A 115343-nucleotide genomic window follows, 5' to 3' on the forward strand; every position below is an offset into this window, starting at 1 on the left:
ATGACCGACAAAACGATTTATTATGTGACAGCCTCTGCAAAAGCCGTAAACGATATGAAGAATCTTGATTTTGTGAAAACTATTACGCCAATGCTCATGGCTAAAGGTGATACAACTGACACAAGATATCCTACATTCCCGCATAATATAAAACTTTTCCCTTTTAACAGAGATAATTTTGGGCCAATTACAATCCCTAAAAAAGGTGTTACTATTCAATTAGATGAAAAAAATATTGCCCTTTATAAAGGTGTAATTACTACTTTTGATGGCAATGATGATGCGAAATACATTGATGGAAAAATAGTTGTTGATGGAAAACCAATTACATCATATACATTCAAACAGGATTATTATTTTATGATGGGCGATAACAGACATGGCTCGGACGACTCTCGTTTTTGGGGATTTGTTCCAGAAGACCACATTGTTGGCAAAGCAGTATTTATTTGGATGTCAATCGACAAAGACGGTAGCTTCCTAAATAAAATCCGTTGGAGTAGATTATTTTCGATAATCAGATAAAAACTCAAATACATCAAAATAAGAAAGCACAAAGAAAAATACTTCTTTGTGCTTTCTTGTTCTATTGATCATTAATCACCACTCAATTTCTGGTAATCCTCTACTACGCAAATAATTATTGGCTTGGCTAAAATGTTTATTCCCAAACCAACCACCAAAATTGGCAGACATTGGTGATGGATGCTTTGATTTTAAAACAAAATGCTTTGAAGAATCAATAATTTTACCTTTATCTTGAGCATATTTTCCCCAAAGCATAAAAACAACACCTTCTTTTTCATCGTTGATACACTTAATAACGCCATCCGTAAATTGTTCCCAACCTTTATTTTGGTGCGAGCCAGCAGAAGCTGCTTGAACAGTAAGTGTTGAATTTAACAATAAAACACCTTGTTCAGCCCAACGTTCTAAATTTCCACTTTTAGGAAAAGGAATGCCTAAGTCATCGTTTAATTCTTTAAAAATATTAATTAATGACGGAGGAAATGTAACTCCATCGTTTACTGAAAAACTCAAACCATTGGCTTGACGTGGCCCATGATAAGGGTCTTGGCCAATAATTACTACCCTAGTTTTATCAAAAGAGCATTTATCAAAGGCATTAAAAATCAGGTTTCCAGGCGGATAACACAATCCAGTTTTGTAGGCAGATTTAACAAAAGCGATTAAGTTTTCAAAATAAGGTTTTTCAAATTCAACATTTAATCTTGTTTTCCAACTTTCTTCAATTTTTACATTCATCGAATAAAATATATAATATAGTACAAATATTTTGTGTAAATTTACATCGTTTATAAATTAAAGTTATAAGATTTGTTTCCGCCAAACAAGTTTAGCTGAATTAAATCCAACAAATAATGTGACTTATCAGTTATCTTGTTAGTCAAAAGCCCAAATTGATGACAAACGACAAGCTTTTTGCTTAAACCTAATATAATACTATGACAACAACTGCTGTAACCGCTGGTGTTAGAGTAACTGTTATTACTGAATATCAGCCCGCTTATTCGAGTCCACTACAAGAACATTTTGTTTTCACTTATAGAATTAGAATTGAAAATAATAGTGAAAATACTGTACAACTATTACGTCGTCAATGGTTTATTTTCGACACCAATGCTACTGTTAGAGAAGTGGAAGGTGAAGGGGTAATTGGCGTTCAGCCAGTTTTAGAACCAGGTGAAGTTCATGAATATATTTCTGGATGTAACTTAAAAACTTCTATTGGCAAAATGATGGGAACTTACCTAATGGAGAGATTAATTGATGGAAAACAATTTCATGCTGAAATTCCTGAGTTTAATCTGATTGTTCCATATCGATTAAATTAATTTGTACTGAAAAAACATAAAAAAGCACGGCATTTGTCGTGCTTTTTTTATTAAAAAATACGTAAAAAAAATATAGATTTTCGTAAGTATAAGCAAAACTAACTTAATTTTGCAAAAACAATAAAACATTTTAAAATCTCATATTCATAATTAAAATCATGCAATACAGAATAGAAAAAGATACGATGGGCGAGGTACAAGTACCTGCTGATGTATATTGGGGGGCTCAAACCCAACGCTCAATCGAAAACTTTAAAATTGCTCAAGATATAAATAAAATGCCTAAAGAAATTATTAAGGCATTTGCATATTTGAAACATGGTGCGGCTTTAACGAATCAAGAATTAGGCGTTTTACCGAAAGAAAAAGCTGATTTAATTGGTACGGTTTGTAATGAAATCCTTGCCGGGAAATTAGATGACCAGTTCCCATTAGTTGTATGGCAAACAGGTTCGGGTACGCAGTCGAACATGAATTGTAATGAAGTAATTGCCTATCGTGGACACGTTTTACAAGGCGGAGATTTAGGTGATAAACAAAAATTTTTGCACCCAAATGATGATGTAAACAAATCACAATCATCAAATGATACTTTTCCAACAGCAATGCACATTGCAGCATATAAAATGTTGATAGAAGTAACCATTCCTGGTATTGAAAAGTTACGTGATACTTTAGCTGCAAAATCAGCGGAGTTTATGAACGTTGTGAAAATCGGACGTACGCACTTTATGGACGCAACACCTTTGACAGTCGGTCAGGAATTCTCTGGTTACGTTTCTCAATTGAATCATGGATTAAAAGCCATCAAAAATACATTAGAACATCTTTCAGAATTAGCACTTGGTGGTACAGCTGTTGGTACAGGAATCAACACACCAGATGGTTATTCAGAATTAGTTGCAAAACATATTGCCAATCTTACTGGACTTCCTTTTGTTACTGCTGAAAATAAATTTGAAGCATTAGCAGCTCACGATGCAATTGTTGAAGCACATGGTGCATTGAAAACTGTTGCAGCTAGTTTAATGAAAATTGCGAATGATGTTCGTATGTTATCTTCTGGGCCACGAGCGGGAATTGGTGAAATTTTTATTCCTGACAATGAGCCTGGCTCTTCAATTATGCCTGGTAAAGTAAATCCAACGCAATGTGAAGCTTTGACGATGATTGCGGCTCAAGTTATGGGCAACGACGTAGCTATTAATTTTGGTGGTGCTTTAGGACATTTCGAATTAAATGTTTTCAAGCCTGTGATGATTTACAATTTCTTGCATTCAGCTCGATTGATTGGCGAAGGTTGCGTTTCGTTTAATGATAAATGTGCAATTGGATTAGCCCCTTTGACAGAAAACATTACTAAACACGTAAATAATTCATTGATGTTAGTGACGGCTTTGAACACTAAAATTGGGTATTATAAATCAGCAGAAATTGCTCAAACTGCTCATAAAAATGGTTCAACACTGAAAGAAACAGCTATTAGTTTGGGATACTTAACAGCCGAAGAATTTGATGCTTGGGTGAAACCAGAAGAAATGGTTGGTCATTTAAAATAACTTTTGTTTGAACGATTTATTCAAGAGATTCCGACAAAATTTCATCGGAATCTCTTATTTTAAAATATGAACAAAATAATTTCTTGGGAAGATTTTGAAAAAGTCGAATTACGAGTAGGAACTATAGTAGAAGTAAACGATTTCCCCAAAGCACGTAAACCTGCATATAAACTTTTGATTGATTTCGGTTTAGAAATTGGCGTTAAACGTTCTTCCGCACAAATTACAAAACTTTATACAAAAGAGAAATTGTTGGGGAAGCAAGTGATTTGTGTTACTAATTTTCCTCCACGTCAAATTGCAGATTTCATGTCTGAGGTACTTACTACAGGCTTTATACTAGAAGATGGAGAAGTAGTTCTATCAGAACCGCAACAAAAAGTGCCAAACGGTAGTAAACTTGCATAAAAAAACAATTGTTTTCTTGCAAATATAGTTGTCAATTATATACATTTGTATAGAATTTTCAAACATACGTATGAAAAAAGCCTTTTCTCGCATATTTAATGTATTTTTGGCAGTAGTTGTACTACTAAGTAGTACTGGTTTTGGCTTGGTTGAACATTCATGCACTGTAAAAGGGAAACAAACTTCACTCCATAAAAGTAAAAATGCTTGTTGTGCAAATAATCCGCATCAACAACAAAATCAACAAAAATCTACTATTAAAAAAGCTAAATGCTGCTCAGAAAGAGAGAAATACGAAAATGTTGACTATTCTTCCTCTGCATCGCAAATTGTAGCAAAATTCACTCAAAAAAGCATTGATTGGTTAAAAGTAACAGTCATTTCATTTGTAAGAACAATCATTGAAACAATTTTACAAGTAATTACTTCATCCACACATTCATCTTCAAAATCTCTGTCAACTGGTAGAGATATTCTTTCCTTCGTACAATCATATTTAATTTGAATAATATTTTTTTGAAATTTTGAGGTAAACATTCACTTGTTTGCTTATTTTTTCATTTTTTATTATTTCAAAATGCAATTACTCATCAAAAATATGGTGTGCGACCGTTGCATACGCGTTGTACAAGAAGAGTTAAATAATATTGGGTTATCAATATCTAATATTGGCTTAGGCTATGTTGAATTGGAATCAAATTTAGATGAAATAAATTTGGCTTTAGTTCAAAAAACATTGCATCAAGCTGGATTTGAATTAATCAATGATTCACGTATTGCGTTAGTTGAAGAAATTAAACTACTCATTATCAATGAAATACATTCTAATATTCATCAAAAGTTAACCTCCGAAAATTTCTCTGATTTTTTAGTGAAAAAACTTTCAAATACACATCTCACACACGAATATTCTTTCCTAAGTACATTGTTTTCTTCCATAGAAAAAACAACCATTGAAAAATATATCATTGCACAAAAAATTGAAAGAACCAAAGAACTAATTTCATACGGAGAATTAAGCTTATCTGAAATTGCATGGGACTTAGGCTATAGCAGTGTTGCTTATTTATCTAATCAATTTAAGCAAATTGTTGGTTGTTCTCCTAGCGAGTATAAAAAACAAAACTTAAAAAACAGGCAACCGATTGACGGAATCAATAATCTTGTAACAAACAAATAAAATTCTGTAACAAATGCTTCAAAAGTGCTTTCTACCTTTGTTTCATTAAAACAAAACTTAAAATGAAAACATTAAAAACAACAATCGTTTTACTTATAGTAATAAGTTCTTTCGTTCAGCCAGTTGCGAAAGCCCAAGAAGTTAATTATAAACACCAAATGTTAAGTATTAACCACAAAGGTGAAATCAAAAATGGCAGTGTTACAGTGGGGCATATCGCAAAAAACAATGTAATCAATGACATCAAAGGAAACAAAATTGCGTATGTTGATGGACAAGGAAACTTAATTGATGCCAAAGGAAAAATGCTGGGTCGTATGGGGAAAGATGGTAAAACTTACCATAATATCAACGGTGATTTATCTTTTAGTGTGAAAGAAAACGGAAACACCTGTAATGTGTTTGATGCTTCTGGTAATAAAATTGGCAATATTCATTCAAGCTATAAAGGAATGGCTTGTGTATTGTTTTGTTTTCAAAATAATATGGATATGAAAGACCATGCTCAAATCTCAAGTGAAGAAAAATATGCTTGTCCGATGCACCCAGAAATAACTGGAAAAGAAGGAGAAAGTTGTTCAAAATGTCACATGAAATTACATCACGTAACAAAGAAATAAATATTCAAAATCCAAATTTCACAAACGGATGATAACTGTCAGTTTATGAAATTTGGAGTAATATATTTTCTTCAAATGAGTGCTATAAACCGAATAAAGCTTATTTTTTGATAAAATAAGGGAACTAGAAAATGACGCATAAATATCAAATAATAGGAATGTCGTGCAATAGTTGCCGTACAAAAGTAGAAAAAACCCTCAATGATATAGAGGGAATTTCTGCAACTGTAACACTAAATCCACCAATTGGAACAATTACAATGGCAAGACATATTCCTACCACGCAATTACAAGCTGCACTCTCGGCGGTAGGCGATTACACAATTGAAGATGGTTCAACTGTTGTATCTCATCAAATAAAGAAAATAGAGCACCCTTCTCAAAAAAACAGTACTGGAAAATATTATTGCCCAATGCACTGTGAAGGCGATAAATTATATGATAAAGCTGGCGATTGCCCAGTTTGTGGGATGGATTTAGTTCCACAAGCACAAATGGCTCAAAAATTGGAATATACGTGTCCAATGCACCCCGAAATCATTAAAAATGAAGCGGGAAATTGTCCAATTTGTGGAATGAATTTAATATCCAAAACCGTTGAAAGTGATGAAAATAAGAGTTATAATGCCTTATTGAGGAAAATAAAAATAGCACTTGTCTTTACGATTCCTATTTTCGTGATTGCAATGTCAGACATGATTCCCAATAATTTATTAATGAAAATCATGGGGCATGAACAATGGAATTGGGTACAATTTGTATTGAGTTTACCAGTAATTTTTTATGCGTGTTGGATGTTTTTTGTAAGAGCATGGAAATCAATAATTACTTGGAATCTTAATATGTTTACTCTCATTGGGATAGGTTCTGGAGTGGCATTCTTATTCAGTATTGTTGGGTTATTTTTTCCGAATGTTTTTCCCAGCGAATTTAAAAGCGAAAACGGTACCGTTCATTTATATTTTGAGGCAACAACCGTTATTCTAACTTTAGTTTTATTAGGACAATTACTCGAAGCAAAAGCTCATAGCCAAACAAGTGGTGCAATCAAAGAACTACTCAAACTAGCACCAACAGAAGCTACCATTTTGTTTCATGGCATTGCTAGCAAAATCTCAATCAACGACATTAGAAAAGGTGATTTATTGCGAATAAAACCTGGTGATAAAATACCAGTCGATGGAAAAATTACAGTCGGTGAAAGTTCAATCGACGAATCAATGATTACAGGCGAGCCAATTCCTATCGATAAAAAAGTAGACGATGCCGTCATAGCTGGAACAATCAATGGGAATAAATCATTCGTAATGATTGCTGAAAAAATTGGTTCAGAAACATTATTATCGCAAATTATCAAATTGGTCAATGATGCTAGTCGGTCAAAAGCACCAATTCAGAAATTAGCCGATAGTATTGCCAAATATTTCGTACCAATTGTTGTTACAATTTCAATCATAACATTTTTCGTTTGGGCAAAATTTGGACCTGACCAAGCATTAGTTTATGGCTTTATAAATGCGATTGCGGTATTGATTATTGCTTGTCCATGTGCATTGGGCTTAGCTACTCCAATGTCAGTTATGGTTGGTGTTGGAAAAGGAGCTTCATCAGGTATTTTAATTAAAAATGCTGAAGCTTTAGAATCAATGAATAAAGTGAATGTATTGATAACTGATAAAACAGGCACTATTACAGAAGGTAAACCATCAGTTGAACAACTCTTTTCACTAAATGACGCTGATTCAGATAATCTATTACAAATCACTGCATCTCTCAATCAATTAAGTGAACATCCATTGGCCAAAGCTATTGTAAAATATGCACTAGAAAAGAATATTTCTTTGATTGAAACACAAAATTTTGAAGCTATTACAGGAAAGGGGATTATCGGAACCATCAATCAAAGTAAAGTTGCTATTGGCAACAAAGCTCTTTTAGATGAAATAAAATGTACTATTCCAGAGGATTTAGAAAGCAAAGTTAATGCCCAACAAAAACTTGGTAAAACGGTTTCTTACATTGCCATTGATGGTGTTTCAGTAGGTTTTATAGCTATTACAGATGCTATTAAAAAAAGTAGTAAAGCGGCTATTAAAGAATTAATGCAACAAGGAATTGAAGTGATAATGCTTACTGGTGATAATGAAAACACAGCAAAGGCTGTTGCTAATGAATTAAACTTAAGTGACTTCAAAGCTAATTGTTTACCAGAAGACAAATTAAAAGAAATAAAACGCCTTCAAGTACAAGGAAAAATTGTAGCTATGGCAGGCGATGGAATCAATGATGCACCAGCTTTGGCTCAAGCAGATATTGGCATTGCGATGGGAACGGGAACAGATGTTGCAATTGAAAGTGCTAAAATAACACTTGTCAAAGGTGATTTACAAGGAATCGTTAAGGTCAAACATCTAAGTCACGCTGTCATGAAAAACATCAAACAAAATTTATTTTTTGCATTTATTTACAATACACTTGGCGTGCCAATTGCTGCGGGCGTTTTATATCCATTTTTTGGAATTTTATTGTCGCCAATGATTGCGGCATTAGCCATGAGTTTTAGTTCTGTATCTGTCATTGCAAATGCTTTGAGACTAAGAAATATTAAACTTTGATTTTATTATCTAAATGAAAAATTCAAAAAATCAGTATTATATATTACTTCTTTTCATTTTGATGAATAACAATATTTTTGCTCAAAATGTCAATGGAATTGTTCTGGACAACAACAATGGAAAAGAAGAAGCGATTGTCGGTGCAACTGTCAATTGGCTTGGAACAAAATTAGCTACCACAACTGATGTTGATGGAAAATTTAGCATTGCTCGCTCGAAAGCAAAAAAAATAGTAATCAGTTTCGTTGGCTATAAATCTGATACTATTTCAATCAGCAACGAAACCGATTTGAAGATTTTTTTAAAATCTGAAAATCAATTACAAGAAGTTGTTGTTCGTAGTAGTTCAACTGCAATGGATAGGCTTTCACCAATTCATACCGAAATAATTACTTCAAAGGCTTTGGCAAAAGCTGCTTGTTGTAATTTATCAGAAAGTTTTGAGACAAATGCTTCTGTATCAGTGAGTTATGCTGATGCAGTAACTGGAGCAAAACAAATTCAACTACTAGGTTTAGCAGGAACTTACGTACAAATGAATGTTGAAAATATCCCTTCGCTTCGAGGTTTGGCAAGTACTTTTGGACTAAATTATATTCCTGGAACTTGGGTTCAATCAATTGATGTAGGAAAAGGTGCTGGGTCGGTTGTAAATGGTTACGAGTCAATGACTGGACAGATAAATGTTGAATTGCAAAAACCAGATTTAGCAGAAAAAGTATATCTAAATACTTATGTCAATAGTTTAGGACGAGGAGAAATCAACTTAAATTTAGCTCATATTTTCAAGAAAAAAAGGGAAGTGGCTTTATCAAAATGGTCGGTTGCTTTATTAACACATGGCTCAACTTTGCAGACAACTCTTGATAAAAATAACGATAACTTCTATGATTTACCAAAATATACTCAGGCAAATTTTGTGAATCGTTGGAAATATGAATCTGAAAAAATGGTTGCTCAATTTGGTATTAAGTATTTATTTGATACAAGATTGGGCGGACAAATAAATAAAAATCCGTTATCATTAGATAACCTAATTTACCGATTCTCAAATACAACCAATCGTGCGGAATTCTTTTCAAAAACCGCCAAATTATATCAAAATAAGCCATATCGCGGCTTAGGCCTAATTTTAAATGGAATTATTCACGATTCAAAATCGCAATTTGGTTTTAGGCCTTACAATGGCAATCAAAAAACTCTTTACGGAAATTTAATTTATCAAGATATTTTTGGCAATACGAATCATTCTTACAAAACTGGACTAAGTTTTTTGTATGATAAGTATGATGAAACTTTTGCGGATATTACCAGTGCAAGAACCGAAATTGTTCCTGGTGCCTTCTTTGAATATACTTACAAATATCTCGATAAGTTAACAGCAGTTACAGGAACAAGGTTTGATGCTCACAATCTTTATGGCCCAATTTTCACTCCACGATTGCACGTGTTATTCAATCCAACTGAAAAAACGGCCCTTAGATTATCGGTTGGAAGAGGATTTCGAACTGCTAATCCATTTGCTGAATATTTTGGAAATTTAGTCAGTTCTCGAACAATCAGATTTTTAGAGGTAATAAAACCTGAAATTTCATGGAATTATGGTTTGAGTATGACTAGAAGTTTTGGTAAATCTAGTTTAGTTTTTGATGTTTTTAGAACCAATTTCCAAAATCAATTAATTGCCGATACTGAGCATCCAAATTTTCTATATTTTTATAATTCTCAAGGTCAAAATTATGCTAATTCTGCACAAATTGAGTTAAATCTTGTTCCAGCAAATCGTTTAGAATTCAAAATTGCCTATCGATATTCGGATGTATGGCAAACATTGGGCAAATCTTTAAATCAAGAAATCACTGTTCGTAAAATGTTTATTCCTCGAGATAGAATTTTGTTCAATGTTGGATATGCCCTACCCTATGATAAATGGAAATATGACTTAACTTTACAATACAATGGCGTAAGAAGGATTCCAAATTTATCGACAGCATACTTACATACAAGTTACGAATCAATGCCGATTCAATATGCACCTGCTTTTATCAATCTAAATGCCCAAGTAAGTCGCTCTTTCAGACGGTGGGATTTATATTTAGGTGGAGAAAACTTAACTAATTTCACTCAAAAAGCTCCAATTGTTACACCAGAAAACCCATTTGGAAGTCGTTTTGATGCAGGAAGTGCTTGGGGGCCAGTGATTGGTAGAGTAATTTACTTCGGAACAAGGTATAAATTAGGAGGGCGAATTTAAAAAAATAAATGAATCAAGACCTTTAATCCAATTAAAAACGTTTATATTATAAAGTAATTTAAACGTAGTTTTTTCCATGATTTTCTCAAGAAACATATTAATATTTTTTACCACGATTATTGTTTTTTCATCATGTAAAGAGAAAAAAATAATTAAAACCGAACCAATTGAAATTGATTATCCTAAGGCATATATAGTAAACGGTGGAAGTAATGATATTTCAATCATTAATTTGAATGAATTATCTGTCAATAAAATTATCCAATTGACCGATGTAGGACGTTTTCCGCACCATATAAGTATTTCACCCGATGGAAAAAAATTAGCAGTAGCTATTCCAGAATATGATTTTATACTTGGACACGCTGCATTGCACAATGCAACAGACAAAAAAGGGGGCATTTCGATAATTGATGCCCAAACAGGAAGTACGTTGTTAAAAATTGCACTTCCAAATGTCAATTTTAATGCAGCCTTTAGCCCTGATGGGAAAGAAATTTGGTCAGCAACTTCAACTCATTCTGGTGAAATGTATGTTTTTGACACTCAAACAGGTATTTTAAAAAATAAAATAGCATTGGGAGCTGACCCAAGTGAAGTAGTTTTTTCAAAAGATGGGCTAAATAGCTATGTTGCATTGGGTGAAAGTAGTTTTGTTTATGTGATTAATGCCGTATCCAAAGAAATTGTAAATACAATTAAAGTTGACCAATTTCCAACAAATGTTTGGGCAGGAAATGATGGAAAAATTTATGTTGAAAATAAAATAGCAAAGTCGATTAATATTATTGATACAAAAGCATTTTTGGCAACTGAATACATTGACGTAAATTTTTTACCAGGAAAAGTAGTTTATAATCAACTTATGAATGAACTATGGATTTGTCAAGCTAACGAAAATTTTGTTGCCTATTTTGAGCGAAAAAACAATGTTTGGTCTTTGAAAGGAAACATCGAAACAGGAAATGATGCTCATTCAATTAGCTTCTCAAAAGATGAGAAAAAAGCATTTATTGTTAATCAAAAGGCTAATTCTGTTTCGGTGATTGACGTTCTAAATCACTCAAAAATCAAAGATATTATCGTTGGCAGCCAACCTAATGGAATTGTCTTAAAAGAATAAATTTGTCACAAAAACATATTAATAATTAATAAAATCATAAAAAAATGAAAAAAACAATTAGACAGAAAATCGCAACAATGCTAACTATTGTATTGACTATCAGCAATTTAGTAATGGCCAGGCAGTCATTTATCGAACCACCTAAAAATGCAGAAATCAAAATCAAAACTTCTGCAAAATGCAGCATGTGCAAAAAACGCATAGAAAGAGATTTAGGCGTTTCTAAAGGAATTATCAACTCAAATTTAGATTTGACCGATAAAGTTGTAACCATTAAATATAACACTAAAAAAACAAGTCCAGAAAAAATAAAAGAGGTAATTTCAAAAATAGGTTATGATGCCGACGAGGTTATAGCAGACCAAAAATCACACGCAGCATTGCCTGATTGTTGCCAAAAAACAGCGGAAGGTCACAAAGATTGATTTTAACATAAAAATGCCTGATAAAATAAATTATCAGGCATTTTTTATAATTATTTAACAGAAACTATTTTTCTAATACTTTCTCAACTAATTCAGCTGCTTCTTTCAAAACAATTGCTGAATAAACTTTCAAGCCTGAGTCATTAATAATTTTAGCACCTTCTGCTGCATTTGTTCCTTGTAAACGAACAATAATTGGAACTGGAATCTCGCCAATAGCCTTGTAAGCTTCAACAACACCATTCGCAACACGGTCGCAACGAACAATACCACCAAAAATATTAATTAAAATTGCCTTTACATTTGGGTCTTTCAAGATAATTCTAAAACCAGCTTCAACAGTTTTAGCATTTGCACCACCACCTACGTCTAAAAAGTTAGCGGGTTCACCACCAGCCAATTTAATAATATCCATTGTCGCCATTGCTAAACCAGCACCATTAACCATACAACCAACGTTTCCATCAAGTTTTACATAGTTAAGGTCATTGTCAGATGCTTCTACTTCCAATGGGTCTTCCTCAGCTTTATCACGCATTGAGGCTAAATCTGAGTGACGATATAAAGCATTGTCATCCAAGTTAACTTTAGCATCAACAGCAAGAATTTTGTTGTCAGATGTTTTAAGAACAGGGTTAATTTCAAACATTGAAGAATCTGATTCAACATAAGCTTGGTAAAGTGAACTTACGAATTTAACCATTTCTTTGTTTGCAACGCCAGTCAAACCTAATTTATCGGCAATTTTACGAGCTTGGAATGCTTGTAATCCAACGCGTGGGTCAATCCATTCTTTGAATATTTTTTCTGGATGATGCTCTGCAACTTCCTCAATATCCATTCCACCTTCAGTCGAAGCCATAATTACATTACATCCTTTTGCTCTATCAAGCAAAATACCCATGTAATATTCTTTTGGCTCACTTTCGCCAGGATAATAAGCATCTTCTGCAATCAATACTTTATTTACTTTCTTGCCTTCTGCTCCAGTTTGGATAGTTACAAGTACATTTCCAAGCAAATTAGTTGAAATGCGTTGTACATCATCAGCAGATTTTGCTAATTGTACACCTCTTTGCTCAGTGCCTACGATACTTCCCTTACCACGTCCACCAGCGTGAATTTGTGATTTCACAACGGCAAACTTAGAATTGGTCATTTCGGCAATTTGCTGATAGGCAGCCACTGCTTGCTCAGGCGTTTCGGCTACGATTCCTCGCTGAATTCGCACACCATAACGGCTTAGTATTTCTTTACCTTGATACTCGTGAACGTTCATGTAAAGTAGGATTTTTTTAAGTTTTAAATTTTTTGCTAAATTAGTGAACAAAAGTGAAATAACAATTATCATTTATCAGTTAATTGCTAAATTGCTATAATATTCTGTGGTTGTATTGCTTGAAGCACAATTATCTATGATTTTCAAAATAAATAATTGACAAACTTACATCAGATTTAAGCAAAAATCCACCAAAAAAATATTTATAGGAATAAAACAAAAATAATATGCTTATTGCAAAAAATATCAAAAAAAACTACGGAAATCTACAAGTTCTCAAAGGTATCGACTTAGAAATTAAGCAAGGAGAAGTAATTTCTATTGTGGGAGCCTCAGGAGCAGGAAAAACAACTTTATTACAAATTTTGGGAACACTTGATAAAGCTGATTCGGGCGAAGTATTACTCAACGGTATAGATTATAGTTCACTGAAAGATAAGGAATTAGCTAAATTTAGAAATGAAAAAATTAGTTTTATTTTTCAATTTCATAACTTAATGCCCGAATTTACGGCTCTCGAAAATGTATGTTTACCAGCTTGGATTGGAAGAAAAGACAACGAAGAAACAACTAAAAAAGCCCAAGAATTATTGAATTTATTGGGTTTAAAAGACAGAGCAAAACATTTTCCTTCTGAACTTTCAGGTGGTGAACAGCAAAGAATAGCAGTAGCAAGGGCACTAATTAATTCGCCTGCTGTTGTATTTGCCGACGAGCCAAGTGGGAATCTGGACTCAAAAAATGCTGAAGAATTACATCAAATGTTTTTTGAACTAAGGAAACAATTCAATCAGACATTTGTTATTATTACTCACAACGAACATTTGGCTAATATGGCTGACCGAAAATTAGTTATGCAAGACGGAATGATTGTTTAATTCTTTTAAAAATGTTATCCATATTTTAACCTTCTTACATTTATGGCTGATTCAATCAAAAATAAAAAACAAACGCTTTACTTAATTTTGTGCGGAATTTTTTTGACTAATGCCGTAGTTGCGGAAGTAATTGGTGCAAAAATATTTTCAGTAGAAGCCACATTAGGCATTTCTCCCTTGCAAATTCCATTATTTGGTCAAAAATTCAATTTTAATATGTCGGCTGGTGTCTTAAATTGGCCTTTTGTTTTTATTACGTCAGATATTATAAATGAATATTTTGGTAAAAGTGGCGTCAAGAAAATATCGTATTTAACAGCTATTTTAATCGCTTACTCATTTATTATTATTTATGTTTCTACAATTGTTTCACCTGCTGATTTTTGGGTAAATCATAATAATAAAGATAAAGCTGGGAATTTTTTAAATATTGACGATGCTTACGGAATTATTTTTAGACAAGGTTTAGGTATTATTTTAGGTTCGATAACTGCTTTTTTGGTAGGTCAAATCTTGGATGCAACTGTATTTCATTGGTTGAGAAAATACACAAATAATAAAATGATTTGGTTAAGAGCAACGGGTTCAACGCTGATTTCTCAACTTGTTGATAGTTTTGTTGTTGTTTTTATTGCATTTTATCTTTTTGGAAATTGGACACTCACCGAAGTATTCACGACTGGTACTAATAATTATATTTACAAATTTGTAGTTGCGATATTACTTACGCCATTAATTTACTTTGCTCATAATATAATTGATAAATATTTGGGCAAAGAGCATGCCCACAAAATTATTGATGAGGCAACTTTTACTCCTATGTGAAGCAATAAAAAAAGGGCCTTAGTAATTCTAAAGCCCTTTTTTTATTGCTTTTCAATTTCTGGCAAATCAACAAAATCAAAATTAGTTGTCTTGCAATTTCCACCACATCCTGCACAACCCGATGATTTTGCTGAAAATTGCTTACGAATATTATTTCCCAAATAAAACAAAGCACCTAAAAAAACAAGTCCGATAATAATATTTTCTATCATTTCAATGCTTGAATAATGTGTTGATAATGATGCTCCGAATGCCAAGCATACAAGGCAATTACTTCTTGAATTTCAAAAGATTTTTGATAACCGCCATGATAATATGTCTTTTTTAAAGCTTTTTTATCAAGGTTTTTAAACAAAAAAACCATTCTTTTATGGACTCCTTCGATTATCTGCAATGATGGTTTAATTGGCATACTGTGGTCAGGCAATAATGCCCAAGCTGCTTCGTCATACCCTTTAATTGGTGGATTTTGCTCGGTCAAAGCAAATCTAATACGCGTAAACATATTGATATGACTATCGGCAATATGATGAACTACCTGGCGAACCGTCCAACCATCTGGTCTGTAAGGAGTATCGAATTGACTATCAGTTAGTTTTGAAGTTAATGCTTTTAATCTTTGAGGTAATTTATCTAACACTTTTATATGCGAACGAGTGTCGGCACTTGAATATTTTTTACCATATTCAAAATCACCAATTGGGTATTTTAGCTGTTCTATACTCGATATTTCCATATTCATATATATTGAATAAGTTTCAAATTTACATCTTCACTTGTAAGTTATTTACTATTTCCAATAACGTTGAATTTCGGCTAACAGTTCCGAATGAACAGCCGAACCAACTACTACATCTCCACCAAAAAGATGATTATCACCACCTGAGAAATCAGATGCAAACCCACCCGCTTCAGTGACTAATAATATTCCTGCTGCCATATCCCAAGAATTGAGATTATATTCATAAAAACCGTCAAAATAACCACATGCTGTATAGGCTAAATCTATTGCCGCCGAACCCATTCTACGAAGTCCATGTGTTTTCTGCATTAATGACTCCAAAATCAGTAAATATTTGTCTTGATTTTCAAATTTATAATATGGAAAACCTGTTGCAAACAAACTTTCTCCCAAATGTTTAATTGGCGAAACGTGAATTTCTTCCCCATTTTTAAAAGCACCGCCGCCTTTAGTTGCCGAGAAAACTTCTTTTGTACAAACATTATAGACAACACCAACCAGCAAATCTTTTCCATGAGCTAAGGCCAAACTGACTGAATAATTTGGTAAACCATGAATAAAATTTGCAGTACCATCTAACGGATCAATTATCCAATTTAGTCCTTGCATATCGGATGTTTCGGCTGTACCTTCTTCAGTAATAAAACCAGCTTCAGGAACAATTTTCCGTAATTGGGTAACAATCAATTTTTCTGTTTCTTTATCCACATAAGAAACCACATTATTAACGTCTTTGTATTCGACTGAAGAGCGATTAAACTTGGCCGATTCTTGGGCAATAAATAACCCTGCTTCTTGAGCAACTTCGATTGTTTGTTGGCAGATTTGCTGTAAGTTCATTTTATAAGATTCTATATTCAAGATACGAGATTCAATTTATTACTCAAATCTCGTATCTTGAATTCAAATTATTTAAAGTCCTTGAATATTTTTTCCTTTTGGATATTTAACATTGTATTTCAATAAAATCTCTTTGTTTTCGAGTGGTTGCAATGTCAAGTTCCAAGTTAGTTTTCCAGTTTCTCGATTAAAATCTGCACCTTTGGCATCTTCTAACTCTACTTCAATTCTACTATCTTGTGAAATAGGTACTTGGTCTTCCATTACAATTGAAATTGGTTCATTTTTGATATTTCTAAGAGTAATTCTATAACCAAACGACTCACGAATATTTGAGCCCACATTTTTTCTCGACTTAAATTCTTCAACAACCTCACGTTTTGAAATAATTTTCTTGTCTCTTCCCATCGAAATCAATAGTGTATCTTTTGCTTCTCCGCCAGCAATATCGGTTGTACCAACAAAAGTTCCTTCAAAATAAACATTTGCTGTTCCTGGAAGCAAATTGTATTTTTCCCAATCAGTAATAATTGCTGTCAAAAATGCGTCTTTATCAAATTTTGGAACTGTATAATATTTATAGTTTGAACGTAACGAATGATTTTGAATATCAACCATTTCAGCATTTCCACCTGAATTAATATTATATGGAATTGCAATATCAAAATTTACAGCTAAAGTGGTTTGAACAGTATTTACAAATGCGGCAGTCGTACTTACTTCTTGCAAGGGAGCGGCATCCATTGCCATCGCTTGGGGTGCCTCAAATTTCATTGCTCGTGAATTTTTGTTTAGCATCAATATTGGTTCATAAATATTTACAAATTGAGCTGACAATTCGGGTTTTGTACCTCCTTCGGCTGGATTCGCTGTTGATAAAGTTAATTTAACATTTTTCCAATCAATGCCTGTATTTTGAAAAACATTGGCACGGTATGCTAAATCAATATTACTTTTTATATCTTTTGCTCTAATATCATATATTGGCGACCAACCCGCACCATTGGCAATATATGTTAAATTTAGTTCAATAATAGCATTTGCTTTGGCTGTAACAGTCAATTCTATTTCGCCCGCAGGTTGATTAACATTTGTTCCTTGCGAATTGAGTTGTTGCTGAAAACAGTTGATTTTATCTTGCAAATCTTTAGATTGACGTACTAATTGCATTTGACGAGTACCGATTTCAGTAAGTTTTGTTCGGAAAAAATCCATCATTTCTTTCAAATCTTCTGGCGTAACACCGTCTTTTTCATTCTTAACATTTGAATTTGCCATAAGCATACTTCTCTCATTTTCGGCAACTTTCACTAAAACATCCACCACTTCAAGCTCGCTTTTGGTTATTTTAAGTGAATCTTCCAAAACACTTCTTTTTTTGTTTCCCAAATAATTTTGCTTGAATTTTACCCCCATAATTACTACTTCTCCTTTACCACCAATCTGAATACTATTGGGGTCGGCAGTTGTAGCAATATTACCAATGATGAGTTTAGTTGTACCTGACTGCACTGAAGTTTTTATTCGAGCATCAATCTGAGCTCGATTCAGAAAAACCGTAATATGCTGATTTTCTGCATCAGTTCGCACTTGACTTTGGGAAAAAATCGGAAAATTAAAGCCTAAAAGTAAAGCTCCAAGCCCCAAAGTTGAATGTAAAAGTGATATTTTCGAATAAAATAAGGTTAGCAGTGACTGCAAATAGATTTTCATAGTAAGATTGTTTTTGTTTTTGTAAAAACGTTGCGGCTTTATTTTATTGTGTGAACGGATTGTTAATATCCAATCAGAAAGACAATTTTAAGAAAAAAACTTTGTTTTACCTGTATTATTTAGAGTAATTTGCTCGAAAATAATGATTTGTCTATTTGAAGTATTTATTACCTCAATTTTTGGTGCTTTAGAAGCCTTCATCTGAATTTATGATTAAAGAAAAAAATCTCCGTCGTTTTACTGAAAATATCTTTTTGAGTATCGGTTGTCCAAAAAAAGATGCAAAATTAGCAGCAGATGTATTGATTTCGGCCGACTTGCGTGGTGTAGATTCGCATGGAACTGCTCGTTTAGTTGGATATGTTCGTTTGTATGACAATGGTCGTTTGAACCCAAATCCTGTAATAAAAATCATTCACGAAACTCCTTCTACGGCTGTCATTGATGGAGATAAAGGCCTTGGACTTATTGTGGCACCTTACGCCATGAATGTTGCCATTAAAAAAGCAAAACGCTACGGTTCAGGCTGGATTTCAGTGCAAAACTCTAATCATTTTGGCATTGCAGGTTATCATTCTATGTTGGCTTTACCTCACGATATGATTGGTTGGGCAATGACAAATTCTGCTCCTTTGGTTGTTCCAACTTTTGCTATTGAAAAAATGTTGGGTACAAATCCAATTGCGGTTTCTGTGCCTGCTGGAAATCAACCACCATTTGTAGCGGACTTTGCCACAACAGCGGTTGCTTATGGAAAATTAGAAATTCTTCAACGAAAAGGTCTTTCAGCACCAATCGGATGGGTACAAGACGCCAACGGCAATTATACGGATGATGCAAACGCCATCAAAAATGGCGGAGGATTACTCCCGCTCGGTGGCGACCGTGAACACGGCAGTCATAAAGGCTACGGATTAGGAGCAATTGTTGATATTTTTTCGGGAGTTTTATCTGGGGCTAATTTTGGACCATGGGTTCCTCCTTTTGCAACGGCCGGTTTTCATGGTGTGGCAGCAGAACAAGTTGGAAAAGGAACAGGACATTTTTTGGGAGCGATGAGAATTGATGGATTTCGTCCAAAAGAGGATTTCAAAGCAAGCATGGATACTTGGATTGAACGTTTCAGAAATGCCAAACACGTTGATAATCAGCCTGTTTTAATTCCAGGCGACCCTGAACGAGAACTTGAAAAAGAAAGAAGAACTAACGGAATCCCATTAAACGATAAAGTAATTGAAGATTTACAAACATTAGGCAACCGATTTAATGTAAAGTTTTAAAATGCTTCAAACAAAATACGAGAAAAGTCTTAATATTTGACTCTTTCTCGTATTTTATTCCAAGGAAGATTTACCATTTTTCGTAACCTTCAACTGGTTTCCAATTAGATTTGGGCTCATAATAATTCCATAAAAGTGAACCTACCTTACGTAATAATTCAAAACCTTCATTGCTTCTCTCCGACGATTCATCTTTTTGTTTTTTTGTAATTATGCAATAAACATATTCTCCATGCGGTGCGTGAACAAACACAACCTCCGAGCGAGAACGATTCACTGCTCCATTTTTGCTTCCAGTTTTAATATTTTCTGGCAATTGCGACAGCCCTTCGCCATCCCAATACTGTCGTCCAAGATTTCTATACATTCTATCAGATGCTGCTGGCGTAAAAATTTTCTTTTCACGAAGCATAGACATAATTTCTGCCATTTCTCTTGGAGTTGTCTGTCCCCAACCATATTCAGTTCTATTTACTTCTCTTCCTGGTGTACGAGAATTAACTCTGGTATTTTTAAAGCCCAATGAATCAATTATCGAATTAATGCGGTTTCCTCCACCAGCAAGAGCCTGCAACCACAAGCTTCCAGTATTATCACTAACGGTACACATCAATGTCATCACTTCACTTAGGGGCAATTTCGCTCCATCTTTCAATGAACCTACAATTCCATCGTCATAATCAAGCGAGTCTTTGTAGATTAACTCTTGGTCATACTTCAATTCACCTTTCAATATTTTATCAAAAGTTCCAATCATTATTGGAATTTTCACCATACTTGCCGTTGGAAAAATCGTATCAGCATTTATAGCCACGAATTTATTTGTTTTAAAATTTTTGGCATAAACACCAACAACCCCATTAAAGCCGTTTAAAGTTTCAAGTAGTTTTTTTTTCAAGATAATGTCTTCTTTTGCAACTTGTGAAAAGGAATTTTCAGAAAAGACAACCATTAATAAAAAGATGGTGAAACGCAAGTAATTTTTCATGTTGTTATTTAAGCGATAAAGAGTAATTGGAAGATTAAACAAAAATACTTGTTTCTTTTTAGGCATCAAAAAAGCCACACTTATCAGCATGGCTTTTTTGATTTTTTTATGTTGAAATTATCTCGGTCTTCCTCCAGTTGCTGGCTGTTGTGTTGTAGTTCCACCATCACCTTCCCCTGCTTTGGCATCATCATTACTAACTTTTTTCTTGCTACGGAACATATTACCACCGTTGAAATCCATCTTACCAAACATATAACTAAGTGTAAAACGAATACCTCGGTTATAAATATTACGTGTTGTTAAGCTTGAAAATGTAGGGTCGCCCGAAGAACTTTTGATGGATAATGTTTTGGTAAACGGATTATCAAGACCAATATTGAAACTTCCTTTTTTATTTGTAAAGTCTTTTTTAACTCCTAAGTTATAGAATCTAAAACTTCCTTGATAACCTTGTAATTGAATCTGGCGGCTACCAATAAATCCAAAAGCTTGAGCTCCCCAACCTTTATTGAAAGAATATGAAGCATTAAAGTTATAATTAGCATTCCAACCTTTGTTTGAAATAGCCACAACCGAATTTTTGTAAGTATTATCAGTTTGCAAAACAGGAACCACAATTGAGCCATTCAGCAAATTATTAGTAATATTTGTTCCTGCTCCGATTCTGAATTTTTTAGTCGGTTGAAGATTCAAGAATATACTTGACCCATAGAAATTAGTTTTTCCAATATTATCAAAAGTTGATGTAACTACTCCCTGCTCGCTAACAGTTTTGACTGTTGTAATATTGTTATCCGTAAATCTTCTAAATACAGAAAAATTAATTGAATTTGCCTTGAAAAATGTGCTATAATTAACTTCAAAATTATGGCTTAGCTCAGGTTTCAACAATGGATTACCGTATGAAATATTCAGTGGGTCAGAGTAATTCACAAAAGGATTCAAAAATTCAAGAGAAGGTCGTTGAATACGTTGTCCATAACTAAATCTAACTTTATGATTCTTCGGAAAATCTTTTGAAACAGTAAAAGTTGGAACTATATTATCGTAAGGTGCAATCGTTGTTGGCTTGTCAGATGTTTGAAATTTGGCATTAATCTTTGTGTTTTCGTAACGAACGCCCATTTTTAAGCCCCATTTTTTAGGCAAAGAAATAGTTAAAGTTGAATAAACGGCCGCAACATTTTGGTCATAATTAAAATTATTAGTTCTGCTTGGCTGAATCACATAAGTACCAGACTGAGTATCATAATTAAAGAAATCAAACTCACTTGTTACATTACGAATGATGTATTTAGCACCAACTTCAAAAATGTTTTTCTTGAAAGGATAGGTATAATCGGTTTGGAGAGTTGTTTCAGCATTTATACCATCGTTATTACTCTTATTAAACGGACTATTATTTCTTTTGGTGGTAAAGTCGGTTGTTCTTACATTTCTACCGTGTTGAGCCAAAAACGTAAACTCGTGACCTTGCTCTTTGAAAGTTTTTGTATAGTTAAAATCAGCATCGATACTGTTATTATTACGAATATTTGCTACATTTTGAGCATATTGCATAATAATCGCATCGGTTGCACTTTTCAAAGTTGTTGTTTGAGGGCCTGTCGTATTGAAATTTCCAACGCCATATCTTGCACTCAAAGTAATAGAGTTTTTAGGATTAAAATCATAATCTATCGTTAATTGTGTATTACCAAACAAACGTTTTACATTGCTTGAATCTTTCTGTGTAAGATAAGTCTCAATACCACGAACCGAGTTTTTTCGAGTTGTGATACCGCTACTTGGCGTATTGTATGAAGTATTTGAACCAAAGTTTAGAGCAATACCTAATTTTTTCTTTTTAAAATTAACATTTCCGAATGCATTTGCTCCACGAACACCCGCACCAGCATTCAAAAAACCAGTTAAACCTTGTAAATTATTTTTCTTTGTAATGATATTAATAATTCCTGCCGTTCCTTCTGCATCATATTTAGCTGATGGTGAGGTAATTACCTCCACTTGTTTAATCATATCTGCAGGAATTTGCTTAATCGCATCAGCCACATTACTAGCTAAAATACTTGAAGGCTTATTGTTAATCAACACTTTGATATTGCCACTACCACGCATTTGAACGTTTCCGTCCATATCAACCGTCAACATTGGAACTTTTCTAAGTACATCTTCGGCAGTCCCACCTTTACTCGTAATATCTTTGTCGGCATTATAAACCAAACGGTCTACTTTGTCTTCGATTAATGAAGCTTGACCCGTAACAGTTACTTCACTTAAAATTTTTGTATCAGTAACCATCAACATATTACCTACGTTGACTTCAACTTTATTGGTCGCAACTTCAACATTTACTTTCACGGCATTTTTATAGCCAATAAAAGTACCTACAACCTTATACGTTCCTTTTGCGAGGTTTTTTACAGTAAAAGCACCATTCAAATCGGTCATTGCTCCATCTACAACCTTATTATTTTTGTCATAAACTGCAACAGAAGCAAACTCAACAGGTTTATTTGTAGTAGAATCAATTAATTTTCCGCTAATTTTGGCCGAACCACGTGGAATTTCGTCTTGTGGAACTTGTGGCTGTTGATTCATTCCAGGGAAATTTCCGCCACCCATTCTCATACCACCACCACCACCCATACCCGGCATTTGTCCGAATGAGGCTGCAAAAGTTCCTAAAATAAAAAGTAAAAGTAAATTTAGTTTTTTCATTATATATTTGATTGAAATGTAATTTTGGTCTTCAGCAGATTTCTAAAGAATTCTTGTTTTAATGCAAAAATAATGCTTATTTATGCTTTAAAAACTAAATTTTGTACCAAAAGATTACGATAATTTACCAGTGGTAGAAAAGTATAGACGAATGGCGTAGAATAATCGACAATGAAAGTTTGTCTCGATAATTTAAAAACTATTTATTGAGCTAACAAGTATTTTCTTCTTATTGGATTAATTAAAAATTTCTTATGAGAAGTAAAACTTTCAGCGTGCATTTGTCCAAACAATAGCTTCCATTCCTCAAAGCGTTCGGGTTCGGCTTGATGAAATTTTTTTGAATCTATTTTTTTTGAAATTAAGTATTCGTCAAATGTCATTGTAAACAAAAATGTTCAGATGTTGATTTAGTTTGTACTAAAAATCACCCTAAAAGTTTATTTGCAAAACTATTTACAATTTCTCAATTTTATAGCAGATTATTATTTTTTTTCAAAAATCAATCTCAAATGTTTTCTAAAATAGCAATTATTTATTCATTCTTGGCTTTCAACTTAATTAGTTGTCAAAATCAGGCAGTTATATTTGAAGACCAAAAACTGAAAGGTGTTTGTTTCGTTGCTCCTCCAATGCCAATCGAAGCCAATGAATTTGAACCAATTAGAAACATAAATGCAGGTTGGGTCGCACTTACTCCTTATGGATTTACTCGTGATGGAAATCCTAGTTTTATGTACAATAAATCTTCTGATGGACATTGGTGGGGAGAATCTCCACATGGTGTTGCTGAATGTGTTAAAATGGCTCATGAAAAAGGGTTAAAAGTGATGCTCAAACCTCACGCTTGGGTACAAAGTGCCGCAAGTTCATTTACTGGAGATTTAGATTTTAAAACCGACGCAGAATGGTTAGTTTTTGAAAAAACTTTTGGCGAATATTTGTTAGATTTCGCTAAAGTTGCAGATTCTACAAATACAGAAATGTATTGTATTGCTACAGAATTTGAAAATTTTATTAAAAAAAGGCCTGATTTTTGGCATAAAATAATCAAAGACATCCGAAAAGTGTATAAAGGTAAACTTACTTATGCTGAAAACTGGGATAGTTATGATAAAGTACCATTTTGGAATGAACTTGATTTCATCGGTGTCGATGGATATTTTCCTTTAACTGATGAAAAATCTCCTGATTTAGCTACTATCCGAAGCGGTTGGGAAAAGCACAAAAACGAATTAGAAAAATTCAGTAGGAAAATTCAAAAACCTATACTTTTTACAGAAATGGGTTATCAAAGTACTGATTTCACTACACATAAACCTTGGGAATCTTATTCAAAACACCCCGATAATGATGTTTTACAGGCCAATGCCTATCGAGCATTTTTTGAAGAAATGTGGCAAGAAAAATGGTTAGCAGGATGTTTCGTTTGGAAATGGTTTCCAACCATGAAAAGAGAAAAAAAAGAAGGGAAAAAATATGAATTTAGAGATAAATATACCCCACAAGGAAAAATTGGCGAAGAAGTCTTAAAAGATTATTTCAAAAAATATTAATGTAATCTATTAACTAATCAAAATTTCATGAAAAAATTAATTCCTGTTGCATTCCTTTCATTGCTTATCTCTTGCCAATCAAGCGAAGAAAAAAAAGAAAATAAATCTGATTCAGTTGCAACAGCTACCACTCAAAGTGTTACACAATCTCCTGAAACCCTTACATTTGGTTTTAGTAACGAAAATGGAGATAAAATTTTAGCATTTGAAGAAAACTTTGACCCAAAAACAACTTCCAAAACCATTGATTCCGAAGGGAATATTGTTTCTATAAAGTTCACAAAAAAACAACCAGTTGGCCCGAACGGTGGTGTCAATTTGACTTCCTTTAATTTTGATGATTGTGCTGGTTCTATTTTTGAAATTACGGGAGGTCAAAAAGCAAATTCAGCATTTACTTCTATTCTAATGAATGATGTTTTTCTAAAAAATCATCAACAAATTCAAGTAAAAACGTTTGAAAAGCCACAAAATATTGATAATATTTCTAGAAACAAGATTGAAATCGACCGAAAAAGAAAAATAAAATCTGCTTGGCAAATCGCTAACCTAGACACAGATTTAAAAGCTTTTATTGTAATTTTTGTTCCAAAAAAAGATAGTGTTTTAGCAAGTTTAGTAATCGGAAACAATGAATTTATTTACCGTGATTATCCTGCAAAATATGATGAAGGCTCAACATGGCGAGTAGATGACGGCGGTGAGTTTTCAAATGATGCTATTAGAATTTTGGCAGCATTCAGAAATCAACAAAAAGACATTGAAATTATAACCGAATGGGCGGGTGCTGAAGGTGCAAATATTGAATATTGTAAGACTAATAAAAATAAATTTGAAACAATAAAAGAAGCTTCGAGATATTGGGGAGCAAATTAAAACCAACAAATCAAAATCAATGAAAACGAAAGTAATCCTTCTCATTTTACTAAGTATTAATTGTTTTTCACAGCAAATTGTCTTGAAAAACATTGAACAATCTATTCTTAATAATTTTATTGACAACAAAGTAAAAGTGTTAAAAGCCCTTCAATTTGATGATAAAAATGGCAAAAATTATTTAACAGTTACAATACAAGAAGACCGAACTGATGATGATGTTTCTAAAACTTTATTAGTCCAACACCGTATCCAAAAGTCGCAAGGTGAATATGAATTAATTCGACAAATAATTGACTATGAAACTAAGTGTGAATTTGATAACGAATTAAATTTTATTGATAAATCATTGGTAATTAGCGATTTAGATAAAAATAAATATGCCGAAATTACATTTCTTTATAAAATTGGTTGTCGAAGTGATGTGAGTCCGGTTGGATTAAAATTGATGGTTATAGAAAATGGGAACAAAGCCGCGATTAGAGGAAACACTATTCCTAGTGGATTCGAATCAATGAAAGAAAAAACAAGCGATGCGGCTTTCAAAAAACTTCCAAAAGTGATACAAGACCAAGCAAATAGACTTTGGAATAAATTCGCTCCTGAATTCTAAAAAACATTCCTAATTTGTAATTATTGGGTGGCTTTTCCATAAATTTTGACTAATTTTGCACTCGTTTTACAAAATTTAGATACAAATGTCATTTACTGAAGAGTTACACAAACGTCGAACTTTCGCTATCATTGCTCACCCCGATGCTGGAAAAACCACACTAACCGAAAAATTACTACTTTTTGGTGGTGCGATTCAGACGGCTGGTGCAGTAAAATCGAATAAAATCAAGAAGTCAACCACTTCTGACTTTATGGAAATAGAAAAGCAACGTGGTATTTCGGTGGCAACTTCTGTAATGACTTTTGAATATCGTGACTTAAAAATCAACATTCTTGATACACCTGGTCACAAGGATTTTGCAGAAGATACTTACCGCACACTTACGGCTGTTGACAGCGTGATTTTGGTCATTGACTGTGTAAAAGGCGTTGAGGAACAAACTGAAAGATTGATGGAGGTTTGCAGAATGCGACAAACTCCAGTTATTATTTTCATCAATAAAATGGATAGAGAAGGACAAAATCCTTTCGATTTGTTGGATGAATTAGAACAGAAACTCAATCTTAGAGTTCGACCAATAACTTGGCCAGTAAATGGTGGTTCAAATTTCAAAGGAGTGTATCATTTACTCGAAAAGAAAATGAATCATTTTGCCATCAACAAAACTCGTTTGGAAGATGATATCGAGATTATTGAGCTTGATTCTGAGATTTTAGACAAAAAAGTTGGATCAAAAGATGCAGAACAATTGCGTGAAGATGTTGAGCTAATTGATGGAATTTATGACACATTTGACAAAAAAGCCTATTTAAATGGAGATTTAGCTCCAGTTTTTTTTGGTAGTGCCGTAAGTAACTTTGGTGTAATGGAATTGCTCAATACGTTCTGCGATGTTTCACCACAGCCTGTTCATCGCATGACTGACAAACGAATGGTTGAGCCAGATGAGAACAAATTCAGTGGTTTTATCTTTAAAATTCACGCAAATATTGACCCTCGTCATAGAGATAGAATTGCTTTTTTGAGAATTTGTAGCGGTCAATTTGAACGTGGTAAATTCTACAAACACGTAAGGTTGAGTAAAGAAATTCGTTTTGCAAGTCCTTTTGCATTTTTGGCCGACCGAAAAGATGTAATTGAAGAAGGATATCCAGGCGACGTAATCGGTTTGTATGATACAGGAACTTTTAAAATTGGAGATACGCTAACCGAAGGTGAAGAATTGCAATTTACTGGAATTCCAAGTTTTTCGCCTGAAATTTTCAAAGAGGTTATTAATAAAGACCCAATGAAATCAAAGCAATTGGAAAAAGGTGTTCAACAATTGACTGATGAAGGTGTTGCTCAATTATTTTTACTTCAACCTGGAAATAGAAAAATTATTGGAACGGTTGGTGAATTACAATTTGAAGTTATCCAGCACCGATTATTGAATGAATATTCGGCAAGTTGTGTTTTTGAGGCTCGCCCTTATTCAAAAGCTTGTTGGATAACTTGCGAAGATAAAACCAAATTAGCAGAATTTATTCGATTGAAAAGCAACTTCATTGCATACGATAAAGATCAAAATCCAGTATTTTTAGCTGAAACAGACTGGATTTTAAGAATGAATATACAAAATAATCCTGAAATTAAGTTTCATACCACATCAGAGTTTAAAACTGCTTTACAGTATTAATTTTGAAATAATAGTACAAAAAAAGGATATTTTATATAAAAATATCCCTTTTTTTATTAATTTCATCTTCAATATTTTACTTTTATTCCGTGATAAAACTCTTGTTCTTTGTAATCTTTACGAAGCGGATGTCCTTGCCAATCGGCTGGCAATAAAATTCTTCTCAAATCAGGATGGCCAATAAAATCAATTCCTACTAAATCGTAAGCTTCTCTTTCATGCCAATCGGCTGTTTTCCAAATGGGAGTCAATGAAAAAACCTGGGGCAGGGGTTCATCTTCTTTATTTCTTGTAACTTCTACTTTCAAAACAAAACTATGCTCAAAAGGAATCGAATTAAGGTGATAAATCACTTCTAAAGTACCTATTTCGGGGCCATTGTCGATAGCAGTAATACAAGAAAGAAAATCAAAATATAAATTTGGATGAACGTGAAGAAACTGACAGATTTCTAGTAAATGTGTGCTATCAATCGTAATGCTTTTTTGGGGTGAAATAGTATCTTCTTTCAAGATAATCTCATTACCAAACATCTTTATTAATAATTCTTTTATCTCGCTAAAACTCATCTTTAATTCCTTAAAAAATGTTAATAAAGCAAAAATAACAGAATTTATTCAGACTTCATTTAAAGCATTCCTTTAATATTCGCCCTAATTTCTTATTAATGTTTTTAATTTTGCTGAGCAAGCAGATAAAGAACTGCCATTCTGACTGCCACACCGTTCTCTACTTGGTCCAGAATAATTGAATGATGAGAATCGGCAGCATCGCTCGTCAATTCAACTCCTCGGTTAATTGGACCGGGATGCATCAAAACAATATCTTTATTTAGCTCATCAAGCATTTTTTTATTTATGCCAAAATACAGAGAATACTCACGCAAAGATGGAAAATACTTGATTTGTTGACGCTCTAATTGAATTCTTAAAACATTGGCAACATCACACCATTGTAACGCGGTTTGAACATTGTGTTCAACTTTTACGCCAATTTCTCTAATATATTTAGGCAAAAGCGTATTTGGTCCACAAACCATCACTTCTGCACCAAGTTTTTGTAAACAAAAAATATTTGATAAAGCAACTCTTGAATGTAGAATATCTCCAATAATTGCTACTTTTTTTCCTGCTAAATCACCTAGTTTTTCTTGCATTGAAAAGGCATCTAACAGGGCTTGTGTTGGATGTTCATGTGTGCCATCACCCGCATTTACAATATTGGCTTTGATGTGTTTTGATAAATAATGCGGAGCTCCAGGGCTACTGTGACGCATCACTACCATGTCAACTTTCATTGCCAAAATATTATTGACAGTATCAAGCAATGTTTCTCCTTTTTTTACAGAGCTTCCAGAAGCGGAGAAATTGACCACATCAGCCGAAAGTCGTTTTTCAGCTAATTCAAAAGAAAGTCGTGTTCGAGTAGAATTTTCAAAAAAAACATTTGCAATTGTAACATCACGCAAAGAAGGAACTTTTTTAATCGGTCGATTGATTACATCTTTAAATTCTTTAGCGGTTTCTAAAATTAGATGAATATCATTGGCCGTAAGGTCTTTTATTCCTAGTAAGTGCTTTGTACTGATTGATTGCATTGTGTTTTATTAAAAGATTTCGCAAAGTTAAAAAAAAGTACTGAATTTTTAACATTGTGTCGTGGCAGACCCTAAGTGAAATTAGTTCAAAGCTCTATGTTTACAATTTTTTTTAGGTCTTCCCAAAAACTTGGATAAGATTTTACAACAACATTTGGTTCTTCAATCGTAACATCCATCAACATTGCCAAAGGAGCAAAAGCCATTGCCATTCGGTGGTCGTCGTATGTTTTGATTGTCAAAGAAGGTATTTCTTGAATAGGTTGACTACGAACTACATATTCAGTATTCTTTACAACTTCTACCAAATTTCCACCAAACTTTTGTAATTCATTTTGCAAAGCAACTACCCTATCGGTTTCTTTGATTTTTAAACTTTCGATACCTGTAAAAACCGCTTCAATATTTTTGGCTACACAAGTTACTGCAACTGTTTGTGCTAAATCTGGACAATTAGTAAAATCCCAATTAAGCGTTTTTTGAGGAATTATTTTTGTGAGTAACACACCATCTTCAGTAAAAGTACTCTTCACGCCCAAATGACTCATAATATTTACAATATCACTATCTCCTTGCAATGAATTCTCCTTCAAACCTAGTAACTCCACTTGAGTTGCATCTGACTGAGCAAGTGCTACAATACTGTACCAATAACTCGCCCCAGACCAATCTGATTCTACTTTATAAGTAGTTGACTGATAATTGTTTGGATTAATTTTTATGACTTTTTCTACCCAATCTGCTTCATAATTTACACCAAATGCTTTCATTTGTTCCAAAGTCATTTTGATATAAGGAATTGAACCTAAATCCCCTGTCAAACAAATCGTCAAACCATTTGGTAAAGTAGGAGCAATCATCAATAATGCCGAAATATATTGGCTACTTACGTCACCTCTAATGGTAACTTCATTGGATTTTTGTTCAGAAAAACCTTTAATATGTAAAGGTGGATAACCTTCATTTTTTAGATAATCAATTTCAGCTCCAATTGTACGAAGTGCATCAACCAAAATTCCGATTGGACGCTCACACATACGAGGCGTACCAGTCATAATTTTATTTTGATTTGTAGCCGAAAAAAAAGCTGTCAAAAATCGCATTGTTGTACCAGCATCAATTACATCGGCGGTTTGTTCGCTTGATTTCAACAAACGAATCATTGTTTGTGTGTCACGAGCGGTTGAAAGATTTTGTAAATTCTGTGATTCTACGCCTGCCTTAAAATTAGCTAATGCGTTGATAATTAATGCTCTATTGCTTTCTGATTTTGAAGAAGCTAATGCTATTTTAACATCAAATGGGTTGGTGCTTTTACGAAGGAGTATCTTATCCATTAATTTTGCTTTGGTTCTGTAATTGGCTACAAAGATAAGAATATAATAGTTAAATTTAAAGTTTTGAATGGCTATATCCAACCACTTTCAATAGCAATTTTTACAGCTTCAGCTTTACTATTTATCTCTAATTTTTGATAAATATTTTTGATGTGTGTACGCACAGTATGTGGACTTATAAATAAAGCATCGCTTATATCTTGATAAGTAAAACCTTTGGCAAATGCAGCTAAAATTTCAATTTCACGTTTCGATAATAGCTCTTTTTTCTGTAAAACATTGGTTTCAACTACTTGTTTATCAGCAACTTTGAGCGGAGTTCCTATTTTCAAGTTCGAAAACAAATATTCTTTTACCCTAAAAATGATGGCAATCGAAAGTATGATAATTTCAAATAAAAAACCTATTAAATAAGCATAAGGTTGTACTATACGAATGTCTAGAAAATAAGTAAAATATTGAGATAAAAAATATAATATAGTGGGCGGGATTATAGAAATTAAATAAATTTTCGACATTGAATTTTTATTAGCACTTACCAAAAGTGTTAGGATTAGAATGCCAATATTTATTAAGAAAAATATTCTTCCAAGCCAACCAATCACCTGAATATAGTTATCTGAAACAAATCCAAGCCATATCGGAGAAAAGATGGAGTGTACCAATAAAAGCCAAAAAACAATGATTAATATTCTGAGAATTCGTTCATAAATGGGTTGACTTGCTAATGAAAGCTTTGTAAAAGCTATTACAAATAATAGATTCCAAAAAAACAATCCATAAGTAAAATACTGCGTAAGGTCAAAAATATCATTTCTTAAAATAATTGTCGGTAAATATTCATATAAATAGCCTTCTAAATTTAAGAAAATCAGTATTATAGAAACAATGTACATGCCATAAAGCATGAAAATACGCATTTTAAGAATAAAACCTATCGCAAAATTTACTAAACCGACAAGTATAAAAATACCGATGATAATTCCCCAAAAAAAATTGGTTTGTTGGTCATTTCGCTCAAAATCCCTTTTATTCCAAATTGTCATTGGAAATTTGTTGGTGTTTAGAAAACTTTTGCCCTTTATATAAATTGTATAAACTTTTTTGGTTTCTAAATTTAAAGGAAACACAAAGTCACGGTGCATATAAGGGCGATTCTCACTACTTGTTTTACTACTTAAATGCTCGTATTGCTGAACAATCTTCTTATCATCAACTACAAAAAAACACAAATCATCAAAAATTGCACTATTGATATGAAAAAGTAATAATTTACTTTCTGAAACTTGGATTTTAAACCTCACCCACCCTGCACGATTTCCCCAGCCAAAATTTGGAATTCCTACTTTTGACTTTTCAAAAAGAGACGCTTTTTCATTAATTAAATCGCTGATAGTTAATGCATTAGATTTATCTGTCAATGTAAAAATATGCTCTTTTATTTCTTCATTAGCAACACCTTTTTTAAGTGAAATAACTTCTTGTCCGAATGTCAAAATGGGTAAAAGAATAAAGATAATAAATCGCATAAATTGTCGTATTTGTTGGCAATTTAAGTAAAATACCACAAATGAGGTATTGATTAGTGCTTTTTTGTGTGGGTCATTTGCAGAAAGGTTTTCAACTTTATTGCCATGAAAAAAAAACATCTGCATTTGAATCAAATAAAGCTTTTTATCAATGAACAAAACTTTATTATTGACTTTGATTCAACGCAAGAACAAAACCTAAATCCATACTTCGGCATTATAGAAACGCTTTTGCTACTCAAAAGAATAAGAAAAAAAAATCGAATCACAAATGCTATTTATTTATCAATGCTCCATCGAAAGTTTAGAAAACAGATTCAACTAAAACATCCACCTAATTGGAAAATAATATTTCTTGCAACGATTGGTCAAATCTTAGGATTCAGAATTTAAAGCAATTGCATTAAAAAAAACTATTTATTAAATATCTATGAAAATAATTTTATTGTTACTTATTACTCCTATTTCAATTTTCGGTCAATATACCATACAAAATAATACAAGTAGTGTTACCATTTTGCCAAATAGCATTCAGACATTAAAAACCAATGATACTGATACAACTAATGTGGCAATGGGAAAAGATGCATTAAAAAATAATATATCAACGGTAACAAGTAATTGGGGATATTATAATGTTGCAATCGGGTTCAATAGTCTATATAAAACTGGTTCATCCATTTTCTCTCAAGCTGCTTCAAACACAGCTATCGGAAAAGGTGCGTTATACAACAATACAATTGGAAGTAATAATATTGCTATTGGTAATGATGCGGGGCATGATGCTGATGATTCCGATAAATTATATATTACTCCTTATAGAAGTACTTTTCCGCTAATTTGGGGTGATTTCAAGAATCATTTATTGGGATTTAATGGCTATTTGGGCATTCAAACAAAAACACCAGCAGATGTATTACATATCCACGATTATTTATACCCTAGAAGTTATGCTAGATTTACATCTACATTATCTGGTTCTACTGAGCCAAATGGACTTAGAATTGGTATTTCAGAGTTGAATAATGGAGAAATAATTAATTATGAAAATAACTCTTTAATTTTTGGCACAAATGCCTTGAAAAGAATGACAATTGCAGCTAATGGTAACGTTGGAATAAATACAGAATTACCAAATGCTCAATTAGACGTAAACGGTTTTACAAAACTTGGTTCAGATGCTCCCAAAATTAAATTAAAAAAACTAACCGGAACTACTAAGAATTTTGAAGGTGGTAATACACTTTTCCTACATGAGTTGACTCCTTCTAAAATTATTGCAATCAATGTTTTGGTTGAATATTCTCTCGATAGTACTATTCCTCATGGTTATACAATATCCAATGGTTATGAATTTCATTTTTTTCAAGTTTCGCAATATATCGTTATTACAACAAAAACTGGAAATTCCTCTAATATTTTAGGAAAACCAATTAAAATTCTCATTACTTACGAAGAATAATCATCAGATTATAGATTTACATTTATAATGATTTAAAAATCCGAATCCGATAATTTTCAGTAATTCGTTTGCTACGAAATTGATTAGAAATAATACCCATCAAAGGCTGAGCAGCAGTAAGAATAATAGCAACAGGCAACTTTTTACTTTTAAGCGGTTGTGTTCCCCAATATGCCCATTCAAAAAGTAAATATCCGAGCGGAGCAAATGTAGTAAAATTTACTCTTAATGGTTTCTTAGGTCTTTTGTAAATACGCTCTATTTCATTCAATTTTATTTCTACATATTCGTATCGGTTGGTTACTTCGTTAAGTGAAGTTACCACAAAAGAAGAATCATTAATGGCGTAAATATCATTTTCAAATACAAAATCATCTTTTGTTTTGAATCTAAAAACATCGCCTTCGTAAAACCTCGTTCTACTATTTGTTCTGAGATTTTCTAAAACCAAATAATAACCTTTATTAAAAATTGCTCTTGCTCGGTTTGGGTCTTTTTGATAAATAATTTCTTCAACAGATTTGGCAGTTCGTTGATGAAAATCTTGCGAAAACGCATGATTTGACAAAACAACTAAAATGAAAATGAGAAACCGATATTTTAGTTGGATGTTTTTCATTGTTGAGATATTAATATTTGGAGTGAACGAAGCGTTCGCTCAACAAAAGTTTTATTCTTTGATAGAAACGCCACCTGAAACGATCAATTTCATTACTTCAGCACTTGGCATATCAAGCATTTGGACGTTTTCCTTCGGTACTAAAATCAATTCTCCCGAAAAAGCATAACTATGCGGAAAATAAACCGCTACCATATTACTAACGCCCAAATTAGTTAAATCATTTTGTGTAATGAAACCTATTTTATGAACCCCCGCATCTTTGTTAATCAACACAATTGCAGCTTGGGTAAATTTTCTTTTATCACCAACAAATGCAGAAATCAAATCTTTGAATGCGAAATAGAAAATCCGTACAAGTGGCAAATGACTAATTGCATTTTCGATCAGATTTTGGATCGTTTGGGGAAGTAAAACCGAAAAAGTAAAACCCGTAATCATTGTACCCAGAATCACAATTAATGAACCAAGCCCTGGAATAATTAAATCACGGTTAGGGTCTTCGGTTGGGATTCTGATTCTAATGATATTGTCCACAAAATCGAAAGCACCCAAAAGAATAAATATTGTAAACCCAATTGGTGCAACAAATAATAGTCCTCTTATAAAATATGATAATAGGCGGCTCAGTATAGGTCTTTCTGTCATAAGTAGTTTTTTTTTCGTTAATTAGCACGATTTATTTATTTAAAACATTTTTGCAACACTAAAAGTTTTAACAAAACACTAAACAACTCTTTTATTTAATGAAAAAAATCATCCACCTCATTCTGACATTTGCTGTATCTTCTCAGCTTTTTTCTCAAAAACTTAATATTCCAATTCCTAACAATCCTGCCGTAAAAGTTGGAACGCTCAAAAATGGATTAAAATATTACATTTTGAAAAATGCTGAACCTAAAAACCGCATGGAATTACGTTTGGTCGTAAACGCTGGTTCGGTTTTAGAAACCGATGCTCAACAAGGTTTAGCTCATTTCATGGAACACATGAATTTTAATGGAACAAAGAATTTCCCTAAAAATGACCTTGTGAATTTCTTGCAAAAATCTGGGATGAAATTCGGTGCTGACCTTAACGCTTCAACTGGTTTTGACGAAACTATTTATCAACTACAAGTTCCGACAGATTCAATCAGACTATTTGAAAGAGCATTCCAAATATTGGCCGATTGGTCGAGTTTGGCCACGCTTGATACAGCCGAAATAAACAAAGAACGTGGAATAATTCTAGAAGAAGAACGTTCGAGAGGAAAGAATGCACAATCTCGAATTCAACAAAAACTTTATCCTCTTTTATTCAATAATTCTCGTTATGCCGATAGACTTCCAATAGGAAAAGTTGAGATTTTGAAGACTTTTAATCCTGAAGAAATCGTAAAATTTTATAAGGATTGGTATCGCACCGATTTGATGGCGGTGATTGCGGTTGGAGATTTTGACCAAGAAAAAGTTGAAAGTTTGATTCAAGAAAAATTTTCTAGCTTGAAAGCACCGAAAAATGCTCCCAAAAGAACTAAATATGAAATCCCTCCTGCTGCAGGAACATCCGTTTCGTTGATTTTAGATAAGGAAATTCCACAAACAACTTTTCAGATGCTCACGAAATTGCCTCGTGAAAAAACAATTACTCAAGCCGATTACAGAACTGATATAGCAGAAAACCTTTACAATCAAATGTTAGGTAATCGTTTGCAAGAAATCAGTAAGCAGCCAAATGCTCCATTTGTGTTCGGAATTATGAGTTATTCACCATTTTTGGCGAGTTTAGATGTTTTTCAAGCAATAGTTTTACCAAAAAATGCTGAAGGATTAGAAAAAGCAATCAAAGCAATTATTGATGAACAAGAACGCTTGAAAAGATTTGGATTCACCAAAGGCGAACTTGAAAGAGCTAAAAAAGAATATTTTACTAGCGTCGAAAAAGCTTATAAAGAAAAGGACAAAACTAAATCGGCTGCATTTGTTAATGGCTTAGTTCAAAATTATTTGCAAGGAACTTCATACACAAATGCTGATTTTCGATTCGAGTTCACCAAAAACAACCTTGATGGAATTACACTTGAAGAAATAAATGCTATTTCCAAAAAAATCATTAAGGAAGAAAATAGGGTTGGAATTGTAATTGGTTCGGAAAAAGATAAGGAAAAGTTACCAAGTGAAGATAAAATCAGAGAATTAATTAATTATAAAAACCCTGATTTGAAACCTTATGAAGATGATGCTATTTTGACGCCAATTCTTGAAAAAATTCCAGAAGGAACAAAAGTTGTTTCGGAGAAAAAAATCGAATCAATTGGAGTCACAGAATTGATTTTTGGCAATGGTGCTAAAGTTGCGTTGAAACCAACAATTTTTAAAAATGACCAGATTATTTTCTCTGCAACCAGCAAAGGTGGCACTTCTCTTTATAATGATGTAGATTATTTTTCGGCCGAAATGGCATCAAATATTGCTTCTCAAGGTGGTGTTAGTAAACTTTCGGATATTCAACTTGACAAAGCCTTGGCAGGAAAAGTGGCAAATGTATATACATACGTTGGTGAATTAAACGAAGGTATTGGCGGAAGTACAAGTCCAAAAGATTTAGAAACGGCTTTGCAGTTGATGTACGCCTACGTAACGCAACCACGCCGTGATGATGAAGTTGTGAAAAATTTCTTGAAAAATGAGAAAGAATTGCTCGCAAATTCAATCAAAACACTTACACCTGAAAAAGTATTTGGTGATACTATCAGCACCACACTTTATCAAAATCATCCAAGAAGGTTACCAAATAAAGCCGAAGATGTTGACAAAGTAAATATTGACCGTGCCTTTGAAATTTACAAAGAACGGTTTGCAGATTTTAGTGACTTTACTTTCGTTTTTGTAGGTAACTTTGATATTGAAAAAATAAAGCCTTTACTCGAAAAATATATTGGAGGCTTACCTTCACTCAAACGTCAAGAGTCATTTAAAGACCTAAATATTAGCAAAGTAAAAGGAAAAATAGAAAAAAATATTTATAAAGGTCTAGAAGACAAAGCAAGAGTAAATCTTCAATTTAACGGTGATTTTGGTTATTCAGAAGAAGAATTAGTTAATTTGGATGCATTAGCCGAAATTCTTGATATTAAACTCACAGAAAAACTCCGTGAAGAAGCTGGCGGTGTATATACTCCAAGTATTCGTTCTTCTTACGAAAAACTACCGAAAGCAACTTATAATTTAACAATTTCGTTTGGTTGTTCACCTGCAAATGCTGAAAAATTGGTTCAATTAACTTTAGATGAAATTGCTAAAATTAAAACAAATGGGCCAGAAAAAATTGATGTAGAAAAGGTAATTGCCGAAGAAAAACGCTCAATAGAGCTTCAACTAAAAGAAAATGGTTTTTGGGCATCTTACTTATTAGACCAATATTCTGATGGAGAAGACCTAAATTATATCCTTCGCTTTAACAATGAGTTGATTGATAAAATCAGTATTGAAAGTGTAAAAAAAGCAGCTAATCAGTTTTGTGATGAAAACATGGCTAAGTTTGTTTTGCTACCAGAAAAAAAATAAAAGTTTTGTTAATAAAAAAAGAGGCTGTTCTGAAAATATTTTCAGAACAGCCTCTTTTTTTATTATTGTTTAACCTTCCAATTCTAACATTTTTGCTTCCCACAAATCGTTTTTTTGCTTTAAATCCATTTTCACGAGTTCATAATCACTGTTTGTTCTTTGCAAAGCATGATTATCAGTAAACACGGCTGGGTCGGCCAATTTACCTTCTAGAAGTGCCATTTGTCTTTCTAATTCAGTAATTTTAGCTTCAATTTCTGCCACTTCACGTTCCAGTTTTTTGATTGTATTGGCATTAGCAATAGGTTTATTTGCAGGTGCATCTACTTTCTTTACATTTTGTGAAGAAGTATTTACAGAAGGTTGAGGTGCATTTGTAATAGACTTTTTATTGTCCTCCTGCCACTGCTCAAACTCATCGTATGTTCCTGGATATTCTTTAATTTGATAATCTTCAATATACCAGATTTTGTTGGCAACTTGACTCACAAAGTGACGGTCGTGCGATACAACCACATAAGTGCCTTCGTATTGGTCAAGTGCTTGAATCAAAATATTGACCGATTGCATATCTAAGTGGTTGGTCGGCTCATCAAGTAGCAAGAAGTTTGCTTCTGAAATTAATACTTTCGCTAGAGCAACTCTCGATTTTTCGCCACCTGAAAGTACTTTTATTTTCTTAAAAACATCTTCTCCATTAAATAAAAAACAGCCTAAAACAGACCTTAACTCGGTGTCTGATTTTCCTCCATCGGCATATTTCAATTCTTCCAACAGGGTTTCTTCCATGTGAAGCGATTCCATCTGATGCTGGGCAAAAAATGAAAAATTGACATTATGACCTAATTTACGTTCGCCTTCCACATTTTCATCCCCAGCAATTATTCGCAACAATGTTGATTTTCCTTTACCATTTGCTCCAATTAAAGCAATTTTATCGCCTCTTTCAATGATGGCAGTCGTATTTTTTAAAATCACTTTTTCTCCATAAGACTTGCTTACATTTTCCAAAGAAAATACATTTCTACCTGGGTTTACCCCAAATTTAAACTTAAAATGAACCCTCGCTGTTGCATCAATTACATCATCAATTAAATCAAGTCGATTCAATGCTTTTACTCTTGATTGCACTTGACGAGCCTTCGTTGCTTTAGCTTTAAAACGTTCAATAAAACGTTCTGTTTGTCTGATTTGTGCTTGTTGATTTTCGTAAGCTCCTTTCTGAATCTCGCTACGAAGTGCTTTTTCTTCTACATAATATGAATAATTACCAGAATAAGAGACTAATTTTGCTCCAGTAACTTCAACAGTAGTATTGCATACATTGTCCAAAAACTCTCTATCGTGAGAAACTACAATTACCGAATTTTCATAATTCAAAATGTACTTTTCAACCCATTGAATCGAAGGTAAATCCAAGTGGTTGGTCGGCTCATCAAGTAATAAAAGTGCAGGTTTTTGTAAAAGTAATTTGGCTAGCATTACACGCATACGCCATCCACCCGAAAACTCTTTCAAAGGTTTGTGTAACTCTTCGGTTTTAAATCCAAGTCCTTCCAAAATTTCCTCCGCTTTCGATTGAATTGTATAACCGCCTAAATGGTCGAATTCTTCCTGTAAGTGTCCTAGTTTATCAACTAATTCATCACGATAATTGACTTCCATTTCATGCAGAACTTTGTCGATTTCTATTTGTAAATAATTTTCACGTTCAAAAGCTTGCATCGCAACTGCCAAAATCGAATCTTGCGTTTGGTATGATAATAAATCTTGATTCAAGAAACCAATCGAACAATCTCCAGCTTTTGAAATATTCCCTGCATCGGGTTGATACTCACCTACAATTAAACGTAGAAGCGTCGATTTTCCCATACCATTCAAGCCGATTAAACCAATTTTATCTTTTGGTTTAATTTGTAAATTTGCTCCGTCGAAAATAGGTCTTCCGCCAAAATAAAATGATAAATTACTGATTGTAAGCACTTTGTGTTATTTATTATAAATGGTAAATTATAAAATATTGTATATGAATCAGCTAATTATTAATCAATAAACCGCTTCAAAATCGGGCCATAACTATCAACTCTTCTGTCACGGAGATACGGCCAAGTTGTTCGGTATTTTTCGGTTAAATCTAGATCAATTTCTTGTACATGTACTTCTTCTTGGTCATGCGATGCTAAATAAAGCAAACTTCCGAAAGGATTTGCCACAAAACTTCCACCCCAAAATTGTTGGTCAGCCTCACGCCCTACTCTATTGACAGAAACAACATGTAATCCGTTAGCAACTGCGTGGCTTCGCTGAATTGTCTGCCAAGCATTGTACTGTTCGGTGTTCATATTTGAGTCTGGTTCGTTAGTATCCCAACCAATTGCAGTTGGATAAAATAAAATTTCCGCCCCCATTAAGGCAGTAATTCGTGCTGCTTCTGGGTACCATTGGTCCCAACAAATTAGCACGCCTAATTTTCCATATTTTGTTTCAAAAATTTTATAACCTAAGTCATCTGCCGATGCGTCGCCCGGGGTAAAATAAAATTTTTCATAATAACCTGGGTCGTCAGGTATGTGCATTTTACGGTATTTTCCAAGGTATTTTCCATCAGCATCAAGAATGGCCGTTGTGTTATGATAAAGTCCTGCCGCACGTTTTTCAAATAAAGATGCAATAATTACAACATTATGTTCTTTAGCAACACTTGATAACAAATCGGTTGTAGGCCCAGGAATTGCTTCAGCCAAATTAAAATTTTCGTGACTTTCAACATCACAAAAATAAAGTGAAGTAAATAACTCTTGTAAACAAACTATATTTGCTCCTTTTTGAGCTGCTTTCTTAATTCCTTCGATTGCTTTTTGGGTATTTTCGGCAATATCTGCCGTGCATGACATTTGTACTAATCCAATATTTACTTTCCGCATAATTCTCTTTTTTTTTGCAAAGATACTTTGTTTAATTAAGAATGTAGAATGTAACATATAGAATTGTTGGTTTTCTACGAAATAAGCTCGTATTCTTGAATTGGCTATTTACTAAAAAAAAGAAGTACCTTTGTACAATCCTAATTTGTTAGGACTAACAAAATTATCATTTATGTCATTTGAATCATTAAATTTAATAGAGCCTATTCAACAAGCTCTAAAGGCTGAGGGCTACGTCAATCCAACACCAATCCAACAACAAGCAATTCCAATCGTATTATCTGGTCAAGACCTCTTAGGATGTGCCCAAACAGGTACAGGAAAAACGGCTGCCTTTGCCATTCCAATCATACAAAAACTCTATCAATCAGGCGATAATACAAGAAAAGGTCGTCGCAAGATTAAGGCTCTTATTGTTACTCCAACACGTGAATTAGCCATTCAGATTGGTGAAAGTTTTGCCGCTTATGGTGTAAATACCGACCTTAAATATACAGTGATTTTTGGCGGTGTAAAACAAGGAAAACAAACCGACGAACTCCATAATGGTGTAGATATTTTGGTAGCAACTCCAGGTCGTTTATTAGATTTAATAACACAAGGATTTGTAAGCCTTAACGCCATCGAAATGTTTGTTTTGGACGAAGCCGACCGCATGCTCGACATGGGTTTTGTACATGATGTGAAACGTTTGATTAAACTTTTGCCGACCAAAAGGCAATCGTTGTTTTTCTCGGCCACAATGCCTGATGAAATCGTGAAACTAGCATCAACAATTTTGCATAATCCTGCATCTGTAAGTGTTACACCTGTTTCTTCAACGGCTGATACGATTAATCAATTTTTGTATTATGTAGATAAAAAAGATAAAAATGCATTGCTTTTAGACATTTTGAAGGACTCCAAAATTGAAACTGCATTAGTTTTTACGCGTACCAAACATGGAGCAGATAAAGTTGTAAAAATGTTACTTGCGAAGCAAATCAAAGCGGAGGCCATTCACGGAAATAAAGCTCAAAATGCTCGTCAACGAGCTTTGACCAACTTTAAAAGCAAAGAAACTCGTGTATTAGTGGCAACTGATATTGCTGCTCGTGGCATTGATGTGGATGAATTAGCACATGTTATCAATTTTGAAATTCCAAATATTCCCGAAACTTACGTTCACCGAATTGGCAGAACTGGGCGAGCTGGTGCAAACGGAACAGCATATTCATTTTGTGAAGATGAAGAATTGGCTTATTTAAAAGACATTCAACGATTAATAGGCAAGAAAATTCCAGTAGTAGAAGAGCATCCATATGCCATGAAACCTAACTATGCTGTTGCTCCACCTCATGCACAAAAAGCACCTGCTAGGGGAAATTCACGTCCGAATCCAAATGCAAGAAATAATTCAAACACAAGACCGAATAGCAATTCAAGACCAAATACAAAACCAACGGGAGAAACTTCACAAGGTACTGGAAAACCAAAAAAGAAATGGTACGGAAATAATGGTAAAAAAGCGTAGATTTCATATTTTTACAAGTATAAACCTAATGTTTCAAATATCAATGAAGAGAATATTTCTAATTTTGACTTTAAGTAGTATCATTTTTTCTTGTCACAAAGAGCAAAAAAAAGAAGAAAAAGCACTTGGTCTAGGCAATTCGATTTGGGTAAATGCCAAATACTTAGAAACACTCGAGCGTACAAAATCGCCTTTGCAAGCAAAAGTTTTTGCTGATACTGTAATGCTTAGTTTTAATCTAAAAGCTGATACAGCAAATGTCGTTTGGAATTTTCATGAAGGTTCTGCTTTTCTAGTCAAGCAAGGTAATAATATACAATTTTTTAATGCCTATGAAGAAAAAAAATCACCAGAAATGGAAGGAAATCTTCAAAATGGATTATTTAAAATCAACCAAACTTCCTTCAAAAAAGTGGATACAACTGGCTTTATTGAAAAGAAATTTTGGATTGGAAAATATTCAACTTCTCGTGGAAATATAGATTTAAAGTTTGATGGCAAAGTTACTGGCGTTGACTCATTAGAAAGTTACTATGTTTGGTGTGATTATGTAACCACTCAAACCGACATTGACCTCGTTGATTTCTTTGATAAAAACAATAAATCGACTACTTACGGCTATAAATTTGCTGGAAAAGAAATAATTTTCTATGAATTTATTTGGTCAGAAGAAGGGTTAATTGGAAAAGCAGGAAAAGAGTTATTTCGCTTGAAAAGAATTTGAATAAAAAAGACTTCGGTAACCCGAAGTCTTTTTTATCTTCAAAACGAGCTTAGTTTCTTTCGTAATCTCCACCAAACAAAAAAGGCTCTCACGCACAAAGTCATTACTACAGGAACAAGAGCATAATTGATTTCTTGTGGAAAAGAATTCCACGCCAACAAAAACAAAATCAAGATAATCCCATAAGCCAAAAAGTGTTTTGATAACCATGAACGGTCAGGTACAGAACCGCCTTTTTTGTTTTTGAGTAACAATGCAATTGGAAATAAAAGCGGGTATGTCCAAATAATATTGAGATTGTTTTCGGTAACGCCATGGTCTGTAAAAAACCAAAGTAAAAATATAAACCAACCCAAAATACCAGCAATTGTAAATAAAATTTTATCAAATAAGAAATTATTATTTGACTTCAAAAATTGATAAACGGTCAAAGCCAAAGCAAGTACAAATAATGTCCAAAATAAAATATTGGGTGTAATCAGTTCCTTTTCCTTATCAGCAGCAAAAAGCATTTCACGATTAATATCCATTTTTGAAACCACCAAAGGCTGCCATTTTCCATTACGATTAATTTTAGCGGCATCGAAAGCAAACATTAAATTATCTGGCAAAAACATCGCACCATTTCCGCCTGTAACTTCATCAGATGGCTCACCAATGGCTAAATCCATTCCAAAATCTGCCCAAAGTTTTTCGTTTTTACGAGCATATTTGTCAATCCATTGTCGGTAAGAACTATCAGCATGTAACGTTTTGTCATATACGAGACTATCACCACAGATTCTTTTTACAACATCACGCAAACGCGTTGAACAATTATCATAAAAAAACTTATAGGCATATTCTCTATTTTCAGGCAGATAATTGGTTTGAAGAAAATTATAAATTCCTTCTTTTTGTGTTTGTGAAAGATTTAGCACTTGCTCTATTACCGAACGGTTTTCTTGACTCCAACCAGCCAAATCATTTTCAAAATAATTGCCACTGATTTGATATGGTAAAGTTCCACGTAAAAACTTAACATAAAAACCCTTCGTTCGGAAATCAAATGCACCATAATTATATGTAATATCTAGCCCTTGTCGAGGGTCATGAACACGGATTGCACTATGACCAAAAGTAGAATATAACTCTGCACCAGGAGAAACAGTTAGTAAACTTATGGATGCTTCTGGAGAAAGATTTTGAGCAAATGAAAATGAAGAAATAAAAGCAAAAAGGAAAACTATATAATATTTTTTCATGCAGAATTAAGGTTTTCTGCAAATATAAAGTAAATCCTTACAGATTTTAAAACCTGTAAGGATTATTTTATTTTATTAATAACGGTCAACTTTCAACGAAGAAAGGCCACTATCAACATTTAAAGTGATTTTTTTTGTGGCGGTATTAAAGCCTTTTGTTTGCCAAACACCATTTCCAACTTTCTCGAAATCATCAAAATCTTTAGCATTCAACGCACCATCCATCTTAATTTCACAACCAACGCTTTCTGGCACTTTGATTTTTACACTCGCAACCCCTGAATTTATATCAACTGCTGTATTGTCCTGTTTATCACCCAATTTAATATCAATTGAAGCTGCACCTGTTTCAATATTTAATTTTTTAACTTTGTAGTTACTCAAATCAAAATCAACTTCGCCAGCACCGATTCCCATGTCAATTGTCCAAACTGGAGCTGTACTTAATTTGAGAAGTACATCATTATCCATATTGTTATCTTCATCAAAATTGAAATGAAAGTTTTTGCCTTTTCCATCTTTCATGCCAAAATCAATTACTTTGCCTCCATCTTTTTTCTCCTCTTCTAAAGTATAACCACCTTTAAATTGTAAAAAAGTAGTTGCTTCAAAAAGGCGATTTTTAGATTCTTCTAAATCGAATTCTGCGGCTCCACCTTTCAAATTCAACGTAGCTTCTTTAATATCAGGCGTCATTTCGACAGCAAAATATTGTTTGTTTCTATCGTTCGTAATAGTATCCGAATTTGACGAATCATCATCATCGTCGTCGTCAAAATCATCAATATCAATATTTATTCCATCGCTTAAATCGTCTTTAAAATCACGAACGCCATCATCTACGCAAGTGAAAATTCCGAGTGGAATTGCAAAGGCAATCAATAAAGCAGAAGTTGCATTATAAATACTTTTCTTATGATTAAGAAATGCAGCAACACCAGCCAAAATAAGCATTATTGGCCAAAACTCAGCAATTTTACGAAATGACCAATTCAACTCAAACCAATCAAGGTTTGTTCCAAGAAACAAGAAACCTACTACGATGAGTACGGCTCCCCAAAAAATATTACTTTTCCTTTCCATAATATTGTTAATGTAGAATGATTGTTATGGGTGAAATGATTTCATTTCACTTACAAATTTTGATAAAAAAAAACACCCTACTTTCATTGTTGAGGTTCGGGTGGTTTTGTATGATTAAATTCCTGAAGAAGAATCGTTATTGGTAAAGTTGGTAAAATTATCGTCTTTTTTATCTTTTACAATAAGCCAAACACCAATTCCAACCAATACCAAAGGCCACATTTGACCGATATAATGCCATAAATTAATATGGAAGAATGTTTTGAACGAGAAAATAATACCTAATACGATGAGTACGGCTCCCCCTACTAAATTACTGTTTTGATTGTGACGGCTCATAATTGTAAAGTTTGAGTTTTGAGAATTAATATCATTAGTTGAGTTAAAATCAGTTGAATCGTTCACTCCTGCAAACCCATAATCATGTTTGACTGGTAGCACTACCCACAAAATAAAATAGGCAAAAAATGATGGTACAGGAGTAAAGAACAATAATACAAAAACTACTCGAATAAGTGTAACATCAATGTTGAAATATTCGGCTAAACCTTGTGAAACTCCTCCGAGCATCGATTGACGGTTTTTGATTCTAAATAATCGCTTTTCCATTGCTTATAACCCCAAAAGGGAGATTAGAATATTTGATTAAAATATTTTATTTGGGTAGTCAACCATTATTAAATGATTGACTACCAAGTTTTTAATTAGTTGGTGAATAATTAATTGTAGCCATTTGAGACTCTTTGGTTGGCATCACAATCCAAAGAACAATATAAGGTATTACGGCTGGAATTGGAGCGAAAAACGCTACAACTAATAATACACGTACGAGTGTTACATCAAGATTGAAATATTCGGCTAAACCTGCGGCAACGCCACCAATCATTTTACTACTTTTAATTCTAAATAATCGCTTTTCCATTTTTTTAATATTGTTTATATTTTTGCTTTTTCTTTTTAAATCAATCATATCTTTGTGATTGATGAAACAAAGATATAGGTGAAAGACGGTACTATGTATAGCAAACTACATGAATGGAAAAAAATAATGTCAAAGGGATTTTTTTGAGGAGGATTTTATAATTTAGTATATGAAAGGTTAATTTTTAGTGATGAAACATCAATCTTCTTCAAGAATTTCAAGAATTTCACTCAATTCATCATAATCTTTGTAACCTGGTCTGATTTCGTTACTTCCTTTTAGAGCAATACCTTTTACTGGCATTTCTGTCAAAAGCTCGGTTACATTGTTGGAAGTAACACCAAAATCTAATACAATTGGATAATTAAAAGCATATTCTTTTAAAGTATAGCGTGCAAAATCTGAAAGTTCACCTCCATCTACCAAAAAGAATTCGACAAATTGTGAATATCTTTCTAAATAATCTTCAAGATAAGCACTTTCAAAATCTAATTTAAGGATTATTGGTTTACCTAAATCAGTGATTTGTGGTAAAAGTGTAGCATCTGTAATTTGTAAAATATCAATTTCATAAGCCTGCAAAAAAGCCTTAATCTCTTCATAATCAACACTTTGAGTTTCTCCAACAATTAAAATACCAGCCACCCAAGATTTAATTTCTTTCATTTTTTCGGGCGAAGTATAATCAATTGAATGTTTATCCATCACAAATCCAATCATCTCCACTCCCATTCCAGCACAATACCGTGCATCTGAAAGATTGGTTACATTACTAACTTTTACGAGTGTTTTTAAAGCCATTATCTGTTAAATTCAATTTTTGAAGTCCAAATTTACCTCAGAACTATTCACAATCAAATTCTGTTAAGTATTTTTGTACAAAATTATATCTAAACGGTGGGCTTTGAACCCACGCAGTAATCAAAATGAGCAAACACGGACGTATTTTAGTCGCCATGAGTGGCGGCATTGACAGCTCTTTAGCGGCTGTTCTTCTACACGAACAAGGTTATGAAGTAATTGGCATGACCATGAAAACTTGGGATTACGCTTCCTCAGGCGGTAGCAAAAAAGAAACAGGTTGTTGTAGCCTCGACTCAATCAATGATGCAAGAAACATTGCTGTTAATTTAGGATTCCCACATTATATATTAGATATTCGAGAAGAATTTGGCGATTATGTAATTGACCATTTTACTGGTGAATATTTGGAAGGAAGAACACCAAACCCTTGTGTACTTTGCAATACACACATCAAATGGGATGCTTTGTTGAGGCGAGCTGATAAATTGGATTGTGAATTTATAGCCACTGGACATTATGCAAATATTCGAGAAGAAAATTCAAGATTTGTCATTTCGAAGGGAATCGATACTTGGAAAGACCAAAGTTATGTACTTTGGGGCGTTTCGCAAGATAGTCTTTCTCGTACGAAATTACCATTGGGTCATTTGAAAAAATCAGAAATCAGACAAATGGCAACCGATAAAGAATTTTATGATTTAGTAAATAAAAAAGAATCTTACGAAATTTGTTTCGTACCTGATAACGATTATCGTGGATTTTTGAAACGTCGGGTTGAAGGTTTAGAAGAAAGTGTGAAAGGCGGAAATTTTGTATTTGAAGATGGAACAGTTGTTGGAAAACATGAAGGTTATCCATTTTATACCATTGGGCAAAGAAAAGGTCTTGGAATTGCTCTAGGAAGCCCTGTTTTTGTCACTGAAATCAGGAAAGAAACCAACGAAGTTGTATTAGGAAAAGAAAAAGAACTTGATAAAGACGGCATGATGGTTGGAAAATTAGTCATGCAAAAATATGCAGATTTACAAGGAAAACCTTTGGAAACCGTTACAAAAGTAAGATATAAACATGATGGTTCGCCTGCTCAAATTATCCAAGAAGGAGATAAAATGAAGGTTTTATTTCACGAACCAGTAAGTGCTATTGCACCTGGACAAGCGGCTGTTTTTTATGAGGGCGACGATGTTGTTGGCGGCGGATGGATATTAAAAAGTTTTAGGAACGATGATTTTACCATGAATTAATAAGATTTTACGTAAGCCCTCTTCAAATTTGTTGAGGGCTTTTTTGATATAATTTTTATGATTATCTAACAAGATTTCTATTCAAAATCCGTTATATTCAATAATATTCAAACTATATTTTATGAAAAGGATTCTACTCGCTACTATTATTATTTTATCCACATTTACAACTTTCGCTCAAAATCAATATTTTGTATTGTTCAAAGACAAAACGAATTCTCCTTATTCAATCAATCGTCCGAAAGAATTTCTATCTGACCGCTCAATTGAGCGACGTAAAAAACAGAATATTGCTATTATTGAAAGAGATTTACCACCAAATCCAAGTTATTTGACCGAAATAGCTAAAACTGGAGCTAAAATCTTGTATAAATCTCGTTGGATAAATGGAGCGTTGATTCAAACAAATGCTACAACTTTGGATAAGATTTTAAAATTATCATTTGTTCGAGGTTTAGAAGGCAAAGGTGATATTCGTAACGCACGTCAAAACGATGAAAATCAAGTTTTCAAGACAAAAAATAAATTTGAAAATGAAGAAACATTTGATAATGGCTTTTCTCAAAATCAATTAGCCATGCTTGGTGCTGATAAAATGCACCAAAAAGGTTATCATGGCGAAGGAATGTTGATTGGTGTTTTAGATTCGGGTTTTCTGAATGCCAATAAGTTATCTTTTTTCACCGATTTATTCAACGAAAAAAGAGTGATAGCTACTTGGGATTTTGTCAATAATGAAACAAATGTTTTTAATGACCACAGTCATGGCACAAGCGTGCTTTCATGTATGGCTGCATTTGAAAACGGCAAAATTGTTGGAACAGCCTACAAAGCAAATTATTTATTGCTAACCACCGAAGATATTAATTCCGAAACAAAACGAGAAGAAGCTAATTGGTTGTTTGGTGCTGAAATGGCTGATAGCATTGGTGTTGACGTTATTAATACATCGTTGGGATATACCGAATTTGATAATCCAAGTCAAGATTATAAATATTCCGACATGAATGGAGACCGTGCATTGGCTACTCGTGCAGCAGATTGGGCAGCTCAAACAGGCATTTTGGTGGTTGCATCTGCAGGAAATGAAGGGTCAGCTAGTTGGAAATATGTAGGAACGCCTGCAGATGCAGATTCTATTATTACAGTTGGTGCGGTGGCAAATACTTTAAATATTGCATCTTTTAGTTCTTTTGGACCTTCGGCCGATGGTAGAATTAAGCCAGAACTTTCTGCACAAGGAGCAGGAACAACCGTTGGTGCAACTAATGGAGCAGTAACAACCAGCAATGGCACTTCATTTTCTTCACCTTTGATGGCAGGATTTGCTACAGGATTTTGGCAAGCTTTTCCAAAACTAACTAACATGCAAGTGCGAGAATATTTGATTCGTTCGGCAAGCCAATATGCAACGCCTGATAACAGAGTTGGTTATGGAATCCCTAATTTTGATAAAGCTTTCGAAATTGCAGAATTAGAATCTTTGATTGCTGAATTAAAAAAATCTGGACAAGATGTTGTAGTTTTCCCTAATCCATTTAACGACCCTCAAGGCGTAAAAATTTGGATTTTAAAAAACCAAGCTGGTGATAATTTTGAATATTCGTTAACAGATTTTACAGGAAAAACCGTTTGGAGTTTTGCCACCAAAGAAAGTAAAATTAATTTACCTATTTTCAAAAGTGACTTACCACAAGCAACTTACGTTTTGAAAGTTACGGCTGAAAATCTTAATTTTACTACTAAAATAGTAAAAGAATAACTAATATTTGCTATGAATTATGAGTAGTTTTGTAATTCATAGCTTTTTAACCATTCTCATAATCGAATCTGAATCATTGTATTTGATTACTTTTTCAATCGGAATCCATGCCAGTTCGTTTGATTCTTCAGAAATAATTAATTTTTCGTTTAAATCTGCTTCAAATATAAATCTAATGTCATAATGAAAATGTGCTGGCGTTTGCTTTCGTTCAGGAATCAAATGAATATCAACATCAAAAATATTGCTGTTTAATACCATAATATTTGTCAAACCAGTTTCTTCTCGTGCTTCTTTTAATGCTACTTTTAAAACATCCGAATCGCCATCACAATGACCGCCAGGCTGAAACCATTGATTAAGTTTTCGATGATGAATCAATAAAACATTTTGCCGCAATTTATCAACAATCCATGCCGAACCAGTAATATGTCCAATCAACAGCTCTCTTTTGAAACAATCTGTATTGTTTTTTACAAATATTATTGTTTCACTTTTCATTTTTGATTCATTACTATCATGCGTTTGATAGTTTTCTAACAAATCGAGTATTTTTTTTCGGTGCATACTTGGAGTTTTATACGTAGATTTGCACGAATTTAGTTCATCAAATCAACAAAATCAGTAAGTCCAATGAAAAAAATTGCTCTTTTAGCATTAAGTTGCTTATTATCAAGTACTTCTATTTTTGCCCAAATTACACCAGCTCCTAGCCCTGGAGCTGCTATTTCTCAAGTGGTAGGCGTAACCAAAATTTCAATTGATTATTCTCGTCCATCTTTAAAAGGTCGTGAGATTTTCGGGAAATTAATTCCATTCGACAAAGTTTATAGAACAGGTGCAAATGGTGCAACCAAAATCGAAACAACTGGCGATATTACTGTTCAAGGCCAAACTTTGAAAGCAGGGAAATATGCTATCATGTCGATTCCAAATCAAGCAAATTGGACAATTATTTTCAGTAAAAACCTAAATGTAAACGAACAAAGTTACAATCAATCTGACGATGTTTTGCGAGTTACGGCTCGTCCTCAAGATATTTCAACTGTTGAGACTTTAACTTTTGATTTCTCTGATATAAAAGATGATGCTGCTTCATTAAATTTTAGCTGGGAAAAAACAAAGGTAACTTTGACAATTGGTGTTGATAATGCTGCAGCGATTGAAAATGCAGTTAACCAAAAGAACAATGAAGCATCGAATACATTCCAACAAGCTGCCGATTATATGCTACAAAAAGGAATGGATTTGAACAAAGCATTAAGTTTAGTTGATAAATCATTGGGATTAAATGAAAACTTCCGTAATAACTGGATTAAGGCACAAATTCTTGACAAACTTGGCAAACCTTCTGATGCGTTAGGTTTTGCATTAAAATCTCAAGCATTAGGTTCGGGTGATGGCTCTTATCAATTTTTTAAAGATGCGATCGAAAAAGGAATTTCAAGCATAAAAGCTAAAATTCCAGCAATTCCAACGGCTCCAGAAACGCCTAAGAAAAAGAAAAGTTAATTATCAGATTCGATACGACATTAAAATTTTAACAGAAACTCCAAGTTTTCGGACTTGGAGTTTTTTTGTTAATCAATTGATTCATATCAATTTTAATTCAAATTTCGTTAGCTTTGAAAAAACAATTAATTCGATGCGAAACCTGTTCACGTTATTATTTTTATTTATTCACACACTATTATTTGGCCAAGATAAACAACTCAAATTTGAAGATTTTACTTATGAGTCAAATATAAAAACCGTTTTACTTTATCCACTTTTAGGTGCTGCGAATGATGCAGCTCGCACACTCAATCCGCCTATTTTGTCGTTACAAGATACTAAAAATCTATGGTTAGAATTTGATGATTTAAATGCCAACTACGAACAATTTCATGTACGAATTTTGCACTGCACCTACGATTGGAAACAATCTGTTTTATCAGAAATTGAATACATGCCAGAATATAACGATTTGATAATCAATGATTATAGAGTTTCAAGAAATACTAAAATACCTTATTATCATTATAAAATTGAGATTCCTAAAGTTCTTCTTTCTGGTAATTATTTATTAGTCGTATGGCGAGGAAGACGAAAAGATGACATTGTTTTGAGTAAAAGATTTATGGTTTACGAAAGCCAAGTGGGTGCTTTCGGTACGGTTAAGCAAGCCCAAGCACCTTCTAAATTTCGCTCACACCAACAAGTCGATTTTGAAATAAATTATGGCGGTTATCGAATGATGTCGCCTAGAGATGAACTAAAAATAGTTGTTCGACAAAACTATCGTTGGGAAAAAACAGCCAAAAATCTTCGGGCATTTAGTGTCAATGAAAGTACCTCAAAATTAGAATTTCGTTTTTTTGATGATGAAAATACTTTTCCAGCAGGAAATGAATTTCTTTTTTTTGATTCCCGAAGCACTTATAATAAAGGTCAATATATTGCCCAAATTCGTCGTGGAAAAGAAGATGAAATGTGGGTTTCGCCGCAATCAAATCGAAGTGAAACCGCTTATATTGAAGCCAATGATTTTGATGGAAGTTTTGTTATTGATAACCGAGAAAGTACAGATGGTGAAGTTGAGGCCGATTATATTTATACAACTTTTGGGCTTAAAACCCACGAACTAGAGGGAGCTAATGAAAAAGTTTATGTCAATGGTGGTTTCAATAATTGGAGATTAGATAAAATCAATGAAATGATTTATGACAATAATTTTGGAGGATATACAGCTTCCATTCTACTCAAACAAGGTGTTTATAATTATATTTTTATTATTCAAAAACCTAATAGTACAACCGATGAAGCATATTTTGAAGGTAATTTTGGTGAAACCCAAAATACCTATGAAATTTTTATTTATCATCGCCCAGTTACTGCTCGTGCTGAAAAGCTAGTAGGTTATCACGTGGTTGATTTCAACAAAAAACGTTAGAAGTTAAATACTGTTGTGAATTTCAAAAATAACACTTTTATAGAAAATGCATTGTCATTTCTACTTCAACATTCTTCATTCTTGGATAAATATCATTACATTTAAGGTCGATTTTTAACCTTTAGATTTTATGAAAACTGCACTTGTAGTTGGAGCATCAGGATTAATAGGTAATTTGCTTACAATCAAGTTATTAGAAAGTAATTTCTACGAAAAAACAAAGATTATTGTAAGAAAACCGCTTGATATTACTCATCCAAAACTTGAACAAATTATTGTCAATTTTGATAATTTAGAAGAATCCAACATTATTGCGGACGATATTTTTTGCTGTCTTGGTTCAACAATGAGACAAGCAGGTTCAAAAGAAAATTTTTATAAAGTTGACTTCACATATCCGCTCAATATTGCAAAAATTGGACTTAAAAACGGTGCAAAACAGTTTTTAATAGTTACTGCAATGGGAGCAGATGAAAAATCTTTTTTTTATTACAATCGAGTAAAAGGTGAAATTGAAAAAGCATTGAGCGACTTGCGTTATCCGACTTTGATTATTTTTAGGCCATCAATGCTATCGGGAGAAAGAAAGGAAAAACGTTTGGGAGAAAAAATCGGAAAAGTGTTTATGGAGTTTTTCGATGCACTCATTCCAGATAAATATAAAATTATTGAAGGAAGCAAAGTTGCCCAAGCAATGCTAGAATTGGCTCAAAAAGGTATAAAAAACAAGGACATTTTTGAGTCTGGAAGTTTACAAAAATATTAATAAAATTTATTCTCGAATGACAAAACGTAATTTACGTACAACAATTTTTATACTTTTTTCTTTTGCTAAAATAACTTTTACAATTGCTCAAATTAACAAAAAAATAACTTGGGATTTTCCACTTCCTCGAACCCACACGGGTATTTTATTGGGGAATGGCACACAAGGATTAATGGTTTGGGGAAAAGATAATCTTTTGAATATTACGATTGGCAGAGCTGGATTTTGGGACCATCGAGGCGGAAATGATTTTTCGGTTCGGGTAAATTACAATGGGCTAAAAAAATTGCTACAAAATAATCAGCAAGATAGTATTAAACATGCCTTTGAAGTTCCCAAACTGCCAAACGCTAATCCAAGTTTTGGTCAACCACGACAAATCGGTGGTGGACGACTTGAAATCGAGTTACCAAAAGGTTGGACACTTACCAAAGGAGAATTGAATCTTTCAAAGGCTGAAATACAAATAAGTGCTACTTTTCAAGGCAGAATTCAAATAATTACTATTCGCCAAGCCATCATTGATGAACTGTTTTGGGTAACAATTCCAGCAGGTTTAACTGCAACAAAAATATCGTTAAAATCAGCATGGGATTTCATTAGTGAAGACCTAGCAAAAGCGGGTATAGAGAAGCCAATAATTTGGCTTTGTCCAGAAAATAATTGTGGTGGATTTACACAACGACTTCCTGAAGATGTTCCGCTAAGTATTGGCTATTCTCGGAAAGGAAATACTGTTTCAGTAGCAACATCTTTGCGTTACGACAGCAGAGAAATTGTTGAGCATAAACTTCAAAACAATGATTATCAACGAGCAATTCCGCTCATTGAATCTTGGTGGAAAAATTATTGGGAAAATATACCAAAAGTAAGTTTACCAGACCCCATTCTTCAAGAATTGTACGATTACGGATTGTATAAACAAGCATGTTCGACACCACCACAAGGAATTGCTTGTACATTACAAGGCCCTTTCATAGAAGAGTATCAACTTGCTCCCTGGAGCAACGATTACCATTTTAATATCAATGCCGAAATGATTTATTATCCCGCTTTAATGTCGGGTAAATTTGACCATTTCAAGCCATTATGGAACATGATTGAGTCGTGGAAAACTCAAATATCTAAAAACGGAGAAACTTTTTTTGGCAGAAAAGGAGCGATGATGCTTCCACATGCGGTTGATGATAAATGTAAGGTTGTTGGTTCATTTTGGACAGGTACAATTGACCATGCTTGTACCGCTTGGATGGCTCAAATGGCTTGGTTACATTTTAGTTACAGTGGAGATAAATCTATTTTAGAAAAAACCGCTTATCCTCTACTAAATGGCACATTTGAGGGTTATTGGGCAATGCTGGAAGAGAAAAATGGCATTTTCCATTTGCCAATTTCAGTTAGTCCAGAGTACGGTGGAAACAGTTTTGACGCTTGGGGCGATAATGCTTCATTTCAATTAGCTGCTTTACATGCTATTTGTAAAATTTTGCCCAAAGCCGCCAATATTCTCAAGATGCCAATTGACCCACGATGGAAAGAAGTTGACACAAAACTACCCGATTATTCACTAATTAATAAAAACATTGCTCTTTGGGAAGGAATGGAGCTAAAAGAAGCCCATCGTCATCATTCGCATTTAAGCAGTATTTATCCGTTTGTAAGCATCGACCCAAATGCCGAAACAAATAAAAATATTGTTCAAAATGCAGTTAATACTTGGGTTGAAAAAGGAACTGGAACTTGGGCTGGTTGGAGTTTTCCTTGGGCTGCTATTATTCACGCTCGTACTGGTCAAACAGAAGCAGCTGTGAGTTGGTTACATTATTGGAAAGAAAATTTCACGAATGAAGGAAGAGGAACGTTATCAAATGCCAATACTAATGGGCATAGTGTTTTTGGGCAACCTGTTTGGAGTAAACTTCCAGAAAATACGCCAAATCGTGAAATTATGCAACTAGATGCTGGTTTTGGTGCATTATCAGCAATTTATGAACTTTTAGTTCAGAACAGAATAGATGGCATTTATGTTTTACCTGATATGCCATTTTATTGGAAAAGCCTCTTTTTTCAAGATATTTGGACTGAAGGTGGTTTTAAAATCTCGGCAAAAGTTGAGTTAGGAAAAGTTGTTGAAGTAAAAATAAAATCAACTCGTGAAGGAAATATCAATTTATATCATAATTTAGGCGAAAAATATACAATAAATAATGCCCCAAAAACAGGAAAATTCTTTGAAAAAAAGATGAAGTCTGGTGATGAAATAGTATTAATCAGAGCAAATTAAAATAAATATAAATAACCATCTAAACATGAAAAAATTACTATTAGCAATCCTAGTTTTACTGAGTGTAAAAATTGTTTCGGTAGCACAAAACACTACCAAAGTTAATGACAAAGAGAGTTTAACAAAGAAAAATGAAACTAAATTTGTCATTAAACAAAATCCTGAAGATGAAAATGGAAACCCCTCATCAAATATTGCTCTTTCATTTGGCAACAAAACAACCAAAGTTGATAAAGTTACTGGAAATGCTGAACTTATTGATAAAAGTGAGTACTTAAATAAAGGAATTCCGAAGAAAGCGTTATCAGCTTGTGGAGCATGGTGGGCAGGTGCTGGCGATTATTTCTATGTAACAAAAGTAGAAAATCGATTGGTAATCTATAAAGGCTGGCAGGATGAAACACAAACAGATAAAAGTTATCATTGGAAAAAATTTAAAGTAATTAAATAATAAATTGTGTAGCTCGGATTTGTAAAAAGCCATATAAAAGCGTTTCATGTCATTAGAAGACACTTATAAAACTATAAAATCGCCCGCCGAAGGGTTATTTAAAGACAGAGGAAGTAAATTCTTTGCTTTTGCTTATCATATCGAGCATGAAAGCGAAGTCAAAGAATTGGTTGATAATCTTCGTAAAGAACATTTCAAGGCAGTACATTATTGTTATGCTTTTCGCTTAGGACTTGACAAAAATAATTTTAGAGTAAATGATGACGGAGAACCTTCGGGTTCAGCGGGCAAACCGATTCTAAATACGCTTCTTTCGCATGAAATAACAAATGTATTGGTTGTCGTAGTTCGTTATTTTGGAGGCACATTACTCGGCGTTCCTGGTTTGATAAATGCTTATAAATCTGCAACCGCAGAAGCACTCGCTCTTGCCGATATTGTTGAAAAAACAGTCAATGATGTTTACATTGTTAGTTTTGAGTTTATTCAAATGAACGATATAATGAAAATCGTCAAAGAATTTAATCTAAAAATTCGTAACCAAACCTACGACAACCAATGCGTTATTGAACTAGAGTTTAGAAAAAAACTTACAAATCAAGTGGTTGGTAAACTTGAAAAAATTGACAATATCATAATTGAGTATTTGTTTACTGTATAAAACATTTTGTTTAAAGAACTCTATTAATAATAAACCCACTAAGAAATAAGATTCAAAGTGGGTTTATTATTAATACTAATTAGACATTAATAACACGTTTTTATTTCCGCTTGGAAATTACTGTATTTCTCCGCTATAAAACCAGGTTTCAAAATAATAGCTTTACCTGCCTCAAATCTAACGGATGGAGCTGGTGTAAACGCACCATCTCCAACTTTCTTATTCGACTCAATTGTTTCGATTGCCTTAATTCGCTCAATTCCTGTAGAAATATTGCTATTAACAACAACAATTTTAGTTGCAACAACCACTTCGACACTTGTTGAGCCACCATTACTACATTGAACCAAATAAGTCGTAGTGACTGTCGGGCTAACCGTCAAGCTTGTCCCAGTTTGTGTACTTGAACCACTAGTCCAAGATAGAGTTCCACTACAACCAGTAGCATTGAGCGTAATCGAAGAATTTGGACAAATATTAGGCTTAATTGGAGTCACTGAAATGAAGTTTTGTCCATTACAATTTTCAGATTGAGTAATGACCATCTCAACTTTAGCACTTGTACACCCCTCAAGCGGAATACAATAGCCTTTAAAAACCCCTGGTTCAGTTACAATACGGGTATTTTTATTCGATGCAACTGTATTATTAGCCGACGGAGTTTCCCATTTGAATACATCTGTCACTGCAGGACAAGAAGCTGTCAAAATTACACTTTCACCTTTACAAATCTGTATATTATTAGCAGTAATAGTTGGTGAGGTATAAAACGGTTTTACTGTCATCATAAATACCTGTGACTTACTTATACAACCATCGACCCAAGCTATTACGGTATAAGTGGTATCAGCCTTAGGAGCTACACTAATAGTGCTTCCAGTTGAACCATTCGACCAAGTGAATATTGCCGATGGGTTTGAGATAGCTGTCAGAATATTTGGTATGCCAGCACACATCTTGGACTCCCCTATAATACTCGGCACCTGTGGAAGCTGTTTCAGTTTTACTGCAATACTTGCCGATGATGTACATCCCTTATCCGTTACTTCAACCATATAAGTGCCTACCGTTAAAATGTCTGCGTTCTCAATCTCTGGATTTTGCAAAGTCGAACTAAACGAATTTGGACCATTCCAAAGGTAACTTGTTCCGCCACTAACGCCCAGCTTAAGTGTACTTTTTAGACATACATCAATTGCATTGCTACTGACAGTTGCCACAGGAAGTGGATTGATGACTACATCGGTCGTCAAACTATCCGTACAACCATTATCATTCATCACAACTGTGTAAGCTCCACTGGCCGATACACTTACCTTTTCTATTTTTGGATTTTGTTCTGTTGAAGTGAAGCCGTTAGGACCTCTCCACGAATAACTTGTTCCGCCGCTACTGCTCAAATTAAGCGTTGTTTTTTCACAAACAGGGGTGTTGCTGGTAGCCGTCATGGTCAAAGTTTTGACTATGACGTTCGTAGTTGCAGTAATTTGGCAACGATAAGAAGTAACCGTCAACGTATACACACCTGCCGCTGCAGTGCTTACACTTTCAATTACAGGATTAAGTAATGTTGAGCTAAAACCATTGGGACCAATCCACGCATAACTATCTCCTTTATTGGCTGACAATTGTAAGGTACTACCTTTACATACGGGAGCGTTCGAACTTGGCTTCGAGAATGAAAACGAACAATCATTACTTTTTAGACGACGGTAAAAGAAACTCGTTTGTCCATCATTGTAGCCAGCACAATTAAGAGCAAAAACATTCACACCATAATCGCCAATCCATGAAGTATCACGCATCACCGCCGAAACCACACCATTACTAATACTAATACTCAACGGTGAGAAATTAAGTTCGTGCGGAACAACTGCATTACCTAGTTTAGCATTAAATTGATACGTAATTGCCGACTTCAAAGTGAAAGTTTTTTTCATTGAACTTGAATAATATTTCACATCCACGGGTAATGTTGTAGAACCTGTATTGCCGCCAATAGTAGCATAAAATAATTTATTAACAGTATTGAAAGTAGCACAACCTACCACTGTATTTGTATTTGGATTAACGAATATCAAAACATCATCTGTCGATACAAAACTTGTACGTTCATTAAATTTCACTTTGATAACAGCCGTCATATTACCTTCTTGAGTGGTAGCCGCACACATTGGCTTTGTATCATTGGATGTTGGTAAAATAGTACTCACTGCATAATTCGTACAACTTACACTTGGCTTTACAATACCAGCAGGTACTGAAACTGTTCTAAATACAGTTTCAGGTTGTTTAATTATCATATCATCTATACTTATCTGCACTTCGTCCGCTCCTAATGAAATCAAATTAAACTCAATTGGAGCTTCCACTAAACCAGCTAGTGTTTCCCCTTTAAACAATACTTTTCTATCTAGCTCATATTCCTTGTCTCTATCGGCCTTATACAACCTAAACTGAATATTTTGTTCGTCTTGGTAGTAAATAGTTTGGAAGAAAAGCCTATTTTTTTCGTTGATAATCGACTTATTCACGCCTACCAACTTCCCTTCAATATATGCTCGCAATTCGTCGTCATCATCAATCGTAATACCGTTTATATGACCAATTAGATTCATCGTTTGTTCATACTGAGCAAAGTTAAACGTCATAGGTGTTTCCATTTTATTTTGGTCATCTAAATTTATATCATCGGCAGCTTTTCGAGCATTTGATACAGATATGCCTGGATAAGTCAATGTTCCGGCATTACTAATCTTCAAGAGATATCCTTTCAGAGGTTCAAGGAAACTCAAATTACCAACCCAACCAACACCAGCTACATACTGAGCAAAAAGAGTCTGGCTTTTTATAATATCACCATTCAGTGGCGTTAGGCCTCTTAATGCCTGAGTTACAGTCATGCCAATTGAAGGAACATAACCAATCCAATTCCAACTGTTTTTAATCTCAATCGGATACTCCGCAGCTTTATATGGTGCCCCTTTAAGACACACCGTATCTCTTTCTGTAATAAATACCATGTATCGTTTCGTTGGAAAAATTAAGCTATCGGCCATATCCCAACCATAACCATCAAGGTACTCCGCAAAATTATTGTCAGTCTTAATGTAAGCACCTGATTTATTCTTCAAAGATTTCAATACATTAGTTACTGTATTTCTACCAGTACCCAAATCAAGATTAAATGAAACCCAGTTGAAACCTCTATTGAGCGGAATACATTTTTTTACTAAATTCAGTACACTTACTGGTGTTGGTTCGAGTGGTGTTCCCGCCAAACTTCCATCATGGTACCTATATTCTTCAAGAATCTCCACAAACTCGTTACATTTTGCCCCTTGCCAAACTGCAAATTCAATAGGCTTATCCTCGTCTGTCGGATTACCATACACCGTCATAAAGGTCAACCATCGTTTGTGATCTGCTGGAATATTTCGGAAATATGCTACCTTAGCTACCCCTCTGATTTGCCCATCTATCTTAGCTACAACTACATCAGATGGGTCGGTTGAAGTAACTCCGAAGATACTCAAATCAACTACCATATTCATTGTACCTTGATACTGCTCAGGATTACTTACCTCATACTTAGGTTGCGGACAACGCACGCGATAATCAATCAATAAGGGTTCTGCACCTTTTGAACCTACCATTTGGAGTGTATCTAAATAATCACCAATCAATAAGTCTTTTTGGAATGTGAGCGTTACATCAGCTATTTGGCCTGGGTTTAGTGTGCCCGTTGATGGTGAAACCGTTAGCCACGAAGGCACACTCTCCATCCGAAAGCTGGTAATGCTACCACCACGGTTACGTATTTGGCGTTTTACCGTAAATGGCTTCAGCACTTCATTGGTTTCGATTACATCCGTACCTACCCACTCAAGGTTATTTTGATTAACTGCAAATTCCCACTTAATGGTTTTCTCAATCATATTACCAGCCTTATCTCTGATAGCTGCTCTCTGATGATTCGGGTTTTGAGCCAACATCGCATCATCATAGTCTTTGCCACTAACCACTACCCTAAAGGTTCTATTCTCAAAGAAAACTGGGTTAATATTGGGAGTAATCATAATCTTATTACCCACGCAAGCAATAGTAGCATCTACCAGTGCATTCGTAGTAGCATCATAAAGACCGATGGTATTATTGGCCAACATATCTGCTTGTACAACTTTATCACAATCAATTGGCTCATTGAACGTAATAGAGATTTCATCGCCTGGGTCCCACGTACCATCACCTGGTTCTGGTACACCAAATACCATTGGTGGTATTCGAGCCACCTCACCCTTTATAACTGTTGAAATTCCTGGTTGTAAAGAAACATTAAAACATTCAGCTACCGCTCTAATCTCATAAGGGCCGTCCTTTAATAATTCTGTATTCCATTCTTTAATAGTGAATATATCACCTAAATTTGCTTTTAAAGTTTCATTGATATTTATCCAAGAACCATCACCTCCGATAGGACGATATTGTAAACGTATGAGTTTTAAATCTTCATCATCTTTATTATATTCATTTAAGGTAATACTCAGTTTATTTTGTGATGCTGGTGTTATTACAAAGTTTTGTAATGGGAAACCAATATCAACTTTGCTACAAGGCTCAATAAATGAAGCTGCTAAGTTTATTGTTTTTACAAAATACTTATCTACTAAAGTATCACCTCCTCGTGCATCGGCCAATTCAGTTTCACAAGCAGACTCCAATTGAATAGTAATATCACTATAATTATATTTGATAGGACCTTTATCAATAGTAAGAGTTACAGTTTGGCTCTGACCAGGGTCAATTCTGAATGTTATAGGCTGAGTAAGAGGCTGCCCGTTTACTTTTACGATTGCTCCATCAGGATTGGTGGAAGGGTCTAATGACAGGTCATAGTTCATGGCCTCATCGGTTGGACTGGCATTTCCTAATTGTAATTGATAAACCGCAGAAGTATTTGCAGGTACATTTACTTTAGAGTTTCCATCAAGGCTTACAAGTGTAGGTGCAGAGCGTTGTCTTGTTCCTTTTTCCCAAGGGCATGAACTCTCTCCAGATACTAATTCAAAGCTATAGCTATCCCAGATTTTACCTCGATAAACTTGTACAAGGAAGTTGTCACCTACATCATCATCTTCAAAATGGTAGGAAATACCATACACATTAGTAGTTTGTTCGTCATGGGTATTCGATTTTGTATGCTCATGCGTGATTGCTAAGTTACCTTCGATACCACCGAGTGCTTTAAGCGTAAATTCTGCATCCGCACCATACCAACCTTTTATATCAAAAGTTTCTGTCCATCCTTTAGTACTATCTGTGGTTGTACTTTCTTCATAAACAGCTCCTGCATCGAAGCTAATAGTTTTCTCATATTTTACTTTTTTATCATCTTTATTCATCTTTATATACTTCTCCCATTCTTCAAAGGCCAATGAATCTCTGTGCCTTTTAGGATTTACAGCTAATGGTTGGGATGCAAGTAATTTCAACGAAGGAATAATATCTTTAACAATTTGCCGTTCTGAATAAACAAAGTCTCCACCAATAGTAACATTACTGATTTCAAGTTTCTTTTTTGTATAAAACTTGCAACTATCAGGCTTATAGTTTAGCTCAATAGAACCACCAAAAGTAACATTTTCGGCATATCCAAAGTAAACATCTCCGCCTCCTTCACTTCCCACTACTCCGTCGGATGCTGAGGTAGAAATAACTTTGGTAGTTGTAATACAGGAATTTTCATTTGTTGAATAATTCCATGTCTGATTTGACCCTCCTGAAGCTGTAACTTTTAATTCATTCTTTATTACAATTTCAGCCCCTGGTGTTCCAACATTAGTTTCTCCACCGAACGAGGTACCTATACTAAACTCTTCTCCTAAATCATTAATTACACTTCTACTATCGTTGGTACAGTGAGTAAATCCTTTTTCGAGAGTAGCATAACTTCCATCTCCTGGTGGGTCACGTAGTACAAATTTGGGTTGCTGGGGTGAAGATGATGTAAATGTTCCAATAGTGGCTTTTCTACCAAGTATCACAAAAGAGGTCGTATCAGTAGTTGAGGCACTACCGACTGTTCCTGTTACAGTTACCAGCGTTTTGTATGGTGGAATAATGTTTACATTCTTAGGCTTGAATTTATACTCAAACTCTTGCACATTTTTTGCCAATGTTGTATCAACTAAACTTGTTACCGAGGGGTTATCAATTAATAACTTTGCTCCATCAACATAACATTTACCCCCATCATATTGCTCAAAAACTTTAATTTTAAATTTACTTTCAATATACTGATAAGCAATTTTTAAATTACAAGCGTTGGGAGTGATACCCGGCATTTCGATTTTTGGTGGTGCTACATAAATAAAGTCTGTGGTATCAGAAATTACATCTCGTAAATCTACCTCTTGCCCACCTTTTAGCTGAAAATAGTTATAAATCACTGAATTTGAGTGTTCAACTACACTTACTCTAAAGGCACGTGCAGGTAAATCTTTAAAAATAAATTTACCGTCTGGATTACGGAGTGTATCTGTCCGCTCAAAACAACCATCTAAAGTGGCTACTTTTACAACTACTCTTGAGCCTTGAGGAATGATTGATTTTCTACATTTATCATTACCAGCCACTTGTCCATAAATTGTACGTTTCGTGTTATCCAAGAATACAATGCCTGCTTTTGGTGATTGTATTTTACGGATTTCAAAGAAAGCGGGAGAAAACAAATGTTCTTTGTATGATGCACTGAACTTGAGGGTTTTACCTGGCTCAAAATCAGCTGACCATTTTCCATTTCTATCAGTACGAATAGGTGGAAAATAGCTTTGTCCGTTTACAAAGATATTAATAGAATCAGCAAAACAGAAGGTATTAGCAAAGCGTATGGTTCCCGAAACATTAACTGTTGATACGTCTTTAAAATCAATATTTCCAATAGCTGTATTACTTGTGTTAAGATTTACGACCCGTATATTTGGCTCAAATTCGTGGGCTTTAGTTTCTTTTCTGCGGGCATTATTGCTCCATGAAGCCTTCAATATTACCCCCTCCCGTGGCAATGCAGCTCCAAAGTTAGTGGCAGCATAATCATAAACCTTAGTATCGGTTCCTTCATTGAGGTCGAAGTAACTCCACTGTAAAGCCGTTGTCGAATCATTTGGTAATCCTACCACATAATGTTCCTGAATCACATTCTGTGGTAAAGCTGTTTTATAGATAACAAACTCATCTACCAAACCTGTATAAAACTTACCGGTAGTAGCATCAGTCGAGTTAGTTGCTAAAAGCCACGGACTACCATTTTGCCAGTTCGACGTACCAGTAAATGAAACCGTTTCTTTCAATTCACCTTCTAAATAAACTTTTGCACTACCTGCCGTATTATCAAGCGTTACCGCCAAATGATAATACTTTGCTTTTACCGCTCCTAAATCGGTAATTGTACCGTTAAGGTTCAAGAAAAGTTTTCCATTATCAATATAGGCTTCGTAGAAACTGCCTTTTGAAAGGACTGTCTGGCGTGATTTCAAATCAAACGGATGAAATAAAACCTGTACCGTTGAAGTATCAGGCATATCAAAATCGGTCAGATTACCATACGATTTATCAGCCGCATTGAATTCGAGTGCCGAATTAAACTCAAAGTTTTTCATCGGGGTTGCCCTAAAACTTTCCGATTGGCTATAATTAATACCATCAATTACATAATACCCAGTTACGTCCGTTACACCCGCACTGTAAACTTCAGGTTTATCAGAAGAGAAGGTTGCACCATAAACATTAGCATTGGTCGGGATTGTCGTATTATCAAATACTTTTACACCCACACCCTCATCCATCTTCCAGTACGATACCAAACCAGCTTCTGATTTTGATACCGAACGGTTTTTAGTCGAATTTACCTCCGTTTGGTTTAGTGGGCGGTTATATACCCTGATATCATCAATTTTTCCTTTGAAGAAACCGTCGTTTCCGATTTTACTACCAATGTTTAGGTAGTTTTTCTCACGCACGATACTGGCGGGCTTGGTTCCTACAAATTCACCATCAACCATGACCGATAGGGCCGAACCATTATACACCATCGTTATTTGGTGCCAATTGTTTAGGTTTTCGGGGTTGGTAGGTAGGTTTGGCAAATAGTATTTCAGCGAGTCGCTGCCTGTACCATTACCTACATGGAAGATATATCCTTTGGGTTCATCATTTTTGGTGGTGGTTATCCACCAGTTTTTATTCAATGAGCTACCCCAGTCAATGATTGCACCTTCGTTGTTTACATCACCGAGCTTTACATAGGCCGAAACCGTAAATTTATCAGTCGGAAGCTCATCATGATACGTTACACAAAGTTCATCGTTTACACCATCAAATGCCATTGAGTTACCAGTGAGTGGCGTGAGACGTACTTCTACTCCTGGTACTGGATTACCAGAGTTGGTTTCTACTTTTCCACTAACTACCCCATTGGGGTTCACAAAACCCACATATTTTGAAGGGCTACCCGTACCAAAAACATTTTTAGCCACAATACTATACTCGTAGTATTCGCCTGCTTGCGTATTAAAGTCGAGAAACTCACGTACACTTTCACCCAAATCGGCCAAGAAAGAACCATCACGGTAGAGTACAAAGCCTGTCGGTGGCGTAGAAAGAGGATTGACATTCCATGATACCTTAATTCTGTCTTTAAAATCACCTTGCGAAGCTACCAGAATCGGTGGTTGTGGGGGCAAATACCACGGGCTATACACCCCAAAACCTGCCTGATAACCCTGCGAAAGCATATTGCGTGGCGAAGCCAAGGGTTGGCCCATTACAAAAGTAGAGCGGTTGAATGCCGAATAGGCATTCGTTACGGAACCGTAATTGAAATACAGCTCGCCAAATATTTTTTTATTCTCGTTTTGGTCACAGAGCGTATCGGCTTGGGCAAATGTTTTTTGCCAACCAAACAGCATGAGCCAACCCAAGAGAATGTAGAGTATCCTCTTTTGCATAAAATTTTTAATTTAAGAATGGACTAATGCTATTAATTGATACGGATATAGACCCAGAAGTTTAAGTTATCAGGGCGGGTTTCGTTACCTCCAGAGTTCTTTGTATCTCCAGAAGTTTTCCCTGAAAATGTATGATAGTGAGTGCCAGCATAATCCATTAATTCTTGAATCCATAATAAATCGCCTGCACTTCTGTTAGTAACACGCATACCAAGTTTAGCTGGATCCCAAGCATCAGTTGCTTCCTTCCATCCACCTACTCCATTTGCTCCACCATTTAAACGATTATTGTGTCTATGATTACCATCGCTACTTGTGTTCCCACTAAAATCCAAAGTTGCAGTGTGAGCATGGCTTCTAAAAGCTTCGTTTTGGAATGTCGCAATTGGGCTATTAACATCTCTGTCATCATCAATATTTGTGTCACCTGCAAATTCTTGGCTTCTGATAAACACGCCACCCCCCTTGGGCACGTTAGTCATACTCGTAATTTGTCGGAGTTTATCAGTTGCTGCTAAAGCACGGCCATCCATGGGGACCCAGCAGTTGCCATTTACGGCCGCAAATTGTGTAGGGTTCAGAATGGAGTGCTTAATGTCTCCTACGGCTCCTGAGCAAACTACTTCTTGTGCTTTGGGTGAGCCAAGTGAGTAGGGGGCAAAAGTAAGCTCGGTGCGGGGCGTAAGCTCCGTGCCTTGCACGGTTACACCTACGTAATAGGTAGAGGCTCCCCAATTAAGGTTTTCGAGCGGTACTGTCTTGCCAAGGTGCGTACTATATACGCCCCCAAATACATTGACCGTTTGGTCTTCTGTCCATTCGGCAGTGCCACCAGCTTCTTGGGTGTAGAGCTTAAACGTAATACTCTGCTGGCCATCGGCTACTGCCTTGCCATTGGCATCTTTCAAGAAGCCCTGCAACGAGATTTTTTTAGCTTGCTGAGCATTAGCCGAGAGCAGCGATAAAAGCATCAACATGGATGCCAACACATAAATACGAGGTGTAAAGAGTACTTTCATTGAGATTGATGGTTTGTTAAAAATTTACTAAATCATTTACTGGGTTATTTTGTCGGGTATATTCATCGAGCATTGCCAATACAATTTTCTTGCGACGGCGGCTCATAAAAAACTGCTGTTCTCTAAGCTCCAGATAGTCGTTGGCAAAACCCTCAATGTATTGCAGATTCACAATCACACTCTTATTAAGCCGAGCAAAACAAGGAAACCCCTGTAAGCGTTTTTGTAGCTTCCCTAAATGGTACGACACGATTACTTTCTGGCCATCGGCCAAGTGGAGATTGGTATAATTAATACTGGCTTCGAGAAACACCATCTCGTTGGGCAGAAACGCCAAACGGCTTCCTACTTGAATCGGCATATCCGAAATTTCTAATGTATTCATAAAACTTTACTGAAGTGTTTGATTAGCAAAAGTGGTGCTTATAGCTGGGGGGCGGCATACCTGTTAACAGGTAGTGAGCCATAGAAAATGGTTTACTTATAGCATTAATATGTGAACGAAAAGTTTTTTTTTTCAGAAAAACGACTTTTGAGTTTTTCTTTTGCCTGTTATTTGCATTACCAAACGTTGGCCTATTGACTAATGAAGGTATGTAGATCGGTTTATACCGATGAATCTAAAAATCTGATTACAGAACAATTATGCTCGGGAGATATAAAAATAATGTAGTAGGATTATTGGCAGTAATGCTCCTACTGTTTGGCTGTGGGCAGAAAGAGGAAATGCCCACGACCAGTGTTGGCCGAGCAGCTATATATATCACCGATGATTATACACACGAGGAAATCGGCCCTAAAGTTTTAGTAGCAAATAAAGGATTTTCGGAGGCTTTCTTGAAAAAAAACTATAATAATCCAGCTTTGCTCAAAGAGTTTAGAGCAAGTACAAAAAAAGAGGTATTGTTTGGTATTCAAAATACTACCTCGAACTACTGGATACTCTTTAAGGTAATCAACCAAAGCACAATAGTGCAAGATTTGGTTTTCTATACCCCCCACATGGGGTCTGATGCCCTAAAAATGTACAGTATCAATAAAGGTAAATTGAAACCTTGTGGGCAAATACACCGACTAACACCCCTATACCAACGTTCATCCCAATTTTTCGATTTTGCTCTTCCATTAAGCGTTCAAGCCCAAGATACTACCATTTTTCTATTGAAGTCTTCCCGCTTTATGGGTTTTCATAGGCTTATACCTCAAATAGCCACCCCGCAATATTATGCAAAGTTATCAATTTACCAGAATGGCACCCATCTCATAGAGTGTTCGTTTATTGTGGCACTGATGCTCACTACCTTCTTTTTGGGGCTTTTTTACAAACAAAAGTCGATGCTCTATTTTGTACTGTATTTATCTAATTTATTGTTACTATTGCTATCTTATTTTGGGTATTTAGATTTTTTCTCACCAAGTAATCGTATATCCATCAATTCATCTTCATTATCTCTTTTTAGTTTACTCGGTTGTAATATTACGGTGCATCCGTTTATGTACCACCTTGTTCGAGTACCACCCTCTATACTGAAAACTTATCGACAAGGAGCAATAATCCTAATATTCTTTAATTTATGTGTTGTTCTATTGGGCTTTTTACCACCCAATGTTTTTATGTATTTCAATATCTTCATGGCTACTTCCGTCAATACCTTAGCTGCCATCAATATGTGTTGGATACTCTATCATGCCTTTATCATATTTGTCAAGGCTAAAATCCCGCAACTGCTCATCATTGAACTAATAATATTTCTCCCTCCACTCGTACAAGTAATAAGCAACTGGCTTTTTTTCAAGACATTCATATTTCCACATCTAACCTTTCTACCGCATTTGAGTATTGCTGCTTTTTTTGTATTGCTGCTCCTACAACTAAAAAATGACCTTACAACTATGAAAAACCTCCGCCTTTTAGAGCGAAATCTAATTAAGATTCGGAAAACAGAAATAGAAGCCATCGGCCGCAACCTGCACGATAACGTAGGTAATATTTTGGTATCTGCCTATGAATACCTAAACCTAAAAGAGAATAAACTCGAAATCATTCAGTCGCTACTCATAGATGCCATAAACGAAGTCAGATTTATAAGTCATAATCTGGTGAATGATAAAGAGTACGCAATTACCGAAAAAATTGACGCCTTAGTGAGTAGATTAAACGATTGCTCAATCGTGAATTTTAAGTATCGAGATTTTTCGCTCGAAAAATTAAACACCTTAGCCCCTTATCAGCAGCAGAATATCTACATGATAATTCAGGAAATTATGACCAATATTATTAAACACGCAAGAGCAACTGAAGCGACACTGCAGATTTTTGATACTGAACAAACAATACAACTCATAGTTGAAGATGACGGCATCGGTATGGAAAATGCAATACCGAATAATGGAATTGGACTAAAGAATATTAAGAAAAGAGCAGCCATCTCGAATTTTAAAATTACGATTGACTCAACTACTAATGGTACAAATTTTATAATCGAAATACCGTATGAAAACTAAAACAGTAGTTATTGATGACCACCTACTCGTAAACGACGGCCTAAGCCTTATTTTGCAAGAGTCGGGATATTTTGAAGTTATAGAACAACTATATGATAGTCGATATGCAATCTTTACATGCTATATGCTGCGTCCTCAGCTGATACTTATCGACTACAACATGCCTTACCTAAATGGGTTGGATGTAGTGAAACAGCTCAAAACATTAAACTTGAATGCAAAAATTGTCATAGTCAGCATGTATGCCGACAAGCGAGAAATGGCTCTTTTCAAAGAAGAAGGGGTAGATGCTTTTATTTCGAAAACTACACCCGCTTTCAAATTAATTAATACTCTCAAAAGTGTGATGCAAGGCGAAAAAATATTTGAGAATATTATAAAAAACAAAGCAGTTCTCGAAAAAGATGCGTTTGCACTTAAACACGAGCTAACCAAGCGAGAGATGGAAATTTTGATACTCGTTAAGCAAGGACATGGTACCGAAGCAATAGCCGAAATGCTAAAGCTGAGTTTTTATACAGTAGAAACACACCGCAAAAACGTCAATCAAAAAATGAAGTTCAAAAGCAAAAAAGAATTTTATGATTTCCTTGATGAAATTGATGAAATAAAAAATTCTGAAGAGATATGAAATGTTTCTGTAGAAGTACATTAAATAGATTCAATTATAAAATCAAGAATAATTTATAATTTTCAAAAAATATATTCAATAAACATTTATAACTTAGCAATCATTTTTTTATTGGAAAGTTTGTTGGCCAAAATACAAGGTTTACTATCCTAGTAATCTAAAATAATAGCAGTCAGTGATTTTCTAAAATATGGAAATAATCTTGAGCAAATGTTTTACACCAAAAATATTTCAATCTAAAACATTTGTTCAAAAAAACTTCTTATTATTAAAATCTCTATTCAAAACAACTATGAAAAACTTAAAATTTAATGCCTTTATTCTATTAATATCTGTCGTTTTATTTTATTCTTCTTGTTCAAAAAGTGATGAACCGTGTGAAAGAAAAACGTGGTATCAAGATGCTGATGGCGATGGAAAAGGCAGTAAATTGGTTTCATTTGAATCATGCGAACAGCCAATTGGCTATGTTTCAAACTCAAATGACGACGATGATATAGTTGTAAAAGCTCCAGTTTCAATCATTCCAGCGAAAGGTTATTCTACTCCTGCTAGTTATCCAAACTTAAAATTAGCTTGGGCTGATGAATTTGACGGTACAACTTTGAATGAAAAATATTGGAATTATGAAATTGGTAACAATAATGGTTGGGGAAACAACGAATTAGAATATTACAAAAAAGAAAATACAAGCGTCAAAGACGGGTATTTGATTATTGAAGCTAAAATCGAAAATACTGGTAGTCAAAACTATACCTCATCGAGATTAACTACACAAGATAAATATAATTTCAAATATGGGCGAGTTGATATTCGAGCAGCATTACCAAAGGGTCAAGGAATTTGGCCTGCTCTATGGATGTTAGGCAAGAATATTCAAACAGTTAGTTGGCCAAAATGTGGTGAAATTGACATCATGGAAATGGTTGGTGGGAATGATAAAGATAATACTTTGTATGGAACAGTTCATTGGGATAATAATAATAGTCACGCCCAATACGGTGGCAATACCAAACTAGTTTCTGGAATTTTCAATGATGAATTTCATGTATTTTCGATTGTTTGGGACGCCAAGAAAATTATTTGGTACTTGGACGATAAAAAATACCACGAAATTGATACTACTCCAGCGGGGTTAAGCGAATTTCAAGAAGAATATTTTTTACTCGTAAACTTGGCTGTTGGTGGAGATTGGCCTGGAAAACCAGACGGTTCAACCACTTTTCCACAGCATTTGGTTGTTGATTATATTCGAGTATTTCAATAAAAACCTATTTACCAACATTTAAGATTTTTTTTATTCCATGCCTTACGAAATAACGCTTTGTGCTGGTGGCGACTGCCCTATTAAACAATATTGCTACCGACATACGGCAGAAATATTGGGCAGACAAGATTTTTTTGGCTCAGTTCCATTTGATTATACAACAAAAAAATGCTATTATTTTCTAAAAAATGAAGCTTATTTTGAGCAAATACGAAAAAATGCCTACAAAATATGGGAAAACAATGGAAAACCTGATAATAGTTCTGTGTCCCATTGGCAACTTGCAGAAGAAGTTTTTTTTCTTTCTTTATAAATATTCGTCCACAAATAAACATTAGTCGTCTCACAATTCTACAAAAATTATATTTTTCGTTAAATTGCTTATTATTCTTAAATTTCACTCTATTCTAAGTAATTTAATCAATGAAAGTCTCAACTATTATCCAACATGTCATACTGACATCAATCGGATTTTTATCTTTTGTATCATCAAATGCACAATCTTGGGAAACTGCATTACCTACAAATAATTGTACGAATCGTCATGAAAACACTTTGACTGCAGTTGGTACGAAAATAGTTTTGTTAGGAGGTCGTGGCATCAAATCTACCGAAATCTACGATACAAAAACGCAAACATGGACAAAATCAGTTGAAACACCTCTTGAAATTCATCATTTACAAGCCGTTACATATAATAATGAAGTTTATGTGATGATGGCCATGACTGGCGGATATCCACACGAAACTCCAATTCCTAATATTTATATTTTTAATATCGAAAAAGGTGAGTGGAGAAAAGGGCCAGAAATACCAAAAGATAGATTAAGAGGTTCGGCAGGATGTGTGGTTTATAAAAACAAAATTTATATGGTTTGTGGTATTTTAGATGGTCATTGGGATGGGCATGTAGCTTGGCTAGACGAATATGACCCAAAAACTAACACTTGGGTAAAATTAGGAGACGCACCACACCTCCGTGATCATGTGAGTGTTGCAGTTATAAAAGACAAATTATATGTTGCTGGCGGGCGACGTTCAACGGCTCGAATTAACCAAGTTTTAAACTTGACTGAACCTGCGGTTGATGTATATGATTTAAAGAAAAAAACATGGCAAACACTTCCAGCTGAACTCAATCTGCCAACACAAAGAGCAGGGAATTCATCAGTAGCATTTGGCGACAAATTATTGGTTATCGGTGGTGAAAGTCCAGCTCAAGTACCTTCTCATAGCGAAGTTGAAGCATTTGACACTAAAAAAATGCAATGGGTTAAATTTCCGAGTTTGAATAAAGGTCGTCATGGAACGGGAGCAACAGTAATTGAAGGAAAAGTTTATTCGATTGCTGGTTCTGGTAATCGTGGCGGTGGTCCAGAGTTAAATTCAATAGAAGTTTTGAAATAGTTGTTTTATGTACAACATTTTCAATAATCTGAATTGTTTTTTTTCTGAATACCAAAATACTTTTGGAAGAATGATAAAAAAATGACTGATATACCATTGAAATATCCGATAAAATGAAAAAAATAATCTGTCTTTTTGTTTTTATCCTAAGTTTGAATTCGGTTAATGCCCAAAGAAAAGAGACCTATTTATTTATAGGCACATATACTGATGGAAAACCACATAAAGGAATTTACGTATATAGCCTTGATTTAAATACAGGTGAATTGCGTTTCAAAAGCAATACCGAAGCCTTAGTTAATCCTTCTTTTTTAAATATTTCTCCTAACGGAAAATATTTATATGCTTGTACTGAAACCAAACTTTCTCAACACGGAAATATTAGTTCATTTGCCATTGATAGCATAAATGGAAAACTAAAATTTATCAATAAACAATCAAGTAATGGCGAAAATCCAGTTTATGTGAGCGTTCATAAAAACAATAATTTTGTAGTTTCGGGCAATTATAGTGAGGGTAATATGAGTGTTTTTTCTACAAATATTGATGGAAGCATCAATAGTTTTACGCAAAGCATTCAGTTTTCAGGAAAGAGTATCAATGAGCAACGCCAAGAAAAATCACATATTCATTCGACTATTTTTTCACCCAAAAACGATTACTTATTTTTGCCAGATTTAGGTTCGGACAAAATTTGGGCTTTCAAATTTGATGCTCAAATTAACAAACCACTCACTCCTATTGATAGTCTAAATGTAACTTCTGTTGCAGGAAGCGGGCCTCGACATTTGACATTTCATCCCAACCAAAAATACGCATATTGTATTGAAGAAATGAGTGGAATGATTGCCGTTTACACTTATCATAATGGAAAACTGACTGGAATTCAAAGAATAATGAGTAATCAAAAGTTAGCAGAAACTTATAGTAGTGCTGATATTCATATTTCGCCAGATGGATTATTTTTATATGCTTCGAATCGGGTTGAAAATACAATTTCAATTTTTTCTATTGCAACAAATGGGCATTTGAAATTAGTTGGATTTGTATCAACTTTTGGTAATACGCCACGAAATTTCAATATCGACCCAAGCGGAAATTTCCTTATTGTTGCGAATCAATCAAGTAGCAATATTGTTGTTTTTCGTAGAGATTTAAAAACTGGATTACTCAAAAAAATTAGTCAAGAAATAAGCGTTCCAAATCCCTCTTGTTTACAATTTAAACAATACACACAAAAATAATCTTTGGTAAAACCATGACAAATTACTTCATTTTACCTGGTCTTGGCAATTCAGGAGCAAATCATTGGCAAACGCATTTTGAAAACTTAGGAGACAATTTTAAAAGAATTAATCAACAAGAATGGGACGCACCTTATTGTGATGATTGGCTTGAAACAATTGATAAAACACTAGCAGAATATGACCTCGAAAACGTCATACTGATCGGGCATAGTTTGGCTTGTACAACAATTGCACATTGGGCAAAAAAGTATAATAAAACTATAAAAGGAGCCTTATTGGTCGCTCCAAGTGATATTGAAAATCCTGTTTATACATTTCCTGCAACTGGTTTTACTCCAATTCCACTCGAAAAAATCAAATTCAAAACGATTGTTGTTGCCAGCTCTAATGATGAATGGGTCTCGTTGGAAAGAGCTAAGTTTTTTGCCGAAAATTGGGGAAGTGAATTCATTAATATTGGTGATGCAGGACATATAAATGCCGATGCAGGTTATGGAGAATGGAATTTTGGCTTGGAAATTTTAAAAAAACTAGGTTAAAAATGTTTAAAAAAATCCCTTTCAAAATCGCAATCAATATCATTTTATTGCTTATTGGATTCATCATTATATTTCATTTTTTAGTTTTAACTCAAACGATTCCATTCAATATCGTTTGGGGAGGAAAACTTAAAAATGAATCAGAAATGATAAGATTAGAAGCCATTTCAATCACCATTAATATCCTTTTGATTTTTGTAATCTTAATCAAAGGAAATTATTTAAAGCTTAACTTCTCCGTAAAATTGCTCAATGCAATTTTATGGTTATTTATCTTACTTTTTGCACTCAACACAATCGGTAATTTATTGGCAGAATCAAGTATTGAGACAATTATTTTCACGCCAATGACTTTTATTCTTTCAATATTATGCTTAAGAATTGTAATCGAAAAATAAACAATACTTCTTTCAATTCACGTTTTAAAAGATTCATTTTCCAAAATCAACTTAAAGAAATCTACAAAAATGCGTTAGTTTTTCCAAAAAGTATTTAATTTGTAATAAAATGGCTTTTTCGTTAAAAAGAGGATTCATTTTTTATAAAATTGTCAATACAAAATTTTAATTAATGACTCTTTCTCTTCGAAAAGCTACGCAAAATGATGCTGATATAACTTTTGAAATTGAGCAATTTTCAATCAAAGAATACAGTGATGAGATGTATTTGACTGAAATCGAATTACATCGAAAAGAGTTTGATTCAGAGCATATTCAAATTGTTGAATTGGGCAAACAAACTATTGGTTATCTGGAGATTGAAGAAAAAAATCATTCTTTTGAAATCATAAATATTTTGATTCAAAAATCTTTTCAAAACCAAGGATTCGGTACTCAACTACTTGAAAAAGTGATTGAAGATGGACAAAAAAAATCAAAAGGAATAGAATTGCAAGTATTAAAAAACAACCCAAAAGCAAAGCGGTTTTACGAAAACTCAGGTTTTCAGGTGTATTATGAAACCGAATTTGAATTTAAAATGAAATTTTCACATGCAAATCGGATTTTTGGAAATTAAGTGGACTGATATTTTAGACATTTCTCTAGTCGCATTTTTATTATATTACATTTATAAATTAGTTCGTGGAAGTGTAGCCAGTCGAGTTTTTATGGGTTATTTGCTCATTTATCTCTTTTATTTGATTGTAAAGGCAATCGGGCTTGAATTATTAACCAGAATTTTAGAGTATTTTATGGGAGTTGGGGCAATTGCTTTGATAGTTTTGTTTCAACAAGAAATACGTAGATTTTTGTTAATGGTTGGGAAATCAACTTCGCTCACAAATAATCAACTTTTTTCTAATTTACTCGGAAATGAAATTAGTAATGAAGAAAAATATCCTATAAAAATGATTATTGATGCCGCCAAAACGATGTCAAACGAATTTACAGGCGGAATAATTGTGATTCAAAAGGAAGACGATTTAGACAAATTTTGCGAGTCTGGCGATGCAATTGATGCTATTTTATCAAAAAAAATTATTTTATCGCTATTTAGTCAATATAGCTTATTAAACGACGGAGCAATAATCATTAGTAATAATCGAATCAAGGCTGCTCATTGTATTTTGCCAGTAGCCAATAATGATGATTTACCTTCCAATTATGGTTTTAGGCATCGAGCAGCATTAGGAATTTCGGAAGCAACTGATGCTGCTTCCATTTGTATTTCAGAAGAAAATGGCAAGATTTCATTGGCAATAGACGGAAATATCAAAACCGTTTCTGCAACTGAACTTGAAAGGGATTTAAAGGGTTATTTTTTAAATTGAGTACAAAATTTATCACCCTTAGGGTATTATGCTGACATTTTATCCAGGCCCATCAAAAGTTTATCCGAAAGTGGCAAATTACCTCCAAGATGCCATTAAAGAAGGGATTTTGAGCCAAAATCACCGTAGTTTGGCTTTTATGGATATGCTCAAAAATTGTATTTTGGCATTCAAACAAAAACTAAACATTCCTGAAGATTATCAGGTTTACTTCACTTCTTCAGCAACCGAATGTTGGGAAATCATTAGTCAATCGCTTGTAAAACATCAAAGTCACCACATTTTTAATGGAGCTTTTGGTGAAAAATGGTTTGACTACGCCACACAATTAGACAAAACTACTTCTTGCACGAAATTTGATTTTCAAACTACATTTGAAGCAAAAAACAGTTATTCAACCCATGCAGATGTTATCTGTTTTACACAAAATGAAACATCTAACGCAACGCAAATTTCAGCTAATTTTCGTCAAGAAACCAACTCAAATGTATTAATTGCTATTGATGTTACCTCTTCCTTAGGAGGTATTGAATTGGATTGGAAAATGGGTGACATTTGGCTTGCGTCGGTTCAGAAATGTCTTGGTTTACCCGCAGGAATGGGCGTAATGATATGTTCACCAAATGCTATCAATCGAGCAAAAGAAATTGGTGAACGCAAGCATTATAATAGCTTACTTTTTATTCACGAAAACTTTCAAAAATACCAAACGCATTATACTCCAAATATTTTAGGAATCTATTTATTGTTGCGAATAATGGAACAAATACCAGATATTCAAACAATTAGCACACAAATAAAATCTAGGGCAATTAATTTTTATGATTTCATAACAAGTAAAACATCTTTAGAATTACTAATTGAAAACACACAGGTTAGGTCTGAAACTGTGATTGCAATTAAAGGAAACATTGATGAAATATTACGATTGAAGCAAAAAGCTAAAGAAAATAATATAATTTTGGGCAATGGCTATGGAGCTTGGAAAGATACCACTTTCAGAATCGCCAATTTCCCTGCTATTGAAGATTGGGAGTTCGACAAACTAAAAACACTTCTACGACAATGAATTTTATTTTTAAAGAAATTATTTCGGTAACAATCATTTTATTTTCAATCATTGATATTTTAGGCTCGATTCCAGTTATCATTGATTTGAGAAAAAAAGCAGGTGATATTCACGCCGAACAAGCTACAATTGTGGCGGGTGTATTAATGATTACTTATTTGTATTTGGGTATTAGTATTTTAAATTTATTCGGTGTGGATGTAAAATCGTTTGCTATTGCTGGTGCATTGATTTTGGCTTTAATTGGCTTTGAAATGATTTTAGGGAGAAATATTTTCAAGCATGAAACGTCCACTAGTAAAGCAACTTCTATCGTTCCTTTAGCATTTCCAATCATTGCAGGTGCAGGAACAATGACAACTATTATTTCGCTAAAATCTGCTTATCAAGAAGAAAATATTGTAGTTGGCATTCTTCTAAATTTACTTTTTGTGTATATTATTCTTCGTACATCTCAGCAACTCGAAAAAATTCTTGGCCCAACTGGAGCAGATATTTTACGCAAAGTTTTTGGTATGATTCTAATTGCCATTTCTATTAAATTGATTAAAACCAATTTGGTTTAGGGGAAATTAGAGCATATAAAGATTTCAATTTTACGAAAAATTTTTTCAACTCACAATTAAGGCTATCAAAACTTCGCTGTTTTGATTTAGCTAGATATTAATATTGCTATTTTTTTCTATAAAAAATATCTTTTAGTCTTGTTTCAATATCCTTTCATCAAAACTATTTTATTAATAATACCATTTTTCATTAATTTTACAAATCAATATCTTCAAATCATCAATTCAAATATATGAAATTACTAAAAACCACTTTTTTAAGTTCATTGGCTTTTTGTCTCGCATTTGGCACGTACGCTCAAAAAAAAGATGACAAAAAACCTGAAGAAACTAAACCTGCCACAACAGCACCCGCAGCTCCAGCAAAACCTGCTGAAGCTCCAAAAACTGGTCCAAAACCTTACAAAGAAGTTATTACAAGCAAGGCTATTTCGAGTAATGGATTAATGACAGTTCATAAAATTGATGAAAAGTTTTTTTTTGAAGTGAGTGATACACTCATTGGCAGAGATATTATGACGGTTACTCGTTATTCAAAAACGGCGGCTGGTGGTGGAATTTTTGGTGGAGAAGAAGTTAATCGTCAAGTAGTTAGATGGGAAAAAGGGCCTGAAAATAAATTATTTTTGCGTTCTATCACCTTCATTATTGCAAGTCCAGATAGCACAAAACCTATTTTTCAATCTGTAAAAAACTCAAGTGCAGACCCAATAATTGGCGTTTTTGACATTAAAGCACTTAGAAAAGATACATCTTCGGTTATTGAAGTAACTGATTTTTTCAAAGGTGACAATCAAGTTTTTTCACTAGACCCTATTAATAAACAATTTTTAAAAATCGCTGGATTACAGCCTGACCGCTCGTTTATTCAGCATATCCGTACTTATCCGATAAATACTGAAATTCGTACCACAAAAACTTTCAGTGTCGTTCCCCCATCAGTTTCTTTGGTTCCAATGCCACAAATAGGGCAATATTTACCTGCTTCACGTGATGCGGGAGTAGTTACAATGGAGTTTAATACATCAATGATTATTCTTCCTAAAACTCCGATGCGTAAACGTTATTTCGACCCACGCGTTGGATATTTTGCTAATCAATATGCAAATTTTGGTGAAGAATCTCAGAAATCTGATAATGAAATTTTTGCGGTAAGATGGAAACTCGAACCAAAATCTCAAGCAGATGCTGAACGTCAAAAACGTGGAGAATTGATTGAACCAAAAAAACCAATCATTTACTACATTGACCCTGCAACACCACAAAAATGGCAAAAATACTTAAAAGCAGGTGTTGATGATTGGCAAGTAGCTTTTGAAAAAGCAGGATGGAAAAACGCTATTCGTGGAGAATACATGAATCCGAAAGACAGCATGAGTTTGGAAGATGCCCGATATTCTGTTATTAGGTATTTTGCTGCTGATATTCAAAACGCTTATGGACCGAACGTGCATGACCCTCGCAGCGGTGAAATTTTAGAAAGTCATATCGGTTGGTACCATAATGTGATGCGTTTGTTACGAAATTGGTATTTGATTCAAACGGCAGCTTCCGACCCTCGCTCAAGAATGAAAAACTTTGATGATGAATTAATGGGACAACTCATTCGTTTTGTTTCTTCACATGAAGTTGGTCACACCATTGGTTTGCGTCATAATATGGGAGCAAGTTCGGCCACACCAGTTGAAAAACTGCGTGATAAAGACTGGGTTGCTAAAAATGGTCATACTTCGTCAATTATGGATTATGCTCGTTTCAATTATGTAGCTCAACCAGAAGATGGAATTACTGATTTCTTCCCAAGAATTGGTGATTATGACATTTGGGCGATTCAGTGGGCGTATAAATATTTTGCAGATGCACAAAGTGCTAAGGAAGAAAAAGCTATTTTGAATGATTTGACAAAAGAAGCTGTAAAAGACCCACGCAAACGTTTTGGCACAGAAATTAGCCCTTCTGACCCACGTTATCAAACTGAAGATTTGAGCGACAACGCTATGAAAGCATCAGATTATGGTATTAAAAACTTACAACGAATATTACCAAATCTGCTTGAATGGAGTAAAGAAAATGGCGAAACATATAAAGAACTAGCCGAATTATACGCAAACGTTTCTGCTCAATACCGTCGTTATATAGGCCACGTAACTAAAAATATTGGTGGAATTTACGACACGCCAAAAACGTATGACATGGAAGGTAATGTATTTGAAGTTGTACCAAAAGCAATGCAAAAAGACGCAGTTTCATTCTTAAATCGCCAAGTTTTTGAAACGCCAACGTGGCTTTTAGATAAAAATGTTTTAAACAAAATTAATCCTGAGCAAGGAGTTGAAGCAGTAAAAGCCATTCAAGAAACATCATTAAATAGTCTATTTGCCGGAGATAGAATGGTTCGATTGATGGAAACAGGTTCGGCAAGTAATGCAAATTACAATTTAGATGAATTAATGACTGATTTAAGAAGCAGTATTTGGTCAGAATTGAAAACTAAAAAAACAATTGATATTTATCGCCGTAACTTACAAAAAGTATTTATTGAGAAAGTTACTTCATTGCTAAACCCTGGAATGACAACTGTTTCATTCATTCCACAAGGTGCAAGTTATGGATTTGAAAGTCGCAGCGTTGACTTGAAAAAAACGGACTTACCATCAATTGCTAGAGCACATTTGGAATCATTGAAAAATGAAATCAAAGCTGCATTACCATTAACGATTGATAAGATGAGTAAATATCATTTACAAGATGTTTTACAAAGAATTGAAAATGCCTTGAATCCAAATAAATAATAACACAGTTTTTAAGAAAGCAAAAAGCGAGGCGAAAGTCTCGCTTTTTTTGTATGCACTAACTCATTTCATCCATTCTTCGGCTTCTCTCTTTCCGCCCAAACCTTGTGTTATGACTTCTTTTAATATTTTTTTTGCTCTTTGTATTTTTCCCATTTTCAGATTTACTAAAGCAGTGTAGAATTTTCCTTTATTTTCTACTAAATCTGCATTTTGCTCAAGTTTTTCAAAATAAATCATCGCAATATCATATTCTTTCATTTGTAATGCAGTTAAACCTGCCAATTCTATTGCTTGCAATTTTTTTCCAACGAGTTTTTCAAACACGACTGCCGCTTCTGCATATTTTTTCTCATTATAAAACCGTTTACCTATTGCCAAACTATCTCCTGGATTCTCATTTATAGGTAGTTTAGTGAGATTTTGTTCAATATAAACATCTGTCATTTTTGGTAAATCTTTTCTTATTAAAAACCAATATCCTGCCCAAATAAATAATATTGAAGCTATTATAATGATAAATTTGTTAAATCTAAAAAAAGGTAATTTCATTTGTAGGAGTTTTTTAAATAATTACTTCTGAGATGAACACTATCGTACATTCTACTGCGAATAACGAATTATTCATTGAACAATCCAAAGTCAAACTAAAATATCCTAACTTATTTCATTTAAGTTTTATACTTTTAATTAATTAATAATCAGATATTTATACTTAACTTTCAATGAAAATTTTATCAAAAAAACATTGTTTTCAACCCATTAAAAATTAAAATTATGACAAACAAACGTTATCTTTCACTAACAATTCAAGCAATTTATGTCTGTTTGACAAGCCTTCAACTCATCTTTATTCCAAATACATTACTTGGAATGTTTGGTTTTGAACCAACCACAGAAATCTGGATTAAAGTTTTTGGTGTTGTTTTGCTTTCACTTTCTGTCGTTTATTATGGCATAATCAAATACGGAAACGACGATGTTGTTAGCTTTACTATTTGGAGTAGAATACTCGTAGGAGTTGGTTTTACATTATTTTCTATTCTAGGAATTGCCCCTATTACGCTTATTCTATTCGCAGGAATTGATGTTGCAACTGCCATTTGGACTTGGTTTGAGTTGAAAAAATAGCTAAATCCAAAGTTTTGGCACAAATGATTTAACGATTATTTTCTAATCATTTGTTCAGCTTCTTTATATTTTTTCTTCATGGAATTATAAAAGAATAATCTGTAATTTTACCATTCAATTAATCACTAGAAAAATGTTTTTAAAGTTCAGAAGTATATCTTTTATTTATCTCATCAGTATTATTGTCAGTTCTTGTATTACAACTATAAAGCCTAAATCGACAACTGTATTTGTTAATGGTTTTCCAGAAGGTTTAGAAAATGTGTCAAAAAGTAGTTATTCGGGAGCAACTATCGAGCTATCTGGTGGCATTTGGTATTTTGAAAACGCACTAATTGGTACAACTGTAAATGATGTAAAAAATGGTTCTAAGGCTATCAGAATTAAAGAAGATGGCTTTATTCGCATGAATTATGACATTTTTGGTGTGAAAGAAATCAACATTTCCTATGCAGCCTATCAGGGCGATGGAGATAGCGAATGGGAAATATATTCATCTAAAAATAGTGGAAGTACTTGGACAAAGGTTGGAAATACTCAAAAAACTTCGGGCAGTAAACTTTCTACAACCGCCTTTTCTATCAATGACCCAAATAAAATTAGGTTTGAAATCAGGAAAATTTCTGGTGGAACAAATCGCCTAAATATTGATGATATTATTATTACATCAACTGGCGATTCACCCATTAATTCGACCGTCGCAACACGTGATGACAATATTGCTTTAGGGAATCCGAGTAATGCCAATGCTAAAGAAGAAAACAATTTTTTGATGGAGAAAAAACAATATGTGCTTTCATATAATAGAAGCAAAGCAACTGCAAATTGGGTAAGTTGGCATTTAAGTACAGCATGGAAAGGTGCAACTGAGCGAACAAATAATTTTCGTCCTGACCAAACACTACCCAATGGTTGGTACAAAGTTCAAACTGATGATTATACAAATTCTGGATTCGACCGTGGGCATCTTTGTCCATCGGACGACCGTGATGGTAGCTATGAAGATAACGACGAAACATTTTTAATGACAAATATTGCTCCACAAGCACCTAACAACAATCGTGGACTTTGGGCAGACTTAGAAGCATATTCTAGGAAAATCGCTGAAAGTGGCAATGAATTATACATCATTGCAGGTGTTTATGGTAAAGGTGGAACGGGTAGCAATGGCGGTAAAACAAGTACACTCGAAAATGGAAAAGTAGTCGTGCCAGAATCATTTTGGAAAGTTATTGTTATTTTGCCTATTGGTAGTAACGATATTAGTAGAATTGATACGCAAACTCGCGTAATTGCGATAAATGTGCCGAATAAAGAAAACGTTGGTAGTACCAAATGGGGAGAATATCGGCTAAGTGTTGACGACCTAGAAGACCTTACTGGTTATGATTTTTTATCAAACGTGCCAAGTGCTATCCAAAAATCTTTAGAAGCAAGAAAAGATGCTGGACCAACACTAAAAATTTCAACTTTGAGATATTAACCAAAAATTCCACTGCATTTTATTAACAACATGAAAAAACTTTACTTTATCTTTTTACTAACAATTAGCACATTTGTTAAAATTTCGGCACAAACACTAACGTCCTCTACATTACCAATTTTGATTTTCAATACGAATGGAGCAGTTATTTACGATGAACCAAAAACTAAAACTGAGTTAAAAATTATTTATAATGGTGTTGGAAAAATCAACAATGTAAACGATGCTCCGAACCATTACAATGGTTTTGCAGGGTTAGAATACAGAGGTTCTTCTTCGCAAATGTTTCCAAAAAAAGGTTATGGAATCGAACTTTGGGATGAAAAATCTGAAGCAAAAGAAGTGAGCCTTTTAGGAATGCCCAAAGAGTCTGATTGGATTCTTTTTGCGTCTTACAACGAAAAAAGTTTCATGCACAATGTCCTTACGATGAGAATTGCTCGTGAAATGGGAATGTACGCCACTCGAACACAATACGTTGAAGTAATAATCAATGGAGCTTACATGGGAGTTTATGTCTTTGAAGAAAAAATCAAACGTGGAGAAGATCGTGTTAATATTTCAAAACTAAAAGAAACTGACTTAAAAGGTGACGATATAACTGGTGGATATATTTTTAAAGCCGATAAAGATACTGGTTCAAAGCTAGGAAGTTGGCGTTCTAAATACCCAAATTATCCTGCATTCAATAATAACTTCACTAATTTTCTCTACGAATACCCAAAGACAATTACCGCAGAACAAAAAGCTTATCTTAAAAATTACGTAGATAATGCAGAAAATGCTTTACAAAATGAAAATTACCGGGATAAAATCAACGGCTATCGAAAATATTTCGACACAAAATCATTTATACAATTATTCTTGATAAATGAAGTTTCTAAAAATGTTGACGGCTACCGCATTAGTACATATTTCAACAAAGATAAAGATAGTAAAGGAGGTAAAATTAAAGCTGGGCCACCTTGGGATTATGACATTTCTTACGGAAACGGAAATTACTGTGAAGGAAATTCACCCTTTGGATTTTCGTATAATTTTAACAAGATATGTGGAACTGATTATTGGCAAGTGCCTTTTTGGTGGGAAAGAATGCTGGGTGATTCAGCATTTGTGCGTGAATTAGGGCAGGAATATAGCTTTCAAAGAAAATATGGAGCATTACAAACTGACCGAATAAATAAGCATATTGATACGCTTACAAGAACTTTAAGAGAGCCAATTGGTAGAAATTTTCAAAAATGGCAAATTTTAGGCACTTATGTTTGGCCACAGCCAGCTCCGTACCCAAGCACATGGGAAGGTGAAATAAATGAATTAAAATCTTTCATTAATCAACGCCTTGCGTGGCTCGACAATAATATCAAAACCGATTTTGCCATTACCGCCAATGAGCCAAGTTTAGAAAATGTGTCAATTAATGCATTTCCAAATCCATTTTTAGAACGGATAAATATTAATATTCAGTCTATAATTCCTGAAAAAGCCAAAATAACTTTACTTGATAATACTGGAAAAACGCTATATAATTCCGTAGAGAATCTTCAAGTTGGGGACAATGATTTTTATATCCAACTAAATGACTATCAAATAGTTAATGGAATAAAGTTTTTACAAATTGAAGTCGATGGCAAAAGGATTGTCAAAAAATTGGTTCAACAATAACATTATTCAGCTGGTTTAATCATGTAAGTGTGTTGAATTCCATCTTCGATATAATCATTACCAGTGAGTTCAAAGCCAAGAGATTGATAAAATTTAATCAAATAGCTTTGAGCTCCGATTTTTATAGGCTCATTTCCAAAAATTTCAATCGTTTTTTCTATTGATTTTTGCATCAAAATTTTCCCTAATCCACCTCCTCTTGCATGAGCTGAAGTCACAACTCGGCCAATCGAAGTAAAACCTTCATAATAAACACTTTTTCCAAATAGACGAGTATAAGCTGATAATTTATTGTTTTCATCAACTAACATAAAATGCAATGCCAAATTATCTTTTCCATCGGCATCAACAAATGGACAATTTTGCTCAACAACAAAAACTTCTTGCCGTAAAATCATTATTGAATAAAGTTCGTCCAAACTTAACTCGTAAAAAGGCACACACTTGCTTGTAAAATTCATATTTTTGAAGCTCAATAAACTATTTTCTAAAAAACAAAGACGAATAAATTACTATTTATCTATTATTTGAAAATCTATGTTGCTCAATATACATACACATCAAGCAGAAAAACAAGCAGACGAGCAAATAATTTATAATTATATTATTCCAGAAGTCGAAGAAGAGTTAGCTTCATTTACCGAAAATATAAATGCAAATGATTGGTTATCCATTGGGATTCATCCTTGGTTTATTAGTGAAAACAATCAAAAAACTCAACTTGAAAAACTGAGACAGTTAGCTTATAATCAAACAGTTAAGTTTATTGGTGAATGTGGCCTTGACCGATTAAAAGGTTCTCCCCTACCCCTTCAAGAGGAGATTTTTATTAAGCAAATCAGGATTGCAGAAGAGGTAAAAAAACCTATAATAATTCATTGTGTAAAATGTTTTAATGAACTCCTTTCAATCAAAAAAATTGTTCGACCAAAAGTACCGATGATTGTACATGGTTTCAATAATAATCAACAAATTGCACAAACATTGCTCGAACGAGGTTTTTATCTTTCGCTGGGAGCTGCAATTTTGAATTTAGATTCCAATGCTGCTCAGATTTTAAAAAAAATGCCTTTAGAAAAGCTATTTCTCGAAACCGATGATTCGGCAATTTCTATTCTAGAGATTTACGAACGGGCATCATTTCTTTTAAATATTCCACAAAATATTCTTGTAGATACCATTTTTTCTAACTATTTAGAAATTTCTAGCCAAAGTATAAAAATCACCCAATAAAAGCGTTTTTTCTTTCCTAAATAAACTCCATGTCGAACTCTTTCAACGAGTCTTTTAATAGTTTTCGCCGACAAACTTGGCAAACTAAAAATGTTAAGCCAATTGATATTTTATTGATGATTGGTACGGACGATTCGGGAGCATTTCTCGAAATTGTCGATAAAACATTAACGCCAGTTATTGTTAATTATCAAGCATATTCAGGTGAAATTCGCAATATTTTGCGGCAAATAGAAAATATTCGAGAACGTGAATCTTTTACGATTGAATGGGGAAAAGAACAAGGTTGCTTATATATTTCTGAACATGAACATTTACTTCACATATTAAAAAATACAGATTTATTAGTCAATGAATTAGGCGAAAAACTCAGCTTCGCAACGGGTGAATCTCATCTTTTTTTTGATATTAAACCTTTAAGAAAACAAGAAAAAAAACTATCAATCAGACCTATTTTGATAGAAAATCATCAAATAATTGATAACCTAAATCCAATTTCAGAAGCTTTTTTGATTGCAAATAATATAATTTATGAAATTGCCCCATTAGGTCATAATTTCAATCGACTCAATGCTTTTAGTTCTGAAATTGATGTGACAGACCTTGAAAAATTCTTATCACTTCTTTATTCTTATCTTGATAATTTTCAGCTTCAATATAACAATTATAAAGTTGAAGAATTAAGAGAAACACGTGGAACTGAACCTGCACTTGTTTTTGAAAAAATCGACACAGATAATGCTCTTCATCTGCGAGTTACGCAAATTTTACATGGTTTTGATGTAGAGTTTTTAGAGCAATTTGACCTTCATCGTTGCGTAGAAATCAGCGAATTAGAACAAATTATTCGGGTAGTTTATATAGAACAAAAGCCTATTGAAGAACTATGTGAGGTTATTTTAAAATTACTAAAAAAACACGTTTCAAAAGAAAATAAAAAGAAAACAAACGAGATTTATCAAGAAGAAAACCTTTTTGTTGTTCCCCAAAACATAGCAAATGGATTCATTTACAATGAGTTATCTACATTGTTGCTTAGTTGGAAGTTATTTGGTGCCGAAAAACTAAAGTCTTATAAAATCAATACTTCTCAACCAAGATTGGATGTCAGTCTTTCTTCGGGAATTGATTTCTTAGAAGGAAATGCTTTGCTTGATTTTGATGGTGAAAAAATTTCACTTTGGGAAGCACTTATGCAGTATCGTCAAAAGCGTTATGTTGAATTGTCGGATGGCTCACACGCATTACTGAATGAGGCTTATGTGCAGAAATTACAACGACTTTTCAAGAAGAAAAAAGATAAAATTGAGATTTCTTTTTTTGATTTACCTTTAATCGAAGAATTGATTGACGAACGAAATGCGTCAGCAGTTTTCAAAAAATCAAAAACAATTTTTGAGGGTTTTAATGCTTTAAAAAATAATACTAAAAAGATACCTAAAGTCAACGCCAAATTACGACCTTATCAAGAATATGGCTACCAATGGCTCAGTTATTTGCAAGAACAAAAATTAGGCGGTTGTTTAGCAGATGACATGGGTTTGGGGAAAACTATTCAAACAATCACATTATTGAGTGAGGTTTATCCAAAACAAAAAAAACCGTCGCTGATAGTAATGCCGAAAAGTTTGTTATTTAACTGGAAAAATGAAGTTCAAAAATTCAATCCTGCCATCACAACTTATACGTATTATGCCGAAAATCGGAATATTGAAGAAGCTGTGCATTCAAATTTGATTTTTACGACTTATGCCATGCTTCGAAATGACATCGAAATTTTCAAGGATATTAATTTTTTTTATGTTATTCTGGACGAATCTCAAAACATCAAAAATATGCAGTCGCAAACATCAAAGGCGGCAGTTTTACTACAATCTGAACATAAATTAGCTCTTAGTGGCACACCTATTGAAAATAATTTAGGCGAACTCTATTCACTTTTTAGGTTCTTAAATCCTGCGATGTTTGGTTCTGCACAAAACTTCAATGATAATTATTTAATTCCGATTCAAAAAAACCGTGATACCGATGCGATTCTTGAATTGCGTAAAAAAATCTATCCATTTATTCTTAGAAGGCTAAAATCAGAAGTTTTAACAGAGCTTCCTGATAAAATTGAACAAACTTTATACGTAGAAATGTCTGAACCACAAGCCAAACTTTATGAGCAACGACGTTTGTTTTATCAAGATGCAATTCGACAACAAATTTCTAATTCAAGTATCGAAAAAAGTCAATTTTTCATCTTTCAAGCGTTCAACGAATTACGACAAATTGCATCGCTTCCAGAAACAAAATCGGATGGAAAAATAACTTCTCCCAAATTAGAATTATTGACTGAACAAATGACCGACGCCATTGCAAATGGACATAAAGTTTTAGTTTTTGTGAATTATTTAGCTGCAATCGAACTAATTGAAGGTGTTTTAGAAAATGAAGAAATTGATTTTGTGAGTATGACTGGCTCAACTCGTGACCGTCAAAAACTTGTTGATAGATTTCAGAATGACACCAATTGTAAAGCATTTATTATGACCCTCAAAACTGGTGGAACTGGGCTAAATTTAACTGCAGCCGATATGGTTTTTATTTTTGACCCATGGTGGAATGTTGCCGCAGAAAGTCAAGCCATCGACCGTACGCATCGAATTGGGCAAACACGAAAAGTTACGAGTTATAAATTAATTGCCCAAAACACAATCGAGGAAAAAATATTACTTTTACAGGACAAAAAACGACAGTTATTTGACGATGTAATTTCTGCTGATGCAGCGTCAGTAAAAAGTTTAAGCGAAGACGATATTAACTATTTATTGAAGTAAATAACAATGAACGACCTCATTGAAACGGTTTTATGCCTTCGATGATTCATCCAAAATAATGGCAAAAGAACGAGATATTGATAAAATATTCAGTGATTATGATGCTTTTCTAGCTTCAATTGGGCTGGGTATTGCTAAAGATAATAAACCAAAACCTTCAACTTTTGCTAAAATAGATGATGAGTCAATAGCTTTGGCAAAAGCCCTAGATAAAGGCACATTTAAGCGAGAAAGCTTCATGCAAGGTTATCGAAAAATCATGCTTGCAATGTATGCCTCCAATGCTGAATTCATGCATAAAAATGGGTTTACAGAAAATGAAATGATTGATTTGAAGAGTAATTATAATAAAATAACCAAATCAGAATATGCCCATTTAGTAGCTAAAATATTCAAAAATAAAGAGATTTATGGCTTTTTCTTGTCATTTTTAGCTGAAGATGTTAAAACTGTTTTTGAAGCTTTAGTTTGGAAAAATACAGTTTCAGATGAAGACATTTTGAAAGAACTTGGCATAAAAGTTATAAATGATATTGAAAAGAAAACTTACAATAATAAAACATATTTTGAGCAAGAACTCAAAAAGGAATTCTTGCTTTTAGCCATTGAAACTGAAACTAAGTATAATTACTTATCCAATTCATATTTAAAAACTTTCTTGCTTGAACTGCCGATTGAATTACGTTTGGTTTTGAAAGAATATTATGACAAACCTCTTTATTACAATTTTGTTCCGCTTATAGAAGAACCGCAGACCAATTTTATTGCTAACAATGAATCTGAAATTTTTATCAATCTGCCTAATCTGATTAATTATTTTCAGCAAGGAAATATTAAAACTTCTGCAACTGGTAAAGTTATGTCAAGTACACTAGGAAAAATTCGTAAATCATTAAACATCAACGAATTTTACCCAGAAACCGCTCCAAAAGAAGTCCAACAACTTAAAACATATTTGCTTGCTTCGTTGGTTGTTTGCGAGAACAAAACAAAGAAAGAAGCCAATGTGATGGGTATTTTAAAGAAGTTTATTGAAAAAACATATCCCAAAAAATACAATAGTCATACCCATATTTTGACAAATTTAAAAGGAGGTCATCATCTATACAATATTAATGATATTGAAACTACCTTTGTAGAAATAATACGACAATTACCTACAAATGAATGGATAAGTACGCAAAATTTTCTTGATTTTATTTCACTAAGAAGTTACGACTTTCATGTAGCAACTATTTACGAAATGTGTAACTACTTGACTTATGAAACTGGAGGTAAATTTGGAAAAGAAAAAAAACAGTTGTCCAAAGCTTCGTTAAAAAACTTCGTTATAGAACCTTTAATTAAAGGAAACTTAATGCTTTGGGCCTGTTATGGTCTAATAGAAATTGCCTATGATAATGTGAATACTGAAGAATTAGGGAAAACATATTTTTCGGTTTATGATGGGATAAAAGCCATTCGGCTGACAAATTTAGGTGCTTATATTTTAGAAAAAACTACAGAATATGAAGCTCCAACCGTAAAACAGAACTATAATCTAAGTTTTTCAACCGAAAATTTAATTATTTTAGTTGAAGGTGAAACAAGTATTACAGATAATCTGTTGGCAAATTATGCGGATAAAGTTGGTTCAAATAGATATGCTGTTTCAAACGAATCTTTTCTTAAAAATGTTAGTAATAAAAGAGAGTTGAAAACAAAAATTGATATTTTTAAGCAAGTTGTAAATAGCAATTTGCCAACCAATTGGAAAAGTTTTTTTGCTATTCTTGATAAAAAAATCGACCCATTGACGCAAATTGAAGACGTTTTAGTTTTTAAGATTCCAAGTGATGACCCCGAATTAATTAAATTATTGATTCAGAATCCAGCAATAAAAAAATTGCTCATCAAAGCCGAAGATTACCAAATTATAGTAACAAAAAAAGATTATCCCGCCTTACGTAATAAACTAAAGACGTATGGTTATTTATTAGCTTAAAACTTTTGATAAAATGCCCTCTTGGCTCTCACGCTCCGAATTATTAGTTGGTAAAGAAGGAATTGACCAACTTCAAAATGCACATGTTCTAGTTGTTGGATTAGGTGGTGTTGGCTCTTTTGCCGCCGAATATATCTGTCGTTCGGGTGTTGGTGAAATGACAATTGTTGATGGTGATGTGGTTGACCCAACCAATCGAAACCGACAATTACCTGCTTTGGCAACTAATCATGGTGTTTCCAAGGCCGATATTATGGCTGAACGTCTCATTTCTATTAATCCAGAATTGAAATTACATGTTGTGAAAGAATTCTTAACACCAACTAAATGCAAAGAAATCTTGCTGACAAAATTTGATTATGTAATGGATTGCATTGATAGTGTTACCCCAAAACTTACATTACTTTCAACAGCTTATGAGCAGAATCAAAGGATTGTAAGTTCGATGGGTGCAGGTGGTAAAATTGACCCAACAAAAATCAGAATTACAGACTTATTTGATACTTATGAATGTCTTTTCGCTCAATATATCAGAAAAAGAGGAAAAAAACTTGGTATTGCAAAAGGTATTAAAGCAGTGTTTTCAATCGAACCTGTTATGCGAGATTCATTAATTTTGACTGATGGGTCAAATTTTAAACGCTCTGCCTACGGAACAATTTCATATCTGCCAGCTGCCTTTGGAGGTGTTTGTGCCTCGGTAGTAATCAGAGATTTGCTTGAATATCCAATCGAAATTACGAAACGACCAAGTAATATTAAGAAAAAAGTTAAGATAAAACCGAAAACTGAGCCTAATGAGTAGTAGTTCTTAAAATAACTTCACTCTTTTCAAAAGCAATATTCATGAATGAACAATTAGATTTTTGTGCAGCTATCGACATTGGAAATACATCCGCTAAAATTGGTTTTTTCGCAGAAAATAATTTAGTAGAAATACAGAAAGGTGTTTCAATAAACGATTTAAAAGAGCTTATTCTATTAAAAAATGTTAAAAATCTAATTGTTTCGTCAGTTACCAAAAGTCAAAATGAATTGGAAGATTTTTTTGAACCATTACCAATCAATAAATTATTCCTTCATCCAAGTACTGAGATTCCAATAAAAAAAAATTATGAAACGCCCCAAACGCTTGGAGCAGACCGAATTGCAGGAGCAGTTGGAGCGAACTTTTTGTTTCCAAATCAAAATATATTAATCATTGATATGGGAACGGCAATCAAATATGACTACGTTTCGGCCAATAATTCGTTTGAAGGTGGGATAATTTCTCCAGGTATGCGGATACGATTTGAGGCACTCCATACGTTTACTAAAAGGTTGCCGCTGGTTGAAGCCAATGGTATTCCTGATTTAATTGGTAAAAATACAACCACCTGTATTCAAAGCGGGGTTATTAATGGAATCATCGCTGAGCTTAATGGAATGGTTGAAAACTACAAAAAATTAGGTAAATTTAGAGTTATCTTATGTGGTGGCGACGCTCCTTTCTTTGAAAGTCAAATAAAAAAGCCGACCTTTGCAGTTCAATTTACGAATGAAGCAAATCAAATAGCTGAAAATGCTATTTTTTCAATAGAACATATCCCAAATTTGACCTTAATTGGTCTGAACAGAATTTTACAATACAATGTTGAAAAAAAATAACCTAACTGCTTACTTAATTATCAGTATTTTAACAATTACTGAAACTTTCGCACAAAAAGAATCTCGCCTTTATGGTAACTCTCCTTATTCTGCATTAGGTATTGGTGATATTTACTCTGGTAGCTCTATTGCAAATGATGCAATGGGTGGAACAGGTCTTTCTTTCGGAAACGGAATTTATGTCAATACAATCAATCCAGCTTTGTTGGCCAAAAGTCGCTATGTCGCATTTAACACTGGCCTTCGAGGACAATACAAAAAACTTTCAAACGGTACACTTTCACAAACAGATTTTGGAATGAATCTTAGCCATATAACATTGGCATTTCCGATAAAAACCAAATGGACAACAGCCATCACAATGCAGCCATATTCGGGTGTTGACCACGAAGCTCGTTTTACACAAACAATTACTGGTACTGACAAATCTGTTCAGCATAACTATAAAGGATTGGGTGGTTTATCAAAAGCAGCAGTTACGAATGGTTTTTTGGTTGGGAAAAAATTGTATTTAGGAGCTGAAGTGGGTTATTACTTTGGAAATTTTACAAGAGATACAACTTCACGTTTATTGGTTACAAGTGAAGATTTTTATTTAAGATATACAGACCGTGTTTCTGTAAGTGGTTTTGAATTTAAAACAGGCTTTGCATTTCAACAAAAAATTGCAGAAAAATGGAATTTGAATGTTGGAGGAACTTATGAACTACAAAGTAAATTAAATGGCGAAAGAATTAGAAGTTTTACAACACTTTATGACCAAGGAAATGGACCAAAAATCATAAAAAAACCAGATACTCTTGCTCTTTATAATGGCGGAATAACGCTTCCTTCAAGATATGCAATAGGTTTTAGTCTCGAAAGCCCTTATAAATGGACATTTGCAGTAGAATATAGCCGTCAAGATTGGACTAAATACTTAAATTTTGATGGAAAATCAGAAAGTAATCTTACTGTAAGTGAAAAATTTGCCTTTGGTATTGAATATTTACCAAAATACTCTTCAACAAAATACTTAAATCAAGTTTTTTATCGTGCTGGTTTTCAACAAGTTAAAACCCCCTATTTAGTAAACGGAACACACATTAAAGATAACAGTTTTTCATTCGGATTATCTACTCCACTTGCTTATCGTAGCGTTAGTTATATCGACCTTTCTTTATCCGTTGGAAATCGAGGTGTTATTGGAAACGGCTTAGTAAAAGAAAATTACGTTAAAATTGCACTGGGATTCTCATTGATGGATACTCGTTGGTTCTTAAAACCAAAAATTGATTAATCTACATCAAATTGTTAGTAATGCGTCAGAATCTCCATACATACATAAAAAAACTAAGTTTTGTTGGCATTATAACTTCTGTTTTTTTCTTTTTTTCCTGTGAAGAAAAGAAAAAAACAGAAGTGTATCAACGTTATAACGGTCCATTAATGGCAACTGAAAACTTAAATGTAATGTACAGTGATTCTGGACGAACTACGGTTCGATTAACTACTGCTCGTCAACTTAAATTTCAAAACGAAGACGAAGTTTATCCAAAAGCAGTTTATGTCACGTTTTTTGATAAAAATGGTGTAGAATACTCTTCATTAAGAGGCGATTCGGGTCGATATGTAAAAAGTGAGGGTCTTTATAAAGTTATGGGAAATGTTTTCTTTTTTAATCGTTTGAAACAACAAAGCCTTTCAACAGACTTACTAAATTGGAGTCCTATCAGAAAAAAAGTCTATACTGACTTAAAATTCACTATCAAAACACCACTTGAAGAACTTCACGGCGTTGGAATGGACGCTGACCAAGATTTTACTCACTACACCATGCGTAAAGCAAAAGGTTCATTCGCCGTTGATTCTCTCAATGCAAAAAACGACGCTGCCGTTGATACCACGAGTAATTGAGTCGAAGTAAGCTTTTCAAATCTTTTATAAAAAATCATTGTCTTTTCTACACGCATTCCTAAAATTCGCTCTAAATTTGCTATTCAAAAAAAATAAAGCCTAATCACGCAAATAAAGCCAGATTTTCATGCTTTCACATTTATTAATCAAAAATTACGCTCTTATTGAGCATCTTGAACTTAGTCCAGATGCACATTTCAATATTGTAACTGGCGAAACAGGAGCTGGTAAATCAATCATGCTCGGAGCAATTGGTTTGCTTTTGGGAAATCGTGCCGATACAAAAACCCTTTATAACGAATCCGAAAAATGTATCATCGAAGGCACTTTTGATATGTCGGGTTTTTATGTGAAAAATATTTTTGAAGAAGAAGAATTAGACTTTGAAAGTTCATGCATTGTTCGTCGTGAAATTGCCCCAAATGGAAAATCAAGAGCTTTTATCAATGATACGCCCGTTACGCTCGAAACTTTACGTAAAATTTCTTCGCAATTAATGGATATTCATTCGCAACACGATTCAATTTTACTCGGTTCAAATGAATATCAACTACAAATTGTTGATACTTACGCCCAGTGTCATGATAAATTGGTTGAATACCAAGAAAAGTATCGTACTTACAAAAAACTTCAAGACGCGTATCAACAATTACAAGTTGAGGCTGACCAAAATAAAAAAGAATTTGATTACAATAATTTCCAATTAGAAGAACTTGTTAAAGCAAAAATTGATCATAACGAGCAAGAACAGCTTGAACAAGAATTAAATATTTTGGAACATGCCGAAGAAGTGAAACTTCGTCTAAAAACAGTTTACGAATACCTCAATAATTCGGAACAATCAATTCTTTCAATTCTTCAATTGACTGTGAATAGTCTAAATCCAATTGCAAGCTATTCGCCTGATTATCAACAATATAAGGATAGAATTCAAAGTTGTTTACTTGAATTAAAAGACGTTTCTCGTGACATTGAATCGGAAGAAGACGATATTGAATTAGATGGTCAAAAAATTATCGAGATTCAAGGTAGATTAAATCTATTATATAAACTTCAACAAAAACACGCAGTAAAATCAAATGGAGAATTGCTGGAAATTCAAGCAATTTTAGAAGAAAAAGTAAGTAAAGTACTTAATCTAAGTGAAAATCTTTCGGCTGCTAAAGAACGAGTAAATAAAGCTTTTGAATCGGCCAATAAAGTAGCAGAATCATTATCGAAAGCGAGACAAAAAGTACTTACTGAAATTGAAAAAAGAGTTGTGGGTTTATTAATTGAACTTGGAATGCCGAACGCAACACTCAAAATTCAGCACCAAAATATTCAGCTAAACAGTGAAGGTATTGACCAAATTAATTTTCTTTTCAGTGCTAATAAAGGTGTAACTCCAAGACAATTGAAAGATGTTGCGTCAGGAGGTGAATTTTCTCGTTTAATGTTGGCAATCAAATATGTTTTGGGCGATAAACGTTCGTTGCCAACCATTATTTTTGACGAAATTGACACAGGAATTTCTGGAGAAGTTGCCATTAAAGTTGGAAAAATGATGCGTGAAATGGCTCAAAGTATTCAAGTAATTGCCATTACACATTTGCATCAAATTGCTGGGCGTGGTTCTTCACATTTCTTTGTTTATAAAGATAATTCATCAAGTAAAACAGTTAGCCGTATCAAAACGTTATCAAAAGATGAACGCATTGTAGAAATTGCTAAAATGATTGGAGGAGAAAATCCTTCTGAAAGTGCCATTCACAGTGCCATCGAAATGCTCGGAATTAATGTTTAGGCAAAGTTTTCTAATTCAAATTTTATAATTTTTCTAAATCAAACAATATGAAAAAAATACTTGCATCAATTATTCTACTTTTTGCAGTTGCTTGTACTGATAAAGTGGCTGAAGAATCAGCGAAATTAAAAGCAGAAACTTTCAAAATACACGACGATGTAATGCCAATTAGCATGAATTTGGAAGATTTAAAAGCGAATGTGATGAAAAAAGCAGAATCAGATTCGACTTTAAAATCTACCGCTTTGGATATTTCTCTGGAATTAGATAAAGCATATACCTCAATGGAAGAATGGATGCCCAAACTAGGCGAAGCAGCAGAGATGAAAGATGGCGAAGAAAAATTAAAAGTTTTTGTCTCATTGAAAACAGAAGGTGAACAAATTAAACAAAAAACCCTTGACGCCAAGAAAAAAGCAGAGGATTTTTTGAAATAATTTATCTTAAATATTCACAAAAAAATTCTGCTAAGTTTTCAAATACTTGCAGGATTCTTTGTAATTGTATTATGAAAACAAGCCATAAATTAAGTAGTTTTTTAGTTTTATTGAACGGATTTATTTTCCTGTTTTCTTGTGAAAATACCCACCGAAAACTTCCAATCTTGGGCGAAAGAGATTTCGTCAACGGCGATTCGGTTTATCATACAATTCCTGATTTTTCTTTTGTGAATCAAGATAGTACTGAAATAACCAATAAAACATTTGAAGGAAAAATCTATGTCGCCGATTTCTTTTTTACAACTTGTCCAACTATTTGTCCAATTATGAAAAAACAAATGTTGAGAGTTTATGAAAAATACAAAGAAAATCCACAAGTTGGCATTTTATCACATACCATTGACCCAAGACACGATTCTGTTAAGGTTTTAAAGGAATATGCTATTCGTTTGGGAGTAAGCAAAGGTAATTGGCAATTTGTGACTGGTGAAAAAGAAAAAATCTATACAATTGGTGAAAAGTCATATTATGTTACAGCAGGGGAAGATTCAAGTGCAGCGGGTGGAATTATCCACAGCGGAGCTTTCATTTTGGTTGATACAAAAAGACGAGTAAGAGGCATTTATGACGGAACTAAGGAAGAAGATGTAACAAAATTATTGAAAGACATGGATATATTATTAACGGAAAAAGATGAAAAATAAAATTCAAACGTTAAAATTGGAAATACGTGATACAAAATACGATGAATTTGAAAATTCAATATTTTTCAAATTGTTGCAGTATTTATATAGACTATTGAAAATCGTTTTTTCCAAAACATTTATACTGTTATTATTAAGTGCTACTCTAACCTCTTGTCAATCAGAAGAGAAAATAAAATTAGAACAATATTATATTGGCGGCAAAGAAATATACGAGCAAAATTGTGCTAATTGTCACCAAAAAGATGGAAAAGGCTTACAGAATCTTTATCCACCTATTGCTGGAAGTGATTTTTTGAAGAATAAAGATAAAGTTATTTGGCTAATCAAAAATGGCTCGAAAGACACTATTTCAGTAAATGGAAAAACATTTAGCCAACCAATGCCTGCTAATATTCATTTACAAAATTTAGATATTGCTGAAGTTGTAACTTACATTTATAACGAATGGAAAGTAGATAACAAAATCACAGAAGTTTCAGAAGTTGAGAAAGTTTTGAATAAAAATTAGATTATGCTCCGAATCAATCGGATGGTAACGCCATAGAAAATAACCATTCCTACAAATATTAATCCCCATGAAGTTAGGCTATTTTCATTGAAATAAAGGAAGAAAATAGTACCACAAATACCTACCCAAAAGAAAAGTTTAGCAGTAAAACGCTGAATTTTTCTTTTACTTTTCTCATCTTTTGGCTGTAAACTTTCGGACTTTTTAGTGAAAGAATTATTAGCAAATATACTTGATGGATGTAAATTTTGCCTAAAATTTCCACTTGCAAACAAAAATAATGACAAAGCAACTCCCAAAAAACGAGGTTTATCATTATCTAGGTCAAATATTGAATAATAAAATAATATAATTCCTAAAGCGGCTAAATACGACGACCAAATTAGCCTAATTCGTTTATCACTTCTCAATAAAAAGTCCGCATTTGGCTTTTTGCTATCTAAATATTGCATGAAAAATGGCAAAAGATAGAAAAAAATCAAAGCCAATCCATATAAATACAAGTTACTTTTATGAGTTATCAAGAAATTGGGTTGCCAATTTATTCCTAAATAAATAAAAGGGGTCAGAACAATTATCAAATTGAGCAACTCGAATGATAGATATTTTTTCATCGTAGTATATGTTTTGATGAAATAATTGCTGCTTCAAAAATCAATTTATTTACCAACGTGCAAACGAATTCTTGGTTTCTCAGTTTGTGTAGCAGGTTTAAACTGCATGAACCAAACCATAATCTCATCCATAACAGTCATATTGAGGGAATAAAGCACAAATTGTCCTTTCTTGACTGAAGCAACCAAATCTGCTTGGCGAAGTAAATCTAAATGATGAGAAATACTGGGCTTGCTCATATCAAACTTATCCGCAATGTCTCCAGCAGTCATATCTCCATCTTTTAGAAGTTCTAAAATTTCTCGGCGAGTAGCATCATTTAATGCACGAAATAGGTTATTCATAATAGTAATTTTAAACATTTGTTATTACAAATATGTCATTCTTTTGAGTAAAAACAAAGTATTTTATTAAATATTTAGATAAGTTTCTAATTACATAAATTATTTAAATCGTTTCTCAAATATTTTTTAAATACTAAAAGTATTCTTAGAAAAACACAATTCTACAATCTAAATTCTAAGATTAGTATATAAATTGTTATATTTGCGATAATAATTTATAATTTAAAAATTGCTCCCCTTTAGGGGCTGGGGGTTTATGAAAGTATTAAAATTCGGTGGAACATCAGTTGGAACTGTTGAAAGTATCAAACAAGTCATTCAGATTTTACAAGAAAATCTAAATGAAGGACGAAAAATTGCAGTTGTATATTCGGCAATGGGAGGCGTTACAAACCGTTTAATTGAAATCGGCAAATTAGCTTCTAATTCAGACTTGGAATATTTAGAATTACTTCGTTCGGTAGAAGATAGACATTTTGCAGCCGTAAGAGGTTTAATTGATGTTAAAAATCAGAGCAGTTGCATCGCTAAAGTAAAAGGTCTTTTGAATGAATTGGAAGATTTATTACGTGGTGTTTTCCTGATAAAAGAACTTTCTGCTCGAACAAATGATTTTATTGTAAGTTTTGGAGAACGACTCTCAACGACAATTGTTACCGAAGCTCTCAAAAATAGAGGAATTGAAGCTGAATATTTGGATGCTCGCAAAGTTGTCAAAACTGATGACCACTTTGGATATGCCGATGTAAATTTTGATTTAACTAACGAATTAATCAAAAAACATTTTGCTCAAACCAATAAATTACAGTGTATAACTGGTTTTATTGGTTCGACCATTGACGGTGTTACAACTACGCTTGGTCGTGGAGGTTCTGACTATACAGGCTCAATTTTTGGGGCAGCACTTAACGCAACGGTTATTGAAATCTGGACTGATGTTGATGGAATGCTCACTTCCGACCCTCGAAAAGTAAAAAATGCATTCACTATTCCAACGATTACTTATGCAGAAGCGATGGAATTATCTCATTTTGGAGCAAAAGTTATTTACCCTCCTAGCCTCACGCCTGCTTTTCAGAAAAATATTCCTTTAAAAATTTTAAATACGTTTAATCATCATCATGAAGGAACACTCGTTAGCAAAACAGCCAACGATAAAGAATATTCTATCACAGGTATTTCTTCTATCGATGATATAGCTTTGGTAAATGTGCAAGGTGGCGGAATGATGGGCGTTGCTGGGGTTTCTGCAAAATTGTTTTCGATTTTGGCAGCTAATAAAATTAGTGTTATTCTGATTTCTCAAGCTTCTTCAGAACATTCTATCTGTTTTGCCGTTGACCCTAAAACTGCTTATGGTGTAAAAGAAATTTTGGATGAAGGTTTTGCAACTGAAATAGCCCAAGGGTTAGTAGACAGTATTTCTATCGAACAAAATTTATCGGTAATTGCTGTAGTTGGGGAAGGAATGAAAGCTAGTACAGGTACTTCAGGCAAACTATTCACTGTTTTGGGCAAAAACGGCATAAATGTGGTAGCTACTGCCCAAGGTTCATCAGAATTGAATATTTCGGTAGTTATCTACAAAAAAGACATTGGAAAAGCACTTAATGCAATTCATGAAACTTTTTTTCAGGTTGACGGACTTACATTAAATTTGTTTTTAGTTGGAGCCACTGGCTTAATTGGAAGTACATTATTAAGACAAATTCAAGAACAAAAAGAATATTTAAAGCAACGTAAAAACCTCAATATCAGGTTAGTTGGTATCACAAATACTAAGAAAATGTTGCTTAATGAAGGTGGAATCAGTCTTGAAAATTGGAAAGAAGAATTGTTGGAAAACGGAGAAATTGCCAATATTGGCTCGTTCGTTTCTGACGTACAAGATTTGAATTTACCTTATAGTGTATTTGTAGATTGCACTGCTGATAAAAATATCGTGCAATATTATTATTCACTTTTGAGTAGTAGTGTGTCGATTGTCACTCCAAATAAAGTAGCAAATTCTGGCAAATATGAGCAATATTTTATGCTTCAAAAAGCCGCTCAGAAACATGGTGTTAAGTTTCTCTACGAAACAAATGTTGGAGCAGGTTTGCCAATTATCAATACTTTGCAAGGCTTAATTACGAGTGGAGATAAAATCAATAAAATCGAAGCTGTTCTTTCGGGTACTTTGGCTTATATTTTCAATAATTTTAAAGTTGGAGATAGATTTGTAGATGTAGTACGTGAAGCAAAGGCAAAAGGTTATACCGAACCAGACCCAAGAGATGATTTGAGTGGACAAGATGTTGCTCGAAAAATACTCATTTTATCTCGTGAAGCAGGTTTAAAACTTGAGCCAGAAGATGTAAAAATTACAAATCTTTTGAATGACGCTTGTCTAAATGCTCCTTCTGTTGATGCTTTTTTTGAAGAATTAGAAAAAGATAATAGTAGATTTGAGCAACTTTTGAAAGATGCAGAAGCGAATGATGAAGTTTTGAGATTCATTGCAACATTAGACAGCGAAAATAAAGCAAGCATAGGATTAAAAACAGTAGGTAGAAACCATCCTTTCTTCAATTTAGCTGGTTCAGAGAATATTATTTCATTTACAACCGAACGCTATAAATATAATCCATTGGTTGTTAAAGGTCCTGGAGCGGGTGCAGAAGTTACAGCATCAGGAGTTTTTGCCGATATTATGAGCATTAGTAGCTATTTGGTCTAAAGAAGTCTGGTTTTAAAAACAACAAAGGCACAAAGTGATAGGATAATTTCTATGACTTGTGCCTTTGCTTATTTTTTTTAAAAACTATTTCTTAACAAATTTTAAGGAAGCTGAATTGAGGCAATAACGTAAACCTGTTGGCTTTGGACCATCTTCAAAAACGTGTCCCAAATGAGCTTTACAACGGTTACAAACAACTTCTGTTCGCACCATTCCGTAAGCATTATCACTTCTTTCTTCCACGCTACAAGTGTTCATTGGTTTCCAAAAACTTGGCCATCCAGTACCTGATTCAAATTTTGTATCAGACGTAAAAAGGTCAAAATCGCAACAAATACATTTATAAGTTCCTTTTTCGTGATTATCCCAATAAATACCTGAAAATGCTCTTTCTGTACCAGCTTTTCGAGCTACATAAAATTGTTCGGCACTTAACTGTTTTTTCCAATCTGCGTCAGTTTTCTTTATCACTTCAATTTTACAATCAGCTTCTTTTGAGCTTTTTCCATTTTGCGAATAGCTCTGGCAGGCTAAAAATACAATTGGCATTAATAACAAAATCGCTTTTTTCATAGTTTCCAAAAATTAGATGTTTTGTAGTAATTACGAAATAAATGACAAAAAGGTTTAAAAAAATCATAATTTGGCATCATTTTCTCGTTATCAATTAAAAAACTTATTTCTTGACTAAACACAAAAAATATTATCCTTTTTTTGCAATCATTTTATTAATGATGGTGATAACTTCTTGTCGAACAAATAGAACAAAAATTAGCCATGAGCATCCAACTTCAAAAGAAAATATCCAAACAAAAAAAATAATACAAACTGCCAGAACATACATTGGAGTCCCATACAAAAGTGGAGGAAATGATGAAAAAGGCATTGATTGTTCGGGTCTTTTATGTAATTCATTTAAAGAACTAGGCATAAAATTACCTCGAATCTCGTGGCAACAATCGGAGTATTTTCCAGCCATTAATTTACCAAATATTCAAAAAGGTGATTTAGTTTTTTTTGTAACTAGCGGCAAAAACATTAGTCACGCAGGCATTGTTACCGAAGTTAAAAGTGAAGAAGAAATTATTTTTATTCATGCCTCAACCAGCAAGGGTGTAATAGAAGATAATATGATGACAAATTATTGGAAATCTCGTTTTGCAAAAGTATGTCGGCCGCAGTATAAATAATTGTATTTTTCTAATATCAACATTACTATTTTAGCTGTTAAAATAGAATTATTTAACTTAATATAAGCTATTTTATCTATTTTTACGTTGTTACTAATAAAGTAATTGATGTAAACCTTTCGCACGCAGGTATGAGAAGAATTTGTTTATTAGCCATTGGATTGATTATCAGCAATTTAAGTTTTTCACAATCACAATATTTTGGACAAAACAAACCTCGCTATAAAACCTTTGGATTTAAAGTTTTACAAAGTCCACATTTTGAATTATATCATTATTTTAAGGACAATAAAATTCCAAATGACATAATAATCAACAGCGAACACTGGTATAAAATCCATCAAGAAGTCTTCAAATTGGCATTCATTAAGCCAAATCCATTAATTATCTATCAAAATCATCCCGATTTTCAAGAAACAACTGCCATTGGTGGACAAATTGGCGAAGGAACTGGCGGAGTAACAGAAGGTTTAAGAAACCGAGTTTTGATGCCAATGATGTACTCAAAACGCCAAACTGACCACGTTTTAGGACACGAATTGGTGCATGCTTTTCAATATCAATTAATGACATCGGGCGATTCTACTCAACTTGGAAATATCCAAAATCTTCCTTTATTTATGGTTGAAGGTTTAGCAGAATATATGTCTCTTGGGCGAGTAGATGCACATACGGCCATGTGGATGAGAGATGCTGTTTTGAGCAATGATATTCCAAGTGTTAAAGATTTAATTACAAAGGAATTCAAATATTTCCCATATCGTTGGGGACAAGCATTTTGGGCGTATCTAACAGCAACCTATGGCGACGACATCATAAGACCATTATTCCGAGAAACTGCCAAATATGGTATTGAAGTAGCTTTTACAAGAAATTTAAAAATGAGTATTGAGAAATTTTCAGTCAAATGGAGACAATCAATGATTGATACTTACACTCCCTTTCAAACTAATACTTCCATCGTTCCTATTGGTAGAGAAATTGCTTCACAAAAAAATGCTGGAGAAATGAATATTTCTCCAGCGATTAGTCCAGATGGAAAATTTATAGCCTATATTTCTTCAAAAAACATCATTTCTTTCGATATTTTTATCGTCGAAACAAGTACTGGAAAAATTATCAGAAAGATTGAAAGTACTTCATTTGGCTCTCATGTTGACTCTTATAGTTTCTTAGAAACTTCAGGAACATGGTCGCCAGACAGCAGAAAATTCGCTTTGATTATTCAAAGTAAAGGTAAAAATAAGCTTTCAATTGTTGATATTGCCAACGGGAATAAGCAAAATTTCGAATTACAAGGGGTAGATTCTTTCACAAACCCAGCATGGTCGCCTGATGGAAATTCGATTGTAGTTTCTGGTTTAATGAATGGAGAAAGTGACCTTTATTTATATAATTTAAAAGAAGAAAGTGTTACGAATTTAACGAAAGATATTTTTTCGGATTTACAACCAGTTTGGTCTCCAAATGGGGAGTGGATTTATTTTGTTTCTGATAGAAATAGTCCATCTGCACGCTTAGAAAAAGCCAATAATTCAATTGCTAGAATCAATACAAAAACTTTATTAGTGGAAAGTTTTTCTTTTTTTCAAGGAGCAAATAATCTAAATCCTTTGATTGACCCAACTGGAGGATTTATCTATTTTCTGTCAGATGCTGATGGTTTTAGGAATCTTTACAAATATGATATTAGTGCAAAAGCCATTGAAAAACTTACCAACTATTTCACTGGGATAAGCGGTATTACAATGTTTTCTCCAGCGGTAAGTATTGCTCTTAAAACTGGGCAATTGGTCTATAATTATTTTCAAAATGGTCGATATACACTATATTTAGCTAGTTATGGAGCATTTCAACAGCAAATAGTAGATGACCATGTTGACCAAAAAGCTGCAACCTTAGCACCTATTTTATGGACTGAAGGGCGAAATATCGTTCAAAAAAACCTTGAAAAACAGTCACTTTCAATAACTATTCCTGAGAAAAAATTACAGCGATTGACTTATTCTCCAAAATTCAAGTTAGATTATTTAGGAAGTTCAGGCGTTGGCGTTTCAGCAAGCAGATGGGGAACTGGGCTTGGCGGTGGAATTGTTGGTTTATTTAGCGATATTCTGAATAATAATCAAGTTTCAGGAGTAGCAACATTGAATGGTGAAATTCAAGATTTCGGTGGTCAAATTCAATACCTCAATCAAAAAAATCCTTTGCAATGGGGCGTTAGTCTTTCGAGAATTCCTTACAGATTTACCGATTACCAACAAAATATTAGTTACGAAACAAATGCCAATATCAAAACAAAGTATGGTATATCGTCATCTGATTCACTTTTAAAATCTAGTTCAAATTTGTACCGATTATTTATCAATGAAATTGGGCTTTTTGTCGTTTATCCGATTAGTACTGCAAAAAGAATTGAATTAGGTGGTAGTGCCAATTGGTATGGATATAGTGGACGTATTTACAGTGATTTTTACCGTTCAAATAGCAGTGGAAATTATTATTTGGGGTCAGCAAATCCAAGTAAAGTATCAAAAACTGACCTTGAAAAACTCGGCTATACTCCATTTAATTTACAACAATTATATATGGCTTATGTGGGTGACAATACTACTTTTGGTGTCACTTCGCCTCTAAACGGTTATCGATATCGGTTTGAATTTTCAAAATATTTTGGTGATTTTGCTCACAATTCAATTACGGTTGATTATCGAAAATATAAATATTTAAAACCTTTCACTGTTGCAACTAGATTCTATTATTTTGGAAGAATTGGGGCTAATAATACCGATAATTACAACAAACTTTACCCAATGTTTTTAGGTTATCCATGGTACATGCACGGACTTTGGGGTAAAGCATTAACGAATCAAACCTCATCAATTCAGCTGAGTGAAGACCAATTAAAAGGATCTCAAATGGCACTCACAAATTTTGAAATACGATTACCTTTCTCTGGCCCAAAGAAATTATCATTAATCAATTTTCAATATTTACCATCTGATTTAAACTTTTTCTTTGATATGGGAATGGCTTGGGATGATAAAAAATCTCCAGGAAAAGAATATCAGTATTTTCTAAGTGATGGAAGCCAAACTACCCGAAAAGTAAGTCCAATTATCAGTACAGGCATAAGCTTAAGAATTAATTTAATGGGTTATCTAATCTTAGAACCGTATATAGCCGTGCCTATTTATAATGGGAAAAAACAGCCCGCAGTTACTGGAATCAATTTCCTTGTTCCTGGATGGTAAAAATTAAGTAGACATAGAATACGATATTTCAAAATCAAACTATTATTTTGATTTTGAAATAAAAGCCATCATCTTTGTGCACAATTGCTAGATATAGCTCGGTTAGCATATTTGCTGAAGCGTCGTACCGATGGCATAAAAGTGGTCGTAGATTCATTTATTAGTAATTTGGGGGTGTAGCTCAGCTGGTTAGAGTATTTGCATGGCATGCAAGGGGTCGTGGGTTCGAATCCCATCTCCTCCACTAAATTAAAAGCTTGATAATCAAACGATTATTAAGCTTTTTCACTTTTCGCTTATTATTATTTTTTGGTAACTTGCAATATAATTCGTAAACGACAAGTTTATCTTTTGAAATATGTTACACAATCTAAAATATACATGAAAACATCATTCTTCAAATACTTTATCATTTCTTTTACTCTAGTTATTGTAACATGGTCATGTAGTAAAACTACAACAGAAAATGATCCACAACCTGTAGTTTTAGTAAGTTCAACTTTAGTAAAAGAACTCACCAAAGAACAATTAATTACGACACTAGGCTCAAGTTTAGGCTCTCAAGCATCACTTTTTATTCGTTCAGGAGTAAAACAATATAAAATCGTTTATAAGACAAAAAACACTGACGGTACTGAAATTCAAGCTTCGGGGGCATTGATTATTCCATCAAGCAGTGTATTCCCTGACCCTTTGCCGCTTGTAAGCTATCAACATGGAACAATCTTCGATGATAAACAAGCACCATCTTATTTTACGGCTGACGGTGAAGGCACTATTGCATCTGTGCTGGCCACAATTGGTTACATCGTTGTTGCACCCGATTATATAGGATATGGCTCTTCAAATAACCTCCCTCACACTTATGAGCATCGTGAAGGTTTAGCTTCTGCAAGTTTGGATATGTTGAGAGCGGCCAAAGAAATGATTGCTAAAGAAAAAGTCAATTGGAATAAAAATCTATTTATTGCGGGATATTCAGAAGGTGGGTACGCAACTATGTCTCTTCAGAAGAAAATTGAGGAAGAAGCTCCATCAGAATTTAATTTAAAAGCGTCAAGTTGTGGTGCTGGAGCATATAATAAATCATTAAGCTTTAAAACATTAGCAACTATGCCTTCGAGTGGTGATCCGCAACACAATGCTTCATACATTTGGGTACTTTTAACTTATGACCGTGTTTACAAGCTTAATCGCCCGATGACAGATTATTTTGCTGCTGTTTATGCTGCTCAAATCCAAAAAGAGCAGCAAAATGCAAGAATATCAGGTAGTTTAACTACAATTTTAAGTGATGCCGTAAAAAAAGGTGTAAATGAAGGAACAGATACTGCATTATTGAACGCAGTTAAAGATAATGATGTTTTTGATTGGAAACCTAAAACACCAACCCAACTATATCATGGAACAGCCGACAAATATGTTCCTTATTTTAATTCACAAACTGCTTTTGACGCAATGCAGAAAAGAGGTGCATCAAATGTACAATTAATCCCAATTCAAGGAGGCGACCATGGTTCATCTGTACAATCATTTTTACTAGGAACATTATCTTTCTTTGGTAATTCCAAATAAATAATTGTCGCACTATCAAGGCTCTAAATACATAATTTTCTAATAATTAACTTTTTTTACAATGGCAAATTTAAAAACAGGAGTGGTTCACACCGTATTTTTTTGGTTAAAAGAAAAAGATAACGAAGCACATCAAAATGCTTTACATGAAGGACTTAAAGAACTTTCAAAAATTGATTTAATCAAAACTGCTTATGTAGGCCGTCCAGCCAATACTAACCGTGAGGTAATTGACTCATCGTATAGCTTTTCTCTTACTTTTATATTTGATAATGCCGCTGACCAAGATGCGTATCAAGTTCATCCAGACCATTATATTTTCATTAATAATTGCTCGCATTTATGGCAAAAAGTACAAGTTTACGATGTTGAAAGTTAATTTTTAGTAAAAACCTTCTAAAACTTGCTGTTTTTTTAGAAATTTGCAGTCAAACAATTGCGATAAAGTCTTCGCTATGTCCTTATTTCACATGAAAAAACTACTTATATCTTTATTAATTTTAACAAGTATTCATTCATTTTCGCAAAAATTAAGCTTTGATGCCAAAGGTATTATTGCCATTTCAGATGCTGATATGGCGGCTTCTGCTTTCTTTGATGGAAAGATATTCAAGGAAAAAGGTAGTAAAGATGTTTTTTCTACAATTAAATTTCCAATTGAGAAGTATGGTGATGAATTGAAAAACATCGTTGTATCTAACTCCGCTATTAATTCGGGAAGAGCGATGGCTATTTCTCCGATTAATCATATTGCTTATGTGATTGAAAGTCGAGGTTCAATTCCTGATAATACGACCGAAGTAAGAAGTATAAATACTGACTTTCCTGCTGGTGGTTTTATATCAGTTGTAGATATAAGTGATGTCAATCAGCCTAAAATTTTATATAAATTTCCAACAGGCAAAAACCCTTTATCGGTTGATATTAGTCCAAATGGAGAATATTTAGCTATTTGTAGTGAAGAAACAGGTAAAGAATTTCAAATATTAGAGCTAGATACAGCGGGTAAGCCTGTTAGAATAATCAACAAGCCACAAGATTTTCCTGAAGGAAAAGTAACTGATATTACTTGGCATCCAAATAATAATTATTTGGTTTTCACGATGGAAGAGTCTAAAGAAATTGGACTTTTAAAAGTAACTCGTGATGGTCCAACCACAAAAATTATCAGACTTGATGTCATTGGTCGTACTTTAAAAGTGGGAACTTTACCTAGTGCTGGACAATTTACACCTGATGGGAAATTTTATCTAGTTCCTGATTTAAAAATACCTCTTGGCACTAAACCTGATTCTGAAATTACAGGAGATATGTTTGTTCTAAAGTTTAATCTGGATGGAAATGGTGACCATTTTTTAATCACAAAAACAAGGTTAGGCGAAAAGCCAACAGGATTTGCAATTAGCCCTAACGGAAATTTAGTTGTGGTTATTAATGCTAAACAAACGTACTATTCTTGGGAAAGTTCAGAGCTAAATAAAAAAGCTTCATTATCTTTATATAAATTAGCCAATGATGGAATGCTTAGCAATGCTGGCGATTATGATTTTGAAGGGATTCTGCCTAAAAGTGTGATTTTTGATAATTCAGGGCAAAATATTGCTGTATCTGTATTTGATTACTACAATTTTGGTAAACATTTCGGCGGCATTGAGTTTTGGAAAGTTCACAATGGCGATAAACCAAGTTTACAAAAACAAGATTTTAAGCTTTTTATGCCTCGTGGTTGTCATGGAATTCAGATTATCAAGTAACAGGTTTAAAAAAGACAACGAAAGATGAGGAGAATCTCATCTTTCGTTGTTAAATAAACGTTAATCTTTCTTATTTTTGGTATTTGACTTGATAACTGCCTGAATTATATCCCACATTTCATTTGGAATTTCATTCAAGTGATTGAACTCTCCCGCTCCATTCAGCCACTCTCCCCCATCAATAGTAACCACTTCTCCATTAATATACGAAGAAAAGTCAGACATTAAATAAGCCGCTAAATTAGCCAATTCTTGGTGTTCTCCAACTCTTTTTAGTGGCACATTTCCATAATCAGAAAACCGTTCACGCAAATGTTCAGGAAAAGCTTCTACTGGAAATAGCCTATCCCAAGCACCTTTTGTTGGAAAAGGCCCTGGTGCAATAGCATTGAAACGAATACCATACTTTGCCCATTCTACAGCCAAACTGCGAGTCATCGCCAAAACCCCAGCTTTCGCCATCGCTGAGGGTACCACAAAAGCCGAACCTGTACTAGCATATGTTGTGACGATACTCAAAACAGTTGCTTTTTGTTTTTGTTCAATCCAATGTTTTCCCAAAGCAAGTGTTGTATAATAACTTCCTTTTAAAACAATATCAACAACAGTATCAATCGCTCTATGCGAAAGACGTTCGGTCGGAGAAATAAAATTTCCAGCAGCGTTATTGAGTAAACCATTAATTTGACCGAACTCCGCAAGGGTTTTATCTTTCATTGCTTCAATTGCTCCATAATCTCGTACATCACAAGCAATTGGCAATATTTTCCCGCCTGTTTCTTTTGTCAATTCATGGGCTGTTTCTTCCAAAACAGCTAATTTCCTACTCGTTATTACTACATTTGCTCCAAGTTCAAGAAAATATTTGGTCATTGCTTTACCGAGTCCAGTTCCACCACCCGTCACAATAAACGTTTTTCCATCTAAAGAGCCTTCTCTTAACATTGGTTGATTATACGACATTTCGTTTGATTTATAGTGTTGATTAATGTGTAAATCTAAAACAAAAAAGCCACAAATGATTGTCTCATCTGTGGCTTTTTTAATAATAAATATAACTAAAACAATTTTATGAAATTATTTTGAAGCTACAATTTTAACATCAACTTGGAAATTATCATAAATAACTTTGTCGCCAATTGATTCAAAGAAAGATTTTGAACCAAATTTGCTACCAAATTTTGTACGGTCAATTTCAAATTTAGCACTTGCAGTAGCGGCACCTTTTGAATCAACAGCAATAACAGCAGGAAATGTAATTGATTGAGTTACACCGTTGATAGTTAAATCACCAGTAACATCATAATTAGTAGCATTTTTAGCAGTTGCTTTTTTGATTTTCAAATTTGCTGTTGGATAATTTGTCACATCAAAGAAATCAGGAGAAGATAAATGTCCAACTAATTTTGCGTTATAACCTGCATCTGTCAAATCAAGACATTTAATTGATTTCATATCAATTGTAAATTCGCCACCTTGTAATTTTCCGCCATTTACAACTAAACTTCCACCTTGAATTCCGATTGTTCCGTTGTGTTCACCAGTAAATTTCTTACCCAACCAATTAAAAGAACTCGCTTTTGTATCAACTTTCAAAGCTACTGGAGCTTTTTTCCCACCATCAGCCATTGCTGAAACACTTACCAATGCAGCGAAAGCCACAAACATTAAATTTTTAACAACTTTCATTTTTGAACTAAATTTGGATTAAGAAAAATATAATAAATAAAAAAATACTCAAATATGGAATAAAATAAACACTAATCCTCACTTCCACGAAGCTTGTCTAAAAGACGGCTTAACACTTCGGCTTCTTCTTCCGTCAAATGATTCATAGAATTGCCTTTCTCCCACTCGCTCTGTACTTTATCAATTTGCATTAAAATCTCAGTACCAGATTCTGTGATTCTAATATCACAAGCACGACGGTCATCAACATTGTCACATCTCGAAACAAAACCTTTCAGCAAAAGCTTATCAACTAATCGAGAAGCATTCGACATTTTATCTAGCATTCGCTCAATAATTCCATTAACTGTAATAGGATTTGGATATTGGCCACGCAAAATTCTCAAAACATTATATTGCTGAGCCGATAAATCAAATGGTTTCAGCAATGATTGTTGGTCAGAATTCATCCAGTTTGCTGTGTACATGATATTCACAACTAGCTTTTGGTAAGAGCTTTTAAACGGTTTCTGCTGTTTTATATCCTTTTCGATTGACATATATTCATATTTGTTTATTGTAATAATGCAAATATAATACATTAACAATATATGTTACTACATATAATACAATAACTTATTAATTAAAGTTCATAATTATTAAAAAAAATTATCTTAATGGTAAAATTGTTGGAGCTGAAATATCAAAATCACGAAGTTTCAATGGCTGTGAACCATCAAATGCAAATCTAAATGCTGAAGAAATATTTGGAATATTAGGATAATAGCCAAGCCGAATTTGAAATGTATTAAAAGTGAGATTTTCATTTCTTAGTCTCAATCCAACGCCATATCCTTGATACAATTTACTCTCTATCAGCAGTTTATCTTTCAAACTGACTAAGCCTAAATTGACAAATCCGAAATATGCAACCCTAAAACCCACAATACTTTTATGAGAAAACAAAACTGATTCATACCCAAAAGTCAATCTTTTGTCGCCTCTCAATCCTTCACTATTTACACCCAAAATCCCATCTTTACCACTAATATTCAAATAATCCAATTCATCACGATTAATTCCATAAGTGAGACCAATGTTGATAAATTGCCGAGTTTGAGATTTGGCAATTTTCATTAAACGGCTAAAATAAAAACTTTGTACGCCAATTACTCCTTGTTGCGTTGCTTTTTGTTTCAGGTAAGTGCCAGCATTGGCGAGTAAATAAAAATAACCCTTATCAGAAGGTAAATATTTACCTTTGGCAAACTGTATTCCAGCATAATTTCTATTACCAAATTCAGTATTTTCAGTTCCTAGCGTAAAAGCAAATAAATTTCCAACTGGAACATCCTCTGTACGTCCATAGCCATAAATCAAGAAATCTCGTTGGTAATTTCGATTTGAAAACCCAACACTAGCCAGCCAAGTGGTTCTATTCCAATAAATTTTATTGAAATCAGACCTAACTTCAGGCCGTTTTCTGTATTCATAATTGCTTCTTCTAATCGCAACCACCAACTGTTTATTCCGATTAGATGCATCCAATCTGAAAGCATGTCCAAGCCAAGCATCAGAGTAAAAATAGCTTACTGGAAAAACCAATGAACTATCAATGCCATTGATAAAAAGCTTTTTGTATTCTAAAACTTTGGCATAACCTAACTCTAATGAACCAGCATTATGGGTTTCAACTGTTAGAAAAGGGCGAAAAATATGAGCTGAATATTGGGTTAAATCTCTTTCGTTAATCAATTTTATCTGACCAGTGATAAAACTATTTCCAAAATAAGGCACAGTATAAATGCTTCGCCAGCCAAACCTTTGGTAAGGATCATTGCCTCGCCAAGTAATTTTATTGAGCAACGAATGTCCTCGACCTTGAAAATTTCTATCTTCAACACCAAAAGCAAAGTCATTCAAACTACTACCCGAAATATCAAAATTTATCGACCAAACATCTTGTGTAATTACTAGCACATCTACTACCCAACTCACATCTTTTCGTTCTAAAATCAATATTCGGGCATCATGTATAATCGGATTAGCTCTCAATAAACGCTCATTATCTTTCAAAGTTTGTGGATTAATTTTATCGCCTTCCTTAAAAAGAAGAAATGATTTTCTAATAACCGTCTCTCTTGTGTTGTAATGAAACGATTTACTTGCAAAATGTTCAATTCGATTACCTTTACGGGTGGTATCATTAACCGAAGGGCCGAAAATTTCGAGTTTTCTAATGAAAATTTTACCTATTACTTTTCCATCATACTTGTCAAAAGGGTTAATTTCAATCTGACTTATTTCATTTTTATTGCTGTTTGTGTTATATACATCTCGAAATAAAGTACCATAAACCTGCTTTCCAACCTTACTTTTACTTAATTTTTGTTTCAATTTTGCATACATCACACTATCCTCAATAGATTTTCCACTGTTAAGGCTGTCTAAAAAGCTTTTTTGGGCAAAAATATGCTGCGTAACAAACAATAATATGATAAACAAATACTTCATTCCGAAATTTACTTATTTTTTATTCTAAAAGTAGTCGATATGCAAAATTTTCGCCAATGAATCAGTTTAAATTTGGAACAAAAATTATAACTATCATGAACCGACGATTCAATCAATAAATCAAATACAATTAAAATTCCTTACAATTTATTGAATGAAAATACTTTACTTCGCCTTTTGAAAAAAAAATAAAATATGAAATTATCAAAACCATTAGTTTTAGCTTCCAATTCACCACGACGAAAAGAAATAATGCAAAATGCAGGATATGATTTTTCCGTGAAAGTAATTCCTACTGATGAAAGTTTTTCTGATGAAATGGCAGTTGAAGAAGTACCTATTTATTTAGCAAAAGTAAAAGCAGATTGTTTTAGGAATGACCTCAACGATGAAATTATTTTATGTGCAGATACCGTCGTAGTTGTTGATAATCAAATCATTAATAAACCTTTAGATTTTGCAGATGCACAACGAATGTTAAAACTTTTGAGTGGAAAAACTCATCAAGTAATTACAGGCGTTTGTATCATGACTCAAGAAGAAACTATTGGTTTTGCTGATATTTCAAATGTACAATTCAAAGAATTAACAGATTGGGAAATTGATTATTACATCAATAAATGTAAACCCTTCGATAAAGCTGGTGCTTATGGTGTACAAGATTTTATTGGCATGATTGGTATCACGAAAATAGAAGGTTCGTTTTATACTGTCATGGGGCTACCAATTCATCGTGTATATGAAGCTTTAGAAAAGTATGTTATCCGAAATTAAAGATATATTATAATGATACTTTAATCTAAAAGTCATAATGAAACACATTTTTTTTGTCGGCTTTATTGTCATTTTTTCTTTACAAAGTTCTTTTAGTCAATTAGTTACGACAGACCTTTCTTTTCCGAATGGTGATAAAGAAATAACAATTATTTTTGATTTAAAACAATCAAAAGATAACCGTGCCACTGGTCTTTTAGGAAAAACTACCGATGTTTATCTTTGGTCAGGTGCAGGTACAAATGATAATGCATTTGAATATCAGCCCACAGGACAAACAAATTTTAATGTACCTTTTGAAGCTGGAAAAATGACTTCTTTAGGAAAAGACCGTTGGAGCATTCGACTGAAACCCCGATTTTTTTTCAAAGTTCC

General features: G+C 33.8%; 101 protein-coding genes and 1 tRNA gene (2 of these 102 only partly in view). 67 read left to right on the top strand and 35 right to left on the bottom strand.

Annotated features, from left to right (window positions below; genetic code table 11):
• A protein-coding gene (gene lepB / locus MJQ71_RS07170; RefSeq protein ID WP_238805862.1) for a signal peptidase I crosses the window boundary here: on the top strand, positions 1-525 show its end. 618 nt of this gene lie to the left of the window's left edge; the window shows 525 of its 1143 coding nt (coding positions 619-1143); its start codon lies off the left edge, out of view; its stop codon occupies positions 523-525.
• Positions 526-600: 75 nt separating this feature from the next.
• On the opposite strand, the gene ung is transcribed toward lepB, so the two are convergent.
• On the bottom strand, positions 601-1266 hold the full coding sequence (gene ung / locus MJQ71_RS07175; RefSeq protein ID WP_238805864.1) for a uracil-DNA glycosylase: 666 nt from the start codon (positions 1264-1266) through the stop codon (positions 601-603).
• Positions 1267-1466: 200 nt separating this feature from the next.
• Between ung and apaG the strand changes: the two genes are divergently transcribed.
• From apaG to MJQ71_RS07225, 10 genes are all read left to right on the top strand, one after another.
• Positions 1467-1856 (top strand): Co2+/Mg2+ efflux facilitator ApaG/CorD, encoded by a 390-nt coding sequence (apaG, locus tag MJQ71_RS07180; protein ID WP_238805865.1) that lies wholly within the window; start codon positions 1467-1469, stop codon positions 1854-1856.
• A 158-nt stretch (positions 1857-2014) separates the two neighbouring features.
• Positions 2015-3415: a class II fumarate hydratase gene (fumC, locus tag MJQ71_RS07185; RefSeq protein WP_238805866.1), complete on the top strand. Its 1401-nt coding sequence runs from the start codon at positions 2015-2017 to the stop codon at positions 3413-3415.
• A gap of 66 nt (positions 3416-3481) precedes the next feature.
• Complete coding sequence (locus MJQ71_RS07190; RefSeq protein ID WP_238805867.1) at positions 3482-3823, top strand: tRNA-binding protein; 342 nt, start codon at positions 3482-3484, stop codon at positions 3821-3823.
• A 70-nt stretch (positions 3824-3893) separates the two neighbouring features.
• Complete coding sequence (locus MJQ71_RS07195; protein WP_238805873.1) at positions 3894-4328, top strand: HYC_CC_PP family protein; 435 nt, start codon at positions 3894-3896, stop codon at positions 4326-4328.
• 72 nt (positions 4329-4400) lie between these two features.
• Positions 4401-5003, top strand: coding sequence for a helix-turn-helix domain-containing protein (locus MJQ71_RS07200; protein ID WP_238805876.1), 603 nt, complete (start codon positions 4401-4403; stop codon positions 5001-5003).
• Between the two features lie 62 nt (positions 5004-5065).
• Positions 5066-5623, top strand: a complete 558-nt coding sequence (locus tag MJQ71_RS07205) for a heavy metal-binding domain-containing protein (RefSeq protein ID WP_238805878.1) — start codon at positions 5066-5068, stop codon at positions 5621-5623.
• A gap of 131 nt (positions 5624-5754) precedes the next feature.
• Positions 5755-8238 (top strand): heavy metal translocating P-type ATPase, encoded by a 2484-nt coding sequence (locus MJQ71_RS07210; RefSeq protein WP_238805880.1) that lies wholly within the window; start codon positions 5755-5757, stop codon positions 8236-8238.
• A 13-nt stretch (positions 8239-8251) separates the two neighbouring features.
• The gene (locus tag MJQ71_RS07215; protein ID WP_238805881.1) at positions 8252-10492 is read left to right on the top strand and encodes a TonB-dependent receptor; all 2241 of its coding nucleotides are present in this window, start codon (positions 8252-8254) and stop codon (positions 10490-10492) included.
• Positions 10493-10568: 76 nt separating this feature from the next.
• Positions 10569-11615 (top strand): YncE family protein, encoded by a 1047-nt coding sequence (locus MJQ71_RS07220; protein ID WP_238805884.1) that lies wholly within the window; start codon positions 10569-10571, stop codon positions 11613-11615.
• A gap of 44 nt (positions 11616-11659) precedes the next feature.
• Positions 11660-12040, top strand: a complete 381-nt coding sequence (locus MJQ71_RS07225) for a heavy-metal-associated domain-containing protein (RefSeq protein WP_238805886.1) — start codon at positions 11660-11662, stop codon at positions 12038-12040.
• A gap of 64 nt (positions 12041-12104) precedes the next feature.
• Here MJQ71_RS07225 and sucC read toward each other — a convergent pair whose 3' ends face one another.
• Complete coding sequence (gene sucC, locus MJQ71_RS07230) at positions 12105-13319, bottom strand: ADP-forming succinate--CoA ligase subunit beta (protein WP_238805888.1); 1215 nt, start codon at positions 13317-13319, stop codon at positions 12105-12107.
• Positions 13320-13546: 227 nt separating this feature from the next.
• Between sucC and MJQ71_RS07235 the strand changes: the two genes are divergently transcribed.
• Entirely contained in the window at positions 13547-14197 is a 651-nt protein-coding gene (locus MJQ71_RS07235) for an ABC transporter ATP-binding protein (RefSeq protein ID WP_238805890.1), read from the top strand.
• Between the two features lie 42 nt (positions 14198-14239).
• Positions 14240-15022 (top strand): queuosine precursor transporter, encoded by a 783-nt coding sequence (locus MJQ71_RS07240; RefSeq protein ID WP_238805892.1) that lies wholly within the window; start codon positions 14240-14242, stop codon positions 15020-15022.
• 41 nt (positions 15023-15063) lie between these two features.
• Here the strand turns inward: MJQ71_RS07240 and MJQ71_RS07245 are convergent, their stop codons facing one another.
• From MJQ71_RS07245 to MJQ71_RS07260, 4 genes are all read right to left on the bottom strand, one after another.
• Entirely contained in the window at positions 15064-15234 is a 171-nt protein-coding gene (locus MJQ71_RS07245; RefSeq protein ID WP_238805893.1) for a FeoB-associated Cys-rich membrane protein, read from the bottom strand.
• A complete protein-coding gene (locus tag MJQ71_RS07250; protein ID WP_310587521.1) occupies positions 15231-15758 on the bottom strand; it encodes a YfiT family bacillithiol transferase in 528 nt (175 codons plus the stop codon). The genes MJQ71_RS07245 and MJQ71_RS07250 overlap by 4 nt, the downstream gene beginning before the upstream one ends.
• 54 nt (positions 15759-15812) lie before the next feature.
• Positions 15813-16604 carry an inositol monophosphatase family protein gene (locus MJQ71_RS07255; protein ID WP_238805898.1) on the bottom strand — a complete coding sequence of 264 codons (792 nt, stop codon included), beginning with the start codon at positions 16602-16604 and terminating at the stop codon, positions 15813-15815.
• 72 nt (positions 16605-16676) lie between these two features.
• Positions 16677-18317, bottom strand: coding sequence for a DUF4139 domain-containing protein (locus MJQ71_RS07260; RefSeq protein WP_238805900.1), 1641 nt, complete (start codon positions 18315-18317; stop codon positions 16677-16679).
• A 209-nt stretch (positions 18318-18526) separates the two neighbouring features.
• Here MJQ71_RS07260 and MJQ71_RS07265 point away from each other — a divergent pair, with 209 nt between their 5' ends.
• Positions 18527-19597, top strand: a complete 1071-nt coding sequence (locus tag MJQ71_RS07265) for an Ldh family oxidoreductase (RefSeq protein WP_238805901.1) — start codon at positions 18527-18529, stop codon at positions 19595-19597.
• A 70-nt stretch (positions 19598-19667) separates the two neighbouring features.
• Here the strand turns inward: MJQ71_RS07265 and MJQ71_RS07270 are convergent, their stop codons facing one another.
• From MJQ71_RS07270 to MJQ71_RS07280, 3 genes are all read right to left on the bottom strand, one after another.
• Complete coding sequence (locus MJQ71_RS07270; protein WP_374759614.1) at positions 19668-20585, bottom strand: serine hydrolase; 918 nt, start codon at positions 20583-20585, stop codon at positions 19668-19670.
• Between the two features lie 117 nt (positions 20586-20702).
• Complete coding sequence (locus MJQ71_RS07275; protein WP_238805903.1) at positions 20703-23309, bottom strand: TonB-dependent receptor; 2607 nt, start codon at positions 23307-23309, stop codon at positions 20703-20705.
• A gap of 203 nt (positions 23310-23512) precedes the next feature.
• A complete protein-coding gene (locus MJQ71_RS07280; RefSeq protein WP_238805904.1) occupies positions 23513-23692 on the bottom strand; it encodes a hypothetical protein in 180 nt (59 codons plus the stop codon).
• 129 nt (positions 23693-23821) lie between these two features.
• On the opposite strand from MJQ71_RS07280, the gene MJQ71_RS07285 reads away from it, so the two are divergent.
• From MJQ71_RS07285 to MJQ71_RS07300, 4 genes are all read left to right on the top strand, one after another.
• A complete protein-coding gene (locus MJQ71_RS07285; protein WP_238805905.1) occupies positions 23822-24865 on the top strand; it encodes a glycoside hydrolase family 113 in 1044 nt (347 codons plus the stop codon).
• A gap of 27 nt (positions 24866-24892) precedes the next feature.
• A complete protein-coding gene (locus MJQ71_RS07290; RefSeq protein WP_238805907.1) occupies positions 24893-25741 on the top strand; it encodes a hypothetical protein in 849 nt (282 codons plus the stop codon).
• A 19-nt stretch (positions 25742-25760) separates the two neighbouring features.
• Positions 25761-26354: a M949_RS01915 family surface polysaccharide biosynthesis protein gene (locus tag MJQ71_RS07295; RefSeq protein ID WP_238805908.1), complete on the top strand. Its 594-nt coding sequence runs from the start codon at positions 25761-25763 to the stop codon at positions 26352-26354.
• A gap of 85 nt (positions 26355-26439) precedes the next feature.
• Positions 26440-28035, top strand: coding sequence for a peptide chain release factor 3 (locus MJQ71_RS07300; RefSeq protein WP_238805912.1), 1596 nt, complete (start codon positions 26440-26442; stop codon positions 28033-28035).
• Positions 28036-28103: 68 nt separating this feature from the next.
• Here MJQ71_RS07300 and MJQ71_RS07305 read toward each other — a convergent pair whose 3' ends face one another.
• From MJQ71_RS07305 to MJQ71_RS07320, 4 genes are all read right to left on the bottom strand, one after another.
• Positions 28104-28604, bottom strand: a complete 501-nt coding sequence (locus MJQ71_RS07305) for an NADH-quinone oxidoreductase subunit C (protein ID WP_238805913.1) — start codon at positions 28602-28604, stop codon at positions 28104-28106.
• Positions 28605-28708: 104 nt separating this feature from the next.
• Positions 28709-29632, bottom strand: coding sequence for an aspartate carbamoyltransferase catalytic subunit (locus MJQ71_RS07310; protein ID WP_238805914.1), 924 nt, complete (start codon positions 29630-29632; stop codon positions 28709-28711).
• Positions 29633-29718: 86 nt separating this feature from the next.
• Positions 29719-30969: a 3-phosphoshikimate 1-carboxyvinyltransferase gene (locus MJQ71_RS07315; protein ID WP_238805915.1), complete on the bottom strand. Its 1251-nt coding sequence runs from the start codon at positions 30967-30969 to the stop codon at positions 29719-29721.
• Between the two features lie 71 nt (positions 30970-31040).
• Positions 31041-32498 carry a 7TM-DISM domain-containing protein gene (locus tag MJQ71_RS07320; protein WP_238805916.1) on the bottom strand — a complete coding sequence of 486 codons (1458 nt, stop codon included), beginning with the start codon at positions 32496-32498 and terminating at the stop codon, positions 31041-31043.
• A gap of 105 nt (positions 32499-32603) precedes the next feature.
• On the opposite strand from MJQ71_RS07320, the gene MJQ71_RS07325 reads away from it, so the two are divergent.
• Positions 32604-32891 (top strand): hypothetical protein, encoded by a 288-nt coding sequence (locus tag MJQ71_RS07325; RefSeq protein WP_238805917.1) that lies wholly within the window; start codon positions 32604-32606, stop codon positions 32889-32891.
• Between the two features lie 37 nt (positions 32892-32928).
• Positions 32929-33960 carry a hypothetical protein gene (locus MJQ71_RS07330; protein ID WP_238805918.1) on the top strand — a complete coding sequence of 344 codons (1032 nt, stop codon included), beginning with the start codon at positions 32929-32931 and terminating at the stop codon, positions 33958-33960.
• A gap of 22 nt (positions 33961-33982) precedes the next feature.
• Here the strand turns inward: MJQ71_RS07330 and MJQ71_RS07335 are convergent, their stop codons facing one another.
• Positions 33983-34579 (bottom strand): hypothetical protein, encoded by a 597-nt coding sequence (locus MJQ71_RS07335; protein WP_238805919.1) that lies wholly within the window; start codon positions 34577-34579, stop codon positions 33983-33985.
• 51 nt (positions 34580-34630) lie between these two features.
• Positions 34631-35227 (bottom strand): DUF502 domain-containing protein, encoded by a 597-nt coding sequence (locus tag MJQ71_RS07340; protein ID WP_238805920.1) that lies wholly within the window; start codon positions 35225-35227, stop codon positions 34631-34633.
• Positions 35228-35325: 98 nt separating this feature from the next.
• Between MJQ71_RS07340 and MJQ71_RS07345 the strand changes: the two genes are divergently transcribed.
• On the top strand, positions 35326-38127 hold the full coding sequence (locus MJQ71_RS07345) for a M16 family metallopeptidase (RefSeq protein WP_238805921.1): 2802 nt from the start codon (positions 35326-35328) through the stop codon (positions 38125-38127).
• A gap of 69 nt (positions 38128-38196) precedes the next feature.
• Here MJQ71_RS07345 and MJQ71_RS07350 read toward each other — a convergent pair whose 3' ends face one another.
• Positions 38197-40110 (bottom strand): ABC-F family ATP-binding cassette domain-containing protein, encoded by a 1914-nt coding sequence (locus MJQ71_RS07350; protein WP_238805922.1) that lies wholly within the window; start codon positions 40108-40110, stop codon positions 38197-38199.
• A 59-nt stretch (positions 40111-40169) separates the two neighbouring features.
• Entirely contained in the window at positions 40170-41054 is an 885-nt protein-coding gene (locus MJQ71_RS07355) for a carbon-nitrogen hydrolase (protein ID WP_290370172.1), read from the bottom strand.
• Positions 41055-41223: 169 nt separating this feature from the next.
• On the opposite strand from MJQ71_RS07355, the gene MJQ71_RS07360 reads away from it, so the two are divergent.
• Entirely contained in the window at positions 41224-42564 is a 1341-nt protein-coding gene (locus MJQ71_RS07360) for a DEAD/DEAH box helicase (protein ID WP_238805923.1), read from the top strand.
• 43 nt (positions 42565-42607) lie between these two features.
• Complete coding sequence (locus tag MJQ71_RS07365; RefSeq protein ID WP_238805924.1) at positions 42608-43288, top strand: hypothetical protein; 681 nt, start codon at positions 42608-42610, stop codon at positions 43286-43288.
• Between the two features lie 38 nt (positions 43289-43326).
• Here MJQ71_RS07365 and MJQ71_RS07370 read toward each other — a convergent pair whose 3' ends face one another.
• From MJQ71_RS07370 to trpF, 5 genes are all read right to left on the bottom strand, one after another.
• On the bottom strand, positions 43327-44532 hold the full coding sequence (locus MJQ71_RS07370) for a lipoprotein N-acyltransferase Lnb domain-containing protein (RefSeq protein WP_238805925.1): 1206 nt from the start codon (positions 44530-44532) through the stop codon (positions 43327-43329).
• A 75-nt stretch (positions 44533-44607) separates the two neighbouring features.
• Positions 44608-45615 (bottom strand): toast rack family protein, encoded by a 1008-nt coding sequence (locus tag MJQ71_RS07375; RefSeq protein ID WP_238805926.1) that lies wholly within the window; start codon positions 45613-45615, stop codon positions 44608-44610.
• 114 nt (positions 45616-45729) lie between these two features.
• A complete protein-coding gene (locus MJQ71_RS07380; RefSeq protein WP_238805927.1) occupies positions 45730-46224 on the bottom strand; it encodes a PspC domain-containing protein in 495 nt (164 codons plus the stop codon).
• 91 nt (positions 46225-46315) lie between these two features.
• Positions 46316-46537, bottom strand: a complete 222-nt coding sequence (locus MJQ71_RS07385) for a PspC domain-containing protein (protein WP_238805928.1) — start codon at positions 46535-46537, stop codon at positions 46316-46318.
• A 198-nt stretch (positions 46538-46735) separates the two neighbouring features.
• Positions 46736-47338 (bottom strand): phosphoribosylanthranilate isomerase, encoded by a 603-nt coding sequence (gene trpF / locus MJQ71_RS07390; protein WP_238805929.1) that lies wholly within the window; start codon positions 47336-47338, stop codon positions 46736-46738.
• Positions 47339-47463: 125 nt separating this feature from the next.
• Here trpF and mnmA point away from each other — a divergent pair, with 125 nt between their 5' ends.
• Both mnmA and MJQ71_RS07400 read left to right on the top strand, forming a co-directional pair.
• Positions 47464-48585, top strand: a complete 1122-nt coding sequence (gene mnmA / locus MJQ71_RS07395) for a tRNA 2-thiouridine(34) synthase MnmA (RefSeq protein ID WP_238805930.1) — start codon at positions 47464-47466, stop codon at positions 48583-48585.
• A 121-nt stretch (positions 48586-48706) separates the two neighbouring features.
• Positions 48707-50347, top strand: coding sequence for a S8 family serine peptidase (locus MJQ71_RS07400; RefSeq protein ID WP_238805931.1), 1641 nt, complete (start codon positions 48707-48709; stop codon positions 50345-50347).
• 36 nt (positions 50348-50383) lie between these two features.
• Here MJQ71_RS07400 and MJQ71_RS07405 read toward each other — a convergent pair whose 3' ends face one another.
• Positions 50384-50914: an NUDIX hydrolase gene (locus MJQ71_RS07405; protein WP_238805932.1), complete on the bottom strand. Its 531-nt coding sequence runs from the start codon at positions 50912-50914 to the stop codon at positions 50384-50386.
• 66 nt (positions 50915-50980) lie between these two features.
• Between MJQ71_RS07405 and MJQ71_RS07410 the strand changes: the two genes are divergently transcribed.
• From MJQ71_RS07410 to MJQ71_RS07435, 6 genes are all read left to right on the top strand, one after another.
• Positions 50981-51859, top strand: a complete 879-nt coding sequence (locus MJQ71_RS07410) for a DUF2911 domain-containing protein (protein ID WP_238805933.1) — start codon at positions 50981-50983, stop codon at positions 51857-51859.
• A gap of 133 nt (positions 51860-51992) precedes the next feature.
• Complete coding sequence (locus MJQ71_RS07415) at positions 51993-53279, top strand: type IX secretion system plug protein (RefSeq protein WP_238805934.1); 1287 nt, start codon at positions 51993-51995, stop codon at positions 53277-53279.
• Positions 53280-53409: 130 nt separating this feature from the next.
• Positions 53410-54045 carry a Rossmann-fold NAD(P)-binding domain-containing protein gene (locus tag MJQ71_RS07420; protein ID WP_238805935.1) on the top strand — a complete coding sequence of 212 codons (636 nt, stop codon included), beginning with the start codon at positions 53410-53412 and terminating at the stop codon, positions 54043-54045.
• A gap of 16 nt (positions 54046-54061) precedes the next feature.
• Positions 54062-56329, top strand: coding sequence for a glycosyl hydrolase family 95 catalytic domain-containing protein (locus MJQ71_RS07425; protein WP_238805936.1), 2268 nt, complete (start codon positions 54062-54064; stop codon positions 56327-56329).
• A gap of 25 nt (positions 56330-56354) precedes the next feature.
• Positions 56355-56780 carry a hypothetical protein gene (locus MJQ71_RS07430; RefSeq protein WP_238805937.1) on the top strand — a complete coding sequence of 142 codons (426 nt, stop codon included), beginning with the start codon at positions 56355-56357 and terminating at the stop codon, positions 56778-56780.
• 46 nt (positions 56781-56826) lie between these two features.
• Positions 56827-57441 (top strand): IMPACT family protein, encoded by a 615-nt coding sequence (locus MJQ71_RS07435; protein ID WP_238805938.1) that lies wholly within the window; start codon positions 56827-56829, stop codon positions 57439-57441.
• Positions 57442-57527: 86 nt separating this feature from the next.
• On the opposite strand, the gene MJQ71_RS07440 is transcribed toward MJQ71_RS07435, so the two are convergent.
• From MJQ71_RS07440 to MJQ71_RS07450, 3 genes are read right to left on the bottom strand one after another with little or no spacing between them, the layout of a single operon-like run.
• Positions 57528-66446 carry a LamG-like jellyroll fold domain-containing protein gene (locus MJQ71_RS07440; protein WP_238805939.1) on the bottom strand — a complete coding sequence of 2973 codons (8919 nt, stop codon included), beginning with the start codon at positions 66444-66446 and terminating at the stop codon, positions 57528-57530.
• Positions 66447-66478: 32 nt separating this feature from the next.
• Complete coding sequence (locus tag MJQ71_RS07445) at positions 66479-67465, bottom strand: DUF8740 domain-containing protein (RefSeq protein WP_238805940.1); 987 nt, start codon at positions 67463-67465, stop codon at positions 66479-66481.
• Positions 67466-67481: 16 nt separating this feature from the next.
• On the bottom strand, positions 67482-67850 hold the full coding sequence (locus MJQ71_RS07450; protein WP_238805941.1) for a LytTR family DNA-binding domain-containing protein: 369 nt from the start codon (positions 67848-67850) through the stop codon (positions 67482-67484).
• A 260-nt stretch (positions 67851-68110) separates the two neighbouring features.
• Between MJQ71_RS07450 and MJQ71_RS07455 the strand changes: the two genes are divergently transcribed.
• From MJQ71_RS07455 to MJQ71_RS07515, 13 genes are all read left to right on the top strand, one after another.
• Entirely contained in the window at positions 68111-69970 is a 1860-nt protein-coding gene (locus MJQ71_RS07455; RefSeq protein ID WP_238805942.1) for a sensor histidine kinase, read from the top strand.
• Positions 69960-70601 carry a response regulator transcription factor gene (locus tag MJQ71_RS07460; protein ID WP_238805943.1) on the top strand — a complete coding sequence of 214 codons (642 nt, stop codon included), beginning with the start codon at positions 69960-69962 and terminating at the stop codon, positions 70599-70601. The genes MJQ71_RS07455 and MJQ71_RS07460 overlap by 11 nt, the downstream gene beginning before the upstream one ends.
• Before the next feature lie 292 nt (positions 70602-70893).
• The gene (locus MJQ71_RS07465; RefSeq protein ID WP_238805944.1) at positions 70894-71868 is read left to right on the top strand and encodes a glycoside hydrolase family 16 protein; all 975 of its coding nucleotides are present in this window, start codon (positions 70894-70896) and stop codon (positions 71866-71868) included.
• 37 nt (positions 71869-71905) lie between these two features.
• Complete coding sequence (locus MJQ71_RS07470) at positions 71906-72181, top strand: DUF2934 domain-containing protein (protein WP_238805945.1); 276 nt, start codon at positions 71906-71908, stop codon at positions 72179-72181.
• Positions 72182-72291: 110 nt separating this feature from the next.
• Complete coding sequence (locus MJQ71_RS07475; protein WP_238805946.1) at positions 72292-73275, top strand: Kelch repeat-containing protein; 984 nt, start codon at positions 72292-72294, stop codon at positions 73273-73275.
• A 113-nt stretch (positions 73276-73388) separates the two neighbouring features.
• Complete coding sequence (locus tag MJQ71_RS07480) at positions 73389-74519, top strand: lactonase family protein (RefSeq protein WP_238805947.1); 1131 nt, start codon at positions 73389-73391, stop codon at positions 74517-74519.
• Between the two features lie 14 nt (positions 74520-74533).
• Positions 74534-75061, top strand: a complete 528-nt coding sequence (locus MJQ71_RS07485) for an RBBP9/YdeN family alpha/beta hydrolase (protein WP_238805948.1) — start codon at positions 74534-74536, stop codon at positions 75059-75061.
• 2 nt (positions 75062-75063) lie between these two features.
• Positions 75064-75459: a hypothetical protein gene (locus tag MJQ71_RS07490; protein WP_238805949.1), complete on the top strand. Its 396-nt coding sequence runs from the start codon at positions 75064-75066 to the stop codon at positions 75457-75459.
• Between the two features lie 172 nt (positions 75460-75631).
• Positions 75632-76078, top strand: a complete 447-nt coding sequence (locus MJQ71_RS07495) for a GNAT family N-acetyltransferase (RefSeq protein ID WP_238805950.1) — start codon at positions 75632-75634, stop codon at positions 76076-76078.
• Positions 76053-76832 carry a diadenylate cyclase CdaA gene (gene cdaA, locus MJQ71_RS07500; RefSeq protein ID WP_238805951.1) on the top strand — a complete coding sequence of 260 codons (780 nt, stop codon included), beginning with the start codon at positions 76053-76055 and terminating at the stop codon, positions 76830-76832. The genes MJQ71_RS07495 and cdaA overlap by 26 nt, the downstream gene beginning before the upstream one ends.
• Before the next feature lie 28 nt (positions 76833-76860).
• Positions 76861-77901, top strand: a complete 1041-nt coding sequence (locus MJQ71_RS07505; RefSeq protein ID WP_238805952.1) for an aminotransferase class V-fold PLP-dependent enzyme — start codon at positions 76861-76863, stop codon at positions 77899-77901.
• Positions 77898-78467: a MarC family protein gene (locus MJQ71_RS07510; protein WP_238805953.1), complete on the top strand. Its 570-nt coding sequence runs from the start codon at positions 77898-77900 to the stop codon at positions 78465-78467. The genes MJQ71_RS07505 and MJQ71_RS07510 overlap by 4 nt, the downstream gene beginning before the upstream one ends.
• Positions 78468-78700: 233 nt before the next feature.
• Entirely contained in the window at positions 78701-81259 is a 2559-nt protein-coding gene (locus tag MJQ71_RS07515) for a zinc-dependent metalloprotease (protein WP_238805954.1), read from the top strand.
• 63 nt (positions 81260-81322) lie between these two features.
• Here MJQ71_RS07515 and MJQ71_RS07520 read toward each other — a convergent pair whose 3' ends face one another.
• A complete protein-coding gene (locus MJQ71_RS07520) occupies positions 81323-81811 on the bottom strand; it encodes a tetratricopeptide repeat protein (RefSeq protein WP_238805955.1) in 489 nt (162 codons plus the stop codon).
• 225 nt (positions 81812-82036) lie between these two features.
• Between MJQ71_RS07520 and MJQ71_RS07525 the strand changes: the two genes are divergently transcribed.
• From MJQ71_RS07525 to MJQ71_RS07535, 3 genes are all read left to right on the top strand, one after another.
• The gene (locus MJQ71_RS07525; RefSeq protein WP_238805956.1) at positions 82037-82390 is read left to right on the top strand and encodes a hypothetical protein; all 354 of its coding nucleotides are present in this window, start codon (positions 82037-82039) and stop codon (positions 82388-82390) included.
• Positions 82391-82523: 133 nt separating this feature from the next.
• Positions 82524-83873 (top strand): DNA/RNA non-specific endonuclease, encoded by a 1350-nt coding sequence (locus tag MJQ71_RS07530; RefSeq protein ID WP_238805957.1) that lies wholly within the window; start codon positions 82524-82526, stop codon positions 83871-83873.
• 30 nt (positions 83874-83903) lie between these two features.
• Positions 83904-85538, top strand: coding sequence for a CotH kinase family protein (locus MJQ71_RS07535; RefSeq protein WP_238805958.1), 1635 nt, complete (start codon positions 83904-83906; stop codon positions 85536-85538).
• A gap of 2 nt (positions 85539-85540) precedes the next feature.
• Here the strand turns inward: MJQ71_RS07535 and MJQ71_RS07540 are convergent, their stop codons facing one another.
• A complete protein-coding gene (locus tag MJQ71_RS07540; RefSeq protein ID WP_238805959.1) occupies positions 85541-85999 on the bottom strand; it encodes a GNAT family N-acetyltransferase in 459 nt (152 codons plus the stop codon).
• 76 nt (positions 86000-86075) lie between these two features.
• Here MJQ71_RS07540 and MJQ71_RS07545 point away from each other — a divergent pair, with 76 nt between their 5' ends.
• The 11 genes from MJQ71_RS07545 to MJQ71_RS07595 all read left to right on the top strand — a co-directional run bounded on the left by MJQ71_RS07545 (position 86076) and on the right by MJQ71_RS07595 (position 98561).
• Positions 86076-86771, top strand: coding sequence for a TatD family hydrolase (locus tag MJQ71_RS07545; RefSeq protein ID WP_238805960.1), 696 nt, complete (start codon positions 86076-86078; stop codon positions 86769-86771).
• A gap of 29 nt (positions 86772-86800) precedes the next feature.
• Positions 86801-89593, top strand: a complete 2793-nt coding sequence (locus MJQ71_RS07550) for a DEAD/DEAH box helicase (RefSeq protein ID WP_238805961.1) — start codon at positions 86801-86803, stop codon at positions 89591-89593.
• A gap of 58 nt (positions 89594-89651) precedes the next feature.
• On the top strand, positions 89652-91577 hold the full coding sequence (locus MJQ71_RS07555; RefSeq protein ID WP_238805962.1) for a hypothetical protein: 1926 nt from the start codon (positions 89652-89654) through the stop codon (positions 91575-91577).
• Positions 91578-91590: 13 nt separating this feature from the next.
• Entirely contained in the window at positions 91591-92382 is a 792-nt protein-coding gene (locus tag MJQ71_RS07560) for a tRNA threonylcarbamoyladenosine dehydratase (RefSeq protein ID WP_238805963.1), read from the top strand.
• Between the two features lie 41 nt (positions 92383-92423).
• Complete coding sequence (locus MJQ71_RS07565; protein WP_238805964.1) at positions 92424-93224, top strand: type III pantothenate kinase; 801 nt, start codon at positions 92424-92426, stop codon at positions 93222-93224.
• The gene (bamG, locus tag MJQ71_RS07570; protein WP_238805965.1) at positions 93208-94503 is read left to right on the top strand and encodes a BamG family beta-barrel-assembly machinery protein; all 1296 of its coding nucleotides are present in this window, start codon (positions 93208-93210) and stop codon (positions 94501-94503) included. The genes MJQ71_RS07565 and bamG overlap by 17 nt, the downstream gene beginning before the upstream one ends.
• A gap of 20 nt (positions 94504-94523) precedes the next feature.
• Positions 94524-95120 carry an LPS export ABC transporter periplasmic protein LptC gene (lptC, locus tag MJQ71_RS07575; protein WP_238805966.1) on the top strand — a complete coding sequence of 199 codons (597 nt, stop codon included), beginning with the start codon at positions 94524-94526 and terminating at the stop codon, positions 95118-95120.
• Positions 95121-95247: 127 nt separating this feature from the next.
• Positions 95248-96906 carry a DNA repair protein RecN gene (gene recN / locus MJQ71_RS07580; RefSeq protein ID WP_238805967.1) on the top strand — a complete coding sequence of 553 codons (1659 nt, stop codon included), beginning with the start codon at positions 95248-95250 and terminating at the stop codon, positions 96904-96906.
• 47 nt (positions 96907-96953) lie between these two features.
• Entirely contained in the window at positions 96954-97343 is a 390-nt protein-coding gene (locus MJQ71_RS07585; RefSeq protein ID WP_238805968.1) for a hypothetical protein, read from the top strand.
• A gap of 71 nt (positions 97344-97414) precedes the next feature.
• Positions 97415-98050 carry an SCO family protein gene (locus tag MJQ71_RS07590; RefSeq protein WP_238805969.1) on the top strand — a complete coding sequence of 212 codons (636 nt, stop codon included), beginning with the start codon at positions 97415-97417 and terminating at the stop codon, positions 98048-98050.
• Positions 98040-98561, top strand: coding sequence for a c-type cytochrome (locus MJQ71_RS07595; RefSeq protein WP_238805970.1), 522 nt, complete (start codon positions 98040-98042; stop codon positions 98559-98561). The genes MJQ71_RS07590 and MJQ71_RS07595 overlap by 11 nt, the downstream gene beginning before the upstream one ends.
• Here the strand turns inward: MJQ71_RS07595 and MJQ71_RS07600 are convergent.
• Together MJQ71_RS07600 and MJQ71_RS07605 are read right to left on the bottom strand one after the other, a co-directional pair.
• Entirely contained in the window at positions 98558-99175 is a 618-nt protein-coding gene (locus MJQ71_RS07600) for a hypothetical protein (RefSeq protein ID WP_238805971.1), read from the bottom strand. The two genes, MJQ71_RS07595 and MJQ71_RS07600, sit on opposite strands and share 4 nt — an antisense overlap.
• Before the next feature lie 45 nt (positions 99176-99220).
• Positions 99221-99520, bottom strand: a complete 300-nt coding sequence (locus tag MJQ71_RS07605; RefSeq protein ID WP_238805972.1) for an autorepressor SdpR family transcription factor — start codon at positions 99518-99520, stop codon at positions 99221-99223.
• 256 nt (positions 99521-99776) lie between these two features.
• On the opposite strand from MJQ71_RS07605, the gene thrA reads away from it, so the two are divergent.
• Entirely contained in the window at positions 99777-102239 is a 2463-nt protein-coding gene (gene thrA, locus MJQ71_RS07610; protein ID WP_238805973.1) for a bifunctional aspartate kinase/homoserine dehydrogenase I, read from the top strand.
• Between the two features lie 84 nt (positions 102240-102323).
• On the opposite strand, the gene msrB is transcribed toward thrA, so the two are convergent.
• Entirely contained in the window at positions 102324-102812 is a 489-nt protein-coding gene (msrB, locus tag MJQ71_RS07615) for a peptide-methionine (R)-S-oxide reductase MsrB (protein ID WP_238805974.1), read from the bottom strand.
• Positions 102813-102922: 110 nt separating this feature from the next.
• On the opposite strand from msrB, the gene MJQ71_RS07620 reads away from it, so the two are divergent.
• The 6 genes from MJQ71_RS07620 to MJQ71_RS07645 all read left to right on the top strand — a co-directional run bounded on the left by MJQ71_RS07620 (position 102923) and on the right by MJQ71_RS07645 (position 110012).
• Positions 102923-103429 (top strand): C40 family peptidase, encoded by a 507-nt coding sequence (locus MJQ71_RS07620; protein WP_238805975.1) that lies wholly within the window; start codon positions 102923-102925, stop codon positions 103427-103429.
• A gap of 131 nt (positions 103430-103560) precedes the next feature.
• Positions 103561-106683 carry a beta-propeller domain-containing protein gene (locus tag MJQ71_RS07625; RefSeq protein WP_238805976.1) on the top strand — a complete coding sequence of 1041 codons (3123 nt, stop codon included), beginning with the start codon at positions 103561-103563 and terminating at the stop codon, positions 106681-106683.
• Positions 106684-106853: 170 nt separating this feature from the next.
• Positions 106854-106927, top strand: a tRNA-Ala gene (locus tag MJQ71_RS07630).
• Positions 106928-107064: 137 nt separating this feature from the next.
• The gene (locus MJQ71_RS07635) at positions 107065-108258 is read left to right on the top strand and encodes an alpha/beta hydrolase family protein (protein ID WP_238805977.1); all 1194 of its coding nucleotides are present in this window, start codon (positions 107065-107067) and stop codon (positions 108256-108258) included.
• A 61-nt stretch (positions 108259-108319) separates the two neighbouring features.
• Positions 108320-108637 carry a Dabb family protein gene (locus tag MJQ71_RS07640; protein ID WP_238805978.1) on the top strand — a complete coding sequence of 106 codons (318 nt, stop codon included), beginning with the start codon at positions 108320-108322 and terminating at the stop codon, positions 108635-108637.
• A 91-nt stretch (positions 108638-108728) separates the two neighbouring features.
• The gene (locus tag MJQ71_RS07645) at positions 108729-110012 is read left to right on the top strand and encodes a YncE family protein (protein ID WP_238805979.1); all 1284 of its coding nucleotides are present in this window, start codon (positions 108729-108731) and stop codon (positions 110010-110012) included.
• Positions 110013-110072: 60 nt separating this feature from the next.
• Here MJQ71_RS07645 and MJQ71_RS07650 read toward each other — a convergent pair whose 3' ends face one another.
• From MJQ71_RS07650 to MJQ71_RS07665, 4 genes are all read right to left on the bottom strand, one after another.
• Positions 110073-110975: an SDR family oxidoreductase gene (locus MJQ71_RS07650; RefSeq protein ID WP_238805980.1), complete on the bottom strand. Its 903-nt coding sequence runs from the start codon at positions 110973-110975 to the stop codon at positions 110073-110075.
• A 114-nt stretch (positions 110976-111089) separates the two neighbouring features.
• On the bottom strand, positions 111090-111701 hold the full coding sequence (locus MJQ71_RS07655) for a YceI family protein (protein WP_238805981.1): 612 nt from the start codon (positions 111699-111701) through the stop codon (positions 111090-111092).
• Positions 111702-111772: 71 nt separating this feature from the next.
• Positions 111773-112240, bottom strand: a complete 468-nt coding sequence (locus MJQ71_RS07660) for a MarR family winged helix-turn-helix transcriptional regulator (RefSeq protein ID WP_238805982.1) — start codon at positions 112238-112240, stop codon at positions 111773-111775.
• A 109-nt stretch (positions 112241-112349) separates the two neighbouring features.
• Positions 112350-114194, bottom strand: a complete 1845-nt coding sequence (locus MJQ71_RS07665; RefSeq protein ID WP_238805983.1) for a BamA/TamA family outer membrane protein — start codon at positions 114192-114194, stop codon at positions 112350-112352.
• Between the two features lie 195 nt (positions 114195-114389).
• Between MJQ71_RS07665 and MJQ71_RS07670 the strand changes: the two genes are divergently transcribed.
• Both MJQ71_RS07670 and MJQ71_RS07675 read left to right on the top strand, forming a co-directional pair.
• Complete coding sequence (locus MJQ71_RS07670; protein WP_238805984.1) at positions 114390-114968, top strand: Maf family nucleotide pyrophosphatase; 579 nt, start codon at positions 114390-114392, stop codon at positions 114966-114968.
• 37 nt (positions 114969-115005) lie between these two features.
• Positions 115006-115343 carry the start of an alpha-amylase family glycosyl hydrolase gene (locus tag MJQ71_RS07675; protein WP_238805985.1) on the top strand. It continues 2407 nt past the right edge of the window, so only the first 338 of its 2745 coding nucleotides appear in the window; its start codon is at positions 115006-115008; its stop codon lies off the right edge, out of view.

This window comes from Emticicia aquatica (assembly GCF_923079645.1).
GTDB lineage: Bacteria > Bacteroidota > Bacteroidia > Cytophagales > Spirosomataceae > Emticicia > Emticicia aquatica.

What these genes read in the sequence shown, in the direction of transcription:
- ung (WP_238805864.1), bottom strand. Translation starts at nt 1,266, where the DNA reads ATGAATGTAAAAATTGAAGAAAGTTGGAAAACAAGATTAAATGTTGAA.
- apaG (WP_238805865.1), top strand. Translation starts at nt 1,467, where the DNA reads ATGACAACAACTGCTGTAACCGCTGGTGTTAGAGTAACTGTTATTACT.
- fumC (WP_238805866.1), top strand. Translation starts at nt 2,015, where the DNA reads ATGCAATACAGAATAGAAAAAGATACGATGGGCGAGGTACAAGTACCT.
- MJQ71_RS07190 (WP_238805867.1), top strand. Translation starts at nt 3,482, where the DNA reads ATGAACAAAATAATTTCTTGGGAAGATTTTGAAAAAGTCGAATTACGA.
- MJQ71_RS07195 (WP_238805873.1), top strand. Translation starts at nt 3,894, where the DNA reads ATGAAAAAAGCCTTTTCTCGCATATTTAATGTATTTTTGGCAGTAGTT.
- MJQ71_RS07200 (WP_238805876.1), top strand. Translation starts at nt 4,401, where the DNA reads ATGCAATTACTCATCAAAAATATGGTGTGCGACCGTTGCATACGCGTT.
- MJQ71_RS07205 (WP_238805878.1), top strand. Translation starts at nt 5,066, where the DNA reads ATGAAAACATTAAAAACAACAATCGTTTTACTTATAGTAATAAGTTCT.
- MJQ71_RS07210 (WP_238805880.1), top strand. Translation starts at nt 5,755, where the DNA reads ATGACGCATAAATATCAAATAATAGGAATGTCGTGCAATAGTTGCCGT.
- MJQ71_RS07215 (WP_238805881.1), top strand. Translation starts at nt 8,252, where the DNA reads ATGAAAAATTCAAAAAATCAGTATTATATATTACTTCTTTTCATTTTG.
- MJQ71_RS07220 (WP_238805884.1), top strand. Translation starts at nt 10,569, where the DNA reads ATGATTTTCTCAAGAAACATATTAATATTTTTTACCACGATTATTGTT.
- MJQ71_RS07225 (WP_238805886.1), top strand. Translation starts at nt 11,660, where the DNA reads ATGAAAAAAACAATTAGACAGAAAATCGCAACAATGCTAACTATTGTA.
- sucC (WP_238805888.1), bottom strand. Translation starts at nt 13,319, where the DNA reads ATGAACGTTCACGAGTATCAAGGTAAAGAAATACTAAGCCGTTATGGT.
- MJQ71_RS07235 (WP_238805890.1), top strand. Translation starts at nt 13,547, where the DNA reads ATGCTTATTGCAAAAAATATCAAAAAAAACTACGGAAATCTACAAGTT.
- MJQ71_RS07240 (WP_238805892.1), top strand. Translation starts at nt 14,240, where the DNA reads ATGGCTGATTCAATCAAAAATAAAAAACAAACGCTTTACTTAATTTTG.
- MJQ71_RS07245 (WP_238805893.1), bottom strand. Translation starts at nt 15,234, where the DNA reads ATGATAGAAAATATTATTATCGGACTTGTTTTTTTAGGTGCTTTGTTT.
- MJQ71_RS07250 (WP_310587521.1), bottom strand. Translation starts at nt 15,758, where the DNA reads ATGGAAATATCGAGTATAGAACAGCTAAAATACCCAATTGGTGATTTT.
- MJQ71_RS07255 (WP_238805898.1), bottom strand. Translation starts at nt 16,604, where the DNA reads ATGAACTTACAGCAAATCTGCCAACAAACAATCGAAGTTGCTCAAGAA.
- MJQ71_RS07260 (WP_238805900.1), bottom strand. Translation starts at nt 18,317, where the DNA reads ATGAAAATCTATTTGCAGTCACTGCTAACCTTATTTTATTCGAAAATA.
- MJQ71_RS07265 (WP_238805901.1), top strand. Translation starts at nt 18,527, where the DNA reads ATGATTAAAGAAAAAAATCTCCGTCGTTTTACTGAAAATATCTTTTTG.
- MJQ71_RS07270 (WP_374759614.1), bottom strand. Translation starts at nt 20,585, where the DNA reads ATGAAAAATTACTTGCGTTTCACCATCTTTTTATTAATGGTTGTCTTT.
- MJQ71_RS07275 (WP_238805903.1), bottom strand. Translation starts at nt 23,309, where the DNA reads ATGAAAAAACTAAATTTACTTTTACTTTTTATTTTAGGAACTTTTGCA.
- MJQ71_RS07280 (WP_238805904.1), bottom strand. Translation starts at nt 23,692, where the DNA reads ATGACATTTGACGAATACTTAATTTCAAAAAAAATAGATTCAAAAAAA.
- MJQ71_RS07285 (WP_238805905.1), top strand. Translation starts at nt 23,822, where the DNA reads ATGTTTTCTAAAATAGCAATTATTTATTCATTCTTGGCTTTCAACTTA.
- MJQ71_RS07290 (WP_238805907.1), top strand. Translation starts at nt 24,893, where the DNA reads ATGAAAAAATTAATTCCTGTTGCATTCCTTTCATTGCTTATCTCTTGC.
- MJQ71_RS07295 (WP_238805908.1), top strand. Translation starts at nt 25,761, where the DNA reads ATGAAAACGAAAGTAATCCTTCTCATTTTACTAAGTATTAATTGTTTT.
- MJQ71_RS07300 (WP_238805912.1), top strand. Translation starts at nt 26,440, where the DNA reads ATGTCATTTACTGAAGAGTTACACAAACGTCGAACTTTCGCTATCATT.
- MJQ71_RS07305 (WP_238805913.1), bottom strand. Translation starts at nt 28,604, where the DNA reads ATGAGTTTTAGCGAGATAAAAGAATTATTAATAAAGATGTTTGGTAAT.
- MJQ71_RS07310 (WP_238805914.1), bottom strand. Translation starts at nt 29,632, where the DNA reads ATGCAATCAATCAGTACAAAGCACTTACTAGGAATAAAAGACCTTACG.
- MJQ71_RS07315 (WP_238805915.1), bottom strand. Translation starts at nt 30,969, where the DNA reads ATGGATAAGATACTCCTTCGTAAAAGCACCAACCCATTTGATGTTAAA.
- MJQ71_RS07320 (WP_238805916.1), bottom strand. Translation starts at nt 32,498, where the DNA reads ATGCGATTTATTATCTTTATTCTTTTACCCATTTTGACATTCGGACAA.
- MJQ71_RS07325 (WP_238805917.1), top strand. Translation starts at nt 32,604, where the DNA reads ATGAAAAAAAAACATCTGCATTTGAATCAAATAAAGCTTTTTATCAAT.
- MJQ71_RS07330 (WP_238805918.1), top strand. Translation starts at nt 32,929, where the DNA reads ATGAAAATAATTTTATTGTTACTTATTACTCCTATTTCAATTTTCGGT.
- MJQ71_RS07335 (WP_238805919.1), bottom strand. Translation starts at nt 34,579, where the DNA reads ATGAAAAACATCCAACTAAAATATCGGTTTCTCATTTTCATTTTAGTT.
- MJQ71_RS07340 (WP_238805920.1), bottom strand. Translation starts at nt 35,227, where the DNA reads ATGACAGAAAGACCTATACTGAGCCGCCTATTATCATATTTTATAAGA.
- MJQ71_RS07345 (WP_238805921.1), top strand. Translation starts at nt 35,326, where the DNA reads ATGAAAAAAATCATCCACCTCATTCTGACATTTGCTGTATCTTCTCAG.
- MJQ71_RS07360 (WP_238805923.1), top strand. Translation starts at nt 41,224, where the DNA reads ATGTCATTTGAATCATTAAATTTAATAGAGCCTATTCAACAAGCTCTA.
- MJQ71_RS07365 (WP_238805924.1), top strand. Translation starts at nt 42,608, where the DNA reads ATGAAGAGAATATTTCTAATTTTGACTTTAAGTAGTATCATTTTTTCT.
- MJQ71_RS07370 (WP_238805925.1), bottom strand. Translation starts at nt 44,532, where the DNA reads ATGAAAAAATATTATATAGTTTTCCTTTTTGCTTTTATTTCTTCATTT.
- MJQ71_RS07375 (WP_238805926.1), bottom strand. Translation starts at nt 45,615, where the DNA reads ATGGAAAGGAAAAGTAATATTTTTTGGGGAGCCGTACTCATCGTAGTA.
- MJQ71_RS07380 (WP_238805927.1), bottom strand. Translation starts at nt 46,224, where the DNA reads ATGGAAAAGCGATTATTTAGAATCAAAAACCGTCAATCGATGCTCGGA.
- MJQ71_RS07385 (WP_238805928.1), bottom strand. Translation starts at nt 46,537, where the DNA reads ATGGAAAAGCGATTATTTAGAATTAAAAGTAGTAAAATGATTGGTGGC.
- trpF (WP_238805929.1), bottom strand. Translation starts at nt 47,338, where the DNA reads ATGGCTTTAAAAACACTCGTAAAAGTTAGTAATGTAACCAATCTTTCA.
- mnmA (WP_238805930.1), top strand. Translation starts at nt 47,464, where the DNA reads ATGAGCAAACACGGACGTATTTTAGTCGCCATGAGTGGCGGCATTGAC.
- MJQ71_RS07400 (WP_238805931.1), top strand. Translation starts at nt 48,707, where the DNA reads ATGAAAAGGATTCTACTCGCTACTATTATTATTTTATCCACATTTACA.
- MJQ71_RS07405 (WP_238805932.1), bottom strand. Translation starts at nt 50,914, where the DNA reads ATGCACCGAAAAAAAATACTCGATTTGTTAGAAAACTATCAAACGCAT.
- MJQ71_RS07410 (WP_238805933.1), top strand. Translation starts at nt 50,981, where the DNA reads ATGAAAAAAATTGCTCTTTTAGCATTAAGTTGCTTATTATCAAGTACT.
- MJQ71_RS07415 (WP_238805934.1), top strand. Translation starts at nt 51,993, where the DNA reads ATGCGAAACCTGTTCACGTTATTATTTTTATTTATTCACACACTATTA.
- MJQ71_RS07420 (WP_238805935.1), top strand. Translation starts at nt 53,410, where the DNA reads ATGAAAACTGCACTTGTAGTTGGAGCATCAGGATTAATAGGTAATTTG.
- MJQ71_RS07425 (WP_238805936.1), top strand. Translation starts at nt 54,062, where the DNA reads ATGACAAAACGTAATTTACGTACAACAATTTTTATACTTTTTTCTTTT.
- MJQ71_RS07430 (WP_238805937.1), top strand. Translation starts at nt 56,355, where the DNA reads ATGAAAAAATTACTATTAGCAATCCTAGTTTTACTGAGTGTAAAAATT.
- MJQ71_RS07435 (WP_238805938.1), top strand. Translation starts at nt 56,827, where the DNA reads ATGTCATTAGAAGACACTTATAAAACTATAAAATCGCCCGCCGAAGGG.
- MJQ71_RS07440 (WP_238805939.1), bottom strand. Translation starts at nt 66,446, where the DNA reads ATGCAAAAGAGGATACTCTACATTCTCTTGGGTTGGCTCATGCTGTTT.
- MJQ71_RS07445 (WP_238805940.1), bottom strand. Translation starts at nt 67,465, where the DNA reads ATGAAAGTACTCTTTACACCTCGTATTTATGTGTTGGCATCCATGTTG.
- MJQ71_RS07450 (WP_238805941.1), bottom strand. Translation starts at nt 67,850, where the DNA reads ATGAATACATTAGAAATTTCGGATATGCCGATTCAAGTAGGAAGCCGT.
- MJQ71_RS07455 (WP_238805942.1), top strand. Translation starts at nt 68,111, where the DNA reads ATGCTCGGGAGATATAAAAATAATGTAGTAGGATTATTGGCAGTAATG.
- MJQ71_RS07460 (WP_238805943.1), top strand. Translation starts at nt 69,960, where the DNA reads ATGAAAACTAAAACAGTAGTTATTGATGACCACCTACTCGTAAACGAC.
- MJQ71_RS07465 (WP_238805944.1), top strand. Translation starts at nt 70,894, where the DNA reads ATGAAAAACTTAAAATTTAATGCCTTTATTCTATTAATATCTGTCGTT.
- MJQ71_RS07470 (WP_238805945.1), top strand. Translation starts at nt 71,906, where the DNA reads ATGCCTTACGAAATAACGCTTTGTGCTGGTGGCGACTGCCCTATTAAA.
- MJQ71_RS07475 (WP_238805946.1), top strand. Translation starts at nt 72,292, where the DNA reads ATGAAAGTCTCAACTATTATCCAACATGTCATACTGACATCAATCGGA.
- MJQ71_RS07480 (WP_238805947.1), top strand. Translation starts at nt 73,389, where the DNA reads ATGAAAAAAATAATCTGTCTTTTTGTTTTTATCCTAAGTTTGAATTCG.
- MJQ71_RS07485 (WP_238805948.1), top strand. Translation starts at nt 74,534, where the DNA reads ATGACAAATTACTTCATTTTACCTGGTCTTGGCAATTCAGGAGCAAAT.
- MJQ71_RS07490 (WP_238805949.1), top strand. Translation starts at nt 75,064, where the DNA reads ATGTTTAAAAAAATCCCTTTCAAAATCGCAATCAATATCATTTTATTG.
- MJQ71_RS07495 (WP_238805950.1), top strand. Translation starts at nt 75,632, where the DNA reads ATGACTCTTTCTCTTCGAAAAGCTACGCAAAATGATGCTGATATAACT.
- cdaA (WP_238805951.1), top strand. Translation starts at nt 76,053, where the DNA reads ATGCAAATCGGATTTTTGGAAATTAAGTGGACTGATATTTTAGACATT.
- MJQ71_RS07505 (WP_238805952.1), top strand. Translation starts at nt 76,861, where the DNA reads ATGCTGACATTTTATCCAGGCCCATCAAAAGTTTATCCGAAAGTGGCA.
- MJQ71_RS07510 (WP_238805953.1), top strand. Translation starts at nt 77,898, where the DNA reads ATGAATTTTATTTTTAAAGAAATTATTTCGGTAACAATCATTTTATTT.
- MJQ71_RS07515 (WP_238805954.1), top strand. Translation starts at nt 78,701, where the DNA reads ATGAAATTACTAAAAACCACTTTTTTAAGTTCATTGGCTTTTTGTCTC.
- MJQ71_RS07520 (WP_238805955.1), bottom strand. Translation starts at nt 81,811, where the DNA reads ATGAAATTACCTTTTTTTAGATTTAACAAATTTATCATTATAATAGCT.
- MJQ71_RS07525 (WP_238805956.1), top strand. Translation starts at nt 82,037, where the DNA reads ATGACAAACAAACGTTATCTTTCACTAACAATTCAAGCAATTTATGTC.
- MJQ71_RS07530 (WP_238805957.1), top strand. Translation starts at nt 82,524, where the DNA reads ATGTTTTTAAAGTTCAGAAGTATATCTTTTATTTATCTCATCAGTATT.
- MJQ71_RS07535 (WP_238805958.1), top strand. Translation starts at nt 83,904, where the DNA reads ATGAAAAAACTTTACTTTATCTTTTTACTAACAATTAGCACATTTGTT.
- MJQ71_RS07540 (WP_238805959.1), bottom strand. Translation starts at nt 85,999, where the DNA reads ATGAATTTTACAAGCAAGTGTGTGCCTTTTTACGAGTTAAGTTTGGAC.
- MJQ71_RS07545 (WP_238805960.1), top strand. Translation starts at nt 86,076, where the DNA reads ATGTTGCTCAATATACATACACATCAAGCAGAAAAACAAGCAGACGAG.
- MJQ71_RS07550 (WP_238805961.1), top strand. Translation starts at nt 86,801, where the DNA reads ATGTCGAACTCTTTCAACGAGTCTTTTAATAGTTTTCGCCGACAAACT.
- MJQ71_RS07555 (WP_238805962.1), top strand. Translation starts at nt 89,652, where the DNA reads ATGGCAAAAGAACGAGATATTGATAAAATATTCAGTGATTATGATGCT.
- MJQ71_RS07560 (WP_238805963.1), top strand. Translation starts at nt 91,591, where the DNA reads ATGCCCTCTTGGCTCTCACGCTCCGAATTATTAGTTGGTAAAGAAGGA.
- MJQ71_RS07565 (WP_238805964.1), top strand. Translation starts at nt 92,424, where the DNA reads ATGAATGAACAATTAGATTTTTGTGCAGCTATCGACATTGGAAATACA.
- bamG (WP_238805965.1), top strand. Translation starts at nt 93,208, where the DNA reads ATGTTGAAAAAAAATAACCTAACTGCTTACTTAATTATCAGTATTTTA.
- lptC (WP_238805966.1), top strand. Translation starts at nt 94,524, where the DNA reads ATGCGTCAGAATCTCCATACATACATAAAAAAACTAAGTTTTGTTGGC.
- recN (WP_238805967.1), top strand. Translation starts at nt 95,248, where the DNA reads ATGCTTTCACATTTATTAATCAAAAATTACGCTCTTATTGAGCATCTT.
- MJQ71_RS07585 (WP_238805968.1), top strand. Translation starts at nt 96,954, where the DNA reads ATGAAAAAAATACTTGCATCAATTATTCTACTTTTTGCAGTTGCTTGT.
- MJQ71_RS07590 (WP_238805969.1), top strand. Translation starts at nt 97,415, where the DNA reads ATGAAAACAAGCCATAAATTAAGTAGTTTTTTAGTTTTATTGAACGGA.
- MJQ71_RS07595 (WP_238805970.1), top strand. Translation starts at nt 98,040, where the DNA reads ATGAAAAATAAAATTCAAACGTTAAAATTGGAAATACGTGATACAAAA.
- MJQ71_RS07600 (WP_238805971.1), bottom strand. Translation starts at nt 99,175, where the DNA reads ATGAAAAAATATCTATCATTCGAGTTGCTCAATTTGATAATTGTTCTG.
- MJQ71_RS07605 (WP_238805972.1), bottom strand. Translation starts at nt 99,520, where the DNA reads ATGAATAACCTATTTCGTGCATTAAATGATGCTACTCGCCGAGAAATT.
- thrA (WP_238805973.1), top strand. Translation starts at nt 99,777, where the DNA reads ATGAAAGTATTAAAATTCGGTGGAACATCAGTTGGAACTGTTGAAAGT.
- msrB (WP_238805974.1), bottom strand. Translation starts at nt 102,812, where the DNA reads ATGAAAAAAGCGATTTTGTTATTAATGCCAATTGTATTTTTAGCCTGC.
- MJQ71_RS07625 (WP_238805976.1), top strand. Translation starts at nt 103,561, where the DNA reads ATGAGAAGAATTTGTTTATTAGCCATTGGATTGATTATCAGCAATTTA.
- MJQ71_RS07635 (WP_238805977.1), top strand. Translation starts at nt 107,065, where the DNA reads ATGAAAACATCATTCTTCAAATACTTTATCATTTCTTTTACTCTAGTT.
- MJQ71_RS07640 (WP_238805978.1), top strand. Translation starts at nt 108,320, where the DNA reads ATGGCAAATTTAAAAACAGGAGTGGTTCACACCGTATTTTTTTGGTTA.
- MJQ71_RS07645 (WP_238805979.1), top strand. Translation starts at nt 108,729, where the DNA reads ATGAAAAAACTACTTATATCTTTATTAATTTTAACAAGTATTCATTCA.
- MJQ71_RS07650 (WP_238805980.1), bottom strand. Translation starts at nt 110,975, where the DNA reads ATGTCGTATAATCAACCAATGTTAAGAGAAGGCTCTTTAGATGGAAAA.
- MJQ71_RS07655 (WP_238805981.1), bottom strand. Translation starts at nt 111,701, where the DNA reads ATGAAAGTTGTTAAAAATTTAATGTTTGTGGCTTTCGCTGCATTGGTA.
- MJQ71_RS07660 (WP_238805982.1), bottom strand. Translation starts at nt 112,240, where the DNA reads ATGTCAATCGAAAAGGATATAAAACAGCAGAAACCGTTTAAAAGCTCT.
- MJQ71_RS07665 (WP_238805983.1), bottom strand. Translation starts at nt 114,194, where the DNA reads ATGAAGTATTTGTTTATCATATTATTGTTTGTTACGCAGCATATTTTT.
- MJQ71_RS07670 (WP_238805984.1), top strand. Translation starts at nt 114,390, where the DNA reads ATGAAATTATCAAAACCATTAGTTTTAGCTTCCAATTCACCACGACGA.